A 114782-nucleotide genomic window follows, 5' to 3' on the forward strand; every position below is an offset into this window, starting at 1 on the left:
CCGCCGCCAACGCCGCCCGGGCCGCTTTGGGGGAGGCACTGGACGAGGCCGAAGCCGCCGCAGACACTGCGGATACCGGCAGCATCGACCCCTACGGTTTTGCGGAAAAATTACTCCTCGTCGGACACATCCTTGCTCTCGGCATCGTAGACAACCGGGCCCTCGGGGGCGATGCTGCCGGTATCCGCAGTGTCTGCGGCGGCTTCGGCCTCGTCCAGTGCATCACCCAAAGCGGACAGGGCGGCGTTGGCGGCGGCGCTGGCCATACGGTCCAGCGTGCGCAGCTCCATAGCGGCGTACAAAACGCAGCCCAGATTCAGCGCACCCTCCACAATCAGCAGGATGCCGCACACCATAACCACGCTGACCGCCGCATCAAACGGATGCAGCACCAGCAGCACGCCCAAAGCCACCGAGACAACGCTGAGCAGCAGCAGCACCCACCATTTCTGGCCTTTGCGCTTGGCCAGATCAATGGCTGTGCCGACACGGCTCAGGCCGTCCACCAGAATGAAGATGCCAAAGACAGCCGGCAGGAAGCTGGCCACCACCTGCGGCTTGGCCAGCGTAAAGATGCCCAGCCCCGCCGTAATGACACCGCCCACCAGCATAAACGGCGCCGTAAAGCCGGTACCGCGGATGCGGGCGTACTGAATCAGGCAGACAATGCCGGTAACCAGCACCACAGCGCCGAAGGCGTAGCAAATCCAGAGCAGACTGGTCTGGGGCATAATCAGCAGCATCATGCCAATGATGATATAGGCGATGCTCAGCAGCATCATTCCGCTTTTGATATAGCGCAGCATAGGTGGCAGCTCCTTTTGCAGTTTACTTGTTGGCCGCTTCCATCGCCTTGGCGGCGGCCACAATCAGGTCGGCGCAGGCGTCACGGCCTAAGGTGGCGTTCAGGCACAGGTCATAGTTCTTGGCCTCGCCCCAGCGGTTCTCGGTATAATAGTTGTAGTAGCTTGCGCGGGCACGGTCATGCTTGGCCAGCTGGATCTCCCACAGGCGGTCGGGCATATCCTTGGCGTCAGGGCGGCTCTTGGCAAAGGCAATGCGGTCCTCCAGCGGCGCATACACAAAGGTGCGCAGGACGTTCTCGCGCTCACGCAGGACATAGTCGCCGCAGCGGCCCAGAATGACGCAGGGACCCTCGGCAGCAAGCTCCTTGATGACGTTGCTCTGCAGGATGTAGACCTGATCGGCCAGCGGCATTGTGTTGCCCATCATGTACAGGCTGTAAATCAAGCTGCCGCTGCGCTGGTTCTCGCTGGCGGCAATAGCTTCCTCGGTCAGGCCGCTTTTCTTGGCTGCAAGGGTAATCAGTTCCTTGTTGTAAAGGGGAATGCCCAGCTTATCGGCAACGGCCTGTGCAATCTCACTGCCGCCTGATGCGTATTCACGCGCCATCGTAATGACCATAGGTTCCTTCATAACTGATACACCTCACATATAATTTTAGTGTAGTTTGCACAAAATGGCACACTAACATAACTGTATTATACCCTGATTTTGTGGAAAACGCAAGAAAAAAATCCCGCCCGCGGTTCAAAATCCGCAGGCGGGAGGTGGGCTGTGGTTATTCGGCCTCGCCGGAAATCTCCTTGATGGCAGATACCGTTGCGGCCAGATTCTGCATATCGCTGGGAACAATCAGCTTGGTGGCCTTGCCGTCGGCAACCTTCTCCATCGCTTCCATGCTGCGCAGGGCCAGATAGTTGTGGTTGGGGTTGGCCTCGTTGATCATACGGATGGCGTCTGCCTGCGCCTTCTGAACGGTCAGCAGGGCCTCGGCCTCGCCCTCGGCCTCACGGATGCGCTGCTGCTTCACGGCCTCGGCGCGCAGGATGGCGGACTCCTTCTCGCCCTCGGCGCGGGTGATGGCAGCCTGCTTTTCGCCCTCGGCCAGCAGGATGGAGGCGCGCTTCTCACGGTCGGCCTTCATCTGCTTCTCCATCGCCTGACGGATTTCCACCGGCGGCTCGATGTTTTTCAGCTCCACGCGGTTGACCTTGATGCCCCAGCGGTCGGTGGCCTCGTCAAGGCTGGCAGTAATCTTGGTGTTGATCAAATCGCGGCTGGTCAGCGTCTCGTCTAGCGTCATCGAGCCGATGATGTCACGCAGGGTCGTGGCGGACAGGTTCTCAATGGCCTGAATCGGGCGGTTCACGCCGTAGGCGTACATCTTGGCGTCAAACACCTGGAAAAAGACAACGGTGTCAATCATCATGGTGACGTTGTCGCGGGTGATGACCGGCTGCGGCGGGAAGTCGGCAGCCTCCTCCTTCAGGGAAACCTTGCGGGAGATACGCTCCACAAACGGCGTGCGGATGTGCAGACCGGCGCCCCAGGTGTCCTTGTAGACGCCCAGCCACTCGGTGACATAGGCGTTGGACTGGGGCACAATGACGATGCAACGCACCAGCACCACCAGAATGATGATGAGCAGAATGGCAAAAATCAACAGCATGGGAAATTCCTCCTTTTTTTTTGGAAATCAAACCGCGGCCACGTCAGCGGTCACGGGCACCACGATGAGAACGGCACCGTCCACGGCGATGACCTTGCAGCGGTCCCCCACGGCCAGCGGTACCTCGGCGCGGGCCTGCCAGTCAAGGCCGTCCACCCGCACGCGGCCCAGCAGCCCGGGCTCCACTGCGACAAGGACAACCCCCTGCTTGCCGATGGTGAGGGGCGAGCCGTTGGTGACAGGGGCCTTGTGCTGCCCGCGGCGGCTGGCAAGGTTGGGCAGCATCAGCGCGAACGAGATGGCCGATACAACGGCGAAAATCAGCATCTGCCAGCCGAAGCCAATCGGGAAGAAGCTGGCAACCATCGCCGCCGCTGCGCCCACGGCAAACCATACCGAGACAAGCGCGGTGGTGGCTGCCTCCACCGCGATGAAGGCGGCGAACGCAACCAGCCAGAGAACCGTATCAAACCACATTGAAGAAAACCACATAGGGAGCCTCCTTTCAGAGCAGGGAAGTGCTTACCACCACTGTAACATTCTATAGGGGCGCTGTCAAGAGCAAGCTGTGTGGTGTGCACAGGATATGCGGGTGCAATTAAACAATATGGAGTAATTCACTGAAATTATACTCGTTGTAAATACGTATGCCGTTTGCTGCCAGCAGCGCGGCGGTCAGGCCGTCACCGGGAATTTTGGTGTGGGTGAAGCTGCCGTCATAAATTGTACCCCTGCCGCAGCTGGGGCTGTTGGCCTTTAAAATCGCGGCCTCGCACCCGTACAGCTGCGCCAGCTGCAAGGCAGCCGCGGCCCCGCGCTGATACTGCGCGGTCACGTCTGCGCCACTTTCGGTCAGCACGCGGCCGCCCACGCGCTCCGCAGGCGGGCGGGGTGTGGGCAGGCCGCCGTAGACCTCGGGGCAGATGGGGATAAGGGTGTGCGCCCCGGTGTGCAGGGCATCCAGCAGGGCGGGGCAGGCGTTGTGGCCGCCGGAATATTTGCACGCCACACCCAGCAGGCAGGCGCTGACGAGAATCTTCACGAAAACACCGGCTTTCCGTAAATTTTGCGGCAAATTCAGTATAGCATAAAGTGGGAGGGAACACAATGAAAAAGTTTTTTGACCGCCCGCCTATGGACACACAAAATTAACAGGTTAGCTCTTGCAATGTACGCCCGCAGCCCTTACAATACTACTAACTTTCCGTAAATTGTGCGGTAAAACCAGTAGCATAAAAGAGGAGGAACCACAATGAAAAAATATTTTGACCGCCCGCCGAGCACGATGGGGGATTGGCTGGTGCTGGCGGCGGGGACGGCGTTGCTGTTTGCCGCTGTGGCACGGCTGCCCGCGGCCCTGATGGCACTGGGCGGTCTGCTGGCGCTGCTGGCACCCTTCGGCTGGGGGCTGGTGCTGGCCTATGTGTTGGACATACCCACGCGCTTTTTTGCGCAAAAACTGTTTGGGGGCCGCCGCGGCGGGGCTATGGCGGTCAGCTATGCGCTGTTTTTCGGCGTGCTGGCGCTGCTGGCTGCACTGGTTGTGCCCCAGCTGGTGCAAAGCATCACCGCCTTTGCCGGACGGCTGACCGCCTATGAGGAGACCATCCGACAACTCTTGCTCTGGGTGCAGGCGACCTTCGGCATCGACATGGCCACGGCGGAACAGCTGGTGCAGGCCGTGGGGAGTGAGCTGCAAGGCTGGTTCGCGTCGCTCTCCCGCCAGGCGGCTCAGACGGCGGCCCGCGCGGTGGGGGATGCTGCAGACGCCGCCGCCAATGCCTTTGTGGCGCTGGCGGTCAGTATCTACCTGCTCTCCGGCAAAGAAAAACTGCTGCACGCCGCGCACACCTGCCTGCGGGCAGCGCTGCCGCCCCGGGCGGCGGGCAGTGTGCTGGCTGTCTGCGCACTGGCCAACCGCATTTTCAGCGGCTACCTTGGCGGGCAGCTGCTGGATGCCCTGCTGGTCGGCGGCGAGACCTTTGCGCTGATGGCGGTTTTCGGGCTGGACTATGCGCCGCTGCTGGCGGTGCTGGTCGGCGTGACGAACATCATCCCGGTGCTGGGGCCGTTCCTCGGCGCGGTGCCGGGCATCGTCATCCTGCTGCTGGAATCGCCTTGGAAAGCGGCAGAATTTGCCATCATCATTTTGGTAGTGCAGCAGGTGGACGGCAACTTCATTGCGCCGCGCATCCTGGGCGGCGCCACCGGCCTGCCGGGGCTGGGTGTGCTGCTGGCCATTGTGGTGGGCGGTGCGTGGTTTGGCATCCCGGGCATGGCGCTGGGTGTGCCCACGCTGGCTGTGGTAGCGGCGCTGCTCAAGCAGGCGGTGGGGGCCGGACTGGCAGCCCGCGGCCTGGACGCAGATGCCCTCGACCGGGATTTCCCGCCCATGGACACACAAAATTAACAGGTTATCTCTTGCAATGTACGCTCGCAGCGCTTACAATACTAATAATATGGTATAAAAAGGGGCGGAACGCTTGAAAGACGAACATATCTGGTCCAAAAAGCCGGAGACGATATTGGATTGGTTCTGCGTGGTCGGGGCCTGTATCGCATTTTATCTGATTTTAAACAACCTCGGGTATTTCCTGGGCAAAATCGGCTTCTTTATCGGGATTCTGTCGCCGTTTGCGGGCGGCGTGGTCATCGCCTATATCCTTGACCCGATGGTCAAATTCTTCTACATCAGGCTGTTCAAGGAGAAGAAGGGCACGCGCGGCTTTGCCATCCTGCTGGCCTACGCCGTGGCGATCCTGCTGCTTGTGCTGCTGGCCTGGCTGGTCGTGCCGCAGATCGTGAACAGCATCGGAATGCTGTTTACGAACTTCCCCAGCTACATACAGGGCGTGCAGAATATGCTGCTCTATGTCCAGAGTGAGTACGGCATCGACCTGCAGCAGGCCACCAAAATGCTCGATGATTCCGAGGCAATGGTCAAGGAAATCTATGCGATGGCAACCGAAGCCATGCCGCAGATCGTGGCGAGCATCGGCAGCGTGGCATCCAACTTTGTGGCGATCTTTACCTCGATCGCGGCCAGCATCTACATGCTGGCGGACAAGGACCATCTGCTGCACCAGCTGCGCACGCTGGCGCACGCCTTCCTGCCGGAGAAGGTGGCCGAAAACACCCTGCGCATCTGCCACTACGCCAATGTAAACTTCACGGGCTTTTTTGTGGGCAAGATCATCGACTCCGCCATCATCGGCGTTATCACCTTTGTGGCCATGACGATCCTGCGGCTTGATTTTGCCGTGCTGATCAGCGTGTTTATCGGCATTACGAATATTATCCCGGTGTTCGGTCCCTTTATCGGCGCGATCCCAAGCGTGTTTATCCTGCTGCTGATAGATCCGCTGCAGGCGGTCATCTTCTGCGTGTTGATTCTGATTATCCAGCAGTTGGACGGCAACTTCATCGGCCCAAAGATTCTCGGCTCGTCCATCGGCATCTCGGCACTGTGGATTCTGTTCTCCATCGTGGTGGGCGGCGATTTGTTCGGCATTGTCGGCATGGTGGTCGGCGTGCCGGTCTTTGCCACGCTCTACGGTCTGGCGCAGGAGTTTGTGCACTATCTGCTGGATCGCCGCGGCATTGACAGCGAGGGCAAACCGGTAGAACACGAAGCCGAAGATACAGAAAATGTGTTTGAGTAAGGGGGCTTAGCCCGCCTGCCACAAAAATAAGCCGCTGTTTACAGCATAAGCACTGTAAACAGCGGCTTTTCTTTTTGCAATTTACGCCCCCGGCAGCAGGGTTACCACATCCCGCAGCAGCACAAGCGGGCTTTCGCCCTTCTGCACGCGCAGGCTGAAGTAGGGGCGGCCCAGCGCGTTGTACAGCACCCGGTGGGGGTACTGCGCCATGACCTTTTCCAGCTGCTTCGGGCCGACAACGTCCGAGTAGAGAATCAGCTGGTCGCCGCGCTGGACGATTTCCGCAACGCCGGTGCGGGCCGCCGTCACGCGCACCAGCGAGACATCCACCAGCCCCTGCACGCTTTTGGGCGGGCTGCCGTAGCGGTCAATCAGCTCATCCAGCACGTCCTCGGCGTCGGCGGTGGTCTCGATGGCGGCGATCCGCTTGTAGGCCTCAATGCGCCCGGCGGCGTCCGGGATATAGTCCTCCGGCAGGAAGGCGTCCACGGTAATGTCCACAAGGCAGTCGCTCTTGTCGGGGGGCGGGGCTTCGCCGCGGGCGGTGGCAATCGCCTGCCCCAGCATCTTGACATACAGGTCATAGCCCACGGCCTCCATATGGCCGTGCTGGCTGTGGCCCAGCAGGCTGCCCGCGCCGCGTATCTGCAAATCGCGCATCGCAATGCGAAAACCGGACCCGAAGGAGGTGAACTCCCGGATGGCGGATAGCCGCTTGGCGGCCACCTCGGTCAGCACCTTGTCGCGGGTGAAGGTGAAATACGCATACGCCCGGCGGGAGGAACGCCCCACACGGCCGCGTATCTGGTACAGCTGCGAAAGCCCCATGCGGTCGGCATTCTCAATAATCAGCGTGTTGCAGTTGCGCACATCCACGCCGGTCTCAATCAGGGTGGTGCAGACGAGAATATCAATCTCGTTGTCCAATAATTGCTGCCACACCGACGAAATCTGCTCCTCGGTCATCTTGCCGTGGGCAATGCCGATGCGTGCGCCGGGCACCATCTTGCCGACCCGGGCGGCACATTCCTCAATGGTGTCCACGCGGTTGTGCAGATAGTACACCTGTCCGCCGCGGGCCAGCTCCTTACGGATGGCCTCGGAGACAATGCCCTCGTCATATTCCAGCACGTAGGTCTCGATGGGCTGGCGCTCAAAGGGCGGCTGCTCGATGGTGCTCATATCCCGGATGCCGGACAGCGCCATATTCAGCGTGCGGGGAATGGGCGTGGCCGACAGCGTCAGCATATCCACGCCGATGAAGCTCTCCTTCAGCTTTTCCTTGTGCTTGACGCCGAAGCGCTGCTCCTCGTCGATGATGACAAGCCCCAAATCCTTGAACTTCACATCGTTGGAAAGCAGCCGGTGGGTGCCCACGACAATGTCCACAGTGCCGTCCTTCAGTCCGCGCAGCGTCTCCTTCTGCTCCTTCGGCGTGCGGTAGCGGGACAGCAGTCCGATGCGGATGGGGAAGGACTCCATGCGGGTCAGCGCCGTGTTGAAGTGCTGCCACGCCAGAATCGTGGTGGGGGCCAGAATCGCGCACTGCTTGCCGCCCATCACGCATTTGAACGCCGCCCGCAGTGCGACCTCGGTCTTGCCAAAGCCGACATCGCCGCAGAGCAGGCGGTCCATCGGCCACGGCTCCTCCATATCGTGCTTGATTTCCGCGGCGCAGGTCAGCTGGTCGGGGGTCTCCTCATAGGCAAAGCGCTGCTCAAAATCGCCCTGCCAGGTGTCATCATCGGGGAAAGCATAGCCGTGTGCCTGCTTGCGGCGGGCGTAGAGCTCAATCAGCTCCTTGGCCATCTGCTCGGTCGCGGCCTTGACCTTCTTGCGGGTCTTGGCCCAGTCGGTGCCGCCCAGACGGCTCAGCTTCACGTTGTCGCTGTCACCCGGTGCGGTGTAGCGGGACAGCAAATCCAGCTGGGTGACCGGCACATAGAGCACGTCTTTTTTGTCGTACTCAATGCGCAGATAATCCTTGGTGACACCCTGCACGGCCATCCGCTGGATGCCCGCATACCGCCCGATGCCGTGGTTCTGGTGCACCACCAGATCCCCCACCGAGATTTCGCTCAGGCTGTTCAGCGCGTCCTTATTGCGCTTTTTCCGCTTCTGGGTGCTGCTCACCCCGAACGCACGCGCCGTGAACAGCGCATACTTCGCAAACGGCAGACTGCACCCGGCGGAAAGCTGCCCCGCCAGCACCTGTACCAGCCCGGCGGTGGGCGCGGCGTCTGCGTCGGTGGTGACGTTCAGCCCCTTGGCGTGCAAATCGGCGGCCAGACCTGCCGCAGCGCGGGGCGTTCCGGCCAGCACCGTGACCGCCGCGCCGCCGTTGCACAGCGGCTGGATATCCTCCAGCAGCCCGGCCACCTCGCCATTCCACGCGGGCAGCGCGTGGGCGGTGGCGTTGACAATGACCTTCAGCGGTACATCGGGCATACTGCGGGCAAAGTTTTCGGCACACAGCGTGCGGTGCACGGCGGTCTGCGCCCACAGCCAGCTGTTCTCGGCGTAGAGCTTATCCAGCCCGGCGGCCAGCGCGCCGTCCTCAATCAGGGCGGTAAGCTCCTCGCCCCGGCGGTAGGCGGTGGCGCGCTCGGCTTCCCGCAGGGAGGCGGGCTCCTCCAGAACCAGCAGCGGGTCATCAAAATAATCAAGAATTGTGGTGGGCTCGAGGTAACGCAGGGCCAGATATTTGTCCATATCCACCGGCATAGCGCCGCCGTCCAGCTGGGCCAGATCGGTGGCGGTGCAGGCCTCCAGCGCAGTGCGCCGCTTGCCGCGGGCCTTTTTGATGTAGGCGCGTATCAGTTCCGCGGCCTGCGCGGGCTGGCCAAACAGCACCTCGCGGGCGGGGGAGACGTAAATCTTCTCAATCGGCTCATCCCGGCGCTGGGTGGCCAAATCGAAGCTGTGCATCGTGTCAATCTCATCGCCCCAGAACTCGAGACGGGCGGGCTGCTTCATATCCGGCGCGTAGATGTCCACAATATCGCCGCGGATGGAAAACTGGCCCGGGCCGTCCACCTGGTCGCGCCGGGTGTAGCCCGCGCCGTACAGCAGGGCGGTGAGCTCGGCCCGCGGCAGGGTATCGCCGGGGTGCAGCGTGCGGGTGTTGGCGCAGAACTCCGCCCGCGGCGTGGTGTACTGGGTCAGACCCTCATCCGGCACGCAGACAGCCTGCAGCCGCCCGCCCACAAGGTCGCCCAGCACGGCAAGGCGGCGGTACTCGTACTCGCGGCCGGTGCCCTCAATGGGGCGCAGCACGTAATCGCGTGCGGGGAAAACCGCTGCCGCCACGCCCAGCGCGTTCAAATCCCCGGCAAAGCGGGTGGCCTCGGCCTCGCCGGGGGTCACGATGCACAAGGGCTTGTCCAAAGCGTGGGAAAGCGCGGCGTAGACCAGCGCCCGGCCTGCGCCGGGTATGCCAAATAAGGCGCAAGCCCCCGGAGCACCGAGCGCCTGCGCCAGCTTTTTGTATTCGTCCGTTTTGGTAAAAAGTGCATGGAACATAAAAGCACCTGCTGAAGCAAACAAACGTAGGGCGGTATGACCTCACCCCGCCGCGGCGGCCGGAGGTCAGGCCGCCCTACGTCTGACCAGAAAATCGGGTATGGGAGTATCAGCTGTTCAGATACTCCGTCTTGAGCCAGCCATAAATGCCGTTGTAGTTCACAACAACCCAGCTGCCGTCCTCATTGGTGCCCAGCGCGGTCACGGCCGTGGCGGCGGGCACCTTGCCCAGCACATCATAGTCAGTGCTGGGGCCGGCGCGCATATTCAGGTTGTTGTCCGGCGTGACGGTGTAGCTGGGCTGCTCACCCTCATTGTAATAGGTGGTGGGCTGCACGCTCAGACCGTCATAGGTGGGCACAGCGGTCGGCTCCGGCGTGGGCTCGGGGGTAGCCTCGGGCTGTGCCTCCTCCGCGGGGGTTTCCTCCGGGGTGGAAGCGGTAAAGCTGTCGGCGGTCGGGTCGCTTATGGCGGAGGCATCGGCGGAGATAACGTCCCCGGCGGGGGCGCTGCTGCCGCCGGTCTTGCCGTCAAAGGTGCCGCTGAGCAGCAGGACGCTGAAGATGATGCAGGCAATCAGCGCAACGGCGCAGAGCACCAGACGAAGCATAGCTTTTTTACGGATTTTACTCATGGTTGCACGTCCCCTCAGTGGTTGAACTTGTTCTGGGCATATTGCAGGTTGCCGTTCATCAGCAGCTTGCAGGCGTCCTCAATGTCCGGGTAGCGGTCGGTCATGGCCTTGCGGTCAGCAGGGGGCAGCTTGCCCAGCACCCACGCGGCCAGATCATACTGCGGGTTGGGCTTGGCGCCGATGCCGATGCGGATACGGCTGAAATTCTCAGTGCCGAGGCTGGCAATGATGCTTTTCAGTCCGTTGTGCCCGCCCGCCGAGCCGTGGGGCCGGATGCGCAGATGCCCCGGCTCCTGCGTGATATCGTCACACAGCACAATCACGTGGTCGGCGGGAATCTTGTAGAAATTCGCCGCCGGGGCAATGCTCTGCCCACTCAGGTTCATATAGGTCAGCGGCTTCAGCAGTACCACCTTGTGGTCCTCCACCTGCGCCGTGCCGTACAGGCCTTGCCATTTGGCTTTGGCAATATCGCAGTGCCACTGGGCGGCCAGATAATCCAGCGCCTCAAAGCCAGCATTGTGGCGTGTGCCGTCATATTTTGGTTCGGGGTTGCCCAGCCCGGCAATCAGCCAGTCTGCCCCGGAGGTCATTCCTAACATAGATGCAGTCCCTTATTTGTTCTTCTTGTCGGCTTCCAGCTTCTGCTTTTTGGCAATGTACTTCTGCAGCTTGTTCTCGCCCCAGCCGTCAATTTCCGTCTGCTTGGCGCGCTCAATGCTCAGCGCACCGGCGGGCACGTCATGGCCGATGGTGGAGCCCGCCGCCGTGAAGGCGTGGTCGCCCACCGTGACCGGCGCAACCAGATTGGTGTTGCAGCCGATGAAGGCATAGTCACCGATGGTGGTGTGGTACTTGCCCTCGCCGTCATAGTTGCAGGTGACGGTGCCGCAGCCGAAGTTGCAGTACTTGCCCACAGTGGCATCACCGATGTAGGTCAGGTGGCTGACCGTGTTGCCCTCGGCAAAGTCGGCGTTCTTCGTCTCAACATAGGCACCCAGATGGCAGCCCTCGGCGGTCTTGGTGCCGGTGCGCACATGGGTGAAGGGGCCGATTTTGTTGTTGGGGCCGATGTGGCTCTCGTAGCACTGGCTGGCGTTGATGGTGGAGCCTGCCTCGACCACGGTATCCTCCAGCAGGGTGTTGGGGCCGATAACGCAGTCCGCGCCGATGACCGTTTTGCCGCGCAGGATGCAGCCCGGCAGGATGGTGGCACCGGGGGCAATGATGACCTCCGGCTCAATATAGACATCACGGCTGATGAAATTCACGCCGTTGTCCAGATGGCGCTCAAACGTGGCAGCGTAGCGCTGCTGCGCCAGCTCAAATTTCTCTTTTGCGGTAGACATAACACATCTTCCTTTATATACCTTTTATAGTAGCCCGCCCGGCGGGCGGCGGCATCCGGGCAGGGCCCGGCGGAATCTATACCTTTATATTGTATATCACACGGCTGATTTTAGCAAGATGAAAAACAAAAAAGGGAACGATTTGAAAAATATTTCAAACTTCCCACCCATTATAGTTTACACGATTTTTGTGCAAATTGCAATAGATATACCAAAAAAGTTTGGCAACTTTTCGACGAAACTATTGAGCATTTTTTTAACAATCTACTGGAAATCTGCTTTTCAGTCTGTTATAATGGACTATGCAAACATGATTTATGTGATGCAAACACGTCACCAATTTGGGAGGTAACTATGAGCAAGAAATTCTTGTACCTGTTCAAAGAGGGCCATGACGCCTTCGGCGGCGACCAGACCACCATGAAGAACATTCTGGGTGGTAAGGGCGCCGGCCTGGCCGAGATGACCCACGCCGGTATGCCGGTTCCGCAGGGCTTCACCATCACCACCGAGGCCTGCACCCAGTACTACGCTGACAACCGCGAAATCAACGATGAGATTAAAGCGGACATCTTCAAATACATGGGCATCCTTGAGGAGCAGACCGGTAAGACCTTCGGCTCCATCGAGAACCCGCTGCTGGTCTCCGTCCGTTCCGGCGCACGCCAGTCCATGCCCGGTATGATGGACACCATCCTGAACCTCGGCCTGAACGATCAGGCTGTTGAGGGTCTGGCCAAAAAGACCGACAACCCCCGCTTTGCCTATGACTGCTACCGCCGCTTCATCCAGATGTACTCTGATGTTGTCATGGAGCTGGGCAAGAGCTTCTTCGAGGAGCGCATCGACGCTATGAAGGAGCGCAAGGGCGTCAAGCAGGACGTTGAGCTGGATGCCAATGACCTGAAGGAACTCGTCAAGGAGTTCAAGGCTATCTATCTGGAGAAGCAGGGCGAGGAGTTCCCGCAGGATCCCAAGGAGCAGCTGATTGGCGCTGTCAAGGCCGTTTTCCGTTCCTGGGACAACCCCCGCGCCAATGTCTATCGTAAGATGAACGAGATTCCTTACGAGTGGGGCACTGCCGTCAACGTGCAGCAGATGGCCTTCGGTAACTCCGGTATGCGTTCCGGCACCGGCGTTGCCTTCACCCGCAACCCCGCCACCGGCGAGAAGAAGCTGATGGGCGAGTACCTGATCAATGCTCAGGGCGAGGACGTTGTTGCTGGTATCCGTACTCCTTCTCCCATCAGCAAGCTGCATGAGGAGATGCCCGAGGTCTATGACCAGTTCGTCGAGATTGCTACCCGCCTCGAGAATTACTACAAGGATATGCAGGACATGGAGTTCACCATCGAGGATGGCAAGCTCTTCATGCTGCAGACCCGTAACGGCAAGCGTACCGCTCAGGCTGCGCTGCAGATTGCCTGCGACCTCGTCGATGAGGGCGTTATTGATGAAAAGACCGCTGTTCTGCGCGTTGAGCCCAAGCAGCTGGACACCCTGCTGCACCCGCAGTTTGACGCTGCTGCCCTGAAGGCTGCCGAGGCTATCGGCAAGGGCCTGGCCGCTTCTCCGGGATCTGCCTGCGGCCGCGTTGTCTTCTCCGCTGAGGATGCAGAGGAGAAGGTCAAGGACGAGGCTTGGAAGAAGGTTGTTCTGGTTCGTCTGGAGACCTCTCCCGAGGATATCGTCGGTATGCAGGTTTCTCAGGGCATCCTGACCGTCCGCGGCGGTATGACCAGCCACGCTGCTGTTGTCGCCCGCGGCATGGGTACCTGCTGCGTCTCCGGCTGCGGCAATGACAACGATGTTGCCATTGACTACGATGCCAAGGTTATCACCATCAACGGCCACACCTTCCACGAGGGTGACTGGATGAGCATCGACGGCTCCACCGGCAACATCTACGAGGGCCAGATCGCTACCGTTGCTTCCACCGAGAACGCAAACTTCAAGCGCTTCATGGGCTGGGCTGATGCCAACCGCCAGATGAAGGTCATGACCAACGCCGACAACCCGCGTGACGCGCAGAACGCCGTCGATATGGGCGCTGAGGGCATTGGCCTGTGCCGTACCGAGCATATGTTCTTCGCTGAGGATCGCATTGCTGCTGTCCGCGAGATGATTTGCGCCCGCACCGTTGAGGAGCGCAAGACTGCTCTGGCTAAGGTTGAGCCGTTCCAGGAGGCAGACTTCACCGCTATGTACCGCATCATGGGCGAGCGTCCGATGACCATCCGTTATCTGGATCCGCCGCTGCATGAGTTCCTGCCCACCAAGGCAGAGGACATCGCTGCTCTGGCCAAGGATATGGGTATGACCACCGAGGAGCTGAACAACGTTGTTGTCAGCCTGCATGAGTTCAACCCCATGATGGGCCACCGTGGCTGCCGTCTGGCTGTCACCTATCCCGAGATTGCCGAGATGCAGACCAACGCTGTTATTAAGGCAGCTCTGAAGGTTTCTGCTGAGACTGGTAAGATGATTACCCCGCACATCATGGTTCCTCTGGTTGGCGAGGTCAAGGAGCTGAAGTTCGTCAAGGACGTCATCGTCAAGACTGCTGATGCTCTGATTGCTGCTGCCGGCGTTGACATGAAGTACGAGGTCGGCACCATGATTGAGATTCCGCGTGCCGCTCTGACCGCAGGCGAGATTGCCAAGGAAGCTGACTTCTTCAGCTTCGGCACCAACGACCTGACCCAGATGACCTTCGGCTTCAGCCGTGACGATGCCGCCAAGTTCCTGACTGCCTACTATGACAACAAGATTTACGAGAGCGATCCGTTCCAGCATCTGGATCAGATCGGCGTTGGCAAGCTGGTCAAGATGGCTGCTGCTGACGGCCGCGCCACCAACCCGAACCTGGGTCTGGGTATCTGCGGCGAGCACGGCGGCGACCCCTCCAGCGTTGAGTTCTGCCACAATGTTGGTCTGGACTATGTCAGCTGCTCTCCCTTCCGTGTTCCCATCGCCCGCCTTGCTGCCGCACAGGCTGCCATTAAAAATCCCAGAGCGTAAGATTGTTGCAGAATATGCACAAAACGCTCCGATAAATAGCTAAAATGAAGCGCATCACCCGTAAAAAGGTGGTGCGCTTCTTGTTTTTAGCACAAAATTGATATGCTAAGGGGGAAAGTGTATCATTTTTCGGAGCAAGCTATTGCGTTTGTTTCCCCCCACACCCCCTTTCAGCCAGCTGAAGTGATAAAAGCCAGCTGAAAAAGAGAATATTCGTATCCTTTGCACCTTACCTGTATCGGGCCAAGGTGCTTTTTTTATTACAAATTTGGAGGTAGCCCTATGGGTAAGTATCAGAAGAACATCGAAAATGCCCGCAGCGTCACGATTATGCAGTATCTGACCACCTGCCACCCCGGTGAGTTTGTCCGAAAAACAGACGATGAATACTGCACCAAAACACACGGCAGCCTTGTGATTACGCCGAGCAAGGATCTGTTTCACTGGTTCTCGCAGAATATCGGAGGAAGAAGTGCGCTGGATTACATGACGAATGTGGAGCGCGTGGATTTTGTTTCCGCCGTCCGCTTTCTCAATGAGCTGACGCCCGTCCCTGTTTCTTCTCAGATGGCAAAAATAGCTGTGTTTGCAAAGCAGCAGAAACCGCGTGAGTTTGAACTGCCCAAAGCGGACAAAAACTGCGAGGCCGTCACAGCCTAAAGGAGGAACAGATGAAAACAATCGCAGTAGCAAACCAGAAAGGCGGCGTAGGAAAAACTACCACGACCGTAAACCTCGGCACTTCACTGGCCGCCATGGGCTACAAGGTACTTTTGGTGGACGCCGATCCGCAGGGCGATTTGAGCAGTTACCTTGGATATACGGGAACCGACAACGGCGCAACGCTCAACGATTTGATGGAATCCGCCATTACCGATGAATCTGCCCCGGATGTGGTGATTCACCATGAGGAAGAAGTGGATTTTATCCCATCTGACATCGGTTTGTCCGATATGGAAGTCAGGCTCGTCAATGTGATGGCGCACGAGCGCATTATGGAGCAGGCTTTGGAGCCGTTTCAAAACAAATACGATTACTGCTTGATCGATTGTATGCCCTCGCTGGGAATCATTACGGTGGCCTCCCTTGTGGCGGCAGACCGGGAAAAACACACTCAATCACAGCCCATGCAGGCTGCTCCCTCCAATGGCGGTTGCACCTGTGTGGGCTTTTTTCGTTTCTGAGATTTTTTACTTCCAACAGCCAGTGATCTGCTTTCGTTCTGATCAGTAATGCAGCGGTGCAGAGGACAACTCGAATCAGGCTCAAATACAAGGTGGCTCACTTGGTCACCTTTCAGCTTGCTGAGATTCTTAGCAGCAGGGAAGGGTGATCCGGTGGGCTTCTTCATTATCCATATTTCTGAATTTACCGCCGCATTGTGAAGGGGGTGCTCAAATAGTATCTCCGCGTCTTGCCATAATAAATTTTGATTTCTTTTCAAACCTCCAATGGGCGGTACGTACCCCAACCGCATACAATGACTGACAACTAAACCAACAGCAAAGTGGTGTGTCTGGGGCAATATGCCGAAAAACAGTTGCAGTAGAAATTAATGCGACAGGATGCGTTGAAAATTGTCGACTGTTGTGGTATTATACTATTAACTGTCATAGCAAATTTGAGCTTAGAGGTATCCTCCATTACCGAAATGGCGGATACCCTGCCGACTAAAAAGAGGAGGGAGGGCGCCATGGATGTGCAGCTGTTTGAGCGCAATGCAAAGGTCTGCCAAGCGGCAGCATCGGTACGAACTGGCGCATGGATATTTGCAGGAACATGGGTATCTGGCTGGGGCGCTGGCTGTATGAGCAAAAGGTGCTGCTGCGCAGGCAGTCACCAAAACTGAATGCGGAACAGATAGATAAATTGCGGAAACTGCTGGACGAGGAACCGGCAGAAAAAGTAGGGTAAGGTTTAAGGAGAAATCATGACAAGGTTTAAGCACGATTTGATTTTGCGGATCATAAAAATCATGGATGCGGTTTTGATGACCGTTCCGTTTGCGCTGTGCTGGTATTTGTACTATGCAAAGCACATTGCATCGCCATTTTACGCAAAGGGCGATTATCTGGTGGTGGCACTGTTCTTTGTGCTGTTCGTTATCTTTGGGCGCGTATACGATGCCTTTTTGATGTCCATGCAGCGCATTTCCGAGATTGTCTACGCGCAGTTCTTGGCGGCAGCGGTCAGCGATTTCATTATGTATATCGTGATTTGGCTGCTGAGCAAGCATTTGCCCAACATCTTACCGGGCGTTGCGGCGCTGATCGGGCAGGTGGTTTTGGCGGCTGTCTGGGCATATAACGCGCACCATGCGTATTTTAAGATTTTCCCGCCGCAGGCAACGGCTGTAATTTACGACACCCGCCATGGTATGGAAAAACTGATTGGCAAGTATGGGCTGGACACTAAGTACAAGGTTGTGCTTACCGCCACGGCAGATGAATGCATTGCGAACCTTGCCATGCTAGACGGCGTCAGCACGGTATTTATGAGCGGTATCCATAGCCATGACCGCAATGTGATTCTGAAATATTGCGTGGAAAACAATATCGGAATCTTTGTTATCCCCCGCATTGGCGACACCATTATGTCCGGCGCGTATCCGATGCATATGTTCCACCTGCCGATGCTGAAGGTAGGCCGTTACCATCCGCAGCCGGAGTATTTGTTCATTAAGCGTCTGCTGGACATTGTGATTTCGGCTGTCGCATTGGTCGTTCTCAGCCCAATCTTCCTTGTCACGGCGATTGCCATCAAAGTAACCGATCACGGACCGGTGTTTTATAAGCAGATTCGCTTGACCAAGGATGGCAAAGAGTTTGGCATTTTGAAATTCCGCAGTATGCGAGTAGACGCGGAAAAGGACGGTGTAGCTCGTTTGTCCAGCGGTGAACACGACGACCGCATCACACCTGTTGGCAGAGTGATTCGCGCTTGCCGCATTGATGAGCTGCCACAACTTCTCAATATACTTAAGGGTGAATTGAGCATTGTCGGTCCCCGCCCCGAACGTCCCGAAATTGCCGCCCAGTACTGCGAGGAAATGCCGGAGTTTTCCCTGCGCTTACAGGCAAAGGCGGGTCTGACCGGCTACGCGCAAATTTACGGCAAGTACAACACGACCCCCTACGACAAGCTGGTCATGGACTTGATGTACATAGCGCATCCCAGCATTGTCGAGGATCTCAAGATCATGTTTGCGACGGTGAAGATTCTGTTTATGCCAGAGTCCACAGAGGGCGTCAGCGAAGGGCAGACCACTGCTATGAGTGGCAAAAAGTGATGGATATATAGCATGGTTTTATAGCGATATAGACAAAAATCAAGCAGAAATCCGCCTGATGTGACATCAGGAATAAACATAGGGCTTTCGATGACAATATCATTCTGCGGGTCTCGCAGGACGATGAGAACATCATCTGAGACTGAAATCGGTCTTGAAGACAAGAATGTGCTGCTCATAAAGACGCTACGGTAAAGAGATGTTTATACCAGAGTCTACCGAAGCGGAAAAGATGAGAAAAATGTAGAAAAGTATTGATTCTACGGCATATTTTGAGGTTCTGTGGAGTCAGGCATAAACGAAGCGGTTACTGTTGCGGGTCTATGAGCCGGAAATAAGGCTCACAGATGATTGTTACAGTAGGTTGAGTTTATGCCAGAGTCCACAGAGATGATATAAACGCAGAAAACGCTGAAAAATGTTGATATTACGGCACTTTTTCGAGAATGTGACATCAGGTATAAACAAAGGTCTTTCCATAACAAAGGGGTTGAAATCACCGATAGAGGCGATGTGTACACATAGCCATAGGCCAATAGCAGTTGTGGTGTACACACCGCAGTCTACATAACACGCGCGTGAAGCGCACAAGTTTATTTGAGGAAGACAGAAAAGAAGAGGTTGTAAGTACATATATGAGGATTTTGATTCACACAGATGAATACTATCCCACAGCTCAGGCGTGTTCGTATAGAATGCGCACCATGGCCGATGCCTTCATCGACCAAGGCGATGAGGTTGTGGTGATAGCAAGTTCCACGAATAAGGGAAATGGAAAAATTGAGCCACGAAGAGAGAAAATTCTCTATTCTCCGGCAATTCGCATGAAAAAGAAAACAACAGTAATGCGAATGCTTAATAACCTCAGTTTTGGCATCACATCCATTTTTACTGCTATGAAGGCGGGCAAGGTAGATGTGGTTATCACGACTTCGCCACCTCCACTAGTAAGCATTCCCGGATGGATTATCGCAAAGTGTAAGGGTGCAAAACTGGTATATGATGTGCGCGATATCTGGCCGGATGTGGCACTTGAAATGGGCAGCTTTACAGAGGGTAGCATCTATTGCAAAGTGTTCAGAACGATTACTCGCTTCATGTACAAGCATGCGGATTGGGTGACTACCGTTTCCCCTGGCAAGGTTGAAAAAATCAAAGGTCATGTGATTTCAGTTGGCGGTGCTAAGGGTGGAGAGGCTCATGTGGACAAGGTGAAACTTGTCGGCAATGGTTTTGACGAGAGTGTTGAGAACAGTACCATTGATAATGATTTGATTGCTCAATATGAACTCGATAAGAAGTTTACCTGCGTTTATGTTGGTAATATTGGCTTAGCGCAGGGCTTAGGAGCACTGCTGGATATGGCAGAGCAATCAAAGCATAAGGAAGTCCAGTTCTTGCTCTTTGGCAAAGGCGCAGAAAAGGATGTGCTGGAGCAGCAGGCAAAGGAGCGCGGGCTTGATAATGTCCGTTTCTGCGGAGTGCTTCCGCATGAGAAGGTGTTCACACTTCTGTCCTATGCAAAAATGAGCTTTATTCCTTTGAAGAACTCTAACATGAAGGACAGCATTCCGACAAAAGTGTATGAGGCACTTGGAATTGGCTGCCCGGTATTGCTTGTCGCAGAGGGAGATTCTTGCGACATTGTGAATGAATCGGAGATGGGAAGATGCGTCTCTCCGGATCACACGGAACAGCTTGCGGCAGTTTTCGATGAAATGGTCGAGAACTATTCTAAATACAGTGAGCATCGCACTGAAGCAAGAAAATTGATGCATGAGAAATATTCGCGGCAACAAATCGCGGTTGCTTTTGAAAAACAGCTGCATGGACTGCTGAAGTAAAGACGGAGGAAAGAAAAATGGTTAATGTAATCGGCTTGGGCTACATTGGTCTGCCTACTGCTTTGATGATGGCTTCCCACGGTGTGGAAGTGATTGGTACTGACTACAATAAGGAGCTTGTCGCTACTTTGAATGCTGGCAAGACTACCTTTAAGGAAAAAGGACTGGATGAACTGTTCCAGAATGCTCTGAATGCTGGAATCAAGTTCACCACCGAATACCAGGTCACCGATACTTACATCGTGTCTGTTCCTACTCCGTATGACAAGTTCAGCAAGAAGGTTGATGCCTGCTACGTTGTAGAGGCTGTTAAGGACGTTATGCGTGTCTGCCCGAAGGGGGCAACTGTGGTTGTTGAGTCCACTGTTTCTCCGGGAACCATTGATAAGTATGTCCGCCCGGTAATTGAAGAGAACGGCTTCACCATCGGTGAGGATATTAACCTTGTCCACGCTCCGGAGCGTATCATCCCCGGCAACATGGTTTACGAGCTGCTACACAATAACCGCACAATTGGCGCTGATGATAAGGCCATCGGCGAAAAGGTCAAGACCCTGTATTCTTCCTTCTGCCAGGGCGAGATCGTTGTGACGGATATCCGTACTGCAGAGATGACCAAGGTCGTTGAGAACACCTTCCGTGCAGTTAACATCGCCTTTGCAAACGAGCTGGCAAAAATCTGCCGTCACGACAATATGGATGTCTATGAGATCATCAAGATTTGCAATATGCATCCTCGCGTAAATATCCTGCAGCCGGGTCCCGGTGTTGGCGGTCACTGCATCAGCGTTGACCCCTGGTTCCTCGTCGGCGATTATCCGTCCTTGGCGAAGGTCATTGACGAGTCCATGAAGACCAATGACGGTATGCCGGACTTCGTGCTGAACCGTATCTATGAGATCATGAAGGAAAAGGGTCTTACGGATGTGAGCCGCGTTGGTCTCTATGGCTTGACCTACAAAGAGAATGTGGATGATATGCGTGAGTCCCCCACGCTGCAGTTGCTGGAGAGCCAGGAACGCCATTTGGCAACCGGTTTGAAGGTTTACGACCCGTTTATTACAAAGGATGTGGTCAAGAATCAGTATCATGATCTAGACACTTTCCTTGCAGATGTTGATATGGTTGTCGTCATGGTTAAGCACACCGAAATCCGCGAGAATGTGGACAAGCTGTCTGGCAAGGTAGTCCTGGATTGCCATAATATCATTGATCTGCCGGGCGTGTATCACATTTAAAATATGATGAGAAGTGCTGTGCAGAAAGGGCAGATCAAATTCTGCACAGCCTTTTCTTTTGGAGACTATATATTATGAAAAAAGTAATGCTCGTTTTCGGTACCAGACCGGAAGCAATCAAAATGTGCCCGCTTGTCAATGAGCTGAAGAAGCGGAAAGAACTGCAGACCGTGGTATGTGTGACAGGACAGCACCGCCAAATGCTTGATATGGTTCTTGAAGCCTTTGATGTCACGCCTGACTACGATCTGTCTATTATGAAGGACAAGCAGACTCTGTTCGATGTAACTACCAATATTTTGAATCGCATCAAGGAAGTTTTGGAAAAAGAAAAACCTGATGTCGTTCTGGTTCACGGCGACACTTCTACGACTTTTGTGACTGCGTTGGCCTGCTTCTATTTGCAGATTCCTGTTGGTCACGTTGAGGCTGGTCTGCGTACTTACAATATTTATAGCCCGTACCCGGAAGAATTCAACCGTCAGGCTGTTTCCATCATCAGCAAGTTTAACTTTGCCCCCACTGAACTTTCTAAACAGAATCTGCTGAAGGAAGGCAAAAATCCGGATAGCATCTATGTTACCGGTAATACGGCAATTGATGCGCTGAAAACCACTGTGCGTGAGAGCTACTCTCACCCTGAGCTGGAATGGGCAAAGGGTAGCCGTCTGATTATGATTACTGCACATCGCCGCGAAAACCTTGGAGAGCCGATGCGTCATATGTTCAAGGCAATCCGCCGTGTAATGGACGAGCATCCGGATGTGAAGGCAGTTTATCCAATCCACATGAACCCGGTTGTGCGTGAAATTGCAGATGAGTTCCTTGGTGGCGATGACCGCATCCACATTATCGAACCACTGGATGTTTTGGATTTCCATAACTTCCTGAGCCGTAGTTACCTGATTCTCACTGACTCTGGTGGAATTCAGGAGGAGGCGCCGTCTCTCGGCAAGCCGGTTCTCGTTATGCGTGACACGACGGAACGTCCAGAAGGCATTGCAGCGGGAACCTTGAAACTGGTCGGCACCGAAGAAAAAACCATTTATAACGAATTCAGTCGTCTGCTTTCCGACAAAGAAGAGTATGATGCAATGAGCAAAGCAAGCAACCCGTATGGCGACGGTCATGCGTGTGAGAGAATTGCAGATGTGCTGGTTCGGACTCTGTAAAAACTGAGGAATCAAACCCATGAAAATATGTTTTATTGCACCTGCAAATAATTATCACACCCAAAAATGGTGCCACTGGTTCCGGAATCGTGGGCATCAAATCGATGTGATCTCTTTTACAGAAGGTGAAATAGAGGGCTGCACCGTTCACTACATCAACAGTGGTGCAGGAGTACGCGGAAGTGACGCGCAAAAACTCAAATATCTGTTTCAGGCAAGAAAAGTTCACGAAAACGTAAATGAAATAAAACCGGATGTGATCAATGCACACTATGCAACCAGCTATGGAACAGTTGCCGCATTGGCGAATCTTCCGCCTTATTATTTGTCTGTATGGGGATCGGATATATACGATTTTCCCAAGAAGAGTATCCTTCACCGGATGATGCTTCAGTTCAGCCTGAACAAAGCAGCTTATCTCCTCTCCACAAGTAAGGCAATGGCAAAAGAAGCATCTCAGTATACCCGAAAGCCTTTTGCTATTACACCGTTTGGCGTGGACTGCGAGCTTTTTTCACCGGACAAGACACCGGGGAAAAAGTATGATACCGTCAACACCAAGAACGGTCGAGATTATGTTATCGGTACGGTGAAATCGCTTTCGGATAAATATGGCATTGCAACACTGCTCCGGGCAACTGCACTGCTGAAAAAACAGCACCCGGAAGTGCCGGTGCAGCTCCGAATCGCAGGAAAGGGACCGCAGGAAAACGAATATAAAGCCCTTGCAAAAGAGCTTGGAATCGAGAATATCACAAATTGGCTGGGATTCATTCCGCAGGAACAAGCGGCTCTTGCGTGGGCGTGCATGGATTGTGGTATAATCCCGTCGGAGTCGGAGTCGGAGTCGTTTGGCGTTTCGGCGGTTGAGGCGCAGGCGTGCTGTACGCCTGTTATTATTAGTGATATTCCAGGACTGATGGAAGCAACTGTGCCGGGAAAAACCAGCGTTGTGGTTTCGCGCAAGCACCCGCAGGAGCTGGCACAGGCTATGTATGAAATGTATATGGATGCAGATAGGCGGCATGAGCTTGGACAGGCCGGACGGGAGTTTGTCTGCGAGACGTATGAGTTGAATCAGTGCTTTGAGAAAATCGAAAAGATTTATTTCCATAACGCAAAAAAACAGAAAGGTGCTAAAACACCAGTATGAGTGCGTACATAATTCTTATTGTTTATATATTGTTACTTTGGTGTGTAACAAAAAAAGGAACAGTATTATATACTGTTGGAAATGTAAAAAGCGAAGGATCGAATTTCTTTGTGGCGATGTCATTTTTGGCTGTTTTTCTGTTGTCTGCCTTGCGAAATAAAACGGTTGGAGTAGATACTGTCAGTTATATAAAATATTATGAGGCGGTTCAGGAACTGAGTTGGGGAGGCCTCATTAAAGGTGAATGGAATCATCATTTCTTCACCACAGAAAAGGGTTTTATGATCCTTGAAAAAATTTGTGGTGATTTAATGGTACCTACGCAACTCTTCATAGCGTTGTGCGCTGGTATTTTTGTATACGGTATCTACAAATTAGTAAGCACTTATATAGAAAGTAACGTGATTGTTTCGGTCTTTTCGTTTTTGGCTGTTGGTTCATATCTTCTCTCAATTAATGTTTTGCGGCAGGGAATTGGTGTTAGTCTTTGCTGCATTGCGTGGGTAGAATTAAAAAAAGGAAATTGGAAAAGATTTGTCATTGGCGTGCTTCTCGCTTGCACATTTCATGTATCTTGTTGTGTCTTTTTTTTGGCGGTTATCTTCGAAAAAATACCAGCGGGAAGAAAGTCTATTATCATCAGTACCATAGTAATGATGGTGGTTGGAGTTGTCGGAGCCGCATTTCTTCCAATTATTCTTCGATGGTTTCCCATTTATGCAGTGCGATATGGTAATGGACGATGGAAAATCAATGAGGCAAACGGTATTGTTATTGTTTGGGTTATTGTGCTTGCAATTATTTTACTCTCTGCGTTCCGATTGGATTGGAGTAAAAAGGAGCATCACATAGATTTTGAAGTCATGCTTTTTTCACTGTGTTATGTCAGCATTAATATTATAGGATTGTCGTTTGATGGCGCACAGCGTTTGTCAATGCTTTTTCAACCATTCCTTATATTATTATTTTCCAAATCCTGTGGGCTTTGGAGTGGAGCAACAAAAAGTATATATACAACGGGAGTAGTTGCAGGAATGATAGTTCTATTTTTGAAAGCAGCTTCAACGGCACAATATGCATATTTGCCTTTCTGGGCATAAAGGAGATGGATAAATATGGTTAGCGTTGTTGTCCCTGTTTATAATGTGTCAAAATATCTGGCTGACTGTATGAGGTCCATTTTGGCACAGAACATCAGCGATATGGAAGTCATTCTGATAGACGATGGCTCTACGGATAACAGTGGCACACTGTGTGACCGGTATGCAGCAGAATACAGCTGTGTGAAGGTCATCCATCAGGAAAACGCTGGGCTGTCGGCGGCACGGAACACCGGAATCGAAGCTGCAAAAGGCGATTTTATCACCTTTGTTGACAGTGACGACATGCTTGCTCCGGGCTTTATCAGCACGGCATTGGAGCTGGCAGAACATTATCAAGCTGATTTTATCGCATTTTCTAATGTGCGCTGTGAAGCAGATGCGCAGTGGGCAGAGGTCCCTTTGCCTGATGATATCGCAAAGGTCAATGTCTATGATGACCCGATACAGCAGATGCAGAAGTTTCTGCTCGGCTCTGAAATCGGTACGACTGCATGGGCAAAAGTCTACCGGCGTGAGCTGTTTGACGATGTCAGCTACCCGGTCGGGAAATACCATGAAGATGTCTTTACGACCTATAAAGTAGTAGATAAGGCATCCCGTATTGTAGCGACTACCCAAGTGGGCTATCTTTATCGGAAAAGCCCAAACAGTATCACGACAAGCGGATTTTCGGAGAAGCGGTTGGACAGCATACAGGGAAAAAAAGAGCAGCTTGCCTTTGTTTTTGCGCATTATCCCAGCCTGCAAAAAGAGGCGGAGACTGGCATTGTCTATGCCTGCAACCAATGCCTGATGCTGATGGCAAAAGCGGGATATAAAAATAAAGCGGTGCTGGACGAATTCCAACAGCTTTACCGGAACTATGGAAAATCGTATCTGAACGCACCGGTGTCAAAGAAGGGAAAGGCACTCACACGTGTGGCCATGCTGGATGTTAAACTGGCATATAGATTGTTTGGAATTGTATTGTGAGGTGTTTTCTATGGGGATTCAGAAGAGAGTCTTGAACTTCCTGCATGACAAAATCAATGCAAAAAATCGAGAGCGGCTGAACAATACAACGCCGACTTTGATTTGTAGCAACTGCGCAGGCGGATTTATTTATCATTGGCTGGGGCTGCAGTTCCGGAGCCCATTCATCAATCTGTTCCTGACGCCGGAGGATTTCGTGAAGGCACTCGAGAATTTTGACGAATTTATCGACACGCCCATTCAGGAAGTGAAGGACAGCGGGAAGGACTACCCGGTCGGCGTTGGTGCTCTTGGGATAAAGGTTTACTTCATGCACTATAAGAGCTTTGCCGAAGCTATTGAGAAATGGAACGAGCGAAAACAGCGTATCGACAAAAACAACATGGGTGTTATGCTCTCCAATTATGCGGGGGGGGGGGTACAAGCTGCTGAAGCGGTTCGACGCCTTGCCCTATGCGCATAAGGTCGTATTTGTGCCGGAGCCGGTGGAAGGCATAATGAGTGCTGTCTATTTGAAAAACTACGATGCAAGCAGAAAGAATCTATATAGGACGATTTCCATCACAGGAAAACGCTGCATCGATCAATTTGATTATGTCAATTTTATAAATTGTCTAGAAGAGGAAAAACATGAAAAAAGTTGAAATAATATCGATGCAACAGGTTGACAATTACGGATCTGTGTTGCAGGCATACTCGTTGAAAAAGATGATTGAAAGTCTTGGATTTGAAGTCTTTTTTGCTGACATCGAGAAGGGCAAAAATGAAAAACTGAACTTACAGTGTGCAGAAAGGGATGTTGCGAGAAATGCGGCACGTAAAAATCAGAAGCAACATTCTTGCAAAAAACTTGTGGCGCGCATCAGAGGCAAAGTTGTACAAACTCGGATGAAAAAAATCTTTTCTGAGTTCCGAAATTCTACTGAGTTGAACACATCTGATGCGGATACACAATATGATGACTGTGTGATTGGAAGCGATGAGGTTTTTAACTGTTTGCAGAAAGTTGAGTGGGGATTTTCACAGCAGCTTTTTGGCAATGTACAAAATGCCGATAATGTTATAACTTATGCGGCGAGTTGTGGTTTTACAAGGGTAGAAATGCTTTCGGAAGAATTGAAAAAAGCGATTTCTGAAGCACTTGGAAAACTTTCAGCCATCTCGGTTCGGGATACAAATACAGCCCATTTTATTCAGAACCTTTCCTCGAAAGAGTTTGTATACAACTTGGATCCTGTTGCAGTTGGTGATTTTACAGCAGAGATTGCTCAGGCAAAGTTGGAGTATAAACTGCCTGCAAGATATTGTATCATCTACGCATATAGCAACCGAATTAGCTCACCCGAAGAAATACGAGCAATAAGAGATTATTGCGATAAGCGAAATTTAAAGATGATTGCCCCGTTTGGTGAGCAGGAATGGATTCCTTTGAACAAGCCCCTAAAGCCATTTGAACTTTTACGAGCGTTTCAGGAGGCGGAATGCATTATTACAGATACCTTTCATGGGGCTCTTTTTGGTGCAAAATTTGGAAAGCGATTGGCAATTATAATTCGGGAAAGCAACCGAAACAAACTTGGGGATTTGACGAGACGCCTGCAAATCAAAGACCATGTGGTTACAGAAATTTCGGAGTTGGGTGCTGTCCTGGATAAAAATTTAGATAAGGTGAAGATTGACGAAATCTTAAGTTCAGAAAGAAAAAAGTCTTTGGAATATTTAAAAGAAAATCTATGAGTGGCGTTTTGAACAGACGAATCAAGCAAATTTTCACTTTTATATACGCAATACATAAAATGAAATGGCTGTGCATTGGGGTTATGTGTTGATGGACATTTTCAATTAGACCTGACGAAACGAGCCGGATTGTGAGGCAGGTTAAAGGTTTGCATGTGCACTGTCCTTGGTGATCCAGATTTTTTCTCCGTAAGTGTTTAAGATTGCTGGTACCGTTTCCAATATTATACTACTCGTGGAGAGAAAATTTATGCAAAGAAAGAAAGCCAAAAGGCATCAAGGCATTTGATGAAACAACATTGATAATTCGGGAGAAATTGGCTAGTCATGGGGAATAGCAGAAATAGTTATTTGATAAAAAACACAATGATTTTTACATTGGGGAATCTGGGATCAAAGTTGATTTCTTTTTTCCTGATTCCACTATATACAAATGCCCTTACAACAACAGAATACGGTGTAGTTGATTTGATTGCAACAGTTGGAACAGTTGCGGCTCCAGTTCTTACGTTGAACATCTGTGAATCGGTTATGCGGTTTGCGCTTGATAAGGATGCAAACAAGGATAAAATCACACAAATAGGGACAAATCTTCTGTTGATAGGAATGGTTGTTGGGTTGGTGATTTTTCCGATATGTCATTCATTTAACAGAATTTCACAGTATTCGGTATTTGTGTATTTTTATGTGATTTCTTTAGCGGCGAGCCAACTTTATTTATGTGATTTGCGCGGAAAGGAATTGCTTGTCTATTATTCAATTGGAAATGTTCTCCACACTTTCTTTATTGCAGCACTGAATATATTGTTCCTCGTGGTGTTTAAGGGCGGAATTGAGGGATATTTAAACGCATACATTATTGCGAATATCCTTACGGCAACATATGCCTTAATAATGGGAAAAGGATACCGATCATTTTCCTTTTCGGGAGTTGATAAAAAACTGCTGCAACGAATGATCAGATATTCGATTGTTCTAATCCCCAATTCGTTTATGTGGTGGATTATGAATTCATCTGATCGTGTTATGGTGTCCAGTATGGTTGGAATTGCTGCTAACGGCATCTATGCGGTTTCATATAAACTTCCAACATTGGTGTCTACGCTCACAACAATTTTTAACCAGGCGTGGAGTTATTCTGCAATTCGGGAAGAAGGAACAGAAGATGAAAATGAGTATAACAACAAAATCTTTAGAACATTAATCGGAATTGTTATGTTAATTGGCATCGGACTGATTACTTTTATGAAACCTTTCCTGAGTATATATGTTGCAAAGGAGTATTATGTCGCTTGGAAATATACACCTTTTCTAACAGTTGGATGTGTGTATTTGACATTGGCCACATTTATGGCAACCAGTTACACAGTTCATAAGGATAGCTTTGGATATCTTTTTTCCGGTATGTTTGGCGCGATATTTAATATCGTAATGAATTTAGCATTGATTCCGTTGATTGGTGTTTATGGGGCGGCAATTGCCACATGTATTAGCTATATGCTTGTATTTGTGTTTAGGCTCTTCCATACACGAAAATATATTCGATATAATATAAAAAATAAAGAATTTATAGTTGGAAGCGCAATTCTGATTCTGTCGGCATGCCTAATGTTTGTAGACAATTTGTTTGGGCTCACGCTCCAATGTGCTTTGATGCTGATTGCGATATATTCGTTTTCGGATGTTTGGTCTCCGATGTTAAAAAAATTGCTGAAATTAAAAGGGAAACAATGATATGATTACGGTGTGTGAAAAAGGAAAATGCACAGGGTGTATGGAATGCATTGATATTTGTCCTAAAGGCGCAATACAGGTCGTTGATTCGATGATAGAATATAATGCAATAATTGATTTGGAAAAATGCATTAATTGCAATGCTTGCCATAAAGCGTGTCAAAATAATCACGAACTAATGCTGGTAAAGCCGATTTGTTGGAATCAAGGATGGGCCGCAGACGAGAACATCCGAGAAGAATCATCGTCTGGAGGACTTGCGACAGCAATAGAGCGCGCTTTTATTAGAAACGGAGGCGTTGTTTGTAGCTGTACTTTCCATTCGGGCCGATTTGAGTTTGACTTTGCTGAAACAGAAGGAGAAGTGGGCAAGTTTCTTGGCTCAAAGTATGTGAAAAGTAACCCGGGGGGAATCTATAAAAAAGTGTTAGAGCGGCTTAAAGATGGGGAAAAGATTCTTTTTGTTGGTTTGCCATGTCAGGTTGCTGCTGCGAAACATTATACTAAAAATCATCATAATTTATATACGATTGATTTGATTTGTCACGGAACGCCTTCTCCTAAAATTCTGGAGAAATTTTTGGATGACTATGATATTAAGCTGGTAGATATTGAAAGGATAAAATTTCGAGTAAAAAATAGTTTTAAGCTAGAACAAAATGGAAAGCAATTTGCTGTTCCGACAGTAACAGATAATTATTTGATGACGTTTTTGAATTCGACATCGTATACAGAAAATTGTTATCAATGTAATTATGCGCAACTTGGTAGAGCAGGAGACATCACACTTGGGGATTCATGGGGAAGTGAACTAGAAAAGAAAATTCAGGATAAAGGTGTTTCCTTGATACTGTGTCAAAGCGAGAAGGGAAAGAAACTTATAGAGCAGTCGGATTTAGTTCTTAAAGATGTTGAATTGAAAAGAGCAATCGAACACAACCACCAGTTACAACATCCATCTCAAAAACCACAGCAACGAGAAGCATTTTTTAGGGAACTGAACAAAGGATGCACATTTAAAAACGCTGTAAGAAAATGTTATCCGGAAAGGTATTTAAAAGATACTGTAAAGACTCTGTTGCATAAAGCAAAATATGTGCGGGGGGGGGCAAAGCAACTATTAAATAATTACTGGTATGAATATAATTGGATAATTGAAATTACTAAATGGAAATTAGCTTCATATAACTTCGCTACAAATGGCCTCGTTCTTCATAATCTAAAATTTGTACGGCTTAAATATCAAATCTGACAATTTGTTAGGAGTTTATAGCCCGCAAATCTATTCGTTATAAAGAAAGAGGTATGACATGAAAAAAAGAGTGAGCGTTATTATACCGGTATATAATGTAGAAAAATTTATTTTGAAGACCGTGGAATCTGTTATGAATCAGGACTACAAAGATGTGGAAATCATTCTGGTCAATGATGGTTCCCCAGATAACTCAGCCCAAATCATTGATGAACTCGCAAAGAGAGATAGTAGAATAATCTGCATACATAAAGAAAATGGCGGCGTTTCATCCGCAAGAAATGCGGGACTGAAAATTGCAACGGGTGAATATGTGACATTTATTGATGGAGATGATTGGGTTGAGCCAAATTATATTTCATATTTATTAGAACTCGTTGAAAAAAATAATTGTGAAATCGGCATGAACAAAAATAACTATTCAGATTACAGCATGAACTCTAGCGATAAAGAATATGTTGTGGAAGCTGAAAAAGCGATTGAATGGATATATTTGGGCGATATTTTTGTTGCTGTGTGGAATAAAATTTATAAAATGTCATTCCTGAGAGATAACGATATTCTCTTTGATGAAAAGATTTGGTATGGTGAAGGGATGTTGTTTAACATTGACTGCCTTCAATTTGTTGATAGGGTTGCTGTAGGTGAAAAGTGTGTTTATCATCAGGTGAGCAATCCTAATTCGGCAATGAGAAAATTCAATGTTAATAGTAATCTCTGCGGAATCAAGTCGCTGGAAATTCAAAAAGAGCATTGGAAAAAATCCAATCCGGCAATATTGGATGCATGGAACTATCATAGGCGAGCATTCAATTTAACGATTGCATGGGGACTTTTGAATAGCAATATGGAAAAGGAATATCAGGAATTGTATGATTCCTGCGTTCGTAATCTAAGAAAGCAACTTTGGATTAGCTTAAAAGTTCCAATTTCTTTGAAAAAAAAGTTAATATATATTGCATGGGCAATAATTCCAGGAGTTATGTCAATGCGTTGTAAAAATAAAGCCAAGAGAAAAGGAAATTAAATAATGGGAAAATATTTTGGGACCGATGGCTTCCGTGGTGAAGCTGGAATCACTTTGACCGCTGACCATGCCTATAAGGTGGGGCGCTTCCTCGGCTGGTATTACAATATGATCCGGGAGCGCAACAACGACCACGAGCCTGCTCGTATCGTCATTGGCAAGGACACCCGCCGCAGCTCCTATATGTTTGAGTACAGCCTGGTCGCAGGTCTGACCGCCTCCGGCGCAGACGCCTACCTGCTGCACGTCACCACCACCCCGTCCGTGGCCTATATCGCCCGTGTGGATGACTTCGACTGCGGCATCATGATCTCTGCCAGCCATAATCCCTACTACGATAACGGCATCAAGCTGATCGACTGCTATGGCGAGAAGATGCCGGAGGAAATCTTGCTGTTAGTCGAGGATTACATTGACGGAAAGCTTCATGTATTCGATAAGGACTGGCCGGAGCTTCCCTTTGCCCACCGGGAGCATATCGGCTGCACAGTGGACTATGTGTCCGGCCGCAACCGCTACATGGGCTACCTGATCTCTCTGGGCGTCTACTCCTTCAAGGGCGTCAAGGTTGGTCTGGACTGCGCCAACGGTAGTTCCTGGAACATCGCTAAGTCTGTGTTCGATGCTCTGGGCGCAGATACCTATGTCATCAACAACAAGCCGAACGGTACGAATATCAACAACAACGCTGGCTCTACCCACATCGAGGGTCTGCAGAAGTTCGTGGTAGAGAAGGGGCTGGACATCGGTTTTGCCTATGATGGCGATGCTGATCGTTGCCTGTGTGTGGATGAAAAGGGCAATGTCATCACTGGCGACCATATTCTGTACATCTACGGCTGCTACATGAAGGAGCGTGGCAAGCTGCTGACCAATACCGTCGTTACCACGGTCATGTCCAACTTTGGCCTGTATAAGGCCTTTGATGAGAAGGGCATCGGCTACGCCAAGACCGCAGTGGGTGACAAGTACGTCTATGAGTACATGGCCAAGAATGGCTGCCGTATTGGTGGCGAGCAGAGTGGTCATATCATCTTCTCCAAGTACGCCAGCACCGGTGATGGTATCCTGACCAGCCTGAAGATGATGGAGGTCATGCTGGCAAAGAAGGTCCCCATGAGCAAGCTGGCTGAGCCGCTGAAGATCTACCCGCAGGTTCTGGAAAATGTCCGTGTGACCGACAAGAAGGCCGCACAGGCTGATGAGGCTGTGCAGGTGGATGTGAATAAAGTGGCAGAGGCACTGGGCGACACTGGTCGTATTCTCGTGCGTGAGTCCGGCACGGAGCCGGTTGTCCGCGTTATGGTGGAAGCTCCTGACCACGACACCTGCCAGAAATATGTAGATGAAGTTGTGGAGACCATCAAGAGCCGGGGTTACGGAGTTTGAGAGAACTACTGAGCCAGATCCACTACGCCATATCTGCAAACTTGTCGCTCTCGGAAATCATCCTCTTGGCACTGTTGGGTACGATTGCATGGCACAACCGCAAAGAGCATCCCAGCCTCCCGCCGGTATACTGTGTCTTTCTGATCCTCAATATCACGCTGTTGCGCCGTGCGCTGGGGTACAACGAGAGTGTCTGCCTTCATTTGAAGCTGTGGCCGAATGCGGGCGTATGGGCGGGCAACTTGCTAAACCTGATCCTCTATATGCCATATGGAACAACAAGCTGGCAGTGGAAGCGGAAAGGCAAGAAGATAGTCGCTATTGGATTCGCATTGTCCGTGTTCTGCGAAGCACTACAGTACTTGACCGGACGTGGAATGGCAGATGTCAACGATGTGTTGTTCAACACGCTGGGAACTTTAGCTGGCTTGTGTATTGCAAAACGACTTGCAAAAGAGTAATATAAAATCGGAAATTTTCAGAAATATTGGGCTGTGAGGATTTGCACCTCACAGCTTTGCTGCTCGAAACTTTGCACACCTCTACGCGGTGAGCGGCAGGCAACACAAGTGATTGTGGCTAAGATGCAGAGCCGGTATTGTTTAATTTTGAGAGGGTAGCATCATGACTAATAATTATTATTCGATTCTCTTGATGGTTTCTGCTGGAGGTGGATCGGCAAGTCGGTCATTTTTGATGTCAAAGAACTTTTCAGAAGAATTGATTGATAAATGCATCGAAAATAAGTATATTTTTGAAGTCAGGAAAAATGATCTTGGGGAGCCTGTTTATAAAATTACGGATTTAGGGCGTGCCAAGAGGGATGAACGCTAACCGCTACGATAGCTGCATGGACGATGTTTAGGAGAATTTCTACATGAGAGACCTGTTCTGGAGAGATTGAAATTTATTTTTAACATTTCGGGGGTGGCGGCTGTGGGAGCATGGCTGGCCAGGGGGATAGCTTAGTAGTCCACTATAGCTGTCATCCCCCTCATCTTCATCGTCCTCTGGCTCTATGCCATTCCATTCGATGAATTTTTCCTCGGCATTGTCGAATTTTGACCACACGAGATGTTGTTCACAACGGTCGAAGTAAAGCTGGTATATTATATTGAATCTTGTCGTGTTATTTTTCAGAATACAATAGAAAGGCGAGGAATAAACTTAAAATGGCTGGATATACTGATAATGAACAGAACGTTATTCTAGCAGAAGCATCTAAATTGGATTTTGATGATATTATGGCTTTTGGCCCACATTATTTTGGCTGTGGGTGGATGAAATACAAATACTACAATTTAAATTATGCTGTAGCATTATCTCTTATTGGTAGGCTGTATGGAGACAAAGAATCAAAAAACAGCGATTACCATAAAGGAGTGGTGTATATATCTGATGCATTGGGAATTTCTAAACGACAAGTGAAAATCCTACGGAAAAAGGTAAAACATGGGAACGGGTATTGGTTTAAAATTCCGTACACAACTGCTGCGATTATAAAAAAGATAATCAACAAGTTACGTGAGACGGAGCAGGAGGAATACGTAAGTTCTTTTTTGAAAAAGTGTAACAGCACTGTATATAGAGAGATATTGATCCCAGACCAGTTTGAGGCAATCAAAGCGGCACGCAAAGGTGTAAGACAAAAAGTGCTTGACTTAGCTGATGAATTGAAAGATATTACCATTAAAGTGGGAGATAATTCATGAGTAATGATTTTGATCCAAACAGTCATAAAAATCTAGAGCTGTTTAGGTATTACTTGAACAGAGATTTACAGAAGATAGAAAGTAGCATTCAAGATAACCATGGAGAGTTATTGGGCTACTTTACCGCAAGTCTAGTAGATATATTTATTGTGTCTTTGTTTGGTGATAACCTAAAATGCACAGAGAACATACTTAAGATTATGTATATTGCTGGACTGATTATACTATTTTTCATTATTTCATGTGTAGTCAATAAAATAGCTCGTTTCCGAAGAATTCGAAGAAAGGAATCCGGCAGAGAAGAGTATATTGTTGACGAAGCAAAACAGGAAATGATTGATAGTTTTGATAATATAGCCTGTGACGGTCTTTTGATTTGCGAGAGTTATATGGGGAAGTATTCTTTAGCAGATAAGCCGTATGTTAGGGATTTTTATTTTTTTGAAGTTATCCATCATCTGACAAAATCCACAGACTTATTTGGGGAAATATACTCACATCGTGATTTGTATGTGTCATCAAAGAAAGCGGAGCTGATTGACACCTACAGAGTAAACAATTATATTGATTTTGCGAGGAAAATCAATGAGTTTCTAAACAAAGAAATGAGCAAATATATGGCCGATACTGAAGTTAAGAAAGATATTGAAAATTTAAACATTGAGATCGCAAAATGGCATTATGTCAATGAATCTGGGCGTGAAATTGATGACGATAAGTTGAACAGAGCCAGGCTGAAGTAAGCATACTAGCCGTGTGGACACGGAACTCTAGAAGTTCACACGGCTATTTTTAGAATTCGTTATATAGTTTGTGACGAAAATAGAAAGGAGGAATATCCCGTGGCTAAGACACAAAGCTCCGTTCGTAAGCTAGTTAAGCCGGAGTACAGTGCGGAGAAGAATCTGACTGACCTGATGGATGCTACCGTGGCTCTCTACAAGAACAACATGAGCTTGCAAGCCATAGCCGAAGATCTCTCCTTGAACCCCATTAAGGTACGCAAGCTCCTCATCACGGCGGGAGTCTACCAGTCAGACATCGCCGATGCCGTGCAGCAGACGTTCCAGTCCTTCCGCACCACGCAGGACTATAAGACCGCCGTGTCCTCTACCATGATTGCTCTGCATCTGTCCCGTCCCTCTGTGACCTCTTATCTGCCATATGAGAAAGGCGTGTACTTCCCGGAAGACGCTGAAGCAGAGAATATCAGTGCCGGGGCAGAGCGGCAACGCCACTACCGAGCCGTCACTGCCTTGAAGAAAAATCCATGCGAAAGCTGTTTTATCTGCACGAACGTGCAGGAAACAGATCTTGCCGGACATGGAGAAAACGTTGCAGAGTATGCACACAAGCTGCGGGTGGCAGATGAAGTAATCGGCAAGATTCGTGCAGCACTGAAGCCGGATGATATTATGGTTGTTATGGCCGACCACGGCAATGACCCGACGATTGGGCATCCGCACCATACGCGGGAAAAGGTGCCGCTGCTGATTGCAGGGTCACACAAGAAGCCGCAGTGTATTGGTGAGAGAGCAACGCTGTCGGATGTCGGCGCAACGGCAGCAGACTACTTCCACGCCCCTGCGCCGCAGAACGGCAGGAGCTTTTTGCCGCTGCTACGGTAAGGCTTGCGCTGAAAAAAGAAGTATAGCCGGGCAGGGGAGCAGACCCCTGCCTTTTTTTGAAGGAGAACACAATGGCGATAGATAAGCAGCGCATGACAGAGTGGCACTCTCACGTCAGCTGCAGCAGCTCATACGAGAGAACCCGCACCGTCTGTATCTTTCTCTGGAAGGCCCGATTGATGTTTTTTCGGCCGATGAAACCATCCCTCGTTCGTTTGCAGGCTGTGCGCCGCAGATTGTAGCGGGAACACCGAGCAAGGCTTTTGTAAAAGTTGCTAACCCCTGTGGCTGCAGTGGCTTCGCATTGCCCTGCGACCGTCTGGCAACCGGCTTTGTACTGCTCTTGCCACCGGGCAATGAAATGCTGCCCGCTGCCTGCGTGCTGGCGCACCAGTTGATGAAAGCTGCCCCGCGACCCGAAATGTTTGAACGTTATTTTCTGCGCCGGGAGAAATTCTGCGAAGCGTTTTCTGTGTAAAAGCAACCAGACTATCGCAGAACAACCGCTCCGCCGCCTGAATAATAAGGGGCCTGTGCAGCATTCTGCGGTGCCAAACACAGGCCCCTATTAACGGGGAAGCCGCGCAGTACATTTAAATTTATGCTTTCGGCACCTTGCCTGTGGTGGGCAGGGTGCTTTTTTGTGTGAAATTGCGTGAAAAAATACTGCAGATGACAATATAAATGACACGTGACAAAAATTGCTGCGGTGCTGAAGGTGTCAAAAAATGAAAAACGGCAGGGGAGAGGCGGCCAAAATTGCGGGCGGGCGGTGAGAAAAATTAACCGGGAAAATGCCCGGAAAATGACGCCGAAATTAAAGGTTACAAAAAATGACACGTAAAATGGTACGGAGCAACAACAAATTTTCTATGTGACATAAATTGTCACATAGAAAAGAAGCTGTCTGTTTACACGGCAAAAATGTGGCGGTACAATGAGGGTGCAGTGAGAAACGCCCAGCCAATGGGCAGTGTCACGATGGAGGATGGCAGCAATGGAGCAGCCTGTAAAGATTTTGCTGATGGGTATCTGCGGATACGGCAGCAACTATATCAAAGAAGTCAGTGAGCGCGAGATTCCGGGCATTAAAATTGAGGGAATCTGCGAGGTCGTTCCCAACGCGGCAGACTTATATCCCATCATTCATGAACAGAACATTCCGATTTATAAGACGCCGGAGGAGTTCTATCAGGAACACACCGCGGACTTAGCAGTAATCTCCACGCCGATTCATCTGCATTATGCACAAATTGTCACCTGCCTGACGCACGGCTCCAACGTGTTGACGGAAAAGCCGGTCTGCACCTCGGTGGAGGGCGCACGCAAGCTGGAGCAGCTGGCAGAGAAAACCGGCAAGTTCATCTCGGTCGGGTACCAGCTCAACTACTCCCGCGATGTGCTGGCACTTAAAAAAGATATTCTCGATGGCCGGTTCGGCAAGCCGGTATATATGAAGGCACTGCACGCGATGCGGCGCGGCGATAAATACTACGCCCGCAACGGCTGGGCAGGACGCATTGAGGTGAAGGGCTGCGCCGTGAATGACAGCCCCTTCAACAACGCCTGCGCCCACCAGTTCCAGGTTATGACCTTCCTGCTGGGCGACCAGATGGAACGCGCCGCGGAGCTGGCCGAGGTACAGGCAGAGCCGTACAAGGGCAACCGCAGTGTGGAAAACTTCGATATTATCACCGTGCAGGCGAAAACCGTCTCGGGTGTGCCACTCTGGTACGGTACAGCCCATGCAATAGAGGACAAAAAGCTCGGCCCCACGGCGGAATATCGCTTTGAAAGGGGTACCGTCTATTTTGGCAAGGATTTCGGGCAGGGGCCCGTGGCCGAATACATTTATATAGGTGATGACGGCACCCGCATTGACTACGGTCAGATTCCCAAGGGTGAGCGTTTACAGAAGTTCTACGATGCCATTGACGCCGTGCGGCAGGGGACACACCCGGTGTGTACGGTACAATGCGCGATTCCGCATCTGGAGGCAGTGGAGAAAATCGCAAAGCTGCCCATCACCGTGCTACCGCAGGACGAGGTGGAGGACATCCGCGAGGATGATGATACCTTCCACGCAGTCAAGGGGCTGCATGACCGCTTTATTACTTGTTTCAAAACCCGGTGTATGCTTTCACAGCCAGATTCCAACCGGGGATAAATAGAAAAGGAGAAAAGACTTATGAAAAAGCAAAGCACACTCAAGCGCGCTCTGGCACTGGGAATGTCAGCGGCCATGGTGGGCGCAACGCTGGCCGGCTGCGGCGGTTCTGCTTCCTCTACGGCAGAATCCACGGCAGCCTCCACTGAGGCGTCCTCTGCCGCCAATGCCGAGGACACCGCCACGACCGACAACGACAAGCCCTATGCGGGCACGACGCTGACTTGGTACACCACCCTGAACGGCAACGTTTCCGACAACTTCTCCAACCTCGGCGAGACGCCGTGGGCCAAGTATGTGCAGGAGCGCACTGGTATCACGATTGAGTTCCAGCATCCCACGCAGGGCTCCGAGGCAGAGGAATTTGCCGTTATGCTGGCCTCCGGTGAGTTCCCCGACATCATTGAGTACACCTGGACGACCTACTCCGGCGGCGCTGGCGCTGCCGTCAACGATGGCGTTATCATCTCGCTGGATGATTATATGAAGGACGCCCCCAACCTCAGCGCCGTGATTGACGCACACCCCGAGATTGGCAAGATGATTAAGGACTCCGCCGGCAACTATTATTGCTTCCCCTGCCTGCGCGGTCTGGAATCCCCCAACAAGACGGAGTTCTCCTCCGGCTTCACCTATCGCGCTGACAAGCTCGCAGAGCTCGGCTTCGATGAGGTTCCCGAGACGATGGACGAGTGGGAAGAGGTCCTGCGCGCCGCCAAGGCTGCAGGCTTCAGCAAGCCGTTTACCACCCGTAAAGAGTGGGTCAAGGACGTCTGGAGCGCCGCCTATGACAACTGGGGCAGCTTCTACGTCGATGACGGCGTTGTAAAGAACGGCCTGATTGAGGACAGCCGCAAGGACTTCATCCAGAAGCTGGCCGACTGGTACAGCGAGGGTCTGCTGGACAATGACTGGATGCAGGCCGACAAGAAATCCACCCAGACCGACTTCGTTGCAGGCAACTGCATCCTGGGCTACGCTCCGTTCGGCCAGGGCCTCGGCAACTACACCAAGGCTATGATGGAGGCCGACCCCAACTTCAAGGAAGAGTACATTCAGGCTGCTGCGCCTGTCACCTCCACCAAGGGTCAGAACGCCAAGTTCTCCAAGATGAACAACATCTATGACCAGTCCGGTGCTTCCGCCGCTATCTCCTCCCAGTGCAAGAACGTCGAAGCTGCTGTCTGGCTGCTCGACTGGCTGTACAGTGAGGAAGGCCAGATTTGCTACAACTTCGGTATCGAGGGCGAAAGCTATGAGATGGTCGATGGCAAGCCCGTTTACACCGACGTCATCAAGAACAACCCCGATGGCTGGAGCCAGGCACAGGCACTGGCTGCTTACACCAGAACCTCCACCTCCGGCGCAGGCATCCAGAGCGAGGACTACATTGAGCAGTACTACGCACAGGATAACCAGAAGAAGGCTCTTGAGCTTTCCATGAAGACCGATATGGGCGAGCATATGTTCCCGCCGACGTCCGTTTCCGAGGAAAATCAGGACCGCTATTCCGAAATTATGAGCCAGGTCAAGACGTTGTCTGATGAGATGGAAGCCAGCTTCATCTGCGGCACCACCCCGATGAGCGAGTGGGATTCCTACCAGCAGAAGCTGAAGGATGCCGGCATCGAGGAAGCTATCCAGATGATGCAGGAAGCCTATGACACTTACATGGCCAACTGATTCCCAATGCAGTAACGCATAAATCATAGCAACAAATGGCATTCGGAAGGCATCACTTTCGGATGCCATTTCTTTAAGAAGATGGGGTGCAGATAATACAATGAGCAGAATGGAAGATTTGCTTGCGCGAATCAACTACGATTACCCGGGATTGGAGCAGGCCAAAACCCTGTATGAAAACGGAGACGCCGAGGGCGCGATGGATGCGGTGATTGCGCATTTCCGCACCAGAACCAGCCCGAAGTACCTGTTTACCGCCAAGGAGCTGGAAGCCTGCAAGGTGGATGGCCTGTTGGAGGACGCGCAGGAGACGCTGGACCACTATATCTACGGCCACAAGTTTGACGGCGAGATTGACTGGTTCTTCAACCCGACAGAGCATACCTCCCATGACAACGAGTGGACATGGTCGCTCTACCGTCATATTTACTGGCAGCCGCTGGCCCGCGCCTATGCGCTGACCAAGGACGAAAAGTACACGCGGGAGTTCCTGCATGAGATGACCGAGTGGGGCAAGGCGTGGCCGGTGGGCCCCTTCATGGAGAATGAGGAGGACGCCGCCGCCAAGTACAAGTTCCCCGGCCACTCCTGGCGCACGATTGAGACGGCCATGCGTATTTACACGGTCTGGCTGCCCTGTATGGAGGCGTTCCGCTCTTCGCCGGCATGGGACCGCGAGGGGTGGGTGACCTTCCTTTCGCTGCTGTGTGACCATGCGGATTTCCTGATGACCCACTACAGCAACCACAAGAAATCCTCCAACTGGCTCACGATGGAATCCGGCACGTTGCTGGAATGTGGCATCCTCTTCCCGGAAATCAAATCCGACTGGTTCATGACCGGCTACCGCCGCGTCATGCAGGAGGTCAAGTATTCCTTCGACAATGACGGCATCCATATGGAGCGCACCCCCATCTACCACATGGTGGCGGCGGGCGTCTACTTCCAGTGCTACCGCCTGTGCAAGCTGAACAACATCCCGGTGCCGCCCTATATGGAGCCGACGCTGGAAAAATCCGCACAGTTCATTATGAGCCTTGTCAAGCCGGATTTGTCCACCCCGATGATTGGCGATGCCGACCGCGACGATCTGACCACCCGCCGGTGCGATACCTCGCTGTATGAGGGCATGAACCTGACCTTTGACCCCTATGACCTCAACGAGATGCGCGCTTACTTCCGCACATGGTATGAGGAAACAGGCCGCGAGGACTTCCACTTTATGGCCACCGCGGGCAAGGAGGGCACACCTCCCACGCAGCGCAACTACAAGTACATTCCCGCCGGTATCTACGTGATGCGCACCGGCTGGGGCCCCGAGGACAGCTACTTCCACGTACACGGCATCCAGCTCGAGCGCGGCGAGGTCAGCTCCCACTCCCACAATGACACCGGCCATGTCGAGGTGCACATTCAGGGCGAGGACATCCTGACCGACTCCGGCCGCTACATCTACAACAGCTCCTGCTGGAAGGACTGGCGGCACTACTTCCTGTCCGCCAAGGCGCACAACACCCTGTATGTGGATGATCACGAGATGGGCACCGTGCCCGGCGTGACCCGCACCCGCGGCGTGCGCACCTATCTGCACGCCTTTGAGGAAAACGAGAACTATCAGCTGATTGACATTTCCCACAACGGCTACGATTTTATGGATGACCCGATGTTCCACCGCCGCCGCGTAGTGCGTTTGGCCGGGGACATCTTCGTGATTGAGGACCGCGTGACCGGCATCTGCCACAGCGAGCATGACATCCGGCTGTATTACAACTTCGCGTTCGGTCACCTTGAGCAGGATGGCGAGAGCTTCGCCTACACTTCGCAGAAGGGCCGCCCCTACACCGTGACCGTGCAGGCTGACAAGCCCCTCGACTTTGAGATTCTTGAGGGCAGCGAGGAGCCCATCGGCGGCTGGATCAGCTACGGCTACGCGTGGCGCAAGCCCATCCCGCAGCTGATTGCCAAGCACGCGGGCAGGACACCCATCCACTTTGTCACGGTGCTGGCCCCGGCGGGCACCAAGGCGCAGGCCGCCATCAAGGGCAATGCCACCGAGGTTACGCTGGCGGATGGCAAGGTGCTGACGCTGACGGAAAACGGCGTCGAGCTGCACTGAGGAGGTGCGCATATGAGATACGGTATCTGCACCGGCATTGAAAATGCCGGGCTGGTCCGGGAGCTGGGCTATGACTACATCGAGCTCTCAGTGACAAAAACGCTGGGGCTGGATTCCGAAGCCTACGCCGCCGGAAAGAAGGTGCTGACCGAAAGCGGCCTGCAGGCGGAATGTTTCAACATCCTGTTCCCCAAGACGATGAATCTGGTGGACGGCTCCACCACCCGTGAGGAGCTGACCGCCTATCTGGAAAAGGCCATGGCCATGATTGCCGACTTGAACGGTAAGATTGTGGTGTTTGGCAGCGGCAAATGCCGCACCTGCCCGCTGGACGTAAAATTTATGGACGCCTACAAGCGGCTGGTGGAGGTCTGCCGCCTGACCGGCGAGATTGCCGGAAAGTACGGCATCAAGGTTGTGATTGAGCCGCTGAGCCGCAAGGAAACCAATATGATTTGCACCGTGGCCGAGGGCGCTGTGCTGCAGCAGGATGTGGCCAATGAAAATGTCGGCCTGCTGGCGGATTATTTCCACATCTGCGCCAACGCCGACGATGTGAACAGCATTGCCGTGATTAAAGACCTTGACCACATCCACATTGCCTCCGGCAACGGCCGGCGCTACCCGCTGCCCGGTGATGGGGAAAGCTACGGCGCACTGTTCGCGGCCCTGCGGGCAGCAGGCTACAACGCCCGCATGAGCATTGAGGGCAAAACAGAAAACATTGCGCAGGACGGCAAGGCAGCCCTTGCGTATATGAAGCAGTTGGAGGCAGACAATGGCTAATAAAGTAAAGTTGGGCATCATCGGCTACGGCCACATCGGCAGCCAGCACGGCCGCGCCATCCGGGACGGCAAGTGCCCGCAGGTCGATTTGACGGCGGTATGCGACATTGACCCCGCCCGCCTGGAGCTGGCAAAAAAGACCAACGGCGAGAATATCCGCACCTTTACCGATGCATCGGAGCTGATTCACTCCGGCGTATGTGAGGCGGTCATTGTGGCCGTGCCGCACTACCTGCACCCCTCCATGGCGATTGAGGCGATGGAAACCGGGCTGCACGTCATTGTGGAAAAGCCAGCCGGTGTCTACACCAAGCAGGTCGAACGGATGAACGCCGTGGCAGCCAAGCACCCCGAGCTGGTCTACTGCATGGACTTCAACCAGCGCACCAACCCGCTGTATAAAAAGGTCAAGGACCTGATTGACAGCGGCGATCTGGGCGAGATGAAGCGGGTTATCTGGATTATCACAGACTGGTACCGCTCCCAGAGCTACTATGACCAGGGCGGCTGGCGCGCCACCTGGGACGGCGAGGGCGGCGGTGTGCTGTTGAACCAGAACCCCCACAACCTGGATTTGTGGCAGTGGATGTGCGGTATGCCCAAGCGGGTAAAGTCCGAGGTTTACTACGGCAAGCACAGAAAGATTGAGGTCGAGGATGACCTGTATGCGCTGGTTGAGTATGAGAACGGCGCAACCGGCTGCTACATCACCACCGTGGGCGATGCCCCCGGAACGAATCGGTTGGAAATTGATGGGACGAATGGTAAAATTGTGGTAGAGAATAACGAGCTTACCTTCTACCGTCTCAGAACCCCGGAGCCGGAGTTCAACGCCACCTACAAGGGCGGCCTTGGCAAGCCGGAGGTGTGGGAGTGCAAAATCCCCATCAAGGGCACCTACACCTCTCACCCCGGAATCATCAACAACTTCTGCGACTGCATCCTCAAGGGTGCCAAGCCGATTGCCCCCGGTGCCGAGGGTATCCGCGGGCTGCAGATTTCCAACGCTATTCACCTGTCCAGCTGGCTGAACGGCGAATGGGTTGACCTTCCGGTGGACGGCGATTTGTTCCTGACCAAGCTGCAGGAGCACTGCAAGAAGCCGGTGACGGAGTAAGGACACAGAGCGTAAGCCGAAGAAACGGAGTATTGCAGCGTGCCGGAGTTGAATGTGCCTGAAAAGAAAAAGTGGGTTCCCAGCAGGATGTTCCTGCGCTGGAGCCTGTCTTACCTTGTAATTTCCCTGATTGCCCTGTTGCTGATGGTGGCGTCCGGCTATCGGTACATGGATGTGCTGCGGGATAACCTTGAGTACACCAACGGGATTCAACTGGATATGACACGTGTCTGGCTGGATCAGAAGGTGCGGCTGCTGCGCAACATTACCTCGGTGGAGAGTGCCAGCGTTGCCATCAACGAGGTGCAGGCGGCAAAGAGCTACGACGATATTCCCCGGTATGACTACTACCTGCTCACGCGCGAGATTTCGGCGGATGTCATCAACTACGGCATCGGGGATGCCTACTTCCTCTATTTCCCGCAGTCGGATGCCGTGGTGTCCAACACCAAATACGGCCAGAGCCGCCGCTTCTATGATTTGTGTCTGGACACCTACGGCATCAGCTATGAGGAATGGATGAGCATCCTCAGTCAGGAGTTCGTCACAACGCGGGTGTTCCGCCCGACCGTGCAGGAGGGAACTGAGAAAAACTATCTGGTGCTGGTTCGCCCACTGAACATCACCAGCCGCGACCTACCCAAGGTCAACGCGGTGATGCTGGTGGACTTGGAGGATTTGTTCAAGGCCTCCGACTGGCTGAACAAGGATACCCTCTGCATTATGGACCGCAATACCCACCAGCTGATTTCCAACCGGGAGCTGCCGGAGAGCACGGTCGATGCCATTTTGAGCCTGATTGGCCAGAACGGCAGCCGCAAATTCGACAAGGCCGTGCACACCACGCAGGACGGCAAGTATATCTCAGTGATTTCCTCCGATTTCGAGAACTGGGACATAGCCGTTATCCTGAAGGAGCAGGCCTTCGCCTCTGAAATCATTGATATGCAACGGGTGCTGGCGGCGGTGGTGCTGCTCTATCTGGCCCTTACGGTGATTGTCATTTACAACAGCGCCATCCGGCGTTACACCCGGTTGCGCAACATCGTGCGGGTGCTGCCGCATGATGACGCCGACACCCCGGCGGAAAACGTCAGCGATGCCTACGCCTACATTGACCGCAGCGTGCAGAAGCTGGTGCAGGCCAATGTGGAAAACACCGATATGATTGAGCAGCAACGCAGTGCGATTCTGCGCGAGCTGTTCCACACAATGGTGACGAGCAGCACAGCCTCGGCAGAGCTGCAGGAGAGTACGTTGGAGGCCAACGGCTTCCCGATTCACACGGTGAAGGAGTTCTATCTGCTGGCCTACCGGCTGGAAAAGCAGAAACTGACGGACGAGAAGGACCCCGACAAAATCTACGAGATGCAGTGGTTTATCCTGCAGAACGTAACGCGGGAAAATCTGCAGAACTGCGCGCTGGAAAACCTCTGTTTCCGCGAGGGCGGTATGCAGATTTATCTGGTGTGGTCCAACGCCGAGAACGCCGACCCGCTGGAGGGTATCGTTTGGAGCTACGAATACTGCCGCAGCTTTCTGGAACAGCATTTTGACTTTGGCTATGACATTGCGGTCAGCAGCCCGCACACCGGCATTGACGGCGTGTACAAGGCCTACCGTGAGCTCTGCCGGGTGTTCCAGTACCAGAAGCGCACGCAGGACACCAAAACCATCCAGTACAGTGAGCTGAAGCTGACGCCCGGCAACACAACGGTGCAGTACCCGGTGGAGGCCGAAAACAAGTTGAATCTGGCCGTGCGCAGCGCCGATGAGACCGCCGCCTGCGAGCAGATTCACGCCCTGATGGCGCTGAACCACGAAAGCTACCTGAGCCCGGAGGCTATGCAGTTTCTGACCGGTAAGATTCTGTCGGCCATTGTCCGTGCGGACGGCCAGCAGGCCGATAAGCCCGAGATTGCCGAATGTCAGAACCGCGTGATGGCAGCGGCCCGGCAGGAAAACGTTGAGCAGATTGAACAGGAGCTGTGCAATCTGGCCGGTGCGGTCTGCCGCCTCTCCCGCGCCACCATGCAGGAGGCGCAGGAGGAGGAAAAGGGCCGACTGTATCTGCAGATACGCGCCTACATCGAGGAAAACTACGCCGATGCCGGGCTGAATGTCAATGCCATTTCGGAGCGCTTTGAGCGCCCGGCCGCCTTCATCTCCCGCTATTTCAAGGAGATGAGCGGTGAAAACCTGACCCAGTATATCCACACCGTGCGCCTGCAGCACGTCAAGGAAAAGCTGATGCAGGACGAAAAACTCGAAAGCATTGCCGTTTCCTGCGGCTTTGGCAGCCTGCGCAGCTTTTTGAGAATCTTCAAGCAATACGAAGGTGTAACCCCCAGTCAATACCGGGAGCTGCACAGCAATAAGGAAGAAACGAGCCATGAAAACATTTAAAACAGCAGTCATTGGCTGTGGCATGATTTCTAAAAACCATTTCAAGGCGCTGAAAAACGTACAGAACGCCGAGTGCATCGTCGCGTGCGACTGCAAGCCGGAGCGTGCCCGCGCCGCCGCCGAAACTTATGGGATTCCGGCCATCGAAACCGACTACCACAAGGTGCTGGAAAACCCCGAGGTGGATGTGGTGCATATCTGCCTGCCGCATTACCTGCACGCGCAGGTTGCGATGGAGGCGATGGAACACGGCAAGCACGTCCTGTGCGAGAAGCCGATGGCCCTGAGCCCCGAGGACGCACAGAAAATGATTGAGGTGCGCGACCGCACTGGTACGGTGTTGGGCATCTGCTTCCAGAACCGCTACAACGATGCATCCAAGTATATGCGCGCCCTGATGGACAGCGGAAAAATGGGCAAGGTGCTGGGAGCGCGGGGCGCAGTGTTCTGGAACCGCAACCCGGAATACTACACCGGCTCCGACTGGCGCGGCACCCTTGACAAGGAGGGCGGCAGCGCACTGGAAAACCAGGCCATCCACACCTTTGACCTGATGCAGTGGCTCACGGTTCCCATCCGCACGGTGGAGGCAAGCTGCTCCACCAAGCGGCTGAAGGGCGTTATCGAGACCGAGGACACCTGCGATGTCTTTATGACCGGCCCGGATGGGGAGCGCTTTACCTTCTACTGCACCAACTGTTATGTAAAAAATGCCCCGGTTGAGCTGGAAATCGTCTGCGAGAACGGCAGCATCCGCATGGTGGGCAATCTTGTCACCACCGAGCTGGACGGCAAAACCGAGACGAAGGACTTTTCCTCCGGCACGGTGTTCGGCAAGGACTACTGGGGCAGCGGCCACGGCTTCCTGATAGAGGACTACTACAACAAGCTGGCGAGTGGGGAGCGCTTCCCCATCAGCGGCGAGGAAGCCATCGTCAGCGTACAGCTTCTCCACGCGGTATATACCTCTGCAAAAACCCATTCGGTTATCAGCCTTGAGTAAAAGGAGAATCTACTATGAGCGCTAAGAGCAAAGCCGCCGCGGCCGAGGCAAAAAAGCCGCTGACACTCAATTCCGAGCATGTGCCTCTCAGCTACCGCATCAAAAAAGATTTGCAGCGCAACGGCCTGATTTATGCCATGCTGATTCCGGTGCTGGTCTACTACGCGGTGTTCAAGTTCGGCCCGATGTTCGGTCTGTACATCTCGTTCATTGACTACAAGCCCGCACGCGGCATCTTCGGCAGTAAATTTGTGGGCCTGAAATGGTTCAAGTCCTTCTTTTCGGACTACTACTTCGGCCGTTTGCTGATCAACACCATCCGCATTGCAGTGGTGGATCTGATGACCTTCCCGCTGCCGGTCATTCTGGCCCTGTTGATTAACGAGCTGAAAAGCAAGAAATTCTCCAAGACAGCGCAGACGCTTCTGTATGTGCCGCACTTCATCTCGACCGTGGTTATCTGCGGCATCGTCCTTACGCTGACAGGCTCCACCGGTGCCATTACCGAGATTCTGCACAACCTGTTCGGCATCAAGGAGCAGGCGCTGCTGAATAACCCCGACAACTTCCTGCTGATTTACATCCTGACAGAGCTGTGGCAGACACTGGGCTGGAACTCCATCATCTATCTGTCAGCGCTGTCCGGCATTGACCAGGAGCTGTATGACGCCGCCAAGGTGGACGGTGCCAACCGCTGGCAGCAGTGCCTGCACGTCACCCTGCCGGGCATTGCCCCCACGATTATCATTATGCTGATTCTGAAGATGGGCAAAATCTTCAACGTCGGCTATGAGCGCGTTATGCTGCTGTACAACCCCGCCATCTACAGCACGGCGGACGTCATCAACACCTATGTTTACCGCAAGGGCCTGATTGATGCACAGTTCAGCTACAGCACGGCCGTTGGTATGTTCAACTGCATCGTCAGCTTTGCTCTGGTTATGATTACCAACAAAATCAGCCAGAAGGTCAACGGCAGCGGTCTTTGGTAAAGGAGGAAAACGGTTATGGCAAACACAAAAACCGAGCGTGCCCCGCAGGGCACCAAAATTAAAGAATCCTTCGGCAGCCGCCTGTTTGATGTTGTCGATGTCCTGATTATCTGCCTGCTGCTGGCCTGCGTGCTGATTCCGCTGATTCACATTGTGGCGGCCTCCTTCAGCAACCCCGCGCTGTTTGTGGCGCACAAGGGTATCCTGCTCTGGCCGGAGGGCTTCTCCGTGGCGTCCTATCAGGCCGTGTTCAAGAACACCTTCCTCTGGACCGGCTACGCCAACACCCTGTTTGTTGTCATTGTCGGCACACTGCTGAATGTTCTGCTCTCAATGGTCGCGGCCTACTGCCTGTCCCGCAAGCGCGTGGCAGCCGGCCCCACGATTATGAAGCTGCTGGTTTTCACGATGTATTTCAGCGGCGGTATGATTCCGCTGTATCTGGTTGTCAAGGGCGTGGGGCTCTACGGTTCCCGCTGGGCGCTGATTCTGCCCTCGCTGGTGGACACCTACAACCTGATTATCATGCGCACGGCGTTTGCCGGTGTGCCGGACTCTCTGGAGGAATCCGCCAAGCTGGACGGTGCCAACGCATGGACGATTCTGTGGAAGATTATGGCCCCGCTGGTCAAGCCCACGGTCGCCGTCATCACGCTGTACTACGCCGTCAGCCACTGGAACTCCTGGTTCAACGCCATGCTGTTCCTGCGCGATAAGACGCAGTACCCCCTGCAGCTGATTCTGCGCCAGATTCTGATTCAGAACGATACCGCCGATATGACGGCCGGTGCAGACTACCTGATTGGCGAGACCATCCAGTATGCAACCGTTGTGGTGGCCACGCTGCCCATCCTCTGCATCTATCCGTTTGTCCAGAAGTACTTTGTCAAGGGCGTTATGATTGGCGCCATCAAGGGCTGATAAAAGGAGAATCACATCATGCGCGTACCTTATAAAGAAATGTATGACGAGTTTGTGCGTGTGCTGCTTAAAAAAGGCTTTACGCAGGAGAAGGCGGAGATTTCCGCCAAGCTGTATGCCGATGCCAGCCGCGATGGCGTCTACACGCACGGACTGAACCGCTTCCCCAAGTTTATCAAGAGCATTGGGGACGGCATTGTGGACATCAACGCCGAGCCGGTTCTGAAGGAGAGCTTCGGCGCGTTTGAGCGCTATGACGGCCAGCACGGCCCGGGCAACCTGAACGCCTACGCCTGCACCAAGCGTGCGATTGCGCTGGCCAAGCAGCACACCATCGGCTGCGTGGCGCTGTCCGACACCAACCACTGGATGCGTCCCGGCAACTATGGCCTGATGGCGGTCGAGGAAAACTGTATCGGCATTTTCTGGACCAACACCTGCCCCAATATGCCGCCGTGGGGCGGCCGGGATGCCCGGCTGGGCAATAACCCCATCACGCTGGCCATCCCCCACGGGGATACCCCGGTGCTGGTGGACGTGGCTATGTCGATGTTCTCCTACGGCAAGCTGGAAGCCTACAAGCGCAGCGGCCGAGAGCTGCCGGTGGAGGGCGGGCTGAACAAGGACCAGCAGCCCACCAAGAATGCCGCCGAGATCCTGGAAACGCACCAGAGCTACCCCATCGGCTACTGGAAGGGCTCCGGCCTGAGTCTGGCACTGGATTTGATTGCCAGCGCACTGGCGGGCGGGCGCACCACACGGCAGGTCGGCGAGCTGCCGCTGGAAACCGAGCTGAGCCAGGTGTTCATCTGCATCAATCTGGACGCCCTGCCCGACAAGGACGACATTGCCGCCAACATTGAGGCCACCCTGCGCGATATGGAGACCTCCACCCCAGTGGAGGAAGGCCGCCCGGTGCACTTCCCCGGCGAGCATATGGCCGAGGTCCGCAAGGACAATATGGAGAACGGCATCCCGGTTGAGGACGCCATCTGGCAGCAGGTGCTGGCACTGTAACAGAAGGGGAGGCTGATGCGGCAATGATTATACCGGGACTGGTATCGGCAACCTTCAAAACGGAGTCCCCGGACTATGTGCTGGACGCGCTGCAAAAGGCAGACCTGCACGCCGTGGAATGGTCGGAAAACTGGCACATCCCGGCGGGCGATACCCACCTTGCCGCCGAGCTGCGGGAACGCACGCTGGCGCAGGGGGCAGAGGTGGCAGCCTACGGCTCCTACTACCGGCTGGGCGAAAACGCAAGCCCGGAGAAGGACTTTCTGCCGACGCTGCAGAACGCGGCGGCTCTGCACGCCCCACTGATTCGCATCTGGGGCGGCGGCACGGCCAGCGCCGAGCTGGACGCCGAAACGCGCAAGGCATTGGCGGCCGAGGCAAGGACCATCAGCGCAATGGCGGCTGAAAACGGCATAAAAATTGCGCTGGAATGGCACAAAAACACCGTGACAGACACGAACGAGTCCGCGCAGGATTTTCTGGACGAGGCTGCGGCAGAAAACCTCTACTGCCTGTGGCAGCCCACGGTGGCGCTGAATATGACTGAGCGCTGCGCCGGGCTGGATATGCTGGAGCGCCGCGGGCGGCTGCTGAATCTACACGTCTATTACTGGCTGGAGGGCAAGCGCCGCCCCTTTGCCGAAGGACTGGACGAATGGCGGCAGTACCTTGCCCACGTAGACCCGGCGAAAACGCGCTATGGCCTGCTGGAATTTGTGCTGAACAACACGATGGAGCAATTTCTTGCGGATGCAGCCGACTGGAAGGCGCTTCTGCAAAGCACCGATATGATTCAGAAATAAGGAGAAAACGCAAATGGCAGACTTATATGTAAAAAAGTTTGATATGATTAACCCCTTTGTGGTGGCTTCCAGCCCGGCAACGCAGGGCGCGGCCAACGTGCTGAAGAGCGCCAAGATGCGCCCCGGCGCCATCGTGCTGCGCAACTACGGCCACGGCTCCGGCGGCGGCAGCTTCATCGGCCCCGACTCCAAGGCGATGTTCGGTGGCGAGATGGCCATTCACAGCCACGCCGTGGGCCGTCAGATTCCCGATTCCGTGGACACGCTGGAGAAATACTGCGAGGAGGTCCACAAAATCAAGAAGGAGATGGACTCCGACATCAAGCTGTGGGTCTCTGTCGGCCACTACAGCGACATCGTCAAGGGCGGCGACTGGGAAAAGAGCTGGGCCCATCAGGCCGAGGAACTGGCTCTGGCTGGTGCCGATGCCATTGAGCTGCATTTCAACACCCCCGGCGTGGCTGTGGCCAAGGACCGCACCTTCGCCTACCATCAGCTGCTGCGCCACTCCATTGAGCTGATGAAAAAGACCGTCCCCAATATGCCCATTATGGCCAAGCTCGCGATTGAGTCCACCGATGCGCTGACCTCTATGCGGATTGCCGAGGCTGCCGGTGCTGCCGCTGCAGGCCCGACCGCCCGCTGGAAGGGCTACTACATGGACCTTGACTGGCGCGGCACCGAGGCCCGCCCCGGCGCTGGCTACGGCGGCACGCAGGCTACCCCGCTGGTCTGCTACTCCATCGCCGAGGCCCGCACCGCCGGTGTGAAAATCCCCCTGTACGGCGGCGGCGGTGTCTTTAACTTCGAGAACGCGGCCCGTATCCTGATGGCTGGTTCTGAAATGGTGCAGCTGGGCGCACTGGCCTGCGCGGGCGGCACGATGGCCTGCAAGAAGCTCATCAATGACCTGAACCGCTGGATGGACGAGAACGGCTATGCCGATATGGATTCTCTGGTGGGCGACAGCCTGAAGCTGTTCCAGATGGACGCCGACTTCACCAAGAAGCGCCAGAACAAGCTGGCCGACGCCTACCAGACCGCCGACGCCGACCGCGCCAAGTGCATTGGCTGCGGCCGCTGCGAGGATGTCTGCTGGCACCAGGGCATTGAAATCAAGGACCGCAAGGCGTACAAGACCGATAAGTGCATTGGCTGCGGCTACTGCTTCCAGGTCTGCCCGACCGAGGCCCTGTATGTAGACAAGAAGGGTATTCTGCGCTCCGCTTTTGAAGAGGCGGGGATTGAGCGCGGCAACAAGTAAAAATTCAGGCGCAGCAGATATGGTTTTTATCTGCTGCGTCTTTTTTGGATTACGGCAATTACACAAGGAGGGTTACAGCGTGACGATTTTTGAGGCGGCGCAGTCCGCAAGCCTACCCGAGCTGCAGCATATGGTGGAATATGAGTGCCAGAATTTTATGGAGCGCGACGCGCAGGGCAACACCCTGCTACACTATGCCGCACGCTCCGGCAGTGTGGAAAAAACGGCCTACCTGACCGAGTATCTGGCTCTGGACCCGCTGGAGGCCAACCTGTCGGGCGTGACGCCGCTGGACGCTGCCCTGCACAGCGGCTGCACGGCGGTGGCCGCCTATCTGGAAAAGCAGGCGGGCGTGCGGGCGGATAACTGCTTCCACAATCCGGTGCGGCGCGGCTTCTACCCGGATCCCTCGTGGCTGCGGGTGGGGGATGACTACTATATGGTCAACTCCTCGTTCAGCTTCTTCCCCTGCCTGCCGATTGCAAAATCAAGGGATTTGGTCCACTGGACCACGGTGGGGTATGCCATCACCAATCCGGAATGGGCGCAGATTGCCGAATCCGAGGGCGGGCGCGGCTACTGGGCACCGGATATTTCCTACGATGAAGCGACAAAACGGTATTACATCACGGCAACCCTGCGCGGCAACGAGGGCGGCGCCGAGCCGCGCTGCCAGATGGTGGTTTCCGCGGAAAAGCCGGAAGGGCCTTACGGCGAGCCCGCGTGGATTCACGAGGACGGCATCGACCCATCGCTCTTCCACGATGACGATGGGCGGCACTATATGCTGTTCAACCGCGAGGTGCGTATGGTTGAGCTGACCGCCGACTGCCGGGGGGCCAAGGGCCCTGCAAAGCTGATTTGGGGCGGCAGCTGGAAAATCAAGACCGAAGGCCCCCAGCTGATGAAGCGCGACGGCTATTATTATCTGCTGGCTGCTGAGGGCGGCACCGGCTCGGGGCACCGTATCTCGGCGGCGCGCAGCAAAAACATCTGGGGCCCCTATGAAAGCTGCCCCTACAACCCGATTCTGCGGCAGGATGACGCGGGCGGCTATCTGCAGAACTGCGGCCACGGTAAGCTGCTGGAAACGGCGGACGGCCGGTGGTATCTCTGCCACCTCTGCCTGCGGCGCAGACCGAACGGCACCGCCCCGATGGGCCGCGAAACCGCGATTGTGGAAGTGACGTGGACGCCGGACGGCTGGCCGATTGCCAAGACCCGCCGCCCACAGACGGTGCTGGCTATGCCGCTGCCCGCCCACTGTGAGGAAGGCGCCCCGGCCGCGCTTCTGGACTGGAAGCGACAGGAGTGGCTTACCCAACGTGCGCCGGAGAACGCCGGTGCGGCTGTGGCGGGAAAGACCCTGCAGCTGACCGGCAACGGACGCGACCTGTGCGATATGCACCAGCAGGGCCTTTTGCTGGTGCGCCAGCAGGAAACGGACTTCACGGTAGAAGCGGAGCTTTGCACCGGGCCGCTGCTGGCGGCGCAGTCGGGCACAACCGCCGGGCTGACCTGCTACTACGATGAGCACAGCTACCTAAAATTTGGTGTTGGCCCCGGAAGGTTACTGCTGGAGGAATACGCTGGGTATGAAGTAATCTCGTCCAAGATTGCACCATTGCCCGCCGCGGAAAAAATCCGGCTGCGCATTACGGCAGGGCAGGGCACACGCAGCTTTGCCGTGGAAAACGGTGGCGCGTGGCAGACGCTCTGGACGATTCCCGAGCCGCCCTACCTTACCAGCGAGGGGCTGAAGTGCGGCAAGCGGTTCACCGGCGCCATGGTCGGCCTGTATGTGCACGGTGATTGCACCGTCAGCTTTACCGACTGGGCTGCCGTATGGCCCCGCCCCGAGGAAGGGTGAGAGGTTGTAATAAAAAAGGGGCTGTTGCAAAATAGCTCTCTGAAAAAATTATGCACAAAACCCGGAACCTTTTCATGGCCAAAACGGCTCAGAAAGGGTTTCGGGTTTCTATTTTTGCACTATTTCTTTGTGCAAGTTGCTATCGCATTTTTATTTTGCAACAGCCCCTTTTGGTACTTGTGGGAAACTACCGGGCCGGGCGTGCCCGGCCCCTACAGGGTGGTGACAAATATACCGTGCAAACACGTATTACGCATCCATATCCTCAAACGCGGCAAGCCCCTTTTTGGCCTCGGCCTTGGCGTCACCGTGGCGGACAAAGCACATGGTCACAAAGCTCAGGGCTACAAACAGGGCGGCGTAGGGGAAGAGAATCCGGTAATCAATGGCCCGGATCAGGGTGCCCGCCACGATGGGCGTGACCACCTGCGCGGCCATCGAGAAGGTGTAATAGTAGCCGGTAAACTTGCCGGTATCACTGCCGCGGCACATCTCCACCACCATCGGCAGGGAGTTGACGTTGATGGCAGCCCACGCCAGACCCACCAGCGCGAACACCACATACATAATGGGCTGGATGGAGGTGTACAGGGTGGTCAGCAGATAGCCCAGCATAAAGCAGGTGGCCAGCAGCACAATGCCGCACTGAATCGTGCGCTTGCGGCCGATTTTTGCCGCCAGCGCGCCGATGGGAATGTACGATACGATAGCGCCCGCGGTGGCCACCAGCAGGCAGGTGGACGCACCGCCCAGGCCTTCGCCCATAACGGCCTCCACATACTTGGTAAACCACGTTGTGACGCCGTTATAGCCGATGAACCACAGCGAAATCGAGAGCAGCAGGAAGATAAGGCTGCGCTTGACCGGCGCGGGCAGAACCTCGTGCCCGGCGCCGTCATCGGTGGCAAGATTCCATTCGGGGTGCGCGGCCTCCAGCTTCTGGTTCTCCTCCTCGAGCTTGGGCTCCTTGATGGTCAGGTACAGAACCAGCACAGCCACGGCCATAATCATCGACACAATGAAGAACAGCGGCCGGTAGCTGACGTGGCCGACCCCCTTGGTCTTGGAGGCCGGGTAGAGCACCGCGGCCAGCCCCAGATAGAGGATGCCGCCCACGGCGCCCATCAGGTTGATGATGGCGTTGGCACGGCTGCGCAGCGGCTTGGGGGTCACGTCGGGCATCAGCGCCACGGCGGGGGAACGGTAGGTACCCATGGCCACCAGCAGCAGGCCCAGCACAACGATGAAGAGCACCAGTGTGCCGGTGCTGGGGCTGGCGGCGTAGCGGTCATCCAGCAGCGGAATCAGATTCATCAGGATGACGGCCGCCGCCGTGCCGCCCACGATAAAGGGCATACGCCGCCCGATGCGGGTGCTGGTCTTATCCGACAGTGCGCCGAAGAACGGCAACAAAAACAGCGCCAATACGTTGTCCGCGGCCATAATCGCCCCAGCAAAAGTTTCGTTCAGCTTAAAGGTGTCGGTCAGAATCAGGGTCATAACGCTGTCATACATCTGCCAGAACGTGCAGATTGACAAGAACGCAAGACCCACCAGAATGGTGCGGCGGTTGTTCAGCTTCACGGCAAATTCTCCTTACTTGCGGGGCGGATATCCACCCATACTACCGCTATTGTAGCACGATTTGCACACTTTGTCTAGTTTTTTGGCAAAACAGACAAGAACTTTACCTGAACTTGACGAAAACTGCCTTCAAAAGGCGAGGGCGTCCTCAATCACATCCTCCATGTGGCATGGCTCCAGCTGGTTGACCGTGCAGCGGATGGCCAGCTCTTCCACAAGGGCCCGGTTCACAGAGACATCCGGCACAAGCTGCAGCGTCTGCCAGCCGGCATCGGTGCGCTGCAAGGCAGCCAGACCGTAAGTGAGGCAGACGCCGGCGTCCGGCAAGGAAATTCTATAGGGAATACAACGGTAGAGGAACACGATTTTCACCTGCTTATGATATGTTGTATAACAAAATATATTGACAGAAAATGGAAGATAGTGTAAAATCTGTATATCGCAAAAAAATGTATTTGCCGCGGGCTGTTTTAACTATAGCACGTTCCCGCGTGCAAAGTACACAACCCGCTGCCGGGAATTTTGGCGGTGCAAAATGCACCGCCGCGCAAAAAAGAAGGGATTCGTCGCTGTGTGGCTGCGCCACGCTCCTGCACCCCTCCTTTGGATTCACGCCATCGCAAAAAAGCACATTTTCGCGCCTTACGACAAAAAAATGCACTTTTTTGCTCTAGCGGTATTTCCATCGTCGGCACAGGCTCGCCGATGGAAATGGTTTTGAAATTGTTTTTTTGACAAAATGAAGGAGTATGGAGAGTATGTTGTCCGACTATCGTTTCCGTGTGGCAAGAGCAATCACTGCAGCAAGAGAGGCGGCAGGGGTCTCGCAGCGGGAATTGGCGGACAGGCTGGGGCGGGACAAGCGCACGATACAAAAGTGGGAAAAGGGCGAAATGAAGATTGCGCTGGAGGATTTCCTTGGCATTTTTGATGCACTGAAAATCCAGGTGGAGCCCTACTCCAAATGGATACGCCACCCGGAGCTTTTCCCCAACGGACTGGAGGACATTCTGCACTATTCCACCGACAAAAAGCGAAAGGCGCTGTCGGATTTCTACCAGCGGCAGGCGTCACCGTTGGAGGTCGAGCAGGAATACTACTTCCTATTTGCCGACCACGGCAGTGACTACCACGGTATGTACCAGCAGTGGATGGCCAACCTGATGACCCCGCTGCGCGACCGGCGGCGCATCTGCAGTCAGGTCATCGACAACTACAACGAGGCAAAGGCCACCGGGACGATTGTGGACCCCGGTGCGCCCCAGCCCGATATGGAGGTGCTGCAGGCCTGCTATGAGGCCAGCCTGCAGAGCGTGCAGCATGGGGACAACGGCTACACGATGCTGAGCCTTGATTTGCACAGATAAAAGGCAGCACCGCATAAAACCGCGACCCTCTGCGTACACTCTGCGCAGGGGGCTTTGTTATGGCTGAAATCATCCGCAGGGTACGGGCGCGGGCGGCGGCGCTGCCCACGTTCGATGTGCCGTTTCTGATTATTTTGCTGCTGCTGCTCAGCTATGGGCTGCTTATGCTGTTCTCGGCCGGGTATGCGGTGGCGCTCTATCGCCGGGGCGATGCTTATACCTACATCCGCCCGCAGCTGCTGTTTGCGGCGCTGGGCACGGCGGCCATGTACGCGGCCAGCCTGGTGGACTACCACATCTGGCATAAGCTGGCGTGGCCGGTGCTGGGGCTGTCCCTGATTTTGCTTGTCATCGTGCTTTTTATGCCGGAATACAACGGCTGCAAGCGGTGGCTGGTGCTGCCGGGGTTGGGCACGCTGCAGCCCAGCGAGATTGCCAAGTTTGCGGTGGTGCTGGTGTTTTCGCATATGATTTCGCTGAACCATGACCGGATGAAGAGCTTTACCACCGGGATGCTGCCGTTTGCGGTGATTCTGGGCGTGGTGGCGGTGCTGATGCTGTTGGAGCCGCATCTGTCGGGCACGCTGCTGATTCTGTCCATTGGCGCGGTGCTGATGTTTGTGGGCGGCACAGGGCTGAAGTGGTTTGCGCTGGCGGGCGGGCTGGGCGCGGCGGCGATTGCGGCGGCGGTGGTTGCCCTGCCCGAGCTGGTGCCCTACGCCACCGACCGACTGGCCAGCTGGCGTGACCCCTTTGCCGACCCCTTGGGCGAGGGCCACCAGACGATACAGAGCCTTTACGCCATTGCGTCCGGCGGGCTGGCCGGGCTGGGGCTGGGCAACAGCCGCCAGAAGTACCTGTATGTGCCGGAGCCGCAGAACGATTTTATCTTTTCGATTCTGTGCGAGGAGCTCGGCTTTATCGGCGCGGCGCTGGCGGTGGCGCTGTTCTTGCTGCTGCTTCTGCGCGGAATGTCGATTGCGGTGCGGGCGCGGGATAAGTTCGGCGCGCTGCTGGCCGTGGGCTTTGTGGTGCAGGTGATTCTGCAGGCTGTCTTGAATATGGCAGTTGTGACGAACACTATCCCGAATACCGGCATCAGTCTGCCGTTTTTTTCCTCCGGAGGCACCAGCCTGATGATGCTGCTGGGCGAGATGGGCATTGTGCTGTCCGTCTCGCGCCAGACGGATATGGTGTGATTTTTTGGGGGGCGGTAAACCGGGAACGGCATATGCCCGCAAGCTCGCGGCGGGGTGGGGTCACCCCGCCCTACAATCCAACCGGGAACGGCATACTTTCGGGCGCTTCCGGCAGGCTGACGTTTGGCGGGCGGGCAATTTTGCTATTGTTCAATCATTTTTCACACTCCCGCGGTTGCAACCGTGGGAGTTTTGTTTTATAATATGATAGCATTTTTGTGTAATAGCTGTGCCGCGGGGCGGCGCATTTTGCATAGGGGAAAGTAAATGATGAATGAAGTAGAAACCAAACAGGAAGAAACCGCCGCTGCACAGAAGAAAAATCCGTGGCAGCGTCTGCCCAAGGGCGGCAAAATTGCCGTGATTGTGGTGGGCATCCTTGTGGTGCTGGCCGCTGTGGCGGCGCTGTACATAAACGGCAAGCTCGATTTGCTGCGCTACAATGACGGCAGCGTCAGCGAGATGGGCGACATCGGCGCGGAGGAGGACCAGGATCTGGACGGAACCGGTCTGGCCCACACCGAAAGCGAGATGGAAATGCCCGAGGGCAGCCCCTTCTCGGATGATAACGTGCTGAACATCCTGCTGATTGGCACCGATGAGCGCACCGAGGCCGTCAACGATGCCGACGCCTTCACCCATCTGAACCAGCTGGACGGCACCGAGGACACGACCGAATTCAGCGACAACGCCCGCGCCGACAGTATGATTCTCGTCTCGCTGGACATCAAGGACCACGTAATCCGCCTTGTCTCCATCGAGCGCGGCACCGGCGTGCCGATTCTGCTGGACGGCTACGAGGATCAGTATGACTGGATTACCCACACCTTCCGCTACGGCGGTGCCAAGCTGACGATGAAAACGGTGGAGGACTGCTTCAATGTGCAGGTTGACCACTATGTGCGCGTCAACTTCAACTCCTTTGTCCAGATCGTGAACGCCGTGGGCGGCGTGGATATCGACATTACCGAGCAAGAGGCCAAGGCACTGAACTGGGAGGTGCCGTCCAACTCGATGCTGATTGTCAACCACGTGGACCCGGGCCCCAACCACTTTGACGGCTACACGGCGCTGCAGTATGCCCGCCTGCGCAAGATTGACAATGACTGGAAGCGCGTGGAGCGCCAGCGCACCGTCATCCAGGCGGTGCTCAACCAGATTCAGGACGCCAGCGTGGTCGAGCTGGACAATCTGCTCAACACCGTGCTGCCGCTGATTCAGACAAACTTTACCAAGAACGAGATTGCCGCGCTGCTGGTGCAGCTGCCGGGCTTCCTGGGGTGCGACGTACAGCAGCTCTCCATGCCGCTGCAGGGCACCTACGGCATCCGCACCGGCATGGATGACCGCCTGATGTATGACCCCGACTGGGCCGTGAACATCAAGGCGCTGCAGGACTTCCTCTACAATGACCAGACCGCCGAGGAGGTCATTGCCGCCACGCCGGAGACCGCCGCCGCCGAGGCCGCGGGTGAGCTGGTGATTGCCACCCGCGAAACCGCCGATGTGACCGACCCGGTGGAAAGCTACAACCAGAAATCTTTGCACCGCGTGGATATGACCTACCCGCTGGATGAATCTGACTTTGGCGAGGCCGACTACCGCGTTTTTGTGGCCGATACCGACAATATGCGCGGCAATGAGCTGCGTAAGGCGCTGATTGACAGGCTGTATACCGCCGGTGTGCGGGTGCTGGCCGTGCCCGATGGCGCCGCCGCGGGCGTGCTGCTGAATGACTACCTGCAGAACGGCAGCACCGAGAGCCTGAACGCCTATCTGGCCGTGCTGCCTGCAGAAAGCCGCGACAGCGCCCGCACCCTGTGGGAGTATGTCCGCACAAGCTATCCCCGCGTGTTCCGCGTGGCAGGGCTGGGGGCGGATGCCCGCAGTGCCACCGCCGGCAAGGCGCTGAACGTGCTGGCCAACGCCAGCTACAGCACGCCGGAAACCGAGATCGCCGAGGCCGTGCAGGCCCTGCGCAGCGGTACCACCGCGGATGCAGTCTACTGGTTCAAGACCGCGATGACCAAGTACCCGCGCCAGATGGAACGCTTTTTCGGTGACAGCTATGCCACCGTGGCCCGCCTGTACTACGCCATGCAGGGCACGCTGAACGTGAACAGCGATACCGAGCTGCTGACCTACGATGCCAAGCAGCTGCTGAAAACCTACAAGACCGAGGAAATCCTGATTTTTGCTGCGGAGGCGGACGCCCTGCAGACCGAGGGCAGCATGGCCAGCGCGCTGCAGGCCCAGCTGGATAAGGCCGATGACGGTGAAAAGGTCTGCTCGGTTGCCGCCGTGTACGGCAGCTGGAGCAACGCCGGGGACTTTACCCCCGATGATGCCGAGACGGCATGGGATGCGGACAGCATGACCGAGCTGCTGGGTGGGGATGCCTTGCGCGGCAAGGATATGCTGCTGGCGCTGGACGGTGAGGATAGCCCCTACCTGACCCGCCGCTGCCTGCTGCAAAATGACGATGCCCCCATGGGCGAGCTGGTGCAAAAACTGTTTGTTCTGGATAAAAATAACGCAGTAGTGGCAGAAACAGAAGAAGGCACTGCCGACGCGCAATAAATTTTCAAAAAAATTAAAAATAGCTGTTGACAAACGCCGACGGTTGTGGTATAAATGCTTTAAACCAATGAAGCGAAAGTAAAGCACACAGCGCAGTCACAGAGAGTCCCCGGTGCTGGGAAGGGGATACAAAGCGGGTCAGCATAATGGTTCGCGGAGGGCACGGGGAAAGAAGCACAGCTTTGAGTATCCGCTGACGGGCAGCTCCCGTTACAGAGCAGGGGAATGTTGGTTCCCTACAGAGTGGCCGCGCTATAGATAATTGCACGGCAAGCAAGGTGGCACCACAGATTTGTTTTATCTGCCCTTGCACAGGAGATTTCCTGTGCAAGGGCAGTTTTGTTTTTGACTTGAGGGGAGAAGAAAACATGAAAATGAACCTGATGAAAGAACGATGGCAAGCCTGAATTTGTAAAATGTCCGTTTCTGAAAAATCACAACTTTACAAATTTAAGGAGAAATTACCATGAAAAAGTTCGTTGCTGTTCTGTCCGCCGCCGCTATGATGACCACGCTCGCCGCCTGCGGCTCCACCGCGGATACCACCGCCGTTTCGTCCGCTGCTTCTACTGAGACTTCCGCCGCTGCCGAGAGCACCGCCGGTGCCAAGAGCTACAAAATTGCGATTGTCCAGCAGCTGGATCACGCCAGTCTGGATGAAATCCGCACGGCTGTCGAGGCCGAGCTGGACGCCAAGGCCGCCGAGAAGGGCATTACGATTGAGTACAAGGACTTCAACGGCCAGAACGATGCCACCACGCTGAACCAGATCGGCACGCAGGTGGTTTCCGATGGCTATGATGCCGTTATCCCCATCGCGACGCTGGCTGCCCAGTGCATGACCACCGCCTGCGAGAGCACCAAGACCCCGGTTATCTATGCCGCCATCAGCGACCCCGCCGCCGCTGACCTGACCGATATTGACTACGTCACCGGTACTTCTGACGCGCTGAACACCCAGTCCATTATGGATATGATGTTCGCCGTCCAGCCCGAAATCAAGACGGTCGGCCTGCTCTACTCCAACTCCGAGGCCAACTCCGCCACCCCCATCGCTGAGGCTAAGGCGTATCTGGACGCCAAGGGCATTGCCTACGTGGAAAAGACCGGCAACACCAACGATGAAATTATGACCGCCGCCTCCAGTCTGGTGGGTCAGGTCGATGCCGTCTTTACCCCGACCGATAACGTGGTTATGGCTGCGGCTGCCGCAGTCTCCGACACGCTGACCAAGGGCGGCATCCCGTTCTACACCGGCGCGGACAGCTTCGTCACGGCAGGCGCCTTTGCAACCTGCGGCGTCAACTACACTGAGCTGGGCACCTACACCGCCGATATGGCGCTGGACGTGCTGGAAACCGGCACCGTACCCGCCTACCACGTTATGGACGGCGGCATCATCACCGTCAACACCGAGACCGCCGCTGCGCTGGGCATTGACTACAGCGCGTTCAACGAGCTGGCCGGTCAGGTTGTGGAGGTCACCACCGCAGAATAAACCCACCTTATTAAAAGCATAGAGCAGGGCGGCCACTCCGCCCTGCTTTTGCAGATTCCAACAAGAGAGGAAGTCCCCCTTATGTTTACCGTTGCCACTGTGCTGAACGCACTGGAGCTGGGATTCATCTATGCGCTGGTTGCTATGGCGCTGTTCCTCAGCTTCCGGGTGCTGAACATCGCCGATATGACCACCGACGGCAGCTTTACACTGGGCTGCGCCGTGTCGGCCACCGCCGCCGTGGCGGGCCACCCCTTCCTGGGGCTGCCGCTTGCCATGCTGGCGGGCGCGGCCGCAGGTTTTGTCACCGCGTTTTTGCAGACGAAGCTGGCTGTGCCGTCCATTCTGGCGGGCATCATCACCAACACGGGGCTGTACACCGTCAATCTGGCGGTTATGGGGTTCTCCTCCAACGTGCCCATGCTGAAAACGGTCACGGTCTTTACCGCGGCGCAGGGGCTTTTGGGGGACGCCGCCCCCTACAAGCTGATTGTGGCGGCGCTCATCACGGTGCTGGTCTGCGTGCTGTTGATTGCATTTCTGGGCACGCGGCTGGGGCTTTCCATCCGCGCCACCGGCGATAACCCCGATATGGTCCGCGCCTCGTCCATCAACACGGCCTTCACCATCACGGTGGGGCTCTGCATCGCCAACGCCATGACGGCGCTGTCCGGCGCGGTACTGGCGCAGTACCAGCGCTCGGCGGATATCAACCTCGGCACCGGCATGGTGGTCATTGGTCTGGCGTCCCTCATCATCGGCGAGACCCTCTTTGGCCGCGGCGGTATGTGGGTCAAGGCCGTGGCCGCGGTGGCGGGCAGCATTATCTATCGCTTCATCATCGCGCTGGCCCTGCGTGCCAACGTCCCCTCGGAGTGCCTGAAGCTCATCTCTGCGGTGATCGTGGCGCTGGCCATTGCCGCGCCGGCTCTCAAGGCGCGGATGGACTTCAAGCGCCGCCGTGCCAACGCCGGAAAGGAGGCGGCCCGCCATGCTTGATTTGCAGAATATCAGCAAGACCTTCAACCCCGGCACGGTCAATGAAAAAACCGCGCTGGAAGGTGTGAATCTCCACTTGAATGACGGTGACTTTGCCACGATTGTCGGATCCAACGGCGCGGGCAAGTCTACACTGTTCAACGCCATTGCGGGCGAATTCATCGCCGATACCGGCACCATCACGCTGGATGGGCAGGACATTACCTTCCTGCCGGACTACAAACGCTCCAAGGCGATTGGCCGTATGTTCCAGGATCCGCTGCGCGGCACGGCCCCGCATATGACGATTGAAGAAAACCTTGCGCTCGCCTTCCTGCGGGCCTCGGGGCATACGTCCAGCTTCTCGCGCATCTCCAAAAAGGACCGTGAGCTCTTTGCGGAAAAGCTGTCCGCGCTGGGGCTGGGGCTGGAGGATAGAATGAAGCAGCCGGTGGGGCTGCTCTCCGGCGGGCAGCGGCAGGCGCTGACCCTGCTGATGGCCACCCTTGTCACGCCGAAGCTGCTGCTGCTGGATGAGCACACCGCCGCCCTTGACCCTGCCACGGCAGACAAGGTGCTGGAGCTGACGAAGAAAATTGTGGCCGAAAACCACCTGACCTGCCTGATGATTACCCACAATATGCACGATGCCCTGACTTTGGGCAACCGCACGCTGATGATGGACCACGGCCATATTGTGCTGGACATCGGCGGCGAGGAGCGCGCCCACACCACCGTGGACGGCCTGCTGAACCGCTTTGCCGAAAATGTGGGCCACGCCCTGGACAACGACAGAATCCTATTGAGCAAGGAACAGTAAACATAAAAAATACCGCCTGTGCGATAAAAACGCACAGGCGGTTCTGTTTTGCTCGTTATAGCGGTGCGGTGTCAAACCGATAAATCGTGGTGGAGCTGTAGGGCTTGTCCGGCAGAAGGGTGGTGTCGGGGAAATTCGGGTGGTTCGGGGCATCGGGGAAATCCTCGGTCTCAAAGCAGACCGCATCCCGCACGGCGTACTGCGCGCCGTCCTTGCCGGCAGTGACAGGCTTTAGGAAGTTGGCCGTGTACAGGTGCATACCGGGCAGGGTGGTCAGAACCTCCATCCGGATGCCGGTCTCGGGGCCGACCGCCCACGCCGCGTGGCGCAGGCCGCTGTCCCGGATGACAAAGCACTGGTCATAGCCGCCGCAGTTGGTCAGCGGCTTGAAATCCGCACCAATGTCCAGCCCCAGCGTCTTTTCCTCGGTAAAGTCCATCGGCGTACCCTTTACAGGCAGCTTGCGGCCAGTGGGGATGCTGTGTGCGTTCGCCTCCAGATAATAGTCCGCGTCCAGCGTCAGGCGGTGGCCCATGGCACTGCCGCTGGCGTGGCCGTTCAGATTAAAATAGCTGTGGTTCGTCATATTGCAGACGGTGGGCGCGTCTGTGGTCGCGCTGTAGCGGATAACCAACCCGCTTTTGGCAAGGCTGTACTGGATGGTCAGCTTCACATTGCCGGGGAAGCCGTCGGTACCGCTCGGGCTGAGCGCGGTCATTGTCACGCTGTCATTCTCGCCGGGGGTCGGTGCCACCGTAAAGAAGCTATGGCTGAATCCGTGCAGGCCGCTATGCAGGCAGTTGCCGTTCTCGTTGGGGGTCACATGGACAATTTCCTCATACAGCGGGAACTGCGCGCCTGCAATGCGGTTGGCAAAGCGGCCCACGGCAGCGCCCATGCTGTCGGTGTTCAGCTCATAGTCGGCGGCGGTGTCATAGCCCAGCACCACATCGGTGGGGTTGCCCTTGCGGTCCGGCACAAGAATACGGTGGATGATGGCGGCATAGCTGAGCAGCTGCACCTCCATAAAATCATTTTTCAGCACGGCCAGCTTGACGGCCTCGCCGGTGGTAGCCTTGCCGAAATCCCGGATGGTAACGGACATAATAGAGCCTCCTTAAGATTTATCGTCCGCGCTGATGCCCTTGGCGGCCAAATCCTCGCGCACGCTCTCGGCCACGCTGCCGGTGCCGTAGTTCAGCATCCGGTTCACGCGGCTTACGGTGGCGCTGGAAGCGCCGGTTTCCCGGCGAATCTCGCTGTAGACCTTGCCCTGCAGCAGGCAGCCAGCCACGGCATAGCGCTGCTCCATTGTGCGCAGCTCGGTCACGGCGCACAAATCATCAAAAAAGCGGATGCACTCCTCCAGATTGTTCAGGCGGAGAATCGCCTCATACAAGGCGGTATTGCGTTCATTCTGCTGCATAACGTAGAGGCGCACAGCGGTGCGCCAACCTCTTTCTTTGTAAAATCTGCATCTGTATGCAGTCTTTGATTATTTTCATTCTAGCAAATTTGACCAATCAAGTCAATACATTAAAGCACGAAAGTGGTACCGAAAAACCATTGGGCAACACCGCACAATTCGCGCCTTACGGCTTAAGCACAATCTGCGTTGCCAAAATGCTCGATAATATATACCAGTATTATCTGCGCTTTTTGCTTAGCAGCTTGTACTTCTCGCTCGCTGCATCGGCACTTAGAATTATGCGGTGCTGCCCTTGCATTTTACACCAAAATGTTGTACTATAGACTTACCAAGCGATAGGGAGAACACTATGCCGACTACACTGATGATTGTTTACCGCGTGCTGGGCACGCTGCTTTTTGCACTGGCTGCCGCCGCGATTGTGGAAAAGTACCGCACGGTGCGCGGGGCGGTGCTGCTGCCCGCCCGCGTGCTGGAATGTCGCCGCGCCGCCTCGACCAACAGCAGCCGGGGTGCGGGCGGCTACCGCTATCTGGTGGAGCTGTACGCCAACGGCCAGCGGCTGGAAATGGAGACGAATGACGCCTTCTGGTTCAAGCACGACAAGGACACAGGCAAGGTGGTGCAGGTCTGGTACAACCCCAACGCCCGCTGTGTCGAGCGCAAAAGCTGGGAAACGGAAATCTTCTCGGCGGTGCTGGCGATTGTGGGCGCGGCGCTGCTGCTCATCCGGTGAGGAAACGCGATGGAATGGATACTGTATGTGCTGCTGGCGCTGGCTGCCGCGGGGGATATCCTGCTGGCGGTGCTTCTGGGCAAGGTACTGCACAAAAACAACGAGCCACAGCAGAAAATTGATACGGCGGATGACTATGTCCGCGCTATGACGCCGGTGTTGCAGGGGGAGGTTGACCTTCTGGCCGAGCAGCTGCGCGCCATGCAGGGGGACAGCGCCCGTACCACTTCGGCCTCGCTGCGGGATTTTTCTGCCGTTCTGGCCGAGAACCAGCGTCAGGCCGCGGCTAACAGCACCGCCCGGCTGGAGGCGATAGATCGCGCCGGTGCGGCCCGCCAGAAGGCGGCCAACGATGCCCTGCTGGCACAGCTGACGATGATGGAAACGCGGCTGAAAAATCTGGAGGATTCCAACGCCACCCGGATGGACAGCGTGCGCGGGGCGCTGGTGCAGGGACTGAACACCATCCGCGCTGACAACAACAAGAAGCTCGATGAAATCCGCGGCACGGTGGAGGAAAAGCTGCAGGACACCCTGCAGCAGCGCATCAATGATTCCTTCAAGGCGGTCAGCACCCAGCTGGAGCAGGTTTACAAGGGCCTGGGCGAGATGCAGAACCTTGCCGCCGACGTGGGCAGCCTGAAGCAGGTACTTTCCGGCGTCAAGACCCGCGGCATCCTCGGCGAGGTGCAGCTGGGCGCGATTCTGGAGCAGATTCTGGCCCCCGGCCAGTACGAGTGCAACGTTGCCACCGTGCCCGGCAGTGCCAACCGCGTGGAATTTGCCATCAAGATGCCGGGGCAGAACGGCACGGTCTGGCTGCCCATTGACGCGAAATTCCCCGGTGATACTTACGCCCACTTGCAGGCGGCGCAGGAGCGCGGCGACACCGCCGCCACCAACGCGATGCGCAAGGCGCTGAACAACGTCCTGCGCGCCGAGGCGAAGGACATCCACGATAAGTACATCGAGGTGCCCTACACCACCAGCTTCGGCATCCTGTTCCTGCCGTTTGAGGGACTGTATGCCGAGGTGGTTTCCAACGGTATAACGGAGGTTTTGCAGCGCGACTACCAGATTACAGTGGCGGGCCCCTCCACCATGGCGGCGCTGCTCAACGCGCTGCAGATGGGTTTCCGCACGCTGGCCATCCAGAAGCGCTCCGGCGAGGTCTGGACGATTCTGGGCGCGGTCAAGACTGAGTTTGAAAAGTTCGGCGTTGGCCTGCAGCAGATGCAGCGCCACCTGAACCAGACTGGCTCCGATCTGGAGGAGCTTATCGGCCCGCGCAGCCGCGCCATCACCCGCAAGCTGGAATCCGTCCAGCAGCTGGACCCGGACGCCGCCGCCAACCTGTTGGGCCTTGAACAGCCTGCACAAAAATAACCCATAGTATATGTCATATTTGCCAGAATCTGCCCCCGCAAGGGGGCTTTTTCTGTTTCTGCGCCCACTTTACAGAGCGGGCGCGGTGTGGTATACTGTACGAGTTATTGAATAGTCAACAAAATGTGCGGCCCCGCCGCCTTCCATAAAGGAGCGAACCTATGATTCGTATTATCACCGATTCTGCCGCCGATCTGACTGCGGCGGAGCTGACCGTCCCCGGCGTCACCGTTGTGCCCATGACCGTCACCTTTGCGGACGGAACCAGCCGCGAGGATGACGGCAGCATGACGAAGGACGAGTTTTTTGCCCGGCTGGCCGAGGACAGCAAGCTGCCCCGCACCAGCCAGCCCAGCCCGGCTAGCTTTATGCAGCTGTATGAGGACGCCGCCGCGGCGGGGGATGAGGTTCTTGTAATCACCATCGGCCAGAAGCTGTCCGGCACCTACCAATGCGCGCATCTGGCCGCCGCCGATGTCGGCCTGCAGGCGCATATCGTGGACTCTGAGGCGGCTTCGCAGGGTGAGGCGCTGCTCGTCCGTGAGGCGGTGCGCCTGCGCGACGAGGAGGGCCTGACGGCGGAGGAAATCGCCGCTGTGCTGGAGCAATTCAAGAAGCGGGTGCGTATCGTCGCCGTGGTGGACAGCCTCAAGCATCTGCAGAAGGGCGGCCGCCTGCCCGCCGCCGTGGCCATTGTGGGCGGCGCGCTGGGCATCAAGCCGGTGCTGGCCCTGCAGGACGGCGCTATCAAGCTGGTGGACAAGGGCCGCGGCCGCCCCGGTGCGCTGGTCGCCATGTTCAAGCAACTGGACGCGCTCGGTGGTGTTGACCCGCGCTACGGCTATACGCTGCTCTACAGCGATAACAAGCAGCTTGTTGCACCGGTACACCACTACATGCACCAGAATCTCCAACTGACCGGCGGCCGTGTGGCCCAGCTTGGCCCCACCATCGGCACCCATGTCGGCCCCGGCGTGGTCGGCGTGGTGTTTGTGGCGAAGGAGTAATAAAATAAAATGTAGGGGCGAGCCATGCTCGCCCCTACAAATCGGCTTCTCCGTTCGGAGAAGCTTTTTTATTTTCCGCTAAAAAGCTTATTCAGCAGATAGACCCCCAGCACCAGCGCGCCGAGGACGAGGAAAATCCCCGCCATACCGGCACAGAGCATCGAGAGGGTGACGGGCAGCAGAGCAGTTGACATGGCGCAAGCCTCCTTATACATAACCGTTCATCAGGGTCAGAATCAGACCACCGGCAATGACCGATGCAATCTGCCCCGAAACGTTGACGCTGATGGAGTACATCAGCAGGAAATTCTGGTTGTCCTCGGCCAGACCCATCTGGTTGACCACGCGGCCACTCATCGGGAAGGCGGAGATGCCCGCCGCGCCAATCATCGGGTTGATTTTCTTGCCCTCCGGCAGGAACAGGTTCAGCAGCTTGGCAAAGAAAACACCGCCAGCCGTATCAAAAATGAACGCCACAAGGCCTAAAGCCAGAATCAGCAGGGTGTCCGGCTGCACAAACTTGTCGGCAGTCATCTGCCCGGCCACGGTCAGGCCCAGCACAATCGTAATCAGGTTGGCCAGCACATTCTGCGCGGTCTCGGACAGGGTGTTCAGCACGCCGCACTCCCGCAGCAGGTTGCCGAACATCAGAAAGCCGACCAGCGCCACGCTGGCGGGTGCGACCAGCCCGGCCAGCACAGTGACCACAATCGGGAACAAAATTTTGGTGGTTTTGCTCACGCTGCCCTTCTGGTAGGGCATACGAATCAGACGCTCCTTTTTGGTGGTGCACAGGCGGATGACCGGCGGCTGTACGATGGGCACCAGCGCCATATAGCTGTAAGCCGCCACCATAATGGCACCCAGATACTTGCTGCCGAGGGTGTTGGCCACAAAGATGGCGGTCGGGCCGTCCGCCGCGCCAATGACGGCGATGGACGCGGCATCGGGCAGATCAAAGAAGAGCCCGGCCAGCACCAGCGTGACGAAGATACCGAGCTGCGCCGCCGCGCCGAACAGCATCAGCCACGGCTTTTCAAGCAGCGGGCCGAAGTCAATCATTGCGCCAATGCCGATGAAAAGCAGCAGCGGAAACAGTTCATTGGACATACCAGCGTCAAAAAGTGCGCTGATGGGGCCGACCGTGTCCCCTTGGGTGATAGCGCCGGACAGCGGCAGATTGACCAGAATCGCGCCGAAGCCCATTGGCAGCAGCAGGCTGGGCTCCATCTTTTTGGCAATGGCCAGATAAATCAGCAGGGCACCGATGGCCCACATGACCACCATCTGCCAGGTGAGATTGCCGAAGTTTGCGAACAGTCCGGCAAAGGTTTGCAGGAATTGCATGTATGATACCTCCCGTTGGATGGGCGGCAGGGTATAAAAAAGAGACCCCCGCCGCAGAAAAAACTGCGGCAAAAGTCTCAGCGTTTGCAGTATGCCCCGGGGCCGACGGCCCGTGGTGACGAAGCGATACGGCGCAGGCAGCCTGCGCCCCTTACTCCCTTTTACCTTACCCTTAGTATAGCGCGGAACAGCGCAAAATGCAAGGGGAAAATGCGGTCAATAGACCGAAAAATACCCCACGTGCTCGGGCTCATTGTCCTCAACAAGAACGGTAAAGCCGCCGGGGTTCACCTCGGTGTTCTTGCCAAAGGCATCCTCGGCAATCAGGTGGGGGCCGCGGTTCAGCACAATCTCAGCGGTCTGGGTCTTGCCGACGCGGCGGTAGTGCAGAACGTCCCCCTCGGCGCGGACGATTTCCAGCCGCCCGCCGTTGAAGGCATCACAGCTGCGGCGCAGGGCCGCCAGCGTTTTCATCGGGCCGCGCAGCCGCTGCTCGGTGGAATTCCAGTCAAAGAAGGCGCGGTTGAAGGGGTCGCGGTAGCCCTGCATGGCGATTTCATCGCCGTAGTAGATGCAAGGCACGCCGGGCAGCGTGAAAATCATCGCATAGCCCAAAAGCAGCTTGCGGATGGCGGCGTCCATCTGGCCGGAGGGAATGCAGCGCTTACTCTGCCAGTAGCGGTCGCGGCCGTTGGCGGGCTCGCCCGCAATGGCGGTCAGTGCACGCTCGGTGTCGTGGGTGGACAGGAAATTCATCGCGCAGTCCAGCGCCGGGGCAGGGTAATTCTCGCAAATCTGCATCAGGCTGTCGGCCACGGCGGCCACATCCGCGCCGTGCAGATAGTCCAGCGCAGCATTGCGGAAGGGATAGTTCATCACGGCGTCCAGCCCGTGCCCGCGCAGATAGGTGCGGCGGCGACCGAAGGCCTCCTTCGTGGTGGCGTCCTCCCAGACCTCGCCCAGCAGCAGCTTGTCCTCGCCGTGGAATTTGACGGCGGCACGGATTTTTTCAATAAATTCGTCGGGCAGCTCATCGGCTACATCCAGCCGGAAGCCCGAGGCACCCAGCCCCAGCCAAGTGTCAATGACGCCGCCCTTGCCGCAGATAAATTCCACGTAGGAGGGCGAATCCTCCTGCACCTCGGGCAGAGTTTCAAAGCCCCACCAGCTGCGGTAGCCGCAGGGATAGCCAGAGTCAAAATCGTACCAGCTGCGGTAGGGAGAATTGCGGTCGCGGTAGGCACCGCCCGGGCCGTAGCGGCCCTCGCGGTTGAAATAGCGGGAATCTGAGCCGGTGTGGCTGAACACGCCGTCCAGTATGATGCGGATGCCCTCTTTGGCGGCGGCCGCGCAGAGGGCACTGAACTCCTCGTTCGTGCCCAGCAGGGGGTCGGCTTTGAGGTAGTCGGCGGTGTTGTAGCGGTGGTTGGCGTGGGCCTCAAAAATCGGGTTCAGATAGATACAGGTCACGCCCAAATCGCGCAGGTACGGCAGCTTTTTCTGGATGCCCGCAAAGTCACCGCCGTAATAGTCCATGTTCAGATAGCCCTCGCTCTGCTCGGTCGGCCAGAAATAGGGCTCGCCTGTCTTGTCGGCGCGGTAGATGCGGTCGGCAAAGGGCATTTCCTTGTTGGGCTTGCCCTCACAGAAGCGGTCGGGGAAAATCTGGTACATGGTGCCGTTCTTTAGCCAGTCGGGCGTGCGGAAGTCCGGCTCGTAGACTGTCAGCTGCCAGTCCTGCCCGTCCGTCCAGCTCAACACGCCCTCGCCGCCCGCGGTGCGGTAGATGCGGCGGAAGTCGGTGTACAGGTCAAAGTGGTAGAAGTACAGCCCGGCGGTGGTGGGCGCAAGGGTCAGCGTAAAGTGGTTGACCTTGGGCGTCTGGCCGGTGAATTCCATGCGGTAGTGCACCGGGTCCTCGCGGTCCTTTGTCAGCACCAGATGCGGGTCCACGTAGCCCAGATCCTCAGGCACGGTCAGGTTGAAGGTGACTGACTGCCCGGCCGGTACCGCTCCGAACGGCGTTTTACAGGCGGCATCAAAGCTGTTGAAAAACGTGTGGGACATAAAATCTCCCCTTTTAGCGAAATAAAAACCGCGCCCGGTAGCGGGCGCGGCAGATTCAAACAGTCAAATTATTTTACAGGAGTGGCGCCCCAGATGTCACGCGCATAGTCCATGATGGAACGGTCGGCGCTGAAGATGCCGGCGTTGGCAATGTTCTTCAGACTCATGTGGTTCCACTTCTGCTTGTCGCGGTACAGCTCCTGCAGGTCATGCTGGGCACGGCGGTAATCCTTGAAGTCCGCCATGACCATGTACGGGTCGGAGTTGCGCAGGTTGCTCGTAACCTCGCTGAAGTTCTCACCGTTCCAGCCCTTCTCCAGGAAGTCCAGCACGGCCATGGCGGTGTTGTCGCCATTGATGAAGGCGTTCGGGTGGTAGCCCATGCCCTTCAGCGCGTTGACCTCGGGGGTCAGCATACCAAAAATAATCTCGTTCTCGTGACCGGCGGCGTCGGCAATCTCAACGTTTGCACCGTCCAGCGTGCCCAGCGTGATGGCGCCGTTCAGCATAAACTTCATATTGCCGGTGCCGGAAGCCTCGGTGCCGGCCAGAGAAATCTGCTCAGAGACCTCGGAGGCAGGCATCAGACGCTCGGACAGGCTGACGCAGTAGTCCTCGAGATAGACAATGCGCAGCTTGCCGCGCACAGCGGGATCCTCGTCAATCATCTTGCCCAGCTTGCAAATCATACGAATCATCTGCTTGGCCATATAGTAGCCGGGGGCTGCCTTGGCACCGAAGATGTAGGTCTTGGGGGTGAACTCGGCGTTGGGGTTGTTCTTCAGATACAGGTACTCGGCGGCGATGTTCAGCGCGTTCAGATGCTGGCGCTTGTACTCGTGCATACGCTTGACCTGGCAGTCGAAGATGGAATCGGGGTCAATGACCTGACCGGTGGCCTTCTGCAGGTAGTTGGCAAAGATAACCTTGTTCTCGCGCTTGACCTTGGCGGCGGCAGCCTGCACAGTCTTGTCATCCACAAACTTGTCCAGCTTCTTCAGCTCGGCGGCGTCGGTCTTGAAGCCGTCACCGATGGTCTCCTCCAGCAGATGGGTCAGACCCGGGTTGGAGCAGAGCAGCCAGCGGCGGTAGGCAATGCCGTTGGTGACATTCTTGAAGGCCTGCGGCTTGTACAGGAAGTAATCGTGGAACACGCTGTCCTTGATAATCTCACTGTGCAGCTTGGAAACGCCGTTGATGGCGTGGCAGGTGTAGGCGCAGATGTTGGCGGTGCGGACCTGATTGTCGCCGATGATGGCCATATAGTCAATCTTGCCCTGGTCGCCGGGGAAGGCCTTGGCCAGGTCGGCGCGGCAGCGGCGGTCCATCTCACAGACAATCTGCCAGATGCGGGGCAGGGTGGAACGGAAGATGTCGGCGTTCCACTTCTCCAGTGCCTCGCTCATGACGGTGTGGTTGGTGTAGGCAAAGACCTTGCGGCAGATGTCGAAGGCGGCGTCCCACTCATAGCTGCACTCATCCAGCAGGATGCGCATCATCTCGGGGATGGCAACGGTCGGGTGGGTGTCGTTCAGCTGGATGGCAACCTTGTCAGCCAGATTGTCCAGCGTGCCGTACTGGTTCAGGTGGTTCTGCAGAATGTCGGCGATGGAGGCAGCAGAGAAGAAATACTGCTGGCGCAGACGCAGAATCTTGCCCTCGGTGTGGTTGTCGTTGGGGTAGAGGATCTTGGAAATCAGCTCTGCGGAGGCAGAATGGCTGATGGCGGTGTTGTAGTTGCCGGCGTTGAAGCTGCTCATATCAAAGCTGGGAGCCTTGGCCTGCCACAGACGCAGCTTGGAAACGCCATTCGAGCCATAGCCGGCCACGTACATATCGTTGGGCACGGCGATAACGGAGTTGTAGTTCTCGTACTTGACGTGATGGAAGCCGCCCTCCCAGGTCTCAATGGCCTGACCGTCAAAGCGGATTTCCTGTGCCTGGTCGGGGTGGCTCTTAATCCAGACCTGACCGCCGGGCAGCCAGTTGTCAGCGGTCTCCTGCTGCCAGCCGTCCACAATCTTCTGCTTGAAGATGCCGTACTCATACAGGATGGAATAGCCGGTGCCGGGGATGCCGTCGGTGGCCATGCCGTCCAGATAGCAGGCGGCCAGACGGCCCAGACCGCCGTTGCCTAAGCCTGCATCGGGCTCCTGGTCATAGATGGTGTCGATCTTGACATCGGCATCAGCCAGCACGCTCTCGGCAACCTCGTTCAGACCCAGGTTGAACAGGCTGGTGCGCAGGCTGCGGCCCATCAGGAACTCCATGCAGAGGTAGTAGACCTGCTTCTTGCCCTCGCCCAGAACCTTGGACTGGAACTGCTTCTGGCGGTCAGACATAATCTGGCGGGTAATCATGGCCAGACAGCGATAAATCTGGTCAGCGGAGGCCATGTCCAGGGTGACATTGCACTCGCTCATCAGCTTATCTTTGAGCAGCTTCTCAAATTCACGCTTTGTGTATTTCAAAATCGTTCTCTCCTTCTTGCAACATAGGATTTATGATTTTTGCGCATTTATGGGTGTGTCTAATTTACCATACTATAGATTATAACGATATCTGGCTGATTGCGCAAGTCAAAATTGGCTGTTTACAGTTTTTTTATACAAATCCGTCAAAAAGGGCTTTTGCAAACCGCGGATTTGTATTATAATAATGGTAAGATTCTGTGCGTGCGGTGCCCTACAGCCTGCGCACAGAGACCGGAAGGAGTATGATTATGGGTATGGCGACTTCAAAAGTGCGGCTGAACATCTGCGGTTCCAGCTATGTAGTCAACACGAGCGAGAGCGAGGATTATATGCAGAATCTCGCGGACAGGCTCAATCTGGATATGAACGAGCTGATGGCGTCTTCAAACTCCGTCTCCATCACGACGGCGGCAGTTATGACGGCGCTGAACTACCGCGACGAGCTGGAAAAGGCCAGTGGCAGTGCCGATAATATGCGCCGCCAGATCAAGGATTATCTGGAGGATGCGGCCAGCGCCAAGATGGCCGCCGAGGAGGCACGGCGCGAGAATGCCAGCCTGAAGCGCCGTGTGGATGAGCTGGAGCGCCGCTTGCGCCGCAGCCAGTTCCCTGTGGAGGAAGAATGAGCCGGCCCGAGATTCTGGCCCCGGCGGGTAACCGCGAAATGCTTGGCGCCGCTGTTTTCAGCGGCGCTGATGCTGTTTATCTGGGGCTGACCGGCTTCAACGCCCGCCGCACCGCGGGCAACTTTACCCCGGAGGAGCTGCGCGAGGCCGTGGCCTTCTGCCATGCCCGCGGGGTGCGGGTACACGTGACGCTGAACACGCTGGTCTATGATAAGGAGCTTCCCGGCCTGGCGGACGCGGTGCGCGCTGTGGCCGAGGCCGGGGCGGACGCCGTGATTGCGGACGATCTGGCAACGGCGCAGCTGGTCAAGGCGATTGCGCCGACCCTGCAGCTGCACGGCTCGACCCAGATGAGCGTCCACACGCCGGAGGGCGCGAAGGAACTGGCGGCGCTGGGCTATGACCGCGTGATTCTGGCGCGTGAGCTCTCGCTGGAGGAAATCCGCGCCGTCTGTGAGGCAAGTCCGATTGAGGTAGAAGTCTTTGTCCACGGCGCCCTCTGTATGAGTGTATCCGGCCAGTGCATGATGAGCGCCTTTCTGGGCGGGCGCAGCGGCAACCGCGGCGCCTGCGCGGGCCCCTGCCGCCTGCCGTTTGATGCCACGCCGGGGCTGAAACCCGGCCAGCCCGGCAGGGCCTGCCACCTGAGCCTGAAGGATATGGACTACATCCCGCATCTGCGGGAGCTGATGGATGCGGGCGTGGCCAGCGTCAAGATTGAGGGCCGTCTGCGCACGCCGGAGTATGCGGCAGCGGCGGTCACAGCCTGCCGTGCCGTCTGCGAGGGCCAGCCCTACGATGAAAAGCTGGTGCGGGACATCTTCTCGCGCTCCGGCTTTACGGACGGCTACCTGACGAACCACAATGACGGCAAAATGTTCGGCGTGCGCACCGAGGCGGACGCTGCGGCTACCCGCGCCGCCACCCCGAAGGCCCGCGAGCTGTTCCGCCGTGAGCTGCAGCGTGTGCCGGTGTGGTACACGGTCAGCGGCGGCGTGGAGGATGGCGGCATCAAGCTGACGGCTGCCGATGCGGACGGCCATAAGATTAGCGTCTATAGCGCGGACGAGCCGCAGCCCGCCCAGAAGGACCCGATGCCCGGCATTGAGCGTGCGCTGGGCAAGACCGGCGGCACACCCTTCCTGATGGCGGGCCTGACCGCCGAGGCGGGGGAGGGCGGCCTTGGCTTCCTGCCCGGCTCTGCGTGGAATGAGATGCGCCGCGAGGCGCTGGACAAGCTGCTGGAAAAGCGCAGCGCGCCCACGCCCCATGTGGTGCAGCCCTTCACGGTGCCGACCTACCCCGCCCACACGGTGGGGCAGCTGCCCGCGCTGGCCGCACGGTTTGCCAATGCGGCGCAGTGCCCGGCGGACGCCGTGGACAAGTTGAAATATCTGATTTTCCCCCTCGCGGAGGCGGAGAGCATCCCGGTGACATGGCGGGAAAAGACCCTGTTGGAGCTGCCGCGGGTAATGTTCGGCAAGGGTGAGCAGAAAACCGCCGCCCGGCTGGATGCCTTGCAGGATGCGGGCTTTGCGGGCGCGGTGGTCAACAACCCTGCGCAGCTCCGCCTTGCGGACGGCTGGGCGCTGTACGGTGGCTTGGGTCTGAACGTCACCAACCCCATGAGCGCGGCGCGGTATGTCTCCCTTGGGATGGAGGGCCTGCTGCTGCAGCCCGAAACCGCCCTGACCGCTATGACGGCGGTGGCCCCCGGCGTGCCCACGGCGGCGCTCTGCTACGGCCATCTGCCGCTGATGCTGACCCGCGCCTGCCCGCTGCGCAACGTGCGGGACTGCGGCAGGTGCCCGGGCGGCGGTACCCTGCGCGACCGCAAGGGCCGCGATTTCACCGTGACCTGCTCGGCCCCCGGCGGGGCCGGTGTGCGTACGGTGTTCAACCCTGTGCCGCTGTATATGGGCGAGCGTCTGCGCGAGATGCCGGTGGATGTGGCGATTGCCGCCTTCACCACCGAGACCCCGGCCCGCACCGCCCAGATTTTGGAGCTGCTTTTGAACGGTCAGCCGTTTGACAGCGAGTTTACCCGTGGGTTATACTATACAAGCAACTAAATAAGAAATAAGAAATTTGGTGGAGTTAGTATGAAGCCTGTTGTGAAATACAAAAAACTTGATGAACGTGCGGTGGTGCCGGCGTATGCAACGGCGGGCGCGGCAGCGGCGGATTTGTGCGCCGTGCTGGATGAGCCGCTGACCCTGGCCCCCATGCAGCGCACTCTTGTGCCGACCGGCCTTGCGATTGAACTGCCCGGCCCGGAGTGTGTGGCCCTCGTCTACGCCCGCAGCGGCCTGTCCATCAAGCACGGCCTGTGCATGGCAAACGGTGTCGGCGTCATTGACAGCGACTACCGCGGTGAGCTCCGGGTGCCGATGGTGAACCTGTCCGGCGAAGCCTACACGATTCAGCCCGGCGAGCGTGTGGCCCAGCTCTGCATCGCGCCGGCCTGGCAGGCAGCCTTTGCCCCGGCGGACGAGCTGACCGATACCGCCCGCGGCGCAGGCGGCTTCGGGTCCACCGGCAAATAAGCAGAGGAAAGGCGTTTTTGCCCATGTGGCTTACTTTGCCACACTTCGACACCGGCCTTATTCTATAATGTACCAGAAAGGAAGCACAGCATGGCTCTGATTCTTGCCTCCGGCAGTCCGCGCCGCAGGGAACTGATGTCCCTGATTACGCCGGACTACACCGTCATCACCAGCGAGGTCGATGAGACGAAAATCGCGGCGGACACCCCCGCCCATCTGGCAAAGGCACTGGCAACGGCCAAGGCTTGCGCCGTGGCGGAGGAGCACTCGAATGAGATTGTCTGCGGCTTTGACACGGTGGTTGAGTGTGAGGGCGAGGTCTTTGGCAAGCCGAAGGATGAAGCGGACGCGCTGCGTATGCTGCGGGCCCTCTCCGGGCGGGAGCACCGCGTCCACACAGGGGTGTGCATCTGCTGCGGGCGCCGTGCGGCGGCCACGGTGGAGACAACCATAGTCCATTTCTCGCCCATTGACGAGGCCGACCTGCTGGCGTATGTGCGCACGCCGGAGCCTTACGACAAGGCCGGGGCGTATGCCATACAGGGGCATGCAGCGCTGTGGTGTGCTGGCATCGAAGGATGCTACTACAACATTATGGGGCTGCCGGTTCACCGCACAGCGCAGCTGCTGCGCGAATTTCAATAAGACCCTGCAGCCCCGGAAAAGGGAGACTGTATGGGCAGAGTACGCAACTTTTTTACACGCTTTTTCGGGAGAATACGCGCTATGTTTACCAAAGATATCGGCATTGATCTGGGCACGGCCAACACCCTTGTGTACATGAAGGGCCGCGGCATCATTATGCGGGAACCGAGCGTTGTTGCCGTGGACCCGCGCAGTGATGAGCTGCGGGTGCGCAGTGTCGGGCACGAGGCAAAGGCCGTTATCGGCCGTGCGCCGGGCTCCATCGTGGCCGTGCGCCCGCTGAAGGACGGCGTCATTGCCGATTTTGACATCACCGCCGCCATGCTGCAGAGCTTTATCCGCCAGGCGTGCGGCAGCAGCCTGTTTGCCCGGCCGCGGGTGGTTATCTGCGTGCCGTCCGGCGTCACCGAGGTCGAGCGCCGCGCTGTGCGTCAGGCTGCCGCCAAGGCGGGGGCCCGGCAGGTCACCGTCATTGAGGAACCGATGGCAGCGGCCATCGGCAGTGGCCTGCCGACTGCGGACGCGGTGGGCAGTATGATTGTGGACATCGGCGGCGGCACGGCGGAGGTGGCGGTCATCAGCCTGTCGGGCATTGTGGCCAGCCGCAGCGTGCGCTGCGCGGGCGATGCACTGGACCAGAGCATCATCGCCTTCATCAAGCGCAAGTATAATCTACTGGTGGGCGAGCGCACCGCCGAGCAGATTAAAATTGAAATCGGCTCCGCCTGCCCGCAGGACCCCGAGACCAGCATGGAAATCAAGGGCCGCAACCTTGTGGACGGCCTGCCGAAGGATATCCTCATCCGGTCGGAGGAGGTGCGCGAGGCAATGAGCGAGTGCCTGCTGCGCATCGTGGAGGCCATCAAGGATACGCTGGAATGTACCCCGCCGGAGCTGTCCAGCGACATTATTGACCGCGGCATTATGCTTTCGGGTGGCGGCGCGCTGCTGCGCGGGCTGGACACGCTGATTCAGAACGAGACCGGCATTGACGTTCATATTGCCGAAAGCCCGCTTGACTGTGTGGCGCTGGGCGCCGGCGCGGTTCTGGATAACCCCGAGCTGGCCGGAAGGCGCCGCGAGGAAATGAGCTACCTGTAAAAAGCGGCGGGCTTTTTCTATGCAGAGCCGCCGAAAAAAAGATTGACAAACGGGCCGTTTCCGGCTATTATTAGATTGTCCGTATCCGGCCGGAGGAATACCCTATGCACACTGTTGACAAGGATTTGCCTGTCCGCGCACAGCAGGGGGATGAGAACGCCTTGGCGGCGCTCATCGCCCGCATGATGCCGGCCATCCGCAGGGGTGCAGCCGAGTGTACCGCCCCGGGGCTTGAATTTGACGATGCCGTGCAGGAGGGCCTGATTGGCCTGTTTCACGCCGTGCGCGGGTTTGACCCCGCCATGGGGCAGACCTTCACCGCCTATGCGGCCGCCTGCATCCGCCACGCGCAGCAGGACGCCCGCAGGGCCGCCCTGCGCAAAAAGCACGCGCCGCTGAATTTCAGCGTGCCGCTGCCCACCGCGGAGCAGAGCACCGACACCCGCCCCGGCCCGGAGGAACAGGCTATCTCCGGCGAACAGCTGGCCGATACCCTGCGCCGTATGCAGACCGAGCTTTCCGAGCTGGAACGCCGGGTGGTTATGGCCGGGCTTTCGGGCAAGACCCCCGCGCAGACTGCGCAGGAGCTGGGCCTGCCCACCAAAAACGTGGCCAATGCCTTGGCCCGCGCCCGCCGCAAGCTGCGCGGCGGCCCCACAATTTAGGATTCAGGCGTATTGCCTGCATCATATATCAACCTGCCCCAGTAGCGCCTAAAATCAGTTCAGTTGGTCCATTCCATATGCGTTGTTTTAGATTCTTCCGCGGGCAAAATAAACACAGAGGAGATACCCACTATGTTCGAAGACAAGACTTTGGTATGCAAGGATTGCGGCAAGGAGTTCGTTTGGACCGCCGGCGAGCAGGAGTTCTACGCCAGCCGTGGTTTCGAGAACCAGCCCCAGCGCTGCAAGCCCTGCCGTGATGCCCGCAAGAACTCTACCCGCGGTGAGCGCCAGATGTTCGACGCTACCTGCGCCAGCTGCGGCAAGGCCTGCAAGGTTCCCTTCCAGCCTCGTGAGGACCGCCCGGTCTACTGCAGCGAGTGCTTCGCTAAGATGAAGGAGAACGGCTGATTTACGCGCTTTTTCGTGTAAAATGAGTTGAATGTTCCATTCCGCGCCCCGGCCTCACCGCCGGGGCGCGGTTTGTTCATAGGGTTGATATAGGAATACCAAACAAAATCTGCAGCGCCGATTTGCGTTTTTACGCCGTATGCTGTATAATAGCACTGATTCCCGTACATCCTGCCGGAAAGGCGTATTTTTATGAAACAAAAACTCACGATTCGACGCACGGTTTGCAGCATAGTAGCGGCCCTGCTGGCGGCAGCGGCCGTCTGGCTGCTCTGCCGCTGGGTGGGGTATGATTTACAGCTGCGTGTCGGCGATACACAGACCTTTGCCATCCTCAACGATGACTACAGTCAGGTCATTGATGTCACCGGGGAAGGGCTGACCCAGTCTATGCCGGTATCCGCCGGGCAGACGGTCTGCGGCGTGCGGCTCGACTTCAGTACCCAAGGCACACCGCGCCAGAGTGGTATGCTGATGGTGGACCTCTACGACAGCACAGGAACGCTGCGCGGACAGGCCGCGGGGGATTACCTGAATATTTTTGACAACCTTTTTACGGCGTTCGCCTTCGACAGCACTTACACACCGGCGCAGGACGAGACCATGACCCTACATATTTATAGTGTGGCGGCGTGGGATGGCCCGCTGGGCCTTTGGGCCAGCACTGGCACGGTGGACGGTATGCCGCTTCTGGTGGGCGATACCGACGCCGGAGCCACACTGGCCCTGCAGATGATGACCGATAACGCCGCACAGTGGCCGACCACGCTGGCCAACCAGCTGGCTCCGGTGCTGGCGGCAGCGGCCTTTGCGGCGGTGCTGCTGTTCGGCTTGCAGACCCCGCTGGCGCTGACGGTGGCGGTGGTGGGCCTTGCCTGCGGGTTGGCCTTTGTACAGGTCACCCCCGCGCTGGTGGCCCCCGATGAATACTTTCATTTGGCCGCCGCCTATGAGCTGGCAAGCCGTATAGGCGGGCAGACGCCCGCAGACGAGGACGGCAATCTGCTGGTCCGTGAATGTGACGCACCCCACTTTGGCACGCGCAGCGGGGAAATCGGGATCCTGGCCTACAAGAATCAGGAGATGGCCCGCCGGAACGAGGCGGGCGGCCCGGACGAGCTGACTGTTGCCAGCGAGGCGAAGGCCGGGCAGGGCAGCAGCGGCTATCTGGCGCAGGCGCTGGGTGTCCGGCTGGCGCGCAGTCTGGGGCAAAACTTCTACACGATGCTGCGCACCGGGCGTATTTTCAATCTGATTTCCTATCTGGCATTGGCGGCGCTGGCTGTGGCGCTGGCCCCTGCCGGAGTGCGCGGACTGCTGGCCTGCGTGGCGCTGCTGCCTATGCCGCTGGAGCTGGCGGCCAGCTTTTCACCGGATACCCCGGTACTGGGAACAATTTTCTGCTACACGGCGCTCTGCCTGCGGCTGCGCAGCAAGAAGGCCGTCTGGTGGGAAAAGCTGCTTCTGGTCGCGCTGGGTGGGCTGGTTGGCCCGGCCAAGGCCATCTATCTGCCGGTGGTGCTGCTCTGCTTTATCATCCCGGTGGAAAATCTGGACGGCGGCCGCGGCGCGGTCAAGGGCCCCTTCGGGCTGCGCGTTCAGAACGGGTGGTACATTCAGGGGGCTGTGCTGGTGCTGGCATCCTGCCTGTGGATTTCCGCCAATCTGAGCGAGCTTGCCTACGCGGCCCGCGATATGAACCATACCATGCTGGCCGTGGGCGGTGTGGCGCTGGCGGTGCTGCTGGTGCTTGCGCTCTGGCTCTATGCCGTGACCCGCGGTGACGCCAAAAAGCGGCGGGCCTTCCGCTGGGGGCTGGCCGTTGTGGTTGTGCTGGCCGCGGCGGGCAGCGTCTACGCACTGACCCATATGGGCGGCGGGCTGAACCCTGACCAGCTGCTGATGGTGAAACCCAACGGCGATTCCCTATATACCTTCTCACTGGGGTATGTGTTCCGCAATCTGCCTGCCACCGCCAAGCTGCTGCTGCGCTCTATCCCGGAGCAGGGTGCGTTCTGGCTGCAGGGGATGCTCGGCACAACGCTGGGCGAGCCGATTGTCTACCGCATCGACGTAAGCTGGCTGCTGGGCATTGGGCTAGTGCTGGCGCTGCTGGCGGCGGCCCTCCCGGCACAGGGCGAGCAGCCGCCGCTGGGCCGCCGGACGGCATGGGGCACGGTGGCAATCCTCTTTGGTGTGGCGGCGGCGCTGCTGGTGGTGGTGCTGAACTGGACGCCCATCAACTACCAGACCCTGTTTGGTATGCAGGGCCGCTACTGGCTGCCGGTGCTGCCGCTGGCGCTGCTGCTCTGCAAGCGCAGCCGTTGCGTTGCTCTGCGGCGCGATGCCTCCCGCGGGGCGGCGCTGGCCGTCACTGCCTGTACACTGTTGACCCTGCTGCAGGGCTTTAGCTTATACGCAAGCTGGCAGCAAGTATCATAAAACCTACTTTATTATAAAAGGAGAACACTCTCATGACTGTTACCAAGAATACCATCATTGCCGAAATCCTGAACAATGACCCCACGCAGGGTTGCGTGCCCATCTTCCTGTCCACCGGTATGCACTGCCTGGGCTGCATGGCATCCCACGGCGAGACCGTTGAGGAGGCCTGCGCCGTTCACGGTGTCGATGCCGATGAGCTGGTTGCCGAGCTGAACGATTACTTTGCACACCTGTAATGTACCGCGGCTGGACGCCCGCCTGACCGCTGCCTTCGACTTTGTACGGCCGGGGCACACGGCGGCGGACATCGGCTGCGACCACGGCAAACTAAGCGCCGCACTGGCGGGCAGCGGTCGCTGCCCGCTTGTTTTGGCTTGTGACCTGCGCCCCGGCCCGCTGGAAAAGGCCCGCGTGACCTGTGCGCCCTACGGCGATAGGGTACAGCTGCGGCTGGGCAGCGGGCTTTCGGTGCTGGCCCCCGGCGAGGCGGAGGATATCATCATCGCAGGCATGGGCGCCGAGACGATTATCGAAATTCTGGAGGCTGCACCGTGGGTCTTTGATGCGCGGTACAATCTGATTCTTGTGCCCGCCACCAAGCACAGCATCCTGCGCCGCTGGCTGGCCCGGCGCGGCTTTGCCTTGCGGGCGGAAACGCTCTGCCAGGCCGCGGGCCGGTGGTACGCCGTGATGAACGCCCGCTACACCGGGGAAGCCTGTGAGCCGGATGGGCTGTACTGCCTGACCGGCCTGACGGCGGGCCAGCCCGGGTGTGCGGAGTATTACGCCAGCCAGAATGCCAAGCTGAAGAAATATCAGCTCGGCCTGCCGGACGGCGCAGAAAAGGACGCCGTGGGCAAGCTGATTGCCGAGCTGGAAAAACAGTAGGGGCGGGGCTCTGCTCCGCCCGGGGATGTGACCCGCTACTGTGTAAACAAATTGGAGGTATCCGCAATGTCGGTAAGTGTACAGCAAATTCTGGGTCTGCTACAGGCGGCGGCGCCGCAGGAGCTGGCGCTCAGCTGGGACAACGTCGGCCTGCTGGTCGATGCCGGCACGCCGGTGGACAGCGTGCTGACCACGCTGGACATCACCCCCGCCGTGGTGCGCGAGGCGGTGGAGAACGACTGCCAGCTCATTGTCAGCCATCACCCGGTCATCTTCCACCCGCTCAAGACGCTGGCCGCCGACGATGTACCGGCGTTGCTGCTGAAGAACGGCATTTCCGCTATCTGTATGCACACAAATCTGGATGCCGCGCCCGAGGGCGTCAACGATACCCTGAGCAACATTCTGGGCATTGCCGCCGAGGGGCGGGAGAGCTTTGCCGAGGGCTGCGGCCGCATCGGCACCACGATGCCCACCACGGTCGAGGCACTGGCCCGCTTCTGCGCGCAGACGCTGCACACCGGCGTAAAGTACGTGAACGGCGCAAAGCCGGTCACCTGTCTGGCCGAGGTCAGCGGTGCGGGCGGCAGCTATCTGCAGGAGGCCATCGACCGCGGCGCGGACTGCCTTGTCACCGGCGAGGCAGCGCACCACATTGCCCTGCTTGCCAAGGAGAAGGGCGTCGGGTTGGTGGTGGCGGGCCATTGGGGCACCGAGCACGCTATTGCCGATGTGCTGGCCGCCTGCATTGCCGGGCAGTTCCCGGCATTGAGCGTAGCCCACGCCGAGGCGGACAAAGACCCCTATTCCTACTTATTATAAAAGGAGAACCCCATGTCCCTTGATGCCGCAACACTGGCGTTGGTCGCCGGTGAACTGAAAACCACTCTGCTGGACGCGAAGATTGACAAAATCTTTGAGCCGACCCGCGATGAGGTGCTGATGACCCTGCGCACCCGCACCGAGACCCACCGCCTGCTGCTGTCGGCCCGCAGCGGCTCGGCCCGCGTCTGCCTGACGAAGGAGAGCTTTGAGAACCCGCTGACCCCGCCGGGCTTCTGTATGCTGCTGCGCAAGCATCTGACCGGCGGCCGTCTTATCGACCTACGCCGCGAGCCGGGCGACCGCATTGTCTATTTTGACTTCCGCTGCACCAACGAGATGGGCGACCTTGTCACCAACACGCTGGCCGTGGAGCTGATGGGCCGCTACTCCAATCTGGTGCTGGTGCAGGATGGACGCATCATTGACGCGCTCAAGCGGGTGGACTTTGATGACAGCGAGGTTCGCCAGCTTCTGCCGGGCCTTGCCTACACGCTGCCGCCCAAGCCCGCGCGGCCGGACTTCCTGGAGACGAGCGCTGCCTCCCTTGTGGCGGCGGCGTGCGAAAAGGACCTGCTGGTGGCACAGGCGCTGGGCAAGACGGTAGCGGGCGTCGGCCCGGTGGTTATGCGGGAGGCTGTCTGCCGCGCTCTGGGCGAAACGCCCGCGCTGGCCTGCGACCTGACCGCTGAGGAACGCACTGCGCTGGCCGCAGCCCTTGACGAGCTGAAGGACGAGCACAGCCGCGGCGGCACGCCCACCGCGGTGCGGCTGCCCCAGCCGGACGGCGCGCCGAAGCCAGTGGAGTTCAGCTTCTTTGTGCCGCAGCAGTACGGCAGCGCGGCCATTCTGACCCAGTACCCCACCTACAGCGAGCTGCTGGAGGATTACTACGCCACCAAGGACCGCGCCGAGCGCCTGCGCCAGAAGAGCCGCGAACTGTATAAGGCAGTCCACAATATGTATGACCGCGCCGTCCGCAAGCAGGCCGCCCGCAAGGAGGAACTGAGCCAGTCCGCCAAGGCTGACACACTGCGGCTGTACGGTGAGCTTCTGCAGGCAAACCTCTGGGCCGTCCACAAGGGCGACCGTCAGGTGACGGTGCAGAACTACTACACCGGCGAGGATGTGACCATCCGGCTTGACCCGCGTCTGGGCGGCAACGAGAACGCCCAGAAGTATTTCCGCGATTACAAAAAGAAGCAGACTGCCCACGCCATGCTGCAGAAGCTGCTGGTGGAGGGCGAGGCTGAAATTGAATATCTGCGCACGGTTCTGTATGAGGTTGAGTCCGCGCCCGGCGAGATGGCGCTGAACGAAATCCGCGCCGAGCTGAAGAGTCAGGGCTACCTGAAATACTACAAGCAGCGCGACCGCAAGCAGAAGCCCGCGGATTTCCTGCGGTATACCTCCAGCGATGGGTTTGAGATTCTGGTGGGCCGCAACAATCTGCAGAATGACAAGCTGACCCTGCACACGGCCCGCGGCAAGGATTTGTGGTTCCATGTGCAGAAGGCCCCCGGTAGCCACTGCGTGGTGATGAGCAGGGGAGAGGACATCCCCGACACCACCCGGCAGGAGGCCGCCGAGCTGGCGGTGCTTCATTCCAGCCAGAACGGCGGCGCCAAGGTGGCCGTTGACACCACCGAGGTGAAGAACATCTGGAAGGCCAACGGCGCCAAGCCCGGTATGGTGCTGTATGAGGTGTACACCACAGTCTACGTCACCCCGCGGGAGGGGCTGGAGGAGCAGCTGAAGAAGTCCCAAAAAAATTGATAAAAGCTGGGGAAAGTATGATGGAATACTACACAGTCATTGAGGCGGACCAGATGATGTACCAATATAAGGAAACCCACCACTGAAAAAGGAGGGGAACGCTGTGAAACAGAAGGCTCTTGCCCTTGCACTGGCAGTTGTGCTGCTTACGGCCTGTGCGGCCCCGGCGGGCAGTACGGCTGTGCCCGTATCGACCCCAACCCCTGCGCCGACGGCGGCGCCCACCCCGGAGCCGACCGCCACGCCCAGCCCGACACCCGTGCCGACAATGGCCGCGTATGACCCGGTTTCGTTTGAGGACTGGCGCGACGGCGCGGGCTGCCGTATGCCCGATTACACCTTCAGCGCGCCGTACCGCCAGCAGACGGCGGAGCGGGTGGCGTGGCCCGAGCAGGGTGTGACCCTCTGTTGCACCAGCAGCACCCTGGAGGAGGCCGCCGAGCGCTTCCACACCACGGTGGACTGGCTGAAGAAGTTGAACCCCGACTGGCAGGAAAAATATGACCGGGACGGAACCTTTTACCGGCTGAAACTGCAGGAGGAGCCGTATATCCTGCCGGAAAACAATGTGGTGGGTGTAAAAGTGCGCGTGCCGTGGCTGAGCTGGTATGACCGCAGCGGCACCTATGAGGTCCCCGCCGGACTGGACAAGCAGGCACAGGCGGCATTGGCAACGGCGTACTTCTTTGAGGAACGCTACTATGGCCTGCACGTCGGCTTTATGGAGCAGAGCGGAAACGTTGGTGACTACTGGCGTCCGCCCGCGGAGGGCGAAATCTATACGAGCTTCTCGGAGTTCAGCAGCTTCCTGCACACGGTCTATTCGGAAAAGCGCTTCCGGGTGATTGCCGACAGCGATACGGCGCCGTTCAAGCAGGGGGAAAACGATACGATTCTCTCCCTCTGCGGTGACCGCGGCAGCAACATTGCCAACTGCGGCTACCTTTTTACCAAGCCGGAGCTGCAGCCGGACGGCAGTATAAAGTTCTACCAGATTATACTGACCATCGAGAGCGAGGACTTTGCGGGCTGGGGCGGAGATGAGCTCATCACACCGGACACTGCAACGCTGGCCGAGGTACGGCTGCTTCCCACCGAAGACGGCTGGCGGGTGGATGATTTCACCCTGCCGTACTGAGCCCGGCGGAAACGCAGGGCGGACACAAGGATGAGGATGAAAGGATGACACTATGGCACACCCGAAGCTGGCAGGGACGCTTGGCAGGGCAAAGCCCGGTAAGCGCGATACGCTGCTTTTTGCGGTTCTTTTGGCGGCGGCCTATCTCCTGTTTGCGCACCCCGATATTCTGGAAACGGCAAGGCATGGCTATATCCTGCTGAACAGTATCCGGGACGGACAGTTTTTTAATTTTTATGAAAACACGCTGACAAGAGTGTATGGGTATGATTACAGCAATGCTGCCCATTATAATATCGTGATTTACCTGCTGTATGCGCTGTGGGAGCTGCCGCTGTATCTCTGCGAGGCGCTGACCGGCTGGGCGTTCAGCGATACGGCGCTGGCGCTGTGGTGCAAGGCAATCGGCGTCGGGTTTTATATTGGCAGCGGGTTTCTGGTGCAGGCCATAGCAAAGCGTATGGACTGCGATGAGACCGTCACCGCGTGGATGCCGCTTGCATTCTGGCTGAACCCCATCAGCTTTTTTACGGTGGTCATTATGGGGCAGTATGACAGCATCTGCCTGTTCTTCTTACTGCTCGGGCTGCTGTATTATCTTGATGGTAAGCTCTGGCGCTTCTCTCTGATTATGGGTGTCGGGCTGGTCTGCAAGTTCTTCCCTGTCTTTTTGCTGCTGCCGCTGTTGCTGCTGGCGGAAAAGCGCCCGCTGCGGGTGGTTGCGTATGCGGCGGCCTCCCTCTGGCTCTACCTTCCCACCACACTGCTTTTTTACGGCAGAACAGGGGATGCGGCGTATTTCAACAGCCTGATGACGGAGCGCCTGTTTGCCAACAGCTTCCACGGCGGCGTGACGGACGCTTCCTGTTTCGGCGTTGCGATGGCGCTGATTTGCGTTGCGGCATGGCTGTACCGGCCAAGGACGGAGCGGGCGCGCCGGAAGGCGGTTCTGTACATCGGGCTGCTTGTGTTCGGCACACTGTTCCTGTTTGTCTTGTGGCACCCGCAGTGGCTGCTTTTGCTGGTTCCGTTTGTGCTGCTTACCACGGCCTGCGCCGCCGGGGAAGGCCGCGTGCTGCAGGTGGTGGATGTGATACTGGCGTGCGGCTTCCTGCTGCTTTCCTTTCAGGTGTTCCCCGGTCAGCTGGAGGGCGACCTGCTGGATCTCGGCGTGCTGCGCTTCTGGATGGGCACGCCCTACTCGCTGGTGGCGCAGGAAGGCCGCCGGTTTGTGGCATTTTATATCGGGCTGCTTTCGTATGCGGCAAAGCTGATTCCGCTTTGCTTTTACGGGGCTTTGTTCGCAGAGCTTATTTTCAAGCTCCCATTGCCGGGCGGCACGGTGGCTGCACAGCTGGCAAACGAGGACGACAAGCCGCAGGGAGCGCTGCGGCTGTACGTATGGGGCGGCTTTGCGGTTGGAATTGCCGCAGTATGGCTGCTGCCGACGCTTTTTGCCTACTGCAAGACGTTGGGTGTGCTGTGAATGTGGACACGTAGCGGCGACTTTCGGCATAACGCAAAAATTTCTCAAAAAAATTTTATAAAAATGCCAAAAAGGGCTTGCAACGCCGGGAAACGTGTGGTATAATCTCTCTTGGCTGCGGAAGGCTTGTGCAGATAAAACAAGCTGCGCAAGCCGCGATATGCGTTGATGCGGGAGGTTGCCGCCGTATAGCCGATAGGCTGGCGGGTTTTTCCGCGGAGTATGTCCGATCTTAGAACCGGGCGAAAGAATTACGGAAACAAAGGGATATGTACGCTGCTGCATTCTGCGGCACGGACCAATGTTCACCTTACTTTGTAATGATTCTTTCCGGGAGAACTGTGCGAACACGGTTCACCGGATTTTGTCATGCGAAAAGGTTGAACACCCGGAAACGTGTGTAATTTATCGGCTCGCCTAAGGCGCAAAATTTTATAGGAGGCGAATGCAATGGCAGTCAAAGAAAAAATCAGAATCCGTCTGAAGAGCTACGATGCATCCCTGATCGATGCTGCGGCACAGAAGATCGTGGAGACCGCTAAGCGCACTGGCGCTCGCGTTTCCGGCCCGATCCCCCTGCCCACCGATAAGGAGGTCGTCACGATCCTGCGCGCTGTCCACAAGTACAAGGACAGCCGTGAGCAGTTCGAGACCCGCACGCACAAGCGTCTGATCGACATTCTGAAGCCGTCCAACAAGACGGTTGAGGCTCTCATGAGCCTGCAGCTCCCCGCGGGCGTTGACATCGAGATCAAGCTGTAATCGAGTTTCTACATTATAAAGGCCGATACGCGCGGCCGTGATCCGTGAACGGTCGGCGTGTAATGAAAACACGGTAAAGCACCATCTCGCTGCAATGTACAGCGGAGAGGTCATGTTGATGGGAAACCACCAACCAATAACCTTTACAGGAGGACAAACACAATGCAAAAAGGTATCATCGGCAAGAAGCTGGGCATGACCCAGCTGTTCGACGCCAACGGCAAGGTCGTTCCGGTCACCATCATCGAGGCCGGCCCCTGCACCGTCGTGCAGAAGAAGACCGTTGAGTCTGACGGCTATCAGGCCGTTCAGATGGGCTACGGCGAAGTGAGCGCCAAGAAGGTCAACAAGGCCGCCAAGGGTCACTTCGACAAGGCTGACGTCGCTCCCAAGCGCACCCTGCGTGAGTTCCGCTTTGATGACATCGCTGCCCTGAACGTCGGCGACATCCTCAAGGCTGATGTCTTTGCAGAGGGCGACAAGGTTGACGTTGTCGGCACCAGCAAGGGCAAGGGCTATCAGGGCGTTATCAAGCGCTTTGGCCAGCACCGCCTGCGTGAGAGCCACGGCACCGGCCCTGTTGCGCGTCATGCCGGTTCTAACGGCTCCACTTCCAGCCCGTCCCGCGTGTTCAAGGGCAAGCGTCTGCCCGGCCACATGGGTGCGGTCCGCGTGACCGTCCAGAACCTGAGCGTCGTCAAGGTCGACGCTGAGAACAATCTGATCGCAATCAAGGGTGCAATCCCCGGCCCGAAGGGCTCGGTCGTGACCATCCACGACAGCGTGAAAGCGTAAAGGAGGAAAACACAATGGCACAGTTTGATGTCGTCGATATGAACGGCAAGAAGGTTTCCACCGTTGAGCTTTCCGACGCCGTGTTCGGTATCACCCCGAACGAGAAGGCTGTCCACGAGGCAGTCGTCAACTTCCTGGCCAACCAGCGCCAGGGCACCCAGAACACCAAGATCCGCAAGGAAGTCCGCGGCGGCGGCAAGAAGCCTTGGCGCCAGAAGGGCACCGGCCACGCTCGCCAGGGTTCTATCCGCGCTCCGCAGTGGACCCACGGCGGTGTTGCTCTGGGCCCCAAGCCCCGCAGCTACTACTACACCATCAACAAGAAGGTCAAGCGTCTGGCTCTGCTCAGCGCCCTGTCTGACAAGGCTGCCAACGGCAACATGATTATCGTGGATAAGATTGCTGCTGACGAGTACAAGACCAAGACCGTCGTTGCTTTCCTGGCCGCTGTCGGCGCAGGCAAGAAGAACCTGATCGTCAATGACACTCTGGACGCTAAGTTCGTCAAGAGCGCCGCCAACATCCCCGGTGTCAAGACCGTCGCTACCGGCGTCAACACCTACGATGTTGTCAACGCCGACAAGCTCATCCTGAGCGTTGACGCTGCCAAGAAACTTGAGGAGGTATATGCGTGATGAAATTCGCACAGGACATCGTTCTCGCCCCCGTCATCACCGAGAACTCCATGGCCGGTATTGCTGACAAGAAGTACACCTTCAAGGTCGCTACCGATGCCACCAAGATCGACATCGCCAAGGCAGTCGAAGAGCTGTTCGGCGTGAAGGTCGCCAAGGTCAACACCATCAGCGTCCGCGGCCGTTATCGCCGCCAGGGTATGCACGCTGGCTACACTGCCAAGAGCAAGAAGGCCATCGTCACCCTGACTGCTGACTCCAAGGAGATCGAGTTCTTCAACTCTATGGTCTGATGACCTGATGGCCGCAAGGCCGTCACGCAGAACCCCGCCGAGGGGTTCGCTTATGGGGATATGACCCCGATAAAAATTCATAAGATAACAACAAGGAGATCAACATGGCTATCAAGAAGTACAAGCCGACTACCCCCGGCCGCCGTGGCATGACTGTTACTGATTACAGCGTCCTGTCCAAGGTTGAGCCGGAGCGCAGCCTGCTCGAGTCCAAGAAGAAGCACGCCGGCCGCAACAACACCGGCAAGATCACCGTTCGCCATCACGGCGGCGGCAACCGCGTCAAGTACCGTGTCATCGACTTCAAGCGCAACAAGTTTGATGTCCCCGCCACCGTCAAGACGCTGGAGTACGATCCGAACCGCTCCGCTTTCATCGCCCTCATCGAGTATGAGGACGGCGCCAAGAGCTACATCCTGGCTCCCGATGGCATGAAGGTTGGCGACACCATTATGGCTGGCCCCAACGCTGACATCAAGCCCGGCAACGCTCTGCCCTTCGAGAACATCCCCGTCGGTACCATGATCCACAATATCGAGCTCTATCCCGGCAAGGGCGGCCAGCTGGTTCGTTCCGCTGGCGTTATGGCTCAGCTGATGGCTAAGGAGAATGGTTACGCTCTGGTTCGTCTGCCCTCCGGTGAGATGCGCAACGTTCGTCTGAACTGCATCGCCACCATCGGCGTTGTTTCCAACCTCGACCACGAGAACGTCAACCTGGGCAAGGCTGGCCGCAAGCGCCACATGGGCGTTCGCCCCGGCAGCCGTGGTTCCGTCATGAACCCCTGCGACCATCCTCACGGTGGTGGCGAGGGCCGCGCACCCGTCGGTCATTCCAGCCCGCGTACTCCGTGGGGCAAGCCCGCTCTGGGCCTGAAGACCCGCAAACACAAGGCCCGCAGCGACAAGTTCATTGTCAAGCGCGCCAACGGCTAAGGGAGGTTACTGAACAATGTCTAGAAGCACTAAGAAGGGCCCTTACGTTCTGCCTTCCCTGTACAAAAAGGTCGAGGCTATGAACGAGGCTGGTAAGAAGAGCGTCGTGAAGACCTGGAGCCGTTCCTCCACCATCTTCCCCGAGTTCGTCGGTCACACCTTCGCCGTCCATGACGGCCGCAAGCACGTGCCCGTCTACGTCACCGAGGATATGGTTGGCCACAAGCTGGGCGAGTTTGCACCTACCCGCAAGTTCACCGGCCACGTCGGCGCTAAGACCGCCGGCAAATAAGAGAGGAGGAACATCGAATGGAAGCACGGGCTATTCTCCGTTATGCCCGCATTAGTCCCCGCAAGGTTTCGATCGTGATGGACCTCATCCGTAACAAACCCCTGGACGAAGCGCTGGCTATCCTGCAGTACACCCCGAAGGCCGCCTGCGAGCCCCTTCTCAAGCTGGTGAATTCTGCTGCCGCTAATGCGGAAAACAACTTCAACATGGATCGCAACAATCTCTACGTCGCAGAATGCTACGTCTGCCCCGGCCCCACGCTCAAGCGCATTATGCCTCGCGCACAGGGCCGTGCATACCGCATCCTGAAGCGCACCAGCCACATGACTGTTGTGCTGAAAGAGAAAGAGTAAGGAGGTAAACAAATGGGCCAGAAAGTCAATCCCCACGGCATGCGCGTGGGTGTTATCAAAGATTGGGACAGCCGTTGGTTCACCTCTAAGCAGGCATTCGGCGACACCCTGGTCGAGGATCACAAGATCCGCACGACCCTGAAGAAGCAGCTGTACGCTGCTGGCGTTCCCAAGATCGAGATCGAGCGTACCGTCGATTCTCAGACCGGTGCTCCCCGCGTGAAGGTCAACGTCTTCTGCGCTAAGCCGGGCATCGTCATCGGCAAGGGCGGCGCTGAGAGCGCTAAGATCGAGAAGCAGCTCGCCGCTATGACCGGCAAGGCTGTCAACCTCAACATCATCGAGGTCAAGGGCACCACTACCAATGCTCAGCTGGTTGCTGAGGACGTCGCTTCCCAGCTGGAGCGCCGCATCGCTTTCCGCCGCGCCATGAAGCAGGCCATCCGCAATGCCATGCAGCCCCGTGACCGCAGCGCCACGCCTGCCAAGGGTATCAAGGTTACCTGCTCCGGCCGTCTGGCTGGCGCCGACATCGCCCGCGTTGAGAGCTACCATGAGGGCACCATCCCCCTGCAGACTCTGCGCGCTGACATCGACTACGGCTTCGCTGAGGCCAACACCACCTACGGTAAGGTCGGCGTCAAGGTTTGGATTTACAAGGGCGAGATCCTGAAGGGCGCTAAAGCCCCCGCCAAGAAGGAAGGAGGCAAACAGTAATGTTACTGCCGAAGCGTGTTAAGTACCGCCGCGTCCAGCGCGGCCGCATGACCGGTAAGGCCATGCGCGGCAACAAGGTCAACCAGGGCGATTACGGCCTGGTCGCTCTCGAGCCGGCTTGGATCACCTCCAACCAGATCGAGGCAGCCCGTGTTGCCATGACCCGTTATATCAAGCGTGGCGGCAAGGTCTGGATCAAGATTTTCCCCGACAAGCCCGTTACCGAGAAGCCGGCCGGCACCCGAATGGGTTCCGGTAAAGGCAGCCCCGAGTACTGGGTCGCCGTTGTCAAGCCGGGCCGCGTGCTCTTTGAGCTGGCTGATGTCAGCGAGGAGACTGCCCGCGAGGCCCTGCGTCTGGCCAGCCACAAGCTGCCGATTCGCTGCAAATTCGTCAAGCGCGAGGAGCTTGACACTGTAAAGGAGGGTGACGCTGAATGAAAGCCACTGAACTGCGCGAAATGACCGATGTCGAGCTGAACAAGCAGCTCAAGGACCTGAAGGCCGAACTCTTCAACCTGCGCTTTCAGCACGCCATCAACCAGTTGGACAACCCCATTCGCATCGAGGCCGTTAAGAAGGACATCGCCCGCGTGATGACCGTCCTGGCTGAGAAGAATGCGAAAAACGCATAAGAGGGAGGGTAAAGCATGGAACGTAATCTGAGAAAGACCCGTGTGGGCGTCGTTGTCTCCGACAAGATGGACAAGACCATCGTTGTCGCTGTTAAGGACAGCGTCCAGCACCCTCTGTACAAGAAGATCTTGAAGCGCACCAAGAAGTTCAAGGCCCATGACGAGAACAACGAAGCCGGCATCGGCGACCGCGTTGAGATCATGGAGACCCGCAAGATCTCCAAGGACGTCAACTGGCGTCTCGTTAAGATCATCGAGAAGGCAAAATAATCAGCCTGGTACTTTGAAAGGAGGACCTGAAAGATGGTTCAGATGCAAACTTATCTCAAAGTGGCCGACAATACCGGTGCTAAGGAGTTAATGTGCTTCCGTGTACTGGGCGGTACCCGCAAGAGATACGCAAACATCGGTGACATCGTGGTTTGCAGCGTCAAGAAGGCTGCTCCCGGTGGTACCGTGAAGAAGGGCGACGTGGTCAAGGCCGTCATCGTCCGTAGCAAGCACGGCCTGCGCCGTGACGACGGCTCCTACATCCGCTTTGATGAGAACGCCGCCGTCATCGTCATGGCTGACAAGAGCCCCAAGGGCACTCGTATCTTTGGACCTGTCGCTCGCGAGCTGCGCGACGCTGGCTTCACCAAGATCCTGAGCCTGGCTCCGGAATCGCTGTAAGGAGGTTTTAATTAAATGAACAATCTTCATGTTAAAACCGGCGACAACGTTATGATCATCTCCGGCAAGGACAAGGGCAAGACCGGCAAGGTCCTGCAGACCTCCCCGAAGGAGGGCAAGGTCATTGTCGAGGGCCTGAACATGGTCACGAAGCACGTCAAGCCTCGCCGTCAGGGTGAGCAGGGCGGCATCGTCAAGGCCGAGGGCGCTATCTACGCCTGCAAGGTCATGCCCGTCTGCCCCAAGTGTGGCAAGGCCACCCGCGTGGGCCATTCTGTCAAGGACGGCAAGACCGTCCGCGTTTGCCGCAAGTGCGGCGCTGAACTGTAAGGGAGGAGTACACAATGGCACGTTTGAAAGAACAGTATGTCAACGAGATCGCTCCGGCCCTGAACAAGAAGTTCGGCTACAAGAGCGTTATGCAGATCCCCAAGCTGGATAAGGTCATCATCAACGTTGCAGCTGGTGAGGCTAAGGAGAACGCCAAGGTTATCGACGCCATCGTCGCTGACCTGGGCCAGATCACCGGCCAGAAGGCTGTCGTCTGCAAGGCCCGCAAGAGCGTTGCAAACTTCAAGTTGCGCGAGGGCATGCCCATCGGCGCAAAGGTCACCCTGCGTGGTGAGCGTATGTACGAGTTCGTCGACCGCCTCTTCAATGTGGCGCTGCCCCGTGTCCGCGACTTCCGCGGCATCAACGGCAACAGCTTCGACGGCCGCGGCAACTACGCTTTCGGCCTGAAGGAGCAGATCATCTTCCCCGAGATTGACTTCGACAAGGTCGACGCAATCCGCGGCATGGACATCTGCTTTGTCACCACCGCCAAGACCGACGAGGAAGCCAAGGAGCTGCTGAAGGCTCTGGGCGCTCCGTTCGCAAACTAAGGGAGGGAACTGTAAATGGCTAAACTTTCTATGAAGCTCAAGCAGCAGCAGCCCGCCAAGTTCTCGACCCGCGCTTACAACCGCTGCAAGATTTGCGGTCGTCCCCATGCTTACCTGCGCAAGTACGGTGTCTGCCGTATCTGCTTCCGTGAGCTGGCTTACAAGGGCGAGATCCCCGGCGTCAAGAAGGCTTCCTGGTAAGCCCTTGATTGCTTCTGTCTGAACGAATAACAACACTCTTAAACACAACCTAAGGAGGTTAGTGGCATGCAAATCACCGATCCTATCGCGGACCTGCTGACCCGCATCCGCAATGCTAGCACTGCCAAACACCCTTCCGTGGACATCCCCGCATCTAACCTGAAGAAGGCTATCTGCCAGATTCTGGTTGACGAGGGCTACATCAAGGGTATGAAAGTGACCGAGGACAACAAGCAGGGGACCATCACCCTGACCCTGAAGTACCAGGAGAATGGTACTCCGGTCATCGCCGGCCTGAAGCGCGTTTCTAAGCCGGGCCTGCGTATTTACACCAACTGCGAGGATATGCCCAAGGTCATGAAGGGCCTGGGCACCGCAATCATCTCCACTTCTAAAGGCGTCATGACCGACAAGGCAGCCCGCGCTGCTCACGTCGGCGGTGAAGTTCTCGCCTTTGTGTGGTAAGAAAGGGGTATAGACAATGTCGAGAATTGGAAGAAAACCCATCGTCATTCCCGCCGGTGTGGAAGTCAAGGTCGACGCGGCTGAGCACGCCATCACCGTTAAGGGCCCCAAGGGTACCCTGCATTCCAAATTTCATCCTCTGATGAATGTTGCTGTCGAGGGCAATGAGATTTTGGTTACCCGCCCCAATGACGAGAAGGAGGCACGCAGCCTCCATGGCCTGACCCGCACCCTGATCCACAATATGGTCGTCGGTGTTACCGAGGGCTTCCGCAAGGATCTGGAAATCCAGGGCGTCGGCTACCGTGCCGCCAAGCAGGGCAACAAGCTGACCCTGACCCTTGGTTTCTCTCATCCCGTTGAGTTTGAGGACACCGATACCATTAAGATCGAGCTGAAGGATGCTCTGCATTTCAGCATTACCGGTATCGACAAGCAGGAAGTCGGCCAGTTCGCTGCCGAGGTCCGCGGTGTCCGCCCGCCTGAGCCGTACAAGGGCAAGGGCATCCGCTATGTTGGCGAGTATGTCATCCGCAAGGAAGGCAAAGCCGGCAAGGGTAAATAATAGGAGAGGAGAAACATTATGGTCAATAAGGCTGATAAGAACGTCGCTCGTCTGCGCCGTCACCGCCGTGTCCGCGGCAAAATCAGCGGCACTGCTGCTCGTCCTCGTCTGGATGTTTTCCGCTCTGCCAAGCACATCTACGCTCAGGTCATCGATGATGAGCAGGGCGTGACCCTGGCCAGCGCATCCAGCATGGACAAGGATTTCAACGCTTACGGCGGCAACATTGACGCTGCTAAGAAGGTTGGCGAGAACATCGCCAAGAAGTGCCTTGAGAAGGGCATTACCGAAGTGGTCTATGACCGCGGCGGTTTCGTTTACCACGGTCGTGTGCAGGCTCTCGCTGAGGGCGCCCGCGAGGCCGGTCTGAAGCTGTAAGGAGGGAGAAGATACAATGGCCATGCAGAGAAGACAAGAAGATGACGGCATGATCACCAAGGTCGTCTCCATCAACCGTGTTTCCAAGACCGTCAAGGGCGGCCGCGTTATGAAGTTCGCCGCCCTGATCGTCGTGGGCGACGGCAAGGGCAACATCGGCTACGGTGTCGGCAAGTCCGGCGAAGTTCCCGAGGCTATCCGCAAGGGTGAGGGCGCTGCCAAGAAGAATATGCGCAAGGTCTGCCTGAAGGGCACCACCATTCCTCACGAGATCGTCGGCGAGTTCGGCGCAGGCCGCGTTCTGATGCGTCCCGCTGCTCCCGGTACCGGCGTTCTGGCCGGCGGTCCTGTCCGTGCCGTGCTCGAGTGCGCTGGCATCAAGGACATCCGCGCCAAGAGCCTGCGTTCCAACAACCCCATCAACGTCACTGCTGCTACCTTCGCAGGCCTGTGCGGCCTGACCGACGCCGAGAGCGTCGCGGCTAAGCGCGGCAAGACCGTTGCCGAGATTCTGGGCTAAGGAGGGCACTACAATGGAGAAAGTTACCATTCGTCTCGCCAAGAGCCTGATTGGCCGCGGCAAAGAGCAGATCGCCGTTGCGCACTCCCTGGGCCTGAACCGCCCCGGCGAGGTTACCGAGCAGCCTGACAACGCGGCTACCCAGGGCAAGATCGCTAAGATCGCTCACCTGGTCGTCGTGACCAAGGCGTAATGCAAGGAGGTGCAAGCATGAAACTTCACGAACTGAAAGCTTCCGCTGGTGCCCGCAAGGCCGTGACCCGCAAGGGCCGCGGTGCTGGTTCCGGCAACGGCAAGACCGCTGGCTACGGCCACAAGGGCCAGAAGGCCCGCAGCGGCGTCAAGAAGGCCGGCTTCGAGGGCGGCCAGATGCCTCTGCAGCGTCGTCTGCCGAAGCGCGGTTTCAACAACATTTTCGCTACCAAGTATGTTACCATCAAGGTGTCTGACCTCGAAAAGTTCGAGGCCGGTTCTACCGTTGATACCGAGGCCCTGCTCAAGGCCGGCATCATCTCCAAGACGCTGGACGGCGTCAAGGTGCTGGGCAACGGCGAGCTGACCAAGGCAGTCAATGTCAAGGTCGCTGCTTATACAGCCTCCGCCAAGGAAAAAATCGAGAAAGCGGGCGGGAAGGCTGAGGTGATGTAAGGTGTTTGAAACCTTCCGTAACGCATGGAAGATTGAAGATCTGCGCAAGCGTCTTCTGTTCACCCTTCTGATCCTCGTCCTGTTCCGTCTGGGCTGTGCGATTCCTGTGCCGTACATCAGCGCAGGCGCACTGACCAAGATGTTCGCCGGCGGCACCGGTGATATGCTGGAGTACCTCAATATGATGAGCGGCGGCGCTCTGAGCGAATGTACTCTGTTCGCTCTGGGTGTGCAGCCCGCCATCAACGCCTCCATCATTATGCAGCTGCTGGCTGTTGCCATTCCGTATCTGGAAAACCTCACCAAGGAAGGTGAGGAGGGCCAGCGCAAGATGCGCCGCATCACCAACTACGTTGGCGCGGGCATCGGTCTGATGCTTTCCATTGGCTACTACTTCATTATCCGCAACATGGGTGCTCTGTCCTACACAGAGGGCTTCGCAGGCATCTTCAGCGCGGTGGTTATCATTCTGTCCTTCACGGCAGGCTCTCAGCTCTGCACCTGGATGGGCAACCAGATTGATACCAAGGGTATCGGCAACGGTATCTCGCTGATGATTTTTGCAGGCATCGTGGCCCGCTGGTCCAGCATCTACACTGCTACGACCAACATTCTGGCCCGCGCCCAGAACGGTGAGCCGGTCTTCTACATCATGCTGCCCCTGCTGGTGGTTCTGGCCCTGGTTGCTGTGGTCTTCGTTGTCATTCTGACGAACGCAGAACGCCGCATCCCGGTTCAGTACGCCAAGCGCGTGGTTGGCCGCAAGATGTACGGCGGTCAGGCAAGCTACATCCCCATCAAGGTGAATATGACTGGCGTTATGCCCATCATCTTTGCTTCGACCCTGTGCAGCCTGCCGGGACTGATCTTCCGGTTCATCAACTTGGATGCTGCTTCGCATCCGGCGCTGTACGCATTCTTCAGCGTGTTCAACTACAACAGCGCGCTTTACCTCATCGTTTACGTGCTGCTGATTGTCGCGTTCAACTACTTCTACGTGGCAATTCAGTACAACCCCGTGGACATTGCCAACCAGCTCCGTAAGAATAACGGCACCATCCCCGGCATCCGTCCGGGCAAGCCCACCAGCGATTTCATCACCAAGACGCTTTCCAAGATTACCTTGATTGGCGCTATCTTCCTGGCAATCGTTGCTGGCTTCCCCATCATCCTCGGCAACATCACCGGCACCTCCATCCAGCTGGGTGGTACTACGCTGCTGATTGTCGTAGGCGTGGCGCTTGAGACGGGTCGTTCTCTGGAAGGCTATATGACCGCCCGTTACCACAAAGGGTTCTTGGAATAAGAGAAAGGGAATGTGCGATGAAACTGATCCTTTTGGGCGCCCCCGGCGCCGGCAAGGGAACTCAGGCAGAGATCCTCTGCGATAAGCTGGGCATCCCGACCATTTCCACCGGCAACATTCTGCGTGCAGCCGTTAAGGAAGGCACGCCGATGGGCAAAAAGGCAAAAAGTTTTATGGACGCCGGTGCTCTGGTGCCCGATGATGTCATCGTTGGCATCGTGAAGGAGCGCCTGGCGGAGCCTGACTGCGAGAAGGGCTTTATCCTGGACGGTATGCCGCGCACGATTGCACAGGGCGAAGCCTTGGAGCAGATGGGCGTGGAAATCGACAAGGTTGTGAACCTCATCGTTCCCGATGAGGCAATCACCCGCCGTATGTCCGGCCGCCGCGTTTGCGCAAAATGCGGTGCCAGCTATCACATCGTAAACAAACCCAGCGCCAAAGAGGGCGTTTGTGACCGCTGCGGCGGTGAGCTGGCCATCCGCAAGGATGACGAGCCCGCCACCGTACTGGACCGCTTAAAGGCTTACCATGAGCAGACCGAGCCGCTGGTAGAGTTCTACCGGCAGCGCGGCAAGCTCGTGGAGGTACCCGACCAGGGTTCCATCGAGGCCACTACCGCGTTCCTTCTCAAGCTTTTGGAGGCTTAATCATCCATGATCCAAATCAAAAATGCTGCCGAGCTGCAGAAAATGCGTAAGGCCTGCGCCATCAGCGCAGCGGCTTTAAAGGCAGGCGGCGAAGCGATCGAACCCGGTATCACTACCGCAGAGATCGACAAAATCATCTATGACTTTATCGTGCGCCATGGTGCAAGACCCAACTTCCTGCACCTGTACGGCTTCCCGGCCACGGCGTGCATCAGCGTGAATGACACGGTCATTCACGGTATCCCCAACAAGCAGCAGCAGATTCGCCCCGGCGATATCGTTTCGATTGACACCGGCTGCAAAATCGACGGCTTCAACGGTGATAATGCCTGCACCTATGCGTGCGGCAAAATCGACCTCGAGGCCCAGCGGCTGCTGGATGTTACCAAGGAAAGCCTGCACCGCGGCATTGAGATGGCGCGTGGCGGCAACCGGGTAGGGGATATCGGCCATGCGGTACAGACCTATGTCGAGGAGAACGGCTTCTCGGTCGTCCGCAGCTTTGTCGGCCACGGCGTCGGCAAGGAGCTGCATGAGGACCCTGAGGTTCCGAACTTCGGCAACGCCGGACGCGGCCCGCGTCTGGTGCCGGGTATGTGCATTGCAGTCGAGCCGATGGTCTGCCAGTACAAGTACGCGGTAAAGACACTGAAGGACGGCTGGACGGTCAAGACGTGTGACGGCGGCCTCGCGGCTCACTTTGAGCACACGATGGCCATCACCACGGCCGGTGCCGAGGTCCTGACCCACGGCTGGGAGGAACCCGGATGGACTTTGTAAAAGGCCAACTGGTCCGCTCCAAAGCCGGACGGGACAAGACCCGCACGCTGGCTGTTCTGGCTGTAGAAGGACAGATGCTTCTGGTTGCGGATGGGGACCTGCGCAAGCTGGATAACCCCAAACGCAAAAAGATGCAGCACGTTGCACCTACGACCACCGTTCTTGAGAACGAGCTTCTGAAAAGCGATCAACAGCTCAGGGATGCGATCCGCGCCTATGACGCGGCGCAGAACTGACGGAACCCCTTCAAGGAGGCAATCAGCTTGTCTAAAGAAGATGTCATCGAAGTAGAAGGTATCGTTCGGGAGGCCATGCCCAACACTGTGTTCAAGGTTGAACTCCTCAACAAAGAGGGTAAGCCCAACGGCCATGTGGTTATGGCTCACATTTCCGGTAAGCTGCGGACCAACTTCATCCGCATCCTGCCCGGTGACAAGGTCACGATGGAAATGTCCCCTTACGACCTGACCAAAGCCCGGATCACCTGGCGTTCCAAATAAGAAGCGCCTTGTGTTATAAAGGAGGTTAACATCATGAAGGTAAAACCTTCCGTGAAACCCATTTGCGAGAAGTGCAAGGTCATCAAGCGCAAAGGCCGCGTGATGATTATCTGCGCCAATCCGAAGCATAAGCAGCGTCAGGGCTAAAGGTCCGCGGAACATTCCGCGGAAACCGTACCCAAAACGCTTGGGGGCCAAGTGCGTAGATTCCCGGCGCAGGCCCCGACCAGGACATGGGATGTTACTAATGGAGGTGCTTTATGGCACGTATTGCTGGTGTTGATCTGCCTCGCGAGAAGCGGATCGAGGTTGGTCTGACTTATGTTTACGGCATTGGCCAGTCCACTGCCGACGAGATTCTCGCCGGTACCGGAATTAACCCTGATACCCGCGTCAAGGACCTGACCGCTGATGAAGAGGCCAAGATCCGCGACTACATCGACAAAAACAACATCATGGTAGAGGGCGACCTGCGCCGCAACGTCGCGCTTGACATCAAGCGTCTGACCGAGATTCAGTGCTACCGTGGTGTGCGCCATCGCAAGGGTCTTCCCTGCCGCGGCCAGCGCACTAAGACCAATGCGCGTACCTGCAAAGGTCCCAAGCGCACTGTCGCTAACAAAAAGAAGTAAGGAGGAACTGAGACATGGCTGCTAACAAAGCTACTGCGGCAAAAACCCGCACTAAGAAAAAAGAGCGCAAGAATATCAGCGCCGGTGCTGCTCACATCCAGAGCACCTTTAACAACACCATCGTGACCATCACCGACACCCAGGGCAACACCGTTTCCTGGTGCAGCACTGGTGCGCTGAACTTCCGTGGCTCCCGTAAGAGCACTCCTTACGCTGCGCAGAGCGCTGCTGAGGTCGCTGCCAAGGCTGCCATCGAGCATGGCATGAAGACCGTTGAGGTCTACGTTAAGGGCCCCGGTTCCGGCCGTGAGAGCGCTATCCGCGCCCTGCAGGCAACCGGCCTGGAGGTCACCATGATTCGTGACGTGACCCCCATCCCCCACAATGGCTGCCGCCCGCCCAAACGCCGCCGCGTCTGATTGAAAGGAGAACATGAGATATGGCTAAGAATACCCAACCTATCGCAAAGCGCTGCCGTGCTCTCGGCATTTCTCCTGCTGTTATGGGCTATGGTAAGAAGACTACCAACCGTAACCCCGGCGGCCAGATGAGAAAGAAGAAGAGCGAGTACGCCACCCAGCTGAACGAGAAGCAGAAGGTCAAGTTCGTTTACGGTATCCTGGAGAACCAGTTCCATACCTACTACGAGAAGGCCTCCCGTATGCCCGGTCAGACTGGTGTCAACCTGCTGGTTCTGGTCGAGCGCCGTCTCGACAACGTCGTGTACCGTCTGGGCTTTGCCAAGACCCGCCGCGACGCCCGCCAGCTGGTTTCCCACAACCACTTCACTGTCAATGGCAAGCGTGTCAACATCCCCTCTTACCAGGTTAAGCCGGGTGATGTGATCGAAGTCATCGAGTCCAGCCGTTCCTCCGTCAAGTTCAGCAAGCTGCTGGGCGAGGAGGCTCCTGTCGTGCTGCTGCCTTCCTGGCTGGAGCGCGATAAGAACGCTCTGAAGGGCACCGTTACCAAGATGCCTGTTCGTGAGGACATTGATGTGCCCATCGCTGAGCACCTCATCGTCGAGTTGTACTCCAAGTAATCCTCTTAACTGTTTTCTACGATTTTTCCAACCGAACCAGTGCCTTTGGGCACTGGCTTAACAAGGAGGGTTTTTATGATGGAGATCGAACGCCCCAAGATCGAAACGGCTGCCCTTTCCCCGGATGGCCGTTACGGTAAGTTCGTTGTCGAGCCGCTGGAGCGCGGCTTTGGCACGACCTTGGGCAACAGCTTGCGTCGTGTGCTTCTGTCCTCTCTGCCCGGTGTGGCTGTCACCAGCGTCAAGATTGACGGCGTGGTGCATGAGTTTTCCACCATTGAGGGCGTGCGCGAGGATGTCACCGAGATCGTCCTGAACCTCAAAGGCGTAGCCGCTAAGATTTACGGCGAAAGCCCCAAGACCGTCCGCGTCGAGGCCGTTGGCCCCTGCGAGGTCACTGCCGGCACCATCAAGGGCGGCGATGATCTGGAAATCCTGAACCCCGAGTGGCACATTGCCACCCTGGGCGAGGGTGCCAAGCTGGTCATGGAGCTGACCTTTGACAAGGGCCGCGGTTATGTTCCCGCTGAGCGCAACAAGCAGGCGCTGATTGAGAAAAACGATGTCAGCACCCTGCCTGTGGACAGCATCTATACCCCCGTCCTCAAGGTCAACTACACGGTCGATCGTACCCGTGTGGGCCAGATTACCGACTTCGATAAGCTGATTATGGAAGTCTGGACTGACGGCACCTGCAATGCGCAGGAGGCCCTGAGTCTGGCGGCCCGCGTGCTGACTGAGCACCTGAACCTGTTCGTGAACCTCTGCGATGAGACCGGCGAGACCGAGATCATGGTGGACAACGACGACCAGGGCCGTGAGAAGGCACTGGAGATGACGATTGAAGAGCTGGACCTGAGCGTCCGTTCCTTCAACTGCCTCAAGCGTGCCGGTATCAACACGGTCGGTGACCTCATCGGCAAGAGCGAGGACGAGATGATGAAGGTCCGTAATCTGGGCCGCAAGTCTCTCGAAGAGGTCATGGCAAAGCTGGACAGCCTTGGTTTCTCTCTGACCAAGGAAGACGAAAACTAACCCCCCGCGACACGCGGATTCTATTGATAAGGAGTGAATCGAAATGCCCGGTACCCGTAAACTCGGTCGTGCCACCGACAGCCGCAACGCTATGCTGCGCGCTATGGTGACCTACCTGTTTGAGAACGGCAAGATCGAGACCACCGTTACCCGCGCCAAGGAAGTTCGTTCCATGGCCGAGAAGATGGTCACCCTCGGTAAGCAGGACGATCTGCACGCAAAGCGTCAGGTCTTCTCCTACATCACCAAGGAGGATATTGCCAAGAAGGTCATCGACGAGATTGGCCCGAAGTATGCTGACCGCAACGGCGGCTACACCCGCATCTACAAGATCGGACCCCGTCGCGGCGACGCCGCTGAGATGGCAATCATCGAGCTGGTCTGATTCAATCAGATAACTTGATAGAAAAACACCGCTTGCCGTAAGGTAAGCGGTGTTTTTTGTTGCGAGTTGTAATGTGACAATTTACTGCTTTATCAAATATCCAAGCGGGCCGGAACCGTTCATACGCGGCATCGGATACTCATCGTTCTCGGGATAAATGACAAAGAATCCCAATAATTCACCGGAGTCATTATGACATTCAAAATAAGGGGTAAATTCTCTTCCGTTGCGGGTATTATATAAGAAGTTGAAGAGAGGATTCGTTGTAAACTTGAATTCGGAAATCTCATCGATATTTATTTCATAACTATTACTTTTTATATACGGATCATGGTGACCTGCATACAAAGTTGCATAAAATGAATCTTCGGAAGTATGGTCAATATTTAAATATGTAAAGTTATTTTTTGATGTTTCATCAAGCGCCCAGTTCCCAACCAGTCCGGATTCATTCAGTTGAATCGTATAATCGCCCGAGGAAATATCAGAAAGGTTCCACCCATCAAGAGTATAATTAAATATTGCTAAACAATCACGATATACGTTGAAACACTGAGTATTTGCAACGAGAGTTATATTCGCATTTGCAGTATTTGAGGAAGGCTCACTGCTAATATTGCACTCATCAATATGCATAGTACAAGTGTCTGTGAATTTACCAGCCTGCTTGGTACCCTGCGCAGACTCGACAATTTTATCAGATAGAAGTGAAATATCTTCATAAGATAATACGGCCTTGGGCTTGATTTCCTCAGAAGTTGGCGTGACACTGGTTATATTCCATGTTTTATCAATTAATTCACCCCATATATCATAGGTGGCGGTATAAGTGCTATCTGCATTCTCTGCATTCACTGTGACGGTTACGCTTTCAGTCTTTTCCTTTTTATCGTAATTTCGGGATGGAAAGGAAAGTTCCTGAATCGCAAGATTATAGTCAGAGTAGATATTTGTAGAATCTTGTATAGCAGTTTTGATAGTGGCATCAGGAATTTTATTTGATGCACCACACCCGCTTAATAAAGCAGAAACAGTAATGCTACATAGTATTACAATAGAAGTTCGATTTCTCATTTCCGTCCTCTTTTCATTGAATCAGTCCTTGGTGTACGTTACACTTTCGCCATCTTTTGACAATGTGATTTTATTTCCGTTTTTAGAAAAGTCATAGGCTTCCGAGATAGCACCCAAATAGAAACGGAGCTTTCCGTCCTCAATTTTATATGTGATGCCAAGGGTATCGTTATAATCGCAATCTCCGTCGCTTTCAAAGTTCAGCGTTTTGGGGAAATTGTATGTCGATACATCGGCTGTATAGTGTCCGTTCAGCGTTTTGGTTCCACTGCACCCGACAAGACCGACAAGCAAAAGAGCCGCAAGTGACGAGGAAATTGCCGCTTTTACATTTTTGCAAATCATGATAACCTCCACAAATAAATACTAAAAGTGCGAATAACGCGCTCACAACAACTAAAGTATATATTTACGCGACAATAAAGTCAATAGTCTGTTCAAAGGCGGAAAGAATATTTATAGACTATATCTATAAATAGGGGTGATACTTTGAACAATATGACGAAAGAACTGGGAAAACGGATTCGCACAGAACGCATAGACAAAAAAATGACACAGGAAGAATTGGCAGAGCGTGCGGGCTTGCACCCAACTTACATCGGGCAGGTAGAACGCGGAGAGAAGAGCCTGACGATTACCAGCCTTGAAAAAATTGTGGAGGGGCTGGGAATCTCTTTTTCTGATTTGTTTGAGAATATTCAGCCACCGACAAAGCCGACCAGTTTTGCGATGCGATGCTATGATAAAATCAACAGTTACCCGCAGGAAAAGCAAAAGCAGTTTTACGAATTACTTTGCGCAGTTGAAAAATTGATGCAGTAATGACCGGCAGCGGTGGGGCACAGAGGGAGCAGCCGCATTTTATAGGGGACATCCTGTGGAAAAATGCGCCGTTTAGTCAATGCTTTGTTCCTTCTTTGCAAAGAAGGAACCGAAGAAATTCCAAAATTAGATAAAAACACAGTTTTACACAAATTTAATGGCGTACCCTTTGCGCCGCGCGCATATTTATGCTATAATATCTAAAATGTGCTATTGCACATAAATTTAATAAAGAAAGAGTTGATAGTTCCCCAATGGACGATGGCAGTATATTTATGATCGTCGCACTGATAATCCTGATCGGTTTGTCTGCGTTTTTCTCGGCGGCAGAGACAGCGTACAATTCGCTGAATGAGATCCGCCTGCGGAGCAAGGCGGAGGACGGTGACGCAAAAGCGGCGCATACGCTCGCACTGGTCGAGCGCTACGACAGCCTGCTCAGCACCATTCTGATCGGTAACAACATTGTGAATATCGGTGCGTCCTCTCTTGCCACCGTGCTGTTTACCCGCCTTGTCGGCGGTGTTTACGGCCCTACCGTCTCAACGATCGTCATGACCCTGCTGGTCCTGACCTTTGGCGAGATCACCCCCAAGAGCATGGCCAAGGAAATGCCCGAAACGCTGGCCATGAGCTTTGCCCCCGTGCTCAGTGCGCTGGTCACGATTTTTACACCGCTGAACGCCCTGTTCGGTGCGTGGAAAAAGTTCCTTGCCAAGCGGTTTGACACCGGCGAGAAGGACACCATCACCGAAGGCGAGCTGGTCACGATGGTCAGCGAGGCCGAGAAGGACGGCGAGCTGACCAACCGCGAGAGCGAGCTGATTCGCAGCGCCATCGAGTTCGACGATGTGGAGGCGCAGGATGTGCTGACCCCCCGCGTGGACGTGGTAGCCGTTGCGGATGATACCCCGATGGACGAGGTGGTCGAGCGCTTTGCCGAAAGCGGCTACTCCCGCCTGCCGGTCTACCATGACACCATCGACAACATCATCGGTGTGGTGCATGAGAAGGACTGCTTTGCGGCCCTGCAGAAGCACGATAAGAACGTGAAGCTGGAGGACCTCATCGGCCCGACGCTGTACACCACCAGTGTGACCCAGATTTCCGCGCTGCTGCGCACCCTGCGGGAGAGCAAGCATCATATGGCCGTGGTGGTTGACGAGTACGGCGGCACCGCGGGCATCATCACGCTGGAGGACATTCTGGAGGAGCTGGTCGGCGAAATCTGGGATGAGCACGATGACGTGGTGGAGGATGTCCGCCAGCAGTCGGACGGCAGTTGGCTTGTCTCCGGCAGCGCCAGCGTGGACGATACCGCCGAGGAGCTGGGCATCAAGGACGATGAGGAGATTGATGCCGTTGCTATCGGCGGGCTGGTGCAGGAAAAGCTCAGCCGTCTGCCCAAGGTAGGGGATAAGTTCGTCTGGGGCAGCTTTGACGGAACGGTCACACGCGCTACCAACCGCCGTGTGCAGGAGGTACGCCTGACCCCGCGCAAGATTGCCGACGAAGCCGAAAAGTAAATACTAAAACAGAGCCCACGCCACAGACGGTGTGGGCTTTTGTTTGGGCAGGGGAGGGGCTGTTGCCCGATAAAACACCCCGCAAAAACTGCGCGCAAACCGGCAGATGCAAAATTTTTGTAAATTCGGCCTAAAATTTTGCTGTTGGCGGCGGCTGGAATGGGTAAAGCGCGGAAAATGTCGAAAAAACTGAAATTCTTGCCTTGCAGGGCTGATTTTATTTTGCCGCTGTGCTACAATACTAATAAATGGGGCGGTGTGCCCCTGTAAAGCAAGACAACACAAGATGGAAGTAAGGAGTACCTGTAATGGCTGAACAGAATCTTGGCCCGCGTGATTTCTTTGTCAAGGAGGATGCGATTGCCGATCTCGGTCTGATCGCCTGCCCCGGTGCAGAAGAGCTCTGCAAGCTCGTGGACAGTCACCTTGTCCGCTGGGCACGTGAAATCGGCAATGATGTTGACACCTTCATCATCCCCTCCGACTGCCCGCGTTTCCAGTCCGGCGATGCAAAGGGCCTTGTCAAGGCCCCTACCCGCGGTGATGACCTGTACATCTTCGTCGATCCGGGCAACTACAGCGTCACCTATCAGCTGTTCGGGTATGAGAACCACCTCTCCCCGGATGACCACTTCCAGAACCTGATGCGCCTGATTCAGGCTGTGGCCGGCCGTGCCCACCGCATCAGCGTCATTATGCCCAGCCTGTACGGCGGCCGCCAGCATCGCCGCGTCAGCCGCGAGAGCCTGGACTGCGCCTTTGCCCTGCAGCAGCTGCGCGATGTCGGCGTCAAGAACATCATCACCTTTGACGCCCATGACCCCCGCGTTATGAACGCTGTGCCCACCATGAGCTTTGACAACGTCATGCCCACCTATCAGGTGCTCAAGTGCCTGCTGCACCATGTGCCCGATGTCTCCTTCCACAAGGACAACTTTATGATTGTCTCCCCGGACGAGGGCGCCATGAACCGCAATATGTACTATTCCAGCGTGCTGGGCTGCAACCTGGGTATGTTCTACAAACGCCGCGACTACAGCCGCATCGTCAACGGCCGCAACCCCATCGTGGCCCATGAGTATCTGGGCGAGAGTGTCGAGGGCAAGGACGTGTTCATTGCCGACGACATCATTGCCTCCGGCGAGTCCATGCTGGACATTGCCTACGAGCTGAAGATGCGCGGTGCCCGTAACATCTTTACCTGCTGCACCTTCCCGCTGTTCACCGCCGGTTTGGACAAGTTCGACAAGGCCTACAATGACGGCATCATCAAGGCTGTGCTGGGCACGAACCTGACCTACCGCAAGCCGGAGCTGCTGGAGCGCGAGTGGTACTATGACGTGGATGTCTCCAAGTACACGGCCTACTTCATCGCTGCCATCAACCATGACAAGAGCGTTTCCTCTATCATCGACCCGATGACGAAGATTCGCGCTCTGCTGGACAAGCACGGCATCCCGATGGGCGGCCAGCAGTAATAGTATTTTTTCGGCCCGCTATGGCGGGCCGAATTTTGTTGCAGGAACAGGGCTTTTCGTATATAATGAAAAGAAGAATAATTCAGCAGGGGAGAGATTTTTATGCTGCCAATCGAACGGCTGCAAGAGCTTATCCGTGGTAAGAAGGTTGCCTTTATCGGCGCGGGCGTCAGCCACAAGCGCTGCATTGAGCAGTTTGTGGAGCTGGGCGCACAGGTCACGCTCTGTGACCAGAAAAAGAGCGTTGAGGAGTTTGGCGACTACGCCGACACGCTGCGCCGCCTGAACGTGGCCCTGAGTCTGGGCGAGCATTACACCGACGGCTTTGCGGGGCAGGACATCATTATGCGCACGCCGGGCTATGAGTATTACAAGCCTGCGCTGCAGGCTGCCTTGCAGGCAGGCACCAAGGTCACCAGCGAGGTGGAACTGTTCTTTGAATACTGCCCCTGTGAGATTGTGGCCGTGACCGGCTCTGACGGCAAGACCACCACCACCACCCTGATTGCCAAGATGTTCGAGGCCGCGGGCCGCAAGGTATTTCTGGGCGGCAACATCGGCGCGGCGCTGCTGCCCCAGCTGGCGGACGTGACGCCGGACGCGGTGGCGGTTGTAGAGCTGTCCAGCTTCCAGCTCATCAGTATGCGCCGCAGCCCGAAGGTGGCCGTTGTGACCAACGTCACGCCGAACCACCTTGACCACCACAAGGATATGCAGGAGTACATTGACGCCAAGCGGAACATTCTGCTCTGGCAGGAGCCGCCCTGCCGCGCCGTGCTGGGCCTTGAAAATGACATTTCCCGCGCCATGCAGAGCGACTGCAAGGGCGAGCAGGTCTGGTTCACCCGCCTGCATGAGACCGACAACGGTGCCTTCCTGCGTGAGAGCGATGACACCCTCTGCTACGCCGAGAACGGCACTGTGACGCCGATTCTGCCCCGCGCCGAGGTCAAGCTGCGCGGCCTGCACAATGTGGAAAACCTGCTGGCCGCCTGTGCCGCCGTCTGGGGCCGTGTGCCGGTGGAGGTCATGCGTCAAGTCGGCTCCACCTTCACTGGTGTGGAGCACCGCATTGAGCCGGTGCGCACGCTGGACGGCGTGACCTACTACAACGATTCGATTGCCTCCAGCCCCACGCGCACGATTGCGGGTCTGCGCAGCTTCAACCAGAAGATCATCCTGATTGCGGGCGGCTATGACAAGAAGATCCCCTATGAGCCGCTGGCCCCGGAGATCCTTGCCCACGTCAAGACGCTGGTGCTGATGGGTGCCACCGGCCCCCGCATTGAGAAGGCTGTCCGTGAGTGCGCGGGATTTGCAGAGTGTGGCCTGACCATCCTGCACGCCGATACGATGCAGCACGCGGTCGAGCTGGCCCGCGGTGCGGCCCAGCCCGGCGATGTGGTCAGCCTGTCGCCTGCGTCCGCGTCCTTTGATATGTACCCGAACTTTGAGGTCCGCGGCCGCGACTACAAGAAGATTGTGAACGCGCTGCAATGATTCAGTCGGTCACAACCCCGGCACAGCGGGCAGAGTTTTTACGCCGCATAGCCGGTAAGCCCTATTTTGAGGCTGTGTTGGGCACACACCTTGCGCTGTTTGGGGCGCACCCCGCCAGTGGCTGGGTGTTCTATCTGCTGCCCGGCACGGCGGTGCTGGAGCTGCGCGGCGGCAGCGGGGTGCTCTGTGGGGCGCTGCCCGGCGGGGAGGAGGGCGAGACCGCCCGCGAGGAGCTGAGCGGCTTTCTGCGCTTCCTGCACGCGGATACCCTGCGCACCGAGCAGCCGCTGGCGCTGGACGGCTGGCGGCCTGCCGCGCCGCTGACGCTGTGGGAGCTGCCCCAAGGCCGCGCCCTGCCGCAGCCGCCCGCACCCCCGGCGGAGCTGGTGCTCGACAAGGCTCCCTCTATGCTGCCGGTCAGCCGTCTGGTATTTGCCGACAGTGACGCAGAGGCCGACGAATTTTACTCGGCGGCCTGCACCGCGCTGGCCCACGGCGTGGGGCAGTGCCGCGCCCTGTTGCACGGCAGCCGGCCAGTCTGCACCGTGGGCTGCTATGAGCAGAGCGAGAATGAGAGCTATATGGCGGCGGGCGTGACCGCGCCGGACTGGCAGGGCAGGGGACTGGCCCGCTGGCTGATTGTTGGCCTTGCCAACGAGCTGGCCGCACGGCGCACCGTCCGGTTTGCCTGCTTCCCGGAGCTCTGCGGCTTTTACAGCCAGCTAGGATTTATACAAAACGGAAAAATACAATATTATACTACAGATTGGACTATAGAATGATTGAACAATTTTACAATCTGCGCCCCGAGGTGCTGGCACTGGACCGCAAGGCGCTGGAGCTCTGCCGCGCGCAGTTTGCCCACGTGGAGGAAATCCGCGACTACAACCAGCTGAAGATGCTGCGCGCCTTTACCGACTGCGGCGTGGAGGCCCGCCACTTCTGGGGTTCCAGTGGCTACGGCGTCTGGGATGACAGCCGCAACAAGCTGGAGGAAGTCTTTGCCCGCTGCATGGGCGCTGAAGCTGCGCTGGTCCGTCCCCAGTTTATGAGCGGCACCCACACGCTGACGGTGGCGCTGTTCGGCCTGCTGCGCACTGGTGACACCCTGCTGGCCGCCACCGGCCGCCCCTATGACACGCTCGAGGGCGTCATTGGCATCGGCGAGGCGGGCAAGGGCTGCGGCACCCTGCGCGAGTACGGCGTACATTATGACGAGTGCCCGCTGCTGCCGGACTTTACGCCGGACTATGACCTGATTGCCGAGAAGGCCAAAACCGCTACGGTGGTGCACATCCAGCGCAGCCGCGGCTACACCCAGCGCAACGCCTTTGACCTGGATACGATTCAGAAGGTGGCAGACACCGCCCGCAAGGCCAACCCCAACGCGGTGATTTTTGTGGACAACTGCTACGGCGAGTTCACCCAGATTCGTGAGCCGGTGGCGGTCGGCGCGGACCTTATGGCGGGCAGCTTCATCAAGAACCCCGGCGGCGGCATCACCCCCACCGGCGGCTACATTGCGGGCCGCCGCGATCTGGTGGAAAAGTGCAGCCACCGCTTCACCGCGCCCGGCATCGGCGGCGATTTGGGCTGCACGCAGGATAGCCTGCGCGACACCTTCCTTGGCTTCTACTACGCGCCGGGTGTTGTCTGCGAGGCGCTGAAAACCGCCATCTACGCCCAGTGCCTGCTGGAGCTGGTTGGCGTGCATCCTGTGCCGCGCTACACGGCAGACCACAATGACATTGTGACCTGCTTTGACTCCGGCAGTGCCGCCGCGCTGACCGGTTTCTGCGCGGGCATCCAGCACAACAGCCCGGTGGACAGCTTTGCCAGCCCCGAGCCCGCCGACGAGCCGGGCTACACCGACAAGGTGGTTATGGCCTCCGGCAGCTTTACCGAGGGCAGCACGATTGAAATTTCCTGTGATGGCCCGCTGCGTGCGCCCTACACCTGTTATCTGCAGGGCGGTGTCAACTTCACCGCGGGCCGCGCCGCCGTGCTGAACGCCGTGCAGAACGCGTTCTTTGCGGAGTAACCCCCGGGCCGGGCGTGCCTGGCCCCTACAGCGCACTATAAAAAACAAAAACGCTCCCGCGCATCCACCAAACGATGCGCGGGAGCGTTTGTTACAGGCTGTCAATGCTTCACAAAGTCGCGGACAAGCGCCTGCAGCAAATCATCACGGTCAATGCGGCGGATGATGGCGCGGGCGTTCTTGTAGGTTGTGATGTAGGTCGGATCCTCCGACAGGATGTAGCCTACGAGCTGATTGATGGGGTTGTAGCCCTTCTCCTCCAGCGCACGGTAGACCTGCAGCACCGCCTGCTTGATTTCCATATCACGGTCATCGCGGATAGAGAATACGGCGGTAGGTTCAGAGATCGGCATATCAATTCTCCCCTTTACTGGATATTACTAGCCCTATTATACTCAATAAGCGTCAAATTTGCAAGCGGAAAACCAAGGAATTTTATACAGAAATCCAAATTTTATAAACACCCCTGCCTAAAACTGCTTTTGCTTTTTGGGCGGGGGTGTGCTATAATACAAGAAAACTGTCCGCAAAGGAGAAACACCCTATGAAATTTTCCGAAATGCCCTATGAGCGCCCGAATCTGGACGCGGTGAAGCAGCAGTTCGCCGGGCTGTTGGCCCGCCTGCAGGCGGCAGAAACCTACGCAGAAGCGCGGGAGGTTTTTCTGGAGGAGGAAAAGCTCAACAAGCATGTGGACACGGCAGCCCAGCTGGCCAGTGTGCGCAACTCCATCGACACCCGCGATAAATTCTATGACGGTGAGATGAACTTCTGGAACGAGGCGCTGCCCCAGCTGCAGGAGTGCCAGAACGCGTGGAGCCGCGCTATGCTGGACTCCCCCTTCCGCAGTGATTTTGCCGCGGAGTACGGCAATCTGATGTTTGTCAACGCGGAGATTGCAGACAAAGCGTTCTCGCCCGCCATTCTGGACGAGATGGCGCAGGAGAACAAGCTCACCACCGAGTACGGCAAGCTAATTGCCTCGGCGCAGATTCCCTTTGAGGGCGGCGTCTACACCCTCAGCCAGCTCTCGCCGTTCAAGAATGACCCCGACGATGCCCGCCGCCTTGCCGCGTGGAAGGCCGAGGGCGCATGGTATATCGAGCATCAGGCTGAGCTTGACAGCATCTATGACCAGCTGGTTCATCTGCGCGATACGATGGGTAAAAAGCTCGGCTATGAGGG

The 114782-nt window shown here is 56.3% G+C and carries 121 protein-coding genes (1 of these 121 running past the window's edge); 101 read left to right on the forward strand and 20 right to left on the reverse strand.

The annotated features are described in order from the left end of the window. Nucleotides 1-110: 110 nt before the first annotated feature. From NE623_RS07350 to NE623_RS07370, 5 genes are all read right to left on the reverse strand, one after another. Nucleotides 111-806, reverse strand: a complete 696-nt coding sequence (locus NE623_RS07350) for an HdeD family acid-resistance protein (RefSeq protein ID WP_256276141.1) — start codon at nucleotides 804-806, stop codon at nucleotides 111-113. Between the two features lie 22 nt (nucleotides 807-828). Then, the gene (locus NE623_RS07355) at nucleotides 829-1437 is read right to left on the reverse strand and encodes an AAA family ATPase (protein WP_256271389.1); all 609 of its coding nucleotides are present in this window, start codon (nucleotides 1435-1437) and stop codon (nucleotides 829-831) included. Between the two features lie 145 nt (nucleotides 1438-1582). After that, nucleotides 1583-2473 carry an SPFH domain-containing protein gene (locus tag NE623_RS07360; RefSeq protein ID WP_256271390.1) on the reverse strand — a complete coding sequence of 297 codons (891 nt, stop codon included), beginning with the start codon at nucleotides 2471-2473 and terminating at the stop codon, nucleotides 1583-1585. Nucleotides 2474-2500: 27 nt separating this feature from the next. Continuing rightward, a complete protein-coding gene (locus NE623_RS07365) occupies nucleotides 2501-2965 on the reverse strand; it encodes an NfeD family protein (protein WP_256271391.1) in 465 nt (154 codons plus the stop codon). A 106-nt stretch (nucleotides 2966-3071) separates the two neighbouring features. Next, nucleotides 3072-3515: a DUF523 domain-containing protein gene (locus tag NE623_RS07370; RefSeq protein WP_256271392.1), complete on the reverse strand. Its 444-nt coding sequence runs from the start codon at nucleotides 3513-3515 to the stop codon at nucleotides 3072-3074. Between the two features lie 210 nt (nucleotides 3516-3725). Here NE623_RS07370 and NE623_RS07375 point away from each other — a divergent pair, with 210 nt between their 5' ends. Continuing rightward, nucleotides 3726-4883 (forward strand): AI-2E family transporter, encoded by a 1158-nt coding sequence (locus tag NE623_RS07375; RefSeq protein WP_256271393.1) that lies wholly within the window; start codon nucleotides 3726-3728, stop codon nucleotides 4881-4883. Nucleotides 4884-4956: 73 nt separating this feature from the next. Further along, a complete protein-coding gene (locus NE623_RS07380; protein WP_256271394.1) occupies nucleotides 4957-6135 on the forward strand; it encodes an AI-2E family transporter in 1179 nt (392 codons plus the stop codon). Nucleotides 6136-6216: 81 nt separating this feature from the next. On the opposite strand, the gene mfd is transcribed toward NE623_RS07380, so the two are convergent. From mfd to NE623_RS07400, 4 genes are all read right to left on the reverse strand, one after another. Next, complete coding sequence (gene mfd, locus NE623_RS07385; protein ID WP_256271395.1) at nucleotides 6217-9657, reverse strand: transcription-repair coupling factor; 3441 nt, start codon at nucleotides 9655-9657, stop codon at nucleotides 6217-6219. A gap of 109 nt (nucleotides 9658-9766) precedes the next feature. Further along, a complete protein-coding gene (locus NE623_RS07390; RefSeq protein ID WP_256271396.1) occupies nucleotides 9767-10291 on the reverse strand; it encodes an SH3 domain-containing protein in 525 nt (174 codons plus the stop codon). Between the two features lie 14 nt (nucleotides 10292-10305). Next, a complete protein-coding gene (gene pth, locus NE623_RS07395) occupies nucleotides 10306-10893 on the reverse strand; it encodes an aminoacyl-tRNA hydrolase (RefSeq protein WP_256271397.1) in 588 nt (195 codons plus the stop codon). A 12-nt stretch (nucleotides 10894-10905) separates the two neighbouring features. Beyond that, nucleotides 10906-11640, reverse strand: coding sequence for a UDP-N-acetylglucosamine diphosphorylase (locus NE623_RS07400; protein ID WP_256271398.1), 735 nt, complete (start codon nucleotides 11638-11640; stop codon nucleotides 10906-10908). Between the two features lie 354 nt (nucleotides 11641-11994). On the opposite strand from NE623_RS07400, the gene ppdK reads away from it, so the two are divergent. The 37 genes from ppdK (at nucleotide 11995) to NE623_RS07580 (ending at nucleotide 54056) form a co-directional block, all read left to right on the forward strand. Continuing rightward, complete coding sequence (ppdK, locus tag NE623_RS07405) at nucleotides 11995-14661, forward strand: pyruvate, phosphate dikinase (protein WP_256271399.1); 2667 nt, start codon at nucleotides 11995-11997, stop codon at nucleotides 14659-14661. Nucleotides 14662-14943: 282 nt separating this feature from the next. Further along, nucleotides 14944-15321 (forward strand): hypothetical protein, encoded by a 378-nt coding sequence (locus NE623_RS07410; RefSeq protein ID WP_256271400.1) that lies wholly within the window; start codon nucleotides 14944-14946, stop codon nucleotides 15319-15321. An 11-nt stretch (nucleotides 15322-15332) separates the two neighbouring features. Beyond that, nucleotides 15333-15845: a ParA family protein gene (locus tag NE623_RS07415; protein ID WP_256271401.1), complete on the forward strand. Its 513-nt coding sequence runs from the start codon at nucleotides 15333-15335 to the stop codon at nucleotides 15843-15845. Between the two features lie 595 nt (nucleotides 15846-16440). Then, nucleotides 16441-16575, forward strand: a complete 135-nt coding sequence (locus tag NE623_RS07420; protein WP_256271402.1) for a hypothetical protein — start codon at nucleotides 16441-16443, stop codon at nucleotides 16573-16575. 16 nt (nucleotides 16576-16591) lie between these two features. Further along, entirely contained in the window at nucleotides 16592-17950 is a 1359-nt protein-coding gene (locus tag NE623_RS07425; RefSeq protein WP_256271403.1) for a sugar transferase, read from the forward strand. A gap of 635 nt (nucleotides 17951-18585) precedes the next feature. Next, the gene (locus tag NE623_RS07430) at nucleotides 18586-19794 is read left to right on the forward strand and encodes a glycosyltransferase family 4 protein (protein ID WP_256276142.1); all 1209 of its coding nucleotides are present in this window, start codon (nucleotides 18586-18588) and stop codon (nucleotides 19792-19794) included. 17 nt (nucleotides 19795-19811) lie between these two features. After that, complete coding sequence (locus NE623_RS07435) at nucleotides 19812-21032, forward strand: nucleotide sugar dehydrogenase (protein WP_256271405.1); 1221 nt, start codon at nucleotides 19812-19814, stop codon at nucleotides 21030-21032. Between the two features lie 74 nt (nucleotides 21033-21106). Continuing rightward, nucleotides 21107-22204 carry a non-hydrolyzing UDP-N-acetylglucosamine 2-epimerase gene (gene wecB / locus NE623_RS07440; protein WP_256271406.1) on the forward strand — a complete coding sequence of 366 codons (1098 nt, stop codon included), beginning with the start codon at nucleotides 21107-21109 and terminating at the stop codon, nucleotides 22202-22204. Nucleotides 22205-22223: 19 nt separating this feature from the next. Next, nucleotides 22224-23357: a glycosyltransferase gene (locus NE623_RS07445; RefSeq protein WP_173765373.1), complete on the forward strand. Its 1134-nt coding sequence runs from the start codon at nucleotides 22224-22226 to the stop codon at nucleotides 23355-23357. 116 nt (nucleotides 23358-23473) lie between these two features. Continuing rightward, nucleotides 23474-24457 (forward strand): EpsG family protein, encoded by a 984-nt coding sequence (locus tag NE623_RS07450; protein WP_256276144.1) that lies wholly within the window; start codon nucleotides 23474-23476, stop codon nucleotides 24455-24457. A 15-nt stretch (nucleotides 24458-24472) separates the two neighbouring features. Beyond that, entirely contained in the window at nucleotides 24473-25432 is a 960-nt protein-coding gene (locus tag NE623_RS07455) for a glycosyltransferase (RefSeq protein ID WP_173765369.1), read from the forward strand. 10 nt (nucleotides 25433-25442) lie between these two features. Beyond that, nucleotides 25443-25895, forward strand: coding sequence for a DUF1919 domain-containing protein (locus NE623_RS07460; protein ID WP_256271408.1), 453 nt, complete (start codon nucleotides 25443-25445; stop codon nucleotides 25893-25895). Further along, on the forward strand, nucleotides 25837-26076 hold the full coding sequence (locus NE623_RS14885) for a DUF1919 domain-containing protein (protein ID WP_370866715.1): 240 nt from the start codon (nucleotides 25837-25839) through the stop codon (nucleotides 26074-26076). Before NE623_RS07460 ends, NE623_RS14885 begins: the two co-directional genes overlap by 59 nt. After that, a complete protein-coding gene (locus NE623_RS07465; protein WP_173765363.1) occupies nucleotides 26063-27169 on the forward strand; it encodes a polysaccharide pyruvyl transferase family protein in 1107 nt (368 codons plus the stop codon). The genes NE623_RS14885 and NE623_RS07465 overlap by 14 nt, the downstream gene beginning before the upstream one ends. 327 nt (nucleotides 27170-27496) lie before the next feature. Further along, nucleotides 27497-28903, forward strand: coding sequence for an oligosaccharide flippase family protein (locus NE623_RS07470; protein ID WP_256271409.1), 1407 nt, complete (start codon nucleotides 27497-27499; stop codon nucleotides 28901-28903). Between the two features lies 1 nt (nucleotide 28904). Beyond that, nucleotides 28905-30155 (forward strand): Coenzyme F420 hydrogenase/dehydrogenase, beta subunit C-terminal domain, encoded by a 1251-nt coding sequence (locus NE623_RS07475; RefSeq protein WP_256276143.1) that lies wholly within the window; start codon nucleotides 28905-28907, stop codon nucleotides 30153-30155. A gap of 58 nt (nucleotides 30156-30213) precedes the next feature. After that, nucleotides 30214-31182 (forward strand): glycosyltransferase family 2 protein, encoded by a 969-nt coding sequence (locus tag NE623_RS07480; RefSeq protein ID WP_173765357.1) that lies wholly within the window; start codon nucleotides 30214-30216, stop codon nucleotides 31180-31182. Between the two features lie 3 nt (nucleotides 31183-31185). Further along, entirely contained in the window at nucleotides 31186-32571 is a 1386-nt protein-coding gene (gene glmM, locus NE623_RS07485) for a phosphoglucosamine mutase (protein ID WP_256271411.1), read from the forward strand. Next, a complete protein-coding gene (locus tag NE623_RS07490; RefSeq protein WP_256271412.1) occupies nucleotides 32568-33032 on the forward strand; it encodes a VanZ family protein in 465 nt (154 codons plus the stop codon). Before glmM ends, NE623_RS07490 begins: the two co-directional genes overlap by 4 nt. Before the next feature lie 163 nt (nucleotides 33033-33195). Continuing rightward, nucleotides 33196-33405, forward strand: coding sequence for a hypothetical protein (locus NE623_RS07495; protein WP_223474049.1), 210 nt, complete (start codon nucleotides 33196-33198; stop codon nucleotides 33403-33405). Nucleotides 33406-33743: 338 nt separating this feature from the next. Then, complete coding sequence (locus tag NE623_RS07500) at nucleotides 33744-34283, forward strand: hypothetical protein (RefSeq protein ID WP_256271413.1); 540 nt, start codon at nucleotides 33744-33746, stop codon at nucleotides 34281-34283. After that, nucleotides 34280-35026, forward strand: coding sequence for a hypothetical protein (locus tag NE623_RS07505; RefSeq protein WP_256271414.1), 747 nt, complete (start codon nucleotides 34280-34282; stop codon nucleotides 35024-35026). The genes NE623_RS07500 and NE623_RS07505 overlap by 4 nt, the downstream gene beginning before the upstream one ends. A gap of 99 nt (nucleotides 35027-35125) precedes the next feature. Further along, the gene (locus NE623_RS07510; RefSeq protein ID WP_256271415.1) at nucleotides 35126-35911 is read left to right on the forward strand and encodes a sulfatase-like hydrolase/transferase; all 786 of its coding nucleotides are present in this window, start codon (nucleotides 35126-35128) and stop codon (nucleotides 35909-35911) included. Nucleotides 35912-36011: 100 nt separating this feature from the next. Next, a complete protein-coding gene (locus NE623_RS07515; protein ID WP_256271416.1) occupies nucleotides 36012-36389 on the forward strand; it encodes a hypothetical protein in 378 nt (125 codons plus the stop codon). 519 nt (nucleotides 36390-36908) lie between these two features. Beyond that, nucleotides 36909-38078: a Gfo/Idh/MocA family protein gene (locus tag NE623_RS07520; RefSeq protein ID WP_256271417.1), complete on the forward strand. Its 1170-nt coding sequence runs from the start codon at nucleotides 36909-36911 to the stop codon at nucleotides 38076-38078. A 21-nt stretch (nucleotides 38079-38099) separates the two neighbouring features. After that, a complete protein-coding gene (locus NE623_RS07525) occupies nucleotides 38100-39761 on the forward strand; it encodes an extracellular solute-binding protein (RefSeq protein WP_256271418.1) in 1662 nt (553 codons plus the stop codon). Nucleotides 39762-39861: 100 nt separating this feature from the next. Then, nucleotides 39862-41877: an alginate lyase family protein gene (locus NE623_RS07530; RefSeq protein WP_256271419.1), complete on the forward strand. Its 2016-nt coding sequence runs from the start codon at nucleotides 39862-39864 to the stop codon at nucleotides 41875-41877. A gap of 12 nt (nucleotides 41878-41889) precedes the next feature. Continuing rightward, nucleotides 41890-42663, forward strand: coding sequence for a sugar phosphate isomerase/epimerase family protein (locus tag NE623_RS07535; protein WP_256271420.1), 774 nt, complete (start codon nucleotides 41890-41892; stop codon nucleotides 42661-42663). Then, entirely contained in the window at nucleotides 42656-43780 is a 1125-nt protein-coding gene (locus tag NE623_RS07540) for a Gfo/Idh/MocA family protein (RefSeq protein WP_256271421.1), read from the forward strand. Before NE623_RS07535 ends, NE623_RS07540 begins: the two co-directional genes overlap by 8 nt. Before the next feature lie 39 nt (nucleotides 43781-43819). After that, the gene (locus NE623_RS07545) at nucleotides 43820-46186 is read left to right on the forward strand and encodes a helix-turn-helix domain-containing protein (RefSeq protein ID WP_256271422.1); all 2367 of its coding nucleotides are present in this window, start codon (nucleotides 43820-43822) and stop codon (nucleotides 46184-46186) included. Continuing rightward, a complete protein-coding gene (locus NE623_RS07550; protein ID WP_256271423.1) occupies nucleotides 46173-47189 on the forward strand; it encodes a Gfo/Idh/MocA family protein in 1017 nt (338 codons plus the stop codon). Before NE623_RS07545 ends, NE623_RS07550 begins: the two co-directional genes overlap by 14 nt. 14 nt (nucleotides 47190-47203) lie before the next feature. Beyond that, nucleotides 47204-48181, forward strand: a complete 978-nt coding sequence (locus NE623_RS07555; RefSeq protein ID WP_256271424.1) for an ABC transporter permease — start codon at nucleotides 47204-47206, stop codon at nucleotides 48179-48181. Between the two features lie 15 nt (nucleotides 48182-48196). Continuing rightward, entirely contained in the window at nucleotides 48197-49102 is a 906-nt protein-coding gene (locus tag NE623_RS07560) for a carbohydrate ABC transporter permease (protein ID WP_256271425.1), read from the forward strand. 18 nt (nucleotides 49103-49120) lie between these two features. Then, complete coding sequence (gene yiaK, locus NE623_RS07565; RefSeq protein ID WP_256271426.1) at nucleotides 49121-50119, forward strand: 3-dehydro-L-gulonate 2-dehydrogenase; 999 nt, start codon at nucleotides 49121-49123, stop codon at nucleotides 50117-50119. Nucleotides 50120-50142: 23 nt separating this feature from the next. Continuing rightward, a complete protein-coding gene (locus NE623_RS07570) occupies nucleotides 50143-50922 on the forward strand; it encodes a sugar phosphate isomerase/epimerase family protein (protein ID WP_256271427.1) in 780 nt (259 codons plus the stop codon). Nucleotides 50923-50935: 13 nt separating this feature from the next. Next, nucleotides 50936-52186: a 4Fe-4S dicluster domain-containing protein gene (locus NE623_RS07575; protein ID WP_256271428.1), complete on the forward strand. Its 1251-nt coding sequence runs from the start codon at nucleotides 50936-50938 to the stop codon at nucleotides 52184-52186. A gap of 79 nt (nucleotides 52187-52265) precedes the next feature. Further along, nucleotides 52266-54056 carry a family 43 glycosylhydrolase gene (locus tag NE623_RS07580; RefSeq protein WP_256271429.1) on the forward strand — a complete coding sequence of 597 codons (1791 nt, stop codon included), beginning with the start codon at nucleotides 52266-52268 and terminating at the stop codon, nucleotides 54054-54056. A gap of 249 nt (nucleotides 54057-54305) precedes the next feature. On the opposite strand, the gene NE623_RS07585 is transcribed toward NE623_RS07580, so the two are convergent. Both NE623_RS07585 and NE623_RS07590 read right to left on the reverse strand, forming a co-directional pair. Further along, nucleotides 54306-55640, reverse strand: coding sequence for an MFS transporter (locus NE623_RS07585; RefSeq protein WP_256271430.1), 1335 nt, complete (start codon nucleotides 55638-55640; stop codon nucleotides 54306-54308). Between the two features lie 129 nt (nucleotides 55641-55769). Then, complete coding sequence (locus NE623_RS07590; protein WP_370866716.1) at nucleotides 55770-56012, reverse strand: DUF6514 family protein; 243 nt, start codon at nucleotides 56010-56012, stop codon at nucleotides 55770-55772. A gap of 386 nt (nucleotides 56013-56398) precedes the next feature. On the opposite strand from NE623_RS07590, the gene NE623_RS07595 reads away from it, so the two are divergent. The 6 genes from NE623_RS07595 to NE623_RS07620 all read left to right on the forward strand — a co-directional run bounded on the left by NE623_RS07595 (nucleotide 56399) and on the right by NE623_RS07620 (nucleotide 64082). Then, nucleotides 56399-57007 (forward strand): helix-turn-helix domain-containing protein, encoded by a 609-nt coding sequence (locus NE623_RS07595; protein WP_256271432.1) that lies wholly within the window; start codon nucleotides 56399-56401, stop codon nucleotides 57005-57007. Nucleotides 57008-57066: 59 nt separating this feature from the next. Further along, a complete protein-coding gene (locus tag NE623_RS07600) occupies nucleotides 57067-58206 on the forward strand; it encodes an FtsW/RodA/SpoVE family cell cycle protein (protein ID WP_256271433.1) in 1140 nt (379 codons plus the stop codon). 267 nt (nucleotides 58207-58473) lie between these two features. Then, nucleotides 58474-60786 (forward strand): LCP family protein, encoded by a 2313-nt coding sequence (locus tag NE623_RS07605; protein ID WP_256271434.1) that lies wholly within the window; start codon nucleotides 58474-58476, stop codon nucleotides 60784-60786. Nucleotides 60787-61252: 466 nt separating this feature from the next. Further along, complete coding sequence (locus NE623_RS07610; RefSeq protein ID WP_256271435.1) at nucleotides 61253-62284, forward strand: ABC transporter substrate-binding protein; 1032 nt, start codon at nucleotides 61253-61255, stop codon at nucleotides 62282-62284. Between the two features lie 81 nt (nucleotides 62285-62365). Then, complete coding sequence (locus NE623_RS07615) at nucleotides 62366-63283, forward strand: ABC transporter permease (RefSeq protein WP_256271436.1); 918 nt, start codon at nucleotides 62366-62368, stop codon at nucleotides 63281-63283. Beyond that, nucleotides 63276-64082: an ABC transporter ATP-binding protein gene (locus NE623_RS07620; protein WP_256271437.1), complete on the forward strand. Its 807-nt coding sequence runs from the start codon at nucleotides 63276-63278 to the stop codon at nucleotides 64080-64082. Before NE623_RS07615 ends, NE623_RS07620 begins: the two co-directional genes overlap by 8 nt. A 55-nt stretch (nucleotides 64083-64137) precedes the next feature. Here NE623_RS07620 and NE623_RS07625 read toward each other — a convergent pair whose 3' ends face one another. Beyond that, complete coding sequence (locus NE623_RS07625; protein WP_256271438.1) at nucleotides 64138-65187, reverse strand: aldose epimerase family protein; 1050 nt, start codon at nucleotides 65185-65187, stop codon at nucleotides 64138-64140. Between the two features lie 12 nt (nucleotides 65188-65199). Then, the gene (locus NE623_RS07630; RefSeq protein ID WP_256271439.1) at nucleotides 65200-65508 is read right to left on the reverse strand and encodes a YerC/YecD family TrpR-related protein; all 309 of its coding nucleotides are present in this window, start codon (nucleotides 65506-65508) and stop codon (nucleotides 65200-65202) included. 352 nt (nucleotides 65509-65860) lie between these two features. On the opposite strand from NE623_RS07630, the gene NE623_RS07635 reads away from it, so the two are divergent. From NE623_RS07635 to NE623_RS07645, 3 genes are all read left to right on the forward strand, one after another. After that, entirely contained in the window at nucleotides 65861-66247 is a 387-nt protein-coding gene (locus tag NE623_RS07635) for a DUF3592 domain-containing protein (RefSeq protein WP_256271440.1), read from the forward strand. A gap of 9 nt (nucleotides 66248-66256) precedes the next feature. Further along, on the forward strand, nucleotides 66257-67633 hold the full coding sequence (locus NE623_RS07640) for a DNA recombination protein RmuC (protein WP_256271441.1): 1377 nt from the start codon (nucleotides 66257-66259) through the stop codon (nucleotides 67631-67633). A 161-nt stretch (nucleotides 67634-67794) separates the two neighbouring features. Then, nucleotides 67795-68640, forward strand: coding sequence for a DegV family protein (locus NE623_RS07645; RefSeq protein ID WP_256271442.1), 846 nt, complete (start codon nucleotides 67795-67797; stop codon nucleotides 68638-68640). A 68-nt stretch (nucleotides 68641-68708) separates the two neighbouring features. Here the strand turns inward: NE623_RS07645 and NE623_RS07650 are convergent, their stop codons facing one another. From NE623_RS07650 to NE623_RS07665, 4 genes are all read right to left on the reverse strand, one after another. Next, nucleotides 68709-68834, reverse strand: coding sequence for an oxaloacetate decarboxylase (locus NE623_RS07650; protein ID WP_256271443.1), 126 nt, complete (start codon nucleotides 68832-68834; stop codon nucleotides 68709-68711). A 13-nt stretch (nucleotides 68835-68847) separates the two neighbouring features. Next, nucleotides 68848-69987 (reverse strand): sodium ion-translocating decarboxylase subunit beta, encoded by a 1140-nt coding sequence (locus NE623_RS07655; protein ID WP_256271444.1) that lies wholly within the window; start codon nucleotides 69985-69987, stop codon nucleotides 68848-68850. 216 nt (nucleotides 69988-70203) lie between these two features. Then, on the reverse strand, nucleotides 70204-72054 hold the full coding sequence (locus tag NE623_RS07660) for a glycoside hydrolase family 13 protein (protein ID WP_256271445.1): 1851 nt from the start codon (nucleotides 72052-72054) through the stop codon (nucleotides 70204-70206). Between the two features lie 68 nt (nucleotides 72055-72122). After that, nucleotides 72123-74525 carry a glycogen/starch/alpha-glucan phosphorylase gene (locus NE623_RS07665; protein WP_256271446.1) on the reverse strand — a complete coding sequence of 801 codons (2403 nt, stop codon included), beginning with the start codon at nucleotides 74523-74525 and terminating at the stop codon, nucleotides 72123-72125. Between the two features lie 257 nt (nucleotides 74526-74782). Between NE623_RS07665 and NE623_RS07670 the strand changes: the two genes are divergently transcribed. From NE623_RS07670 to rplQ, 46 genes are all read left to right on the forward strand, one after another. Beyond that, entirely contained in the window at nucleotides 74783-75154 is a 372-nt protein-coding gene (locus tag NE623_RS07670) for a cell division protein ZapA (protein ID WP_256271447.1), read from the forward strand. Then, nucleotides 75151-77226 carry a U32 family peptidase gene (locus tag NE623_RS07675; RefSeq protein ID WP_256271448.1) on the forward strand — a complete coding sequence of 692 codons (2076 nt, stop codon included), beginning with the start codon at nucleotides 75151-75153 and terminating at the stop codon, nucleotides 77224-77226. Before NE623_RS07670 ends, NE623_RS07675 begins: the two co-directional genes overlap by 4 nt. Nucleotides 77227-77256: 30 nt before the next feature. Continuing rightward, nucleotides 77257-77700, forward strand: coding sequence for a dUTP diphosphatase (dut, locus tag NE623_RS07680; RefSeq protein WP_256271449.1), 444 nt, complete (start codon nucleotides 77257-77259; stop codon nucleotides 77698-77700). A 90-nt stretch (nucleotides 77701-77790) separates the two neighbouring features. Next, nucleotides 77791-78345 (forward strand): Maf family protein, encoded by a 555-nt coding sequence (locus NE623_RS07685; protein ID WP_256271450.1) that lies wholly within the window; start codon nucleotides 77791-77793, stop codon nucleotides 78343-78345. 81 nt (nucleotides 78346-78426) lie between these two features. After that, nucleotides 78427-79446 carry a rod shape-determining protein gene (locus tag NE623_RS07690; RefSeq protein WP_256271451.1) on the forward strand — a complete coding sequence of 340 codons (1020 nt, stop codon included), beginning with the start codon at nucleotides 78427-78429 and terminating at the stop codon, nucleotides 79444-79446. 104 nt (nucleotides 79447-79550) lie between these two features. Next, entirely contained in the window at nucleotides 79551-80111 is a 561-nt protein-coding gene (locus tag NE623_RS07695) for a sigma-70 family RNA polymerase sigma factor (protein ID WP_256271452.1), read from the forward strand. 132 nt (nucleotides 80112-80243) lie between these two features. After that, nucleotides 80244-80522, forward strand: coding sequence for a zinc-ribbon domain containing protein (locus tag NE623_RS07700; protein WP_078783547.1), 279 nt, complete (start codon nucleotides 80244-80246; stop codon nucleotides 80520-80522). 192 nt (nucleotides 80523-80714) lie between these two features. After that, nucleotides 80715-82964, forward strand: coding sequence for a DUF2142 domain-containing protein (locus NE623_RS07705; protein WP_256271453.1), 2250 nt, complete (start codon nucleotides 80715-80717; stop codon nucleotides 82962-82964). 32 nt (nucleotides 82965-82996) lie between these two features. Then, the gene (locus NE623_RS07710; RefSeq protein WP_256271454.1) at nucleotides 82997-83203 is read left to right on the forward strand and encodes a DUF1858 domain-containing protein; all 207 of its coding nucleotides are present in this window, start codon (nucleotides 82997-82999) and stop codon (nucleotides 83201-83203) included. Continuing rightward, nucleotides 83190-83855, forward strand: coding sequence for a class I SAM-dependent methyltransferase (locus NE623_RS07715; protein ID WP_256271455.1), 666 nt, complete (start codon nucleotides 83190-83192; stop codon nucleotides 83853-83855). Before NE623_RS07710 ends, NE623_RS07715 begins: the two co-directional genes overlap by 14 nt. Before the next feature lie 66 nt (nucleotides 83856-83921). Then, complete coding sequence (locus NE623_RS07720) at nucleotides 83922-84677, forward strand: Nif3-like dinuclear metal center hexameric protein (protein WP_256271456.1); 756 nt, start codon at nucleotides 83922-83924, stop codon at nucleotides 84675-84677. Nucleotides 84678-84689: 12 nt separating this feature from the next. Further along, a complete protein-coding gene (locus tag NE623_RS07725; RefSeq protein WP_256271457.1) occupies nucleotides 84690-86453 on the forward strand; it encodes an Rqc2 family fibronectin-binding protein in 1764 nt (587 codons plus the stop codon). 103 nt (nucleotides 86454-86556) lie between these two features. Further along, the gene (locus tag NE623_RS07730) at nucleotides 86557-87591 is read left to right on the forward strand and encodes a hypothetical protein (protein WP_256271458.1); all 1035 of its coding nucleotides are present in this window, start codon (nucleotides 86557-86559) and stop codon (nucleotides 87589-87591) included. 52 nt (nucleotides 87592-87643) lie between these two features. Next, on the forward strand, nucleotides 87644-89077 hold the full coding sequence (locus NE623_RS07735; RefSeq protein WP_256271459.1) for a hypothetical protein: 1434 nt from the start codon (nucleotides 87644-87646) through the stop codon (nucleotides 89075-89077). Nucleotides 89078-89527: 450 nt separating this feature from the next. Continuing rightward, the gene (rpsJ, locus tag NE623_RS07740) at nucleotides 89528-89839 is read left to right on the forward strand and encodes a 30S ribosomal protein S10 (RefSeq protein WP_078783555.1); all 312 of its coding nucleotides are present in this window, start codon (nucleotides 89528-89530) and stop codon (nucleotides 89837-89839) included. Nucleotides 89840-90001: 162 nt separating this feature from the next. Then, complete coding sequence (rplC, locus tag NE623_RS07745; RefSeq protein WP_256271460.1) at nucleotides 90002-90634, forward strand: 50S ribosomal protein L3; 633 nt, start codon at nucleotides 90002-90004, stop codon at nucleotides 90632-90634. Between the two features lie 14 nt (nucleotides 90635-90648). Next, a complete protein-coding gene (gene rplD, locus NE623_RS07750) occupies nucleotides 90649-91269 on the forward strand; it encodes a 50S ribosomal protein L4 (protein ID WP_256271461.1) in 621 nt (206 codons plus the stop codon). After that, on the forward strand, nucleotides 91269-91562 hold the full coding sequence (gene rplW / locus NE623_RS07755; RefSeq protein ID WP_256271462.1) for a 50S ribosomal protein L23: 294 nt from the start codon (nucleotides 91269-91271) through the stop codon (nucleotides 91560-91562). Before rplD ends, rplW begins: the two co-directional genes overlap by 1 nt. Before the next feature lie 104 nt (nucleotides 91563-91666). Continuing rightward, nucleotides 91667-92497 carry a 50S ribosomal protein L2 gene (rplB, locus tag NE623_RS07760; RefSeq protein WP_256271463.1) on the forward strand — a complete coding sequence of 277 codons (831 nt, stop codon included), beginning with the start codon at nucleotides 91667-91669 and terminating at the stop codon, nucleotides 92495-92497. 16 nt (nucleotides 92498-92513) lie between these two features. Further along, the gene (gene rpsS / locus NE623_RS07765) at nucleotides 92514-92789 is read left to right on the forward strand and encodes a 30S ribosomal protein S19 (protein WP_256271464.1); all 276 of its coding nucleotides are present in this window, start codon (nucleotides 92514-92516) and stop codon (nucleotides 92787-92789) included. Nucleotides 92790-92806: 17 nt separating this feature from the next. Continuing rightward, a complete protein-coding gene (gene rplV / locus NE623_RS07770; RefSeq protein ID WP_007047291.1) occupies nucleotides 92807-93142 on the forward strand; it encodes a 50S ribosomal protein L22 in 336 nt (111 codons plus the stop codon). Nucleotides 93143-93154: 12 nt separating this feature from the next. After that, nucleotides 93155-93859 (forward strand): 30S ribosomal protein S3, encoded by a 705-nt coding sequence (rpsC, locus tag NE623_RS07775; RefSeq protein ID WP_256271465.1) that lies wholly within the window; start codon nucleotides 93155-93157, stop codon nucleotides 93857-93859. Then, entirely contained in the window at nucleotides 93859-94299 is a 441-nt protein-coding gene (gene rplP / locus NE623_RS07780) for a 50S ribosomal protein L16 (protein ID WP_256271466.1), read from the forward strand. The genes rpsC and rplP overlap by 1 nt, the downstream gene beginning before the upstream one ends. Continuing rightward, nucleotides 94296-94493 (forward strand): 50S ribosomal protein L29, encoded by a 198-nt coding sequence (gene rpmC / locus NE623_RS07785; RefSeq protein ID WP_078783564.1) that lies wholly within the window; start codon nucleotides 94296-94298, stop codon nucleotides 94491-94493. Before rplP ends, rpmC begins: the two co-directional genes overlap by 4 nt. A gap of 15 nt (nucleotides 94494-94508) precedes the next feature. Then, nucleotides 94509-94763, forward strand: a complete 255-nt coding sequence (gene rpsQ / locus NE623_RS07790; protein WP_078783565.1) for a 30S ribosomal protein S17 — start codon at nucleotides 94509-94511, stop codon at nucleotides 94761-94763. 33 nt (nucleotides 94764-94796) lie between these two features. Beyond that, nucleotides 94797-95165: a 50S ribosomal protein L14 gene (gene rplN, locus NE623_RS07795; RefSeq protein ID WP_007047286.1), complete on the forward strand. Its 369-nt coding sequence runs from the start codon at nucleotides 94797-94799 to the stop codon at nucleotides 95163-95165. Nucleotides 95166-95180: 15 nt separating this feature from the next. Next, nucleotides 95181-95495 carry a 50S ribosomal protein L24 gene (gene rplX, locus NE623_RS07800; protein WP_256271467.1) on the forward strand — a complete coding sequence of 105 codons (315 nt, stop codon included), beginning with the start codon at nucleotides 95181-95183 and terminating at the stop codon, nucleotides 95493-95495. A 14-nt stretch (nucleotides 95496-95509) separates the two neighbouring features. Then, nucleotides 95510-96049, forward strand: a complete 540-nt coding sequence (gene rplE, locus NE623_RS07805; protein ID WP_256271468.1) for a 50S ribosomal protein L5 — start codon at nucleotides 95510-95512, stop codon at nucleotides 96047-96049. A 15-nt stretch (nucleotides 96050-96064) separates the two neighbouring features. Continuing rightward, nucleotides 96065-96250, forward strand: a complete 186-nt coding sequence (locus NE623_RS07810) for a type Z 30S ribosomal protein S14 (protein WP_215691749.1) — start codon at nucleotides 96065-96067, stop codon at nucleotides 96248-96250. A 66-nt stretch (nucleotides 96251-96316) separates the two neighbouring features. Further along, nucleotides 96317-96715 (forward strand): 30S ribosomal protein S8, encoded by a 399-nt coding sequence (gene rpsH, locus NE623_RS07815; protein ID WP_007047282.1) that lies wholly within the window; start codon nucleotides 96317-96319, stop codon nucleotides 96713-96715. Between the two features lie 16 nt (nucleotides 96716-96731). Continuing rightward, complete coding sequence (gene rplF, locus NE623_RS07820; protein WP_256271469.1) at nucleotides 96732-97280, forward strand: 50S ribosomal protein L6; 549 nt, start codon at nucleotides 96732-96734, stop codon at nucleotides 97278-97280. 18 nt (nucleotides 97281-97298) lie between these two features. After that, the gene (gene rplR / locus NE623_RS07825; RefSeq protein WP_256271470.1) at nucleotides 97299-97658 is read left to right on the forward strand and encodes a 50S ribosomal protein L18; all 360 of its coding nucleotides are present in this window, start codon (nucleotides 97299-97301) and stop codon (nucleotides 97656-97658) included. 16 nt (nucleotides 97659-97674) lie between these two features. Next, on the forward strand, nucleotides 97675-98178 hold the full coding sequence (rpsE, locus tag NE623_RS07830; protein WP_215691745.1) for a 30S ribosomal protein S5: 504 nt from the start codon (nucleotides 97675-97677) through the stop codon (nucleotides 98176-98178). A 13-nt stretch (nucleotides 98179-98191) separates the two neighbouring features. Further along, complete coding sequence (gene rpmD, locus NE623_RS07835; RefSeq protein WP_113999393.1) at nucleotides 98192-98371, forward strand: 50S ribosomal protein L30; 180 nt, start codon at nucleotides 98192-98194, stop codon at nucleotides 98369-98371. 17 nt (nucleotides 98372-98388) lie between these two features. Then, complete coding sequence (gene rplO, locus NE623_RS07840) at nucleotides 98389-98826, forward strand: 50S ribosomal protein L15 (RefSeq protein WP_256271471.1); 438 nt, start codon at nucleotides 98389-98391, stop codon at nucleotides 98824-98826. A gap of 1 nt (nucleotide 98827) precedes the next feature. Further along, nucleotides 98828-100132, forward strand: coding sequence for a preprotein translocase subunit SecY (secY, locus tag NE623_RS07845; RefSeq protein ID WP_256271472.1), 1305 nt, complete (start codon nucleotides 98828-98830; stop codon nucleotides 100130-100132). Between the two features lie 17 nt (nucleotides 100133-100149). Further along, nucleotides 100150-100782 carry an adenylate kinase gene (locus NE623_RS07850; protein WP_256271473.1) on the forward strand — a complete coding sequence of 211 codons (633 nt, stop codon included), beginning with the start codon at nucleotides 100150-100152 and terminating at the stop codon, nucleotides 100780-100782. A 6-nt stretch (nucleotides 100783-100788) separates the two neighbouring features. Then, on the forward strand, nucleotides 100789-101562 hold the full coding sequence (gene map, locus NE623_RS07855; RefSeq protein WP_256271474.1) for a type I methionyl aminopeptidase: 774 nt from the start codon (nucleotides 100789-100791) through the stop codon (nucleotides 101560-101562). Continuing rightward, nucleotides 101550-101798: a KOW domain-containing RNA-binding protein gene (locus NE623_RS07860; RefSeq protein WP_256271475.1), complete on the forward strand. Its 249-nt coding sequence runs from the start codon at nucleotides 101550-101552 to the stop codon at nucleotides 101796-101798. Before map ends, NE623_RS07860 begins: the two co-directional genes overlap by 13 nt. A 27-nt stretch (nucleotides 101799-101825) precedes the next feature. Continuing rightward, nucleotides 101826-102062: a translation initiation factor IF-1 gene (gene infA, locus NE623_RS07865; RefSeq protein WP_078783577.1), complete on the forward strand. Its 237-nt coding sequence runs from the start codon at nucleotides 101826-101828 to the stop codon at nucleotides 102060-102062. 33 nt (nucleotides 102063-102095) lie between these two features. Then, nucleotides 102096-102209: a 50S ribosomal protein L36 gene (gene rpmJ / locus NE623_RS07870; RefSeq protein WP_078783578.1), complete on the forward strand. Its 114-nt coding sequence runs from the start codon at nucleotides 102096-102098 to the stop codon at nucleotides 102207-102209. Between the two features lie 113 nt (nucleotides 102210-102322). Next, nucleotides 102323-102694 (forward strand): 30S ribosomal protein S13, encoded by a 372-nt coding sequence (gene rpsM / locus NE623_RS07875; protein WP_078783579.1) that lies wholly within the window; start codon nucleotides 102323-102325, stop codon nucleotides 102692-102694. A gap of 14 nt (nucleotides 102695-102708) precedes the next feature. Further along, nucleotides 102709-103113, forward strand: coding sequence for a 30S ribosomal protein S11 (rpsK, locus tag NE623_RS07880; protein WP_078783580.1), 405 nt, complete (start codon nucleotides 102709-102711; stop codon nucleotides 103111-103113). Nucleotides 103114-103133: 20 nt separating this feature from the next. Then, complete coding sequence (rpsD, locus tag NE623_RS07885; RefSeq protein ID WP_256271476.1) at nucleotides 103134-103736, forward strand: 30S ribosomal protein S4; 603 nt, start codon at nucleotides 103134-103136, stop codon at nucleotides 103734-103736. Between the two features lie 75 nt (nucleotides 103737-103811). Then, nucleotides 103812-104771, forward strand: coding sequence for a DNA-directed RNA polymerase subunit alpha (locus NE623_RS07890; RefSeq protein ID WP_256271477.1), 960 nt, complete (start codon nucleotides 103812-103814; stop codon nucleotides 104769-104771). Between the two features lie 43 nt (nucleotides 104772-104814). Then, nucleotides 104815-105156, forward strand: a complete 342-nt coding sequence (gene rplQ, locus NE623_RS07895) for a 50S ribosomal protein L17 (protein ID WP_256271478.1) — start codon at nucleotides 104815-104817, stop codon at nucleotides 105154-105156. A gap of 81 nt (nucleotides 105157-105237) precedes the next feature. Here the strand turns inward: rplQ and NE623_RS07900 are convergent, their stop codons facing one another. Then, nucleotides 105238-106230, reverse strand: coding sequence for a hypothetical protein (locus tag NE623_RS07900; RefSeq protein ID WP_256271479.1), 993 nt, complete (start codon nucleotides 106228-106230; stop codon nucleotides 105238-105240). A gap of 21 nt (nucleotides 106231-106251) precedes the next feature. Next, nucleotides 106252-106575, reverse strand: a complete 324-nt coding sequence (locus NE623_RS07905) for a hypothetical protein (protein ID WP_215691738.1) — start codon at nucleotides 106573-106575, stop codon at nucleotides 106252-106254. A 153-nt stretch (nucleotides 106576-106728) separates the two neighbouring features. On the opposite strand from NE623_RS07905, the gene NE623_RS07910 reads away from it, so the two are divergent. From NE623_RS07910 to NE623_RS07935, 6 genes are all read left to right on the forward strand, one after another. Beyond that, nucleotides 106729-107052, forward strand: a complete 324-nt coding sequence (locus NE623_RS07910; protein ID WP_252261476.1) for a helix-turn-helix domain-containing protein — start codon at nucleotides 106729-106731, stop codon at nucleotides 107050-107052. Between the two features lie 254 nt (nucleotides 107053-107306). Beyond that, a complete protein-coding gene (locus tag NE623_RS07915) occupies nucleotides 107307-108578 on the forward strand; it encodes an HlyC/CorC family transporter (RefSeq protein WP_256271480.1) in 1272 nt (423 codons plus the stop codon). 308 nt (nucleotides 108579-108886) lie between these two features. Next, complete coding sequence (locus NE623_RS07920; protein WP_256271481.1) at nucleotides 108887-110056, forward strand: ribose-phosphate pyrophosphokinase; 1170 nt, start codon at nucleotides 108887-108889, stop codon at nucleotides 110054-110056. Between the two features lie 102 nt (nucleotides 110057-110158). Further along, the gene (gene murD / locus NE623_RS07925) at nucleotides 110159-111556 is read left to right on the forward strand and encodes a UDP-N-acetylmuramoyl-L-alanine--D-glutamate ligase (RefSeq protein ID WP_256271482.1); all 1398 of its coding nucleotides are present in this window, start codon (nucleotides 110159-110161) and stop codon (nucleotides 111554-111556) included. Further along, nucleotides 111553-112338, forward strand: a complete 786-nt coding sequence (locus tag NE623_RS07930; RefSeq protein WP_256271483.1) for a GNAT family N-acetyltransferase — start codon at nucleotides 111553-111555, stop codon at nucleotides 112336-112338. The genes murD and NE623_RS07930 overlap by 4 nt, the downstream gene beginning before the upstream one ends. Beyond that, nucleotides 112335-113597, forward strand: a complete 1263-nt coding sequence (locus tag NE623_RS07935) for a methionine gamma-lyase family protein (protein ID WP_256271484.1) — start codon at nucleotides 112335-112337, stop codon at nucleotides 113595-113597. Before NE623_RS07930 ends, NE623_RS07935 begins: the two co-directional genes overlap by 4 nt. 101 nt (nucleotides 113598-113698) lie before the next feature. Here NE623_RS07935 and NE623_RS07940 read toward each other — a convergent pair whose 3' ends face one another. After that, nucleotides 113699-113950 (reverse strand): IreB family regulatory phosphoprotein, encoded by a 252-nt coding sequence (locus NE623_RS07940; RefSeq protein ID WP_143402656.1) that lies wholly within the window; start codon nucleotides 113948-113950, stop codon nucleotides 113699-113701. A gap of 191 nt (nucleotides 113951-114141) precedes the next feature. Here NE623_RS07940 and NE623_RS07945 point away from each other — a divergent pair, with 191 nt between their 5' ends. Beyond that, nucleotides 114142-114782: the start of a M3 family oligoendopeptidase gene (locus NE623_RS07945; RefSeq protein WP_256271485.1), read on the forward strand. 1063 nt of this gene lie beyond the right edge of the window; only the first 641 of its 1704 coding nucleotides appear in the window; its start codon is at nucleotides 114142-114144; the stop codon falls past the right edge of the window.

Origin of the sequence: Gemmiger formicilis (genome assembly GCF_024462815.1) — a bacterium.
Lineage (GTDB): Bacteria > Bacillota > Clostridia > Oscillospirales > Ruminococcaceae > Gemmiger.

Coding starts and splice junctions, on each gene's coding strand:
- NE623_RS07700 (WP_078783547.1), top strand. CDS start 80,244: ATGTTCGAAGACAAGACTTTGGTATGCAAGGATTGCGGCAAGGAGTTC.
- NE623_RS07520 (WP_256271417.1), top strand. CDS start 36,909: ATGGAGCAGCCTGTAAAGATTTTGCTGATGGGTATCTGCGGATACGGC.
- NE623_RS07620 (WP_256271437.1), top strand. CDS start 63,276: ATGCTTGATTTGCAGAATATCAGCAAGACCTTCAACCCCGGCACGGTC.
- NE623_RS07660 (WP_256271445.1), bottom strand. CDS start 72,054: ATGTCCCACACGTTTTTCAACAGCTTTGATGCCGCCTGTAAAACGCCG.
- NE623_RS07445 (WP_173765373.1), top strand. CDS start 22,224: ATGAAAATATGTTTTATTGCACCTGCAAATAATTATCACACCCAAAAA.
- rpsD (WP_256271476.1), top strand. CDS start 103,134: ATGGCTAAGAATACCCAACCTATCGCAAAGCGCTGCCGTGCTCTCGGC.
- rplB (WP_256271463.1), top strand. CDS start 91,667: ATGGCTATCAAGAAGTACAAGCCGACTACCCCCGGCCGCCGTGGCATG.
- NE623_RS07555 (WP_256271424.1), top strand. CDS start 47,204: ATGAGCGCTAAGAGCAAAGCCGCCGCGGCCGAGGCAAAAAAGCCGCTG.
- rpsS (WP_256271464.1), top strand. CDS start 92,514: ATGTCTAGAAGCACTAAGAAGGGCCCTTACGTTCTGCCTTCCCTGTAC.
- NE623_RS07435 (WP_256271405.1), top strand. CDS start 19,812: ATGGTTAATGTAATCGGCTTGGGCTACATTGGTCTGCCTACTGCTTTG.
- rplN (WP_007047286.1), top strand. CDS start 94,797: ATGGTTCAGATGCAAACTTATCTCAAAGTGGCCGACAATACCGGTGCT.
- NE623_RS07640 (WP_256271441.1), top strand. CDS start 66,257: ATGGAATGGATACTGTATGTGCTGCTGGCGCTGGCTGCCGCGGGGGAT.
- NE623_RS07570 (WP_256271427.1), top strand. CDS start 50,143: ATGATTATACCGGGACTGGTATCGGCAACCTTCAAAACGGAGTCCCCG.
- NE623_RS07940 (WP_143402656.1), bottom strand. CDS start 113,950: ATGCCGATCTCTGAACCTACCGCCGTATTCTCTATCCGCGATGACCGT.
- NE623_RS07500 (WP_256271413.1), top strand. CDS start 33,744: ATGGCTGGATATACTGATAATGAACAGAACGTTATTCTAGCAGAAGCA.
- rpsE (WP_215691745.1), top strand. CDS start 97,675: ATGGCCATGCAGAGAAGACAAGAAGATGACGGCATGATCACCAAGGTC.
- yiaK (WP_256271426.1), top strand. CDS start 49,121: ATGCGCGTACCTTATAAAGAAATGTATGACGAGTTTGTGCGTGTGCTG.
- NE623_RS07470 (WP_256271409.1), top strand. CDS start 27,497: ATGGGGAATAGCAGAAATAGTTATTTGATAAAAAACACAATGATTTTT.
- glmM (WP_256271411.1), top strand. CDS start 31,186: ATGGGAAAATATTTTGGGACCGATGGCTTCCGTGGTGAAGCTGGAATC.
- NE623_RS07610 (WP_256271435.1), top strand. CDS start 61,253: ATGAAAAAGTTCGTTGCTGTTCTGTCCGCCGCCGCTATGATGACCACG.
- NE623_RS07430 (WP_256276142.1), top strand. CDS start 18,586: ATGAGGATTTTGATTCACACAGATGAATACTATCCCACAGCTCAGGCG.
- NE623_RS07415 (WP_256271401.1), top strand. CDS start 15,333: ATGAAAACAATCGCAGTAGCAAACCAGAAAGGCGGCGTAGGAAAAACT.
- NE623_RS07645 (WP_256271442.1), top strand. CDS start 67,795: ATGATTCGTATTATCACCGATTCTGCCGCCGATCTGACTGCGGCGGAG.
- NE623_RS07650 (WP_256271443.1), bottom strand. CDS start 68,834: ATGTCAACTGCTCTGCTGCCCGTCACCCTCTCGATGCTCTGTGCCGGT.
- NE623_RS07450 (WP_256276144.1), top strand. CDS start 23,474: ATGTCATTTTTGGCTGTTTTTCTGTTGTCTGCCTTGCGAAATAAAACG.
- dut (WP_256271449.1), top strand. CDS start 77,257: ATGAAGCCTGTTGTGAAATACAAAAAACTTGATGAACGTGCGGTGGTG.
- NE623_RS07410 (WP_256271400.1), top strand. CDS start 14,944: ATGGGTAAGTATCAGAAGAACATCGAAAATGCCCGCAGCGTCACGATT.
- ppdK (WP_256271399.1), top strand. CDS start 11,995: ATGAGCAAGAAATTCTTGTACCTGTTCAAAGAGGGCCATGACGCCTTC.
- NE623_RS07550 (WP_256271423.1), top strand. CDS start 46,173: ATGAAAACATTTAAAACAGCAGTCATTGGCTGTGGCATGATTTCTAAA.
- NE623_RS07900 (WP_256271479.1), bottom strand. CDS start 106,230: ATGAGAAATCGAACTTCTATTGTAATACTATGTAGCATTACTGTTTCT.
- NE623_RS07365 (WP_256271391.1), bottom strand. CDS start 2,965: ATGTGGTTTTCTTCAATGTGGTTTGATACGGTTCTCTGGCTGGTTGCG.
- rplR (WP_256271470.1), top strand. CDS start 97,299: ATGGTCAATAAGGCTGATAAGAACGTCGCTCGTCTGCGCCGTCACCGC.
- rplQ (WP_256271478.1), top strand. CDS start 104,815: ATGCCCGGTACCCGTAAACTCGGTCGTGCCACCGACAGCCGCAACGCT.
- rplO (WP_256271471.1), top strand. CDS start 98,389: ATGAAACTTCACGAACTGAAAGCTTCCGCTGGTGCCCGCAAGGCCGTG.
- NE623_RS07725 (WP_256271457.1), top strand. CDS start 84,690: ATGTCCCTTGATGCCGCAACACTGGCGTTGGTCGCCGGTGAACTGAAA.
- NE623_RS07615 (WP_256271436.1), top strand. CDS start 62,366: ATGTTTACCGTTGCCACTGTGCTGAACGCACTGGAGCTGGGATTCATC.
- NE623_RS07630 (WP_256271439.1), bottom strand. CDS start 65,508: ATGCAGCAGAATGAACGCAATACCGCCTTGTATGAGGCGATTCTCCGC.
- rpsC (WP_256271465.1), top strand. CDS start 93,155: ATGGGCCAGAAAGTCAATCCCCACGGCATGCGCGTGGGTGTTATCAAA.
- NE623_RS07400 (WP_256271398.1), bottom strand. CDS start 11,640: ATGTCTACCGCAAAAGAGAAATTTGAGCTGGCGCAGCAGCGCTACGCT.
- rplP (WP_256271466.1), top strand. CDS start 93,859: ATGTTACTGCCGAAGCGTGTTAAGTACCGCCGCGTCCAGCGCGGCCGC.
- NE623_RS07910 (WP_252261476.1), top strand. CDS start 106,729: ATGACGAAAGAACTGGGAAAACGGATTCGCACAGAACGCATAGACAAA.
- NE623_RS07655 (WP_256271444.1), bottom strand. CDS start 69,987: ATGCAATTCCTGCAAACCTTTGCCGGACTGTTCGCAAACTTCGGCAAT.
- NE623_RS07420 (WP_256271402.1), top strand. CDS start 16,441: ATGGGTATCTGGCTGGGGCGCTGGCTGTATGAGCAAAAGGTGCTGCTG.
- NE623_RS07675 (WP_256271448.1), top strand. CDS start 75,151: ATGAGCCGGCCCGAGATTCTGGCCCCGGCGGGTAACCGCGAAATGCTT.
- NE623_RS07710 (WP_256271454.1), top strand. CDS start 82,997: ATGACTGTTACCAAGAATACCATCATTGCCGAAATCCTGAACAATGAC.
- NE623_RS07460 (WP_256271408.1), top strand. CDS start 25,443: ATGGGGATTCAGAAGAGAGTCTTGAACTTCCTGCATGACAAAATCAAT.
- NE623_RS07935 (WP_256271484.1), top strand. CDS start 112,335: ATGATTGAACAATTTTACAATCTGCGCCCCGAGGTGCTGGCACTGGAC.
- rplW (WP_256271462.1), top strand. CDS start 91,269: ATGAAATTCGCACAGGACATCGTTCTCGCCCCCGTCATCACCGAGAAC.
- NE623_RS07705 (WP_256271453.1), top strand. CDS start 80,715: ATGAAACAAAAACTCACGATTCGACGCACGGTTTGCAGCATAGTAGCG.
- NE623_RS07475 (WP_256276143.1), top strand. CDS start 28,905: ATGATTACGGTGTGTGAAAAAGGAAAATGCACAGGGTGTATGGAATGC.
- NE623_RS07360 (WP_256271390.1), bottom strand. CDS start 2,473: ATGCTGTTGATTTTTGCCATTCTGCTCATCATCATTCTGGTGGTGCTG.
- NE623_RS07375 (WP_256271393.1), top strand. CDS start 3,726: ATGAAAAAATATTTTGACCGCCCGCCGAGCACGATGGGGGATTGGCTG.
- NE623_RS07930 (WP_256271483.1), top strand. CDS start 111,553: ATGATTCAGTCGGTCACAACCCCGGCACAGCGGGCAGAGTTTTTACGC.
- rplV (WP_007047291.1), top strand. CDS start 92,807: ATGGAAGCACGGGCTATTCTCCGTTATGCCCGCATTAGTCCCCGCAAG.
- NE623_RS07720 (WP_256271456.1), top strand. CDS start 83,922: ATGTCGGTAAGTGTACAGCAAATTCTGGGTCTGCTACAGGCGGCGGCG.
- NE623_RS07390 (WP_256271396.1), bottom strand. CDS start 10,291: ATGAGTAAAATCCGTAAAAAAGCTATGCTTCGTCTGGTGCTCTGCGCC.
- NE623_RS07920 (WP_256271481.1), top strand. CDS start 108,887: ATGGCTGAACAGAATCTTGGCCCGCGTGATTTCTTTGTCAAGGAGGAT.
- NE623_RS07635 (WP_256271440.1), top strand. CDS start 65,861: ATGCCGACTACACTGATGATTGTTTACCGCGTGCTGGGCACGCTGCTT.
- NE623_RS07350 (WP_256276141.1), bottom strand. CDS start 806: ATGCTGCGCTATATCAAAAGCGGAATGATGCTGCTGAGCATCGCCTAT.
- rpsQ (WP_078783565.1), top strand. CDS start 94,509: ATGGAACGTAATCTGAGAAAGACCCGTGTGGGCGTCGTTGTCTCCGAC.
- NE623_RS14885 (WP_370866715.1), top strand. CDS start 25,837: ATGCGGGGGGGGGGGTACAAGCTGCTGAAGCGGTTCGACGCCTTGCCC.
- NE623_RS07600 (WP_256271433.1), top strand. CDS start 57,067: ATGGCTGAAATCATCCGCAGGGTACGGGCGCGGGCGGCGGCGCTGCCC.
- rpmJ (WP_078783578.1), top strand. CDS start 102,096: ATGAAGGTAAAACCTTCCGTGAAACCCATTTGCGAGAAGTGCAAGGTC.
- rpmC (WP_078783564.1), top strand. CDS start 94,296: ATGAAAGCCACTGAACTGCGCGAAATGACCGATGTCGAGCTGAACAAG.
- NE623_RS07915 (WP_256271480.1), top strand. CDS start 107,307: ATGGACGATGGCAGTATATTTATGATCGTCGCACTGATAATCCTGATC.
- rplE (WP_256271468.1), top strand. CDS start 95,510: ATGGCACGTTTGAAAGAACAGTATGTCAACGAGATCGCTCCGGCCCTG.
- rpsJ (WP_078783555.1), top strand. CDS start 89,528: ATGGCAGTCAAAGAAAAAATCAGAATCCGTCTGAAGAGCTACGATGCA.
- NE623_RS07465 (WP_173765363.1), top strand. CDS start 26,063: ATGAAAAAAGTTGAAATAATATCGATGCAACAGGTTGACAATTACGGA.
- NE623_RS07810 (WP_215691749.1), top strand. CDS start 96,065: ATGGCTAAACTTTCTATGAAGCTCAAGCAGCAGCAGCCCGCCAAGTTC.
- rplX (WP_256271467.1), top strand. CDS start 95,181: ATGAACAATCTTCATGTTAAAACCGGCGACAACGTTATGATCATCTCC.
- NE623_RS07685 (WP_256271450.1), top strand. CDS start 77,791: ATGGCTCTGATTCTTGCCTCCGGCAGTCCGCGCCGCAGGGAACTGATG.
- rpsH (WP_007047282.1), top strand. CDS start 96,317: ATGCAAATCACCGATCCTATCGCGGACCTGCTGACCCGCATCCGCAAT.
- murD (WP_256271482.1), top strand. CDS start 110,159: ATGCTGCCAATCGAACGGCTGCAAGAGCTTATCCGTGGTAAGAAGGTT.
- NE623_RS07860 (WP_256271475.1), top strand. CDS start 101,550: ATGGACTTTGTAAAAGGCCAACTGGTCCGCTCCAAAGCCGGACGGGAC.
- NE623_RS07695 (WP_256271452.1), top strand. CDS start 79,551: ATGCACACTGTTGACAAGGATTTGCCTGTCCGCGCACAGCAGGGGGAT.
- rpsM (WP_078783579.1), top strand. CDS start 102,323: ATGGCACGTATTGCTGGTGTTGATCTGCCTCGCGAGAAGCGGATCGAG.
- NE623_RS07530 (WP_256271419.1), top strand. CDS start 39,862: ATGAGCAGAATGGAAGATTTGCTTGCGCGAATCAACTACGATTACCCG.
- map (WP_256271474.1), top strand. CDS start 100,789: ATGATCCAAATCAAAAATGCTGCCGAGCTGCAGAAAATGCGTAAGGCC.
- NE623_RS07735 (WP_256271459.1), top strand. CDS start 87,644: ATGGCACACCCGAAGCTGGCAGGGACGCTTGGCAGGGCAAAGCCCGGT.
- NE623_RS07525 (WP_256271418.1), top strand. CDS start 38,100: ATGAAAAAGCAAAGCACACTCAAGCGCGCTCTGGCACTGGGAATGTCA.
- rpmD (WP_113999393.1), top strand. CDS start 98,192: ATGGAGAAAGTTACCATTCGTCTCGCCAAGAGCCTGATTGGCCGCGGC.
- rplD (WP_256271461.1), top strand. CDS start 90,649: ATGGCACAGTTTGATGTCGTCGATATGAACGGCAAGAAGGTTTCCACC.
- NE623_RS07425 (WP_256271403.1), top strand. CDS start 16,592: ATGACAAGGTTTAAGCACGATTTGATTTTGCGGATCATAAAAATCATG.
- NE623_RS07625 (WP_256271438.1), bottom strand. CDS start 65,187: ATGTCCGTTACCATCCGGGATTTCGGCAAGGCTACCACCGGCGAGGCC.
- NE623_RS07575 (WP_256271428.1), top strand. CDS start 50,936: ATGGCAGACTTATATGTAAAAAAGTTTGATATGATTAACCCCTTTGTG.
- NE623_RS07535 (WP_256271420.1), top strand. CDS start 41,890: ATGAGATACGGTATCTGCACCGGCATTGAAAATGCCGGGCTGGTCCGG.
- NE623_RS07905 (WP_215691738.1), bottom strand. CDS start 106,575: ATGATTTGCAAAAATGTAAAAGCGGCAATTTCCTCGTCACTTGCGGCT.
- NE623_RS07455 (WP_173765369.1), top strand. CDS start 24,473: ATGGTTAGCGTTGTTGTCCCTGTTTATAATGTGTCAAAATATCTGGCT.
- NE623_RS07495 (WP_223474049.1), top strand. CDS start 33,196: ATGACTAATAATTATTATTCGATTCTCTTGATGGTTTCTGCTGGAGGT.
- NE623_RS07355 (WP_256271389.1), bottom strand. CDS start 1,437: ATGAAGGAACCTATGGTCATTACGATGGCGCGTGAATACGCATCAGGC.
- pth (WP_256271397.1), bottom strand. CDS start 10,893: ATGTTAGGAATGACCTCCGGGGCAGACTGGCTGATTGCCGGGCTGGGC.
- rpsK (WP_078783580.1), top strand. CDS start 102,709: ATGGCTGCTAACAAAGCTACTGCGGCAAAAACCCGCACTAAGAAAAAA.
- NE623_RS07890 (WP_256271477.1), top strand. CDS start 103,812: ATGATGGAGATCGAACGCCCCAAGATCGAAACGGCTGCCCTTTCCCCG.
- rplF (WP_256271469.1), top strand. CDS start 96,732: ATGTCGAGAATTGGAAGAAAACCCATCGTCATTCCCGCCGGTGTGGAA.
- wecB (WP_256271406.1), top strand. CDS start 21,107: ATGAAAAAAGTAATGCTCGTTTTCGGTACCAGACCGGAAGCAATCAAA.
- rplC (WP_256271460.1), top strand. CDS start 90,002: ATGCAAAAAGGTATCATCGGCAAGAAGCTGGGCATGACCCAGCTGTTC.
- NE623_RS07560 (WP_256271425.1), top strand. CDS start 48,197: ATGGCAAACACAAAAACCGAGCGTGCCCCGCAGGGCACCAAAATTAAA.
- NE623_RS07505 (WP_256271414.1), top strand. CDS start 34,280: ATGAGTAATGATTTTGATCCAAACAGTCATAAAAATCTAGAGCTGTTT.
- NE623_RS07670 (WP_256271447.1), top strand. CDS start 74,783: ATGGCGACTTCAAAAGTGCGGCTGAACATCTGCGGTTCCAGCTATGTA.
- NE623_RS07480 (WP_173765357.1), top strand. CDS start 30,214: ATGAAAAAAAGAGTGAGCGTTATTATACCGGTATATAATGTAGAAAAA.
- NE623_RS07850 (WP_256271473.1), top strand. CDS start 100,150: ATGAAACTGATCCTTTTGGGCGCCCCCGGCGCCGGCAAGGGAACTCAG.
- mfd (WP_256271395.1), bottom strand. CDS start 9,657: ATGTTCCATGCACTTTTTACCAAAACGGACGAATACAAAAAGCTGGCG.
- NE623_RS07540 (WP_256271421.1), top strand. CDS start 42,656: ATGGCTAATAAAGTAAAGTTGGGCATCATCGGCTACGGCCACATCGGC.
- NE623_RS07595 (WP_256271432.1), top strand. CDS start 56,399: ATGTTGTCCGACTATCGTTTCCGTGTGGCAAGAGCAATCACTGCAGCA.
- NE623_RS07605 (WP_256271434.1), top strand. CDS start 58,474: ATGATGAATGAAGTAGAAACCAAACAGGAAGAAACCGCCGCTGCACAG.
- NE623_RS07690 (WP_256271451.1), top strand. CDS start 78,427: ATGTTTACCAAAGATATCGGCATTGATCTGGGCACGGCCAACACCCTT.